Here is a 107,312-nt window from a genome sequence, read left to right as displayed (position 1 = left end):
CGCCGTGCGGGAACGGACGCCAAGTCACCGCCCGACGGCCACGCCGTGCGGGAACGGACGCCAGCTCACCGCCCGACGGCCACGGGCGCGGAACGGACGCCAGGTCACCGCCCGGCGGAGCAGCCGGGATCAGAACGGGGGCCAGGGGACGGCGGGCATGAAGCCCTCGGGGGCGGGGAAGCGGCCGGCGGCGAGCAGCTCCTCGCAGCGCAGCCCGAGCGCCTCCACCTCCGCCGACGTCACCAGGTCGGCCAGCACCGAGGGAAGGTCGCCGGCCAGCGCCACCAGCACCCGTTCCACGCCGGCCCGCTCCTCGGCGTCGAGCTCCTCGTCGATCCATCCCCACAGCACCGTCCGCAGCTTGTGCTCGGCGTGGAGCGTGAGCCCGTGGTCGACGCCGTGGCGGTGCCCGCCCGACATCTCCAGCACGTGCCCGCCCTTGCGGTCGGCGTTGTTCAGCACGACGTCGAGCACGGCCATGCGGCGCAGCGCGGCGGAGTCCTCGTGGATGAGCGACACGGGCTGGTCGTTGCCGTCCACCCCGTCGAAGACGTGCTTCCAGCCGTCGGGCAGGTGGTCCACCGGCACGATGTCGACGGCCTGCTGCTCGGGATCGACGTCCTGCCACAGCTGCAGCATGCCCACGCCGTGCGGCCCGTGGCCGAGCCACGTGCGCGGCACGACGTCCCACCCCACGACCTCGGAGACCAGGTACGACGCGACCTCGCGTCCGGCGAGCGTCCCGTCGGGGAAGTCCCACAGCGGCTTCTCGCCCGCCACGGGCTTGTAGACGACCTGCTGGTCGTCGAGGAGCCCGAGGAACGTGGCGTTGGAGGCCGGCATGATCCGGCCGGTGAGGGTGAGCCCCGTCATCGCCGTGCGGTCACTGGAAGCCGTCGGGCAGCGTGCACACGTGCTCGTCCGACGTCATGGGCTCACCGCACAGCGGGCACAGCGGCCGGCCCGCGCTCACGACGTCGCGCGTGCGCTTGGCGAAGGCCCGCGCGCTCCCCACGGGGATGCGCACGATGAAGGCCTCCTCCGGCTCGATCTCGACGATGTCGGCCGTGGGCTCGGGCTCCTCGTCGAGCCGCGGGAACGCCTCGATGACGACCTGCGCCGTGGACGGGTCCCAGCCGAGGCCCAGGACACCCACGCGGAACTGCTCCTCGATGGGGATGTCGAGCGGGTCGATGTCCTCGAGCCCCTCGGGCGCCACGGCCGGGACGCTGAACGGGTTGTCGCCCTCGGCCATCAGCTCGTCGAGGATCTCGTCGATGCGATCGGCCAGCGCGGCCGTCTGCTGCTTCTCGACGGCGACGCTCACGACCTGGGAGCCCGTGCGCGCCTGGAGGTAGAAGGTGCGGTCACCGGGCATGCCGACGGTGCCGACCACGAAGCGGTCGGGCCAGTCGAATCCGTGGACGATGGTTGCCATGGGTCCAGTTTATGAGGGCTGCGAAGCGTCGGCACGGGGGTCGGTCGCAGGGCTGTCGCCGCCACCCACCGCCGCGTCGGGGGCAGGCGGTGCCGCGGCCAGCCAGGAGAGGTCGCCCGCGTCGGTGTTCATGGTCACGACGTCAGGGCGGGCCGAGCCGAAGCGGACGACCGAGATCGACGCCGGGTTGGCGTGGAGGCGCTGGAAGAGGTCGAGGTGCATGCCGAGGGCGTCGGCGAGGACCGCCTTGATGATGTCGCCGTGGCTCACCGCGGCCCACACGGCGCCGGCCCCGTGCTCGGCCTCGAACGCCGCGTCGAGCGTGCGGATGGCCCGGACGGCGCGCGTCTGCATCGTGTGCAGCGACTCCCCACCCGGGAAGACCGCGGCCGAAGGCTGGCGCTGGACGACCTTCCAGAGGTCCTCCTGGGCAAGGTCCTTGAGCGGGCGACCCTGCCAGTCGCCGTAGTCGCACTCGCTGATCCCGTCCTCGACGGGCGTGGCGGGGGAGCCGCTCTGGCGCGAGATGATCGCCTCGGCGGTCTCGCGGCAGCGCTCCATGGGGCTGGAGACCACGGCCACGAGCGGCACGACGGACAGCCGCTCGCCGGCCACCGCCACCTGCTCGTGCCCGCGGTCGTCGAGCCGGACCCCGGGGGTGCGCCCGGCCAGGATCCCGCTCGCGTTGGCGGTGGTGCGTCCGTGACGGACGAGGACGACGGTGGCCATGCGGCGAGCCTAGCCATCGACCGTTTAATCGCTTGGCCGATCCCGCGGGCCGGCTCTAGGGTGGTTCCCATGAGCACGAGGACCTATCGCAGCGAGAGCGCGACGAACCACCTTCCGGTGGCTCGTCCGATGCTCGCTGCCCTCGGCCAGAAGGCGTTGGAATCCTTCGACGCCCAGCGAGGCATCCAGATGGATCCCATCGGCCCCCGGAGCCGCCCGTGACCCGCGCCTAGCCGCGCCCGATCACGGGGCCGCTCCATCGAGACACACGTCTCGGGGGCGGCCCTTCTTCATGTCCGGCCGCCCCCACGACGCCACGAACCGATCGCACCACGACCTCGAGAGGAGGCGACCACCCATGTCCACGACACCCACCAAGAGCGTGCTCACGAGCCACGGCGTGACGATCGCCTTCGACCACCCCATGCCGTCCGTGCCGGCGCAGGAATGGGCCTGCGCCGGCAGCGACCCGGAGCTGTTCTTCCCCGCCGACGACACCGCCCTGGCGGCCGCCGTCGCGGTCTGCGCGGCGTGCCCGCTGCGGTCCACGTGCCTGAGCCTCGCCACGGCGAGGAGCGAGTCCGGCGTCTGGGGCGGCGTCCTGCTCGAGTCGGGTCGCCCCCTGGATCGGGTACCGGTCCGGGGGAGGCCCTCCAAGAAGCCGGCCCGCGCCGCCGCCTGAACCCACGACCTCTCATCTCATCTCGCCGAAGGAGGCGAACCATGTCCACCACCACCGAGCCCCTCACGATCGACGACCGGCCGTTCCCGGTCGTCCTGCCGGGCGCCGCGGCCGACACCCTCATGTGGGCCCACCCGTTCGACGTCGAGCCGGCCGCGCTCGAGCAGCTGCGGAACATCTCGCGGCTGCCGTGGGTCCACGGCCTGCGGGTCATGCCCGACGTCCACCTCGGCAAGGGCGCGACGGTCGGATCGGTCGTGGCCATGCGCGACGCCGTCTCGCCCTCGGCCGTCGGGGTCGACATCGGCTGCGGCATGACCGCGGTCCGGACCGACCTCACGGCCGACGACCTGCCCGAGGACCTCAAGCAGCTGCGGCACTCCATCGAGCGGGCCGTCCCGGTGGGCTTCCACGCCCACTCCGAGACGCCCGACGTCGAGCGGCTCGGCCTCGGCTCACGGGGCTGGGGCGGCTTCTGGTCGGGGTTCCGGGACCTGCACGACAAGGTCCAGGACCGGGAGTCCAAGGCCATGAAGCAGATGGGGACGCTCGGTGGAGGCAATCACTTCATCGAGGTCACCGTGGACGAGGTCGGTCGGGTCTGGCTCATGCTCCACTCCGGCTCGCGGAACATCGGCAAGGAGCTCGCGGAGCGGCACATCGCCGCGGCGAAGGGCCTGGACCACAACCTGGACCTGCCCGACCGGGACCTCGCGGTCTTCCTCGCCGGGACTCCGCAGATGGACGCGTACCTGAGGGACCTCTACTGGGCGCAGGACTACGCCGCTCGGAACCGGGCGGTCATGATGGCGCTCGTCCGGGAGGTCGTCACGGGCTTCTTCGGACGGCTCGGTCGGGACGTCGGGTACGACCAGGAGATCTCCTGCCACCACAACTACGTGGCGCAGGAGACCTACGACGGCGTCGACCTGGTGGTCACCCGGAAGGGTGCGATCCGGGCGGGTCAGGGCGACTACGGGCTCATCCCCGGGTCGATGGGCACCGGCTCGTACGTCGTGAAGGGTCTGGGGAACGAGCAGAGCTACTGCTCGGCGTCCCACGGCGCCGGGCGGCGGATGTCGCGGACCAAGGCCAAGAAGACCTACACGGTCGACGACCTGGCCGCGCAGACGTCGGGGGTCGAGTGCCGGAAGGACGCGGGGGTGCTTGACGAAATCCCCGGGGCCTACAAGGACCTGGAGTCGGTCATCGCCGCGCAGACCGACCTCGTGCAGGTCGAGACCCGGCTCACGACGCTGCTCTGCGTCAAGGGCTGAAGAGACCGACAGGCTCGGCCGGATCCGCCGGCCGAGCCTGTCGTGCTGTGCCTGATCAGGACGTCTCGGCGTCCGCATCGTCAGACGACCTGGACCGACGAGAGCCGACGCGGGAGTACTCAAGAGCGTCCCAGTCCTGATCGTTGTTCGGCAGGGTGCCGGGCGCGACGAGGGCGCGCCCCTGGCGGAAGTCCGCGAGCAGGTTGCTGCCGGTGATCGCGTCCACCGTCTGGATGCCGGAGTGCAGGACCCCCTCCGTGGTCGGTCCGGGTCGGCAGCTGGCCCCGGACAGGAAGAGTCCCTTGACCGAGGTCCGCGGGCCGGGGCGGCGGATGGAGAACTGACGGGTGTTGAGCTCGATGCCGTACGAGGCGCCGGCCGTCGACTGGGTGAACCGCTCCTGAGTGAGTGGTGTGGCCGCCTCCTGGTGCACGACATGTCCATCGATCTCGGGGAAGACTGTCGTCGCGCGGTCGATCATCGCGGCGGTGAGGCCCTGCTTGAGGTACTGGTAGTCGTCTTCGTCGCGGTACTCGTGGCCGCGGGTCCGAGCCGGCGCGCTGCTCCAGAGTCGGTAGTCGCAGCCGATCGGCAGCATGACCTCGAGCGACGACGAGCCCTGCGGTGCGTACCGCTGGTTGTGGGGGTCCTTCAAGTTGGAGACGTGCACGTAGGCCGGCGCGATCGGCTCGACCCGCTCGAGCCAGGCCTCCGCGCTCTCGCCCTCTCGGTAAGCGGTCAGGCGGTCCATCTCGTCGTAGGTGGTCCAGGTGGGCATCGAGAAGTGGTCCCGGTTCGGGTGCTGGGCTGCGAGGTCGACGTCGACGCCGATGAAGGCGTTGAAGAAGGCCTGCGACATGCGGTAGTCGTCGACGCGATCGAGGTCCCGGTGGGGGACGGCTCCGGCTGGCAGCAGCTCGGCGTAGGTCTTCTTGACGTCGGCGGTGGACACGACGAGGGGTGAGCTGAAGGTCCGACCGCTCGCTGTCCGCACGCCGTGCACCGCACCGCCGTCGACCAGGATCTCCTCGACCGACTCGTTCGTGAGCACGGTGCCCCCCAGGTGCTCGAGCGCCTGGAGCAGGGTGGCCGAGAGCATCTGTCCTCCGCCCTCGGGGAACCAGGAGCCGCCGCGGACGAACCGCTCGTAGAAGACGCAGAACGCAGCGAAGGGCAGCCGGGAGGGCGGCGCGTTGATGCTGCCGCAGGGCGAGACCGACATCAGGGTCTGCATGCGGGGATCGATCCCGAAGAGGTCGAAGACGCGCTTCAAGGGAAGAGCGGCGAGCGGTGCCGCGACACCCATTTCCCGGGCGGCCCGGGCCACTCCCGAGGCCGAGGCGGTCGCGGGGCCGCGGTCGACCGCCTCGCCGACCCGGCGCACGATCCGCATGAACCGCCGGATGCGCTTCTCGTCGTGGGGGAAGGCCTCGACCAGGCGTGCCACGTAGAGCGACCAGTCGGTGGGGGTGTCGAAGACGAGGTCGGGGAAGACGAGACGTTCGTAGCCGTTGTCGGCCATGCGACGGAACGTGAGCTGGTCCGGGCCGATCCCGAACCCGCGCAGGATCGTCGGCATGTCGCCCCCGAAGCCGCAGTCGGCTAGGTGGTGGACCCCGACCTCCCACTCCCAGGTGCCCTTGCGCCGGAAGACGTGGGTCGAACCTCCGACGACGGAGTACTGCTCGAGGACGACGACGGAGTGCCCGTGGGCAGCGAGGCCGGCCGCGGTGGTGAGGCCGGCGAGTCCGGACCCGATCACGACCGCGTCGACGTGGGTGGTGGTCGGGGACTGGGCTTGCGCCGTCTCGGTGGTTCGGTGCATGGCTTGCTCCTGGTCTGGGGTGATGGGTGGGTCGGGGGCTGCTGTCGGCGTCATGGCTCGGTCCGCAGGAGGTGGCGGTCGATCCGCGTGAGCGCCACGTGGAACGCCACCGCAGTGCCGACCCGGCCGACCACCTCGGTCAGGGGCGTCAGGCGTCCTGCGGGCAGAGCGGCGGTGGTCGTCCAGGAGATCCGAGACCCTTGGCCGCGCGGTCGGCACACGATCTCGCCGTGCTCGTGCGAGAACGTCGGGCGGCTCGACTCGATGCGGTAGCGGAACACGAGCTGCCGAGCATCGGGCGCAAGAAACCGTTCGACGAGCTCGATGTGGCGCCCGATCGTGAGGCGGCGGAGCAGGCCGGATCCGTCGGCCCGTCCCTCCTCGAGGACTTCGGCCCGGACACCGCGGAGCTCGCCGAGGCCTACGGGATCGGAGAGCAGCCCGTGCACTCGCGCCGCAGATGACTGCAGTGACCGGCTGATCGTGACGGTGAAGGTCATGGAGTGTCCTGATGTGTGGAGGGCTTTTTCGATCCTGAGGCACTGGAGCCATCGTGGCGACCTTAGTAGACTGAATGGTCTACGGCAAGACCGCTTGGTCTAACCTGGTGGCATGAAGGATCGTCATGACGGCTGAGACGCGTCAGAGGCTCGTCGATGCAGCGGTCGCACTGACGCGTCGGCAGGGCATCGCTGGCACGACGGTCGCGGACCTGCTGCACGCCAGCGGGGTGGCGCGTCGAACCCTCTATCTCCACTTCGTGGGCGGCCGCGACGAGCTCCTGGTCGAGGGAATTCGCTCGATCGGCCAGTCCATGACCGAGAACCTCACGGCGGTCCTGGGCACCCGGTCGGCGTCCGAGTCGATCGACACCTTCGTCGGATCGATGAGGGCCGGCCTCACAGCAGGGCAGTTCCGCTCGGGCTGCCCCATCCTCCAAGCCGCCCTGGGAGGCGCCGACATCCCTCAGGCGAGCAAGGACGCGGGGCTGACCATGACGCGATGGAGCGAGTCCATCGCACGACGTCTGGAGGCCGACGGTGTGGCCGAGGACCGGGCACGTTCGCTGGCGCACCTGGTGGTGGCGGGCATCGAGGGCGCCGTCGCCATGGGCGTCGCCACCGGGTCCGCGGGGCCGCTCGACGACGTGGGCCGACTGCTTCTCGAGCTCATCGGTTCGGAGGACTCAGTCACGGCCTGACTGGGGTCACCAGGTGTCGACGGCGGCCTTGCTGCCGGTGATGGGCTCGGCGGCGTTGAAGAGGCTCACGAGGATGCCGCGGGTCTCGGCGGGGTCGATGACGTCGTCGATCTCGAAGTGCCGGGCCACGTTGAGCGCCGTGGAGTGTGCCTGGGCGTAGGCCGTGAGCTCCTGCACCTGGCGCTCGCGCTCCTCGGGGTCCTCGATGGCCGCCAGCTCCTTGCGCATGGAGAGTCGGACGGCCCCCTCGAGGCCCATGGCGCCGAGGTGCGCGCCGGGCCACGCGATCGTCATGAGCGGCTCGTGGGTGCTGCCGCCGAGCATGGCCTGCGCGCCGAGCCCGTACGCGCGACGCAGCACGACGCCCACGAGCGGGACCTGCAGCCGCGCGCCCGCCACGAGGAGGCGCGACGTGTGGCGCACGAGCCCCGTCCGCTCGGCCTCGGCGCCGACCATCATCCCGGGGGTGTCGACGAGGGAGACGACGGGGAACCCGTGGGCGTCGCACAGCTGGAGGAAGCGGGCTGCCTTGTCGCCCGCGTCGGCCGTGATGGCGCCGGCGGTGTGGCGGGTGTCGGTGGCGATGATCCCGACCGTCCGGCCCTCGATGCGCCCCAGCGCCGTGCACAGCTCGGGCGCGAACGTGGGTCGCAGGACCGTGACCGTGTCCTCGTCGCACAGGGTCTCGATGATCGGGAGGACGTCGTAGGCGCGACGCTCACCCTCGGGCACGGCGTCGCGCAGGAGGGTCTGGTCGGGAGCGACCCACGTCTGCGAACGGCCGAGGAAGTAGCCCAGCAGCGTCCGAGCGGTGTCGACGGCGTCGTCGTCCTCCACTGCGACGTCGACGACGCCGTTGGCGGTCATGACGTCGAGCGGCCCGACGTCGGCTGCGGCCACGTCGCCCAGCCCGCCGCCGGCGATCATGGCCGGCCCGCCCATGCCCAGCGAGGAGCGAGGCGTGGCGACGACGAGGTCGGCGCAGCCGGCCACCACGGCGTTGCCGGCGAAGCAGTTGTCGTCGACGACAGCGATGCGCGGCACGCGTCCGGAGAGGCGTGCCCACGCTGCGAACGTCGTGACGTCGAGCGCCGAGACGAGCGGCATGTCGGTGTCGCCAGGGCGGCCGCCGCCGCCCGCGGCGAAGAAGATGGTGGGGAGGGAGAGCCGGTCGATGACGTCGAGGAGCCGGTCGGTCTTGCGGTGCCCGCGCATGCCCTGGGTGCCGGCCATCACGAGGTAGTCGTAGGAGAGGACGGCCACCGGGCGTCCGTCGATCGTGGCCAGTCCGCCCACGATCCCGTCGGCCACGGTGCGGTCCAGGAGGTCGTCGATGCTGCGGCGGTCCTCCTGGGCGGCGGTGACGAAGCGTCCGTACTCCACGAAGCTGCCCGGGTCGACCAGCTCGGCCACGTGCTCGCGCGCGCTCCGGCCGCCGCGCGCGTGCAGACGCTCCAGCGCCTCGGGTCGGGCCGAGTCCTCGGTGAGGGCGCGGCGGGCGAGGACGTCGAGGAGCTCAGGTCGGATCGTCACGTCCCGATCCTGCCCCGTCCCCGCTGGGTGTGACGTTCGAGGGGTCATCTCGGTCTTTCGACCCCTCGAACGTCACACTCAGGGGTCAGGCGGCGGTGTGGGTGTGCGCCTCGTCGTGGTCGGACAGGAAGTCGTGCACGAGGACCCACGTGCTGTACGGCGCCCTGGTGCCCGTGAGCACGCCGAGGTGACCACCCGGTGCCAGCGGCAGGCGGACGTCGGGGGACGACGCCAGCAGCCCACCCACGTGGTGTGCGGCCTTGGAGGGCACGAGCACGTCCTCCGTGCCGGCGATGTTCATGACCGGGACGGAGACGGTGGCCAGGTCGACGAGGTGGTTGGGCCCCTGGATCTGTCCGCTCGCCAGCTCGTTGCGCAGCGCGAGCCGCTGGTAGACCTGCAGCGTGGCTCGCCCGGGGTAGGCCAGCATGTTGTTCATGATGTGGTCGACGGCCTGGATCTGCGTGAGGAACTCGCGGTCGTCGCGGCGTGACCACAGCGTGCGCGGCTTCTTGAGGTAGGTGGGCAGGGCCGTGGCCTTGAAGCCGGCGCTCACGAGCGGTGCCGGGATGGAGCCGGCCGCCTTGAGCGCCGATCCCAGGATGCGTCCGCCCGTGACCTTGCCCAGCACCTGGAACGGCTTGAGCAGCGGGTTGGCCGAGAAGTCGAACGGGCTGGCGATCATGGAGACCGACTGGATGGGCAGGTCCTGGTGGACGGCGGCGGTGCCGAGGGACAACAGCCCACCCATGCACCAGCCCACCAGGTGGACGGGCTGTCCGCCGGCGTCCTCGGAGACGGCGCGGATGGCCGGTGGCAGCACGTCGTTGATGAAGTGCTCCACGCCGAGCGCGCGGTCCTCGCCCTTGAGGGGGCCGTAGTCGACGAGGTAGGTGGGGCGCCCCTTGCTCACGAGGTCCTCGGCGAACGAGAGCCCGGGGCGAAGGTCGAAGCACGCCGCCTGCGAGCCCAGGGGAGGGACCAGCAGCACGGGGATCCCGCTGGGCTCGATGCCGTCGGCGGGCTCGTAGCGGTGGAGCTCGCGGGTGCGTCCGGAGTCGATGACCTGGGACGGGGTGCGCGTCTGGTCGGCCAGGCCGCCCTTCACGAGGAAGTCCCAGAGGTTGACCACGGCCTGGCGTCGGTCGTCGAGGGTGCGGCGTTCAGGAGTCGAGGCGTCGAGATCGGTGACTTGCTCGTCGGGCACGGTGGACCTCCGGGTTGAGTGCCCTGTCAGTGTGACGCGCATCACCCGATCTGTCACGGACCGCCACCGCCGGGACACCCTGCCGTCGAGCAATGTTCTTCAAAAGACTTGCCATGTGCGTCACTGTTGAATAGATTTTGGACAGGTTGTGGTTCCACCAGGACCACTGATCAGTCGGGGGCACGTCATGAACGATCTGCAGTCCATCTCCATCGAGGCCACCCCGGGGTGGCGCGTCCAGGTGTTCGAGGTGAGCTCGCCGGACCACCAGGCCATGGTCGTCCGCGCCCTCCACGACGAGCTGGACATCGTCACCGCCACCTGCGCCACGAGCGGCAGCACGTCCTTCGTGGTGGTCGAGACCCGCGACGTCGACGAGGAGGCGTGGGCCGTGGCCGACGTCGTCCAGGCGGTCGACGAGCGCTCCGTGCGCACGCACGTCTCCAACGCCCAGCCCATGCCCGTCCCGGCCAGGGTGGCCGCGTGACCAGGTACTGGCACCGGGCTCGTGGCCACCGCGCCACGACGGCCGTCGTCGAGGGAGTGGCGCACCGCCGCTGCTCGTGTGGACGGTTCTTCCTGATCTGAGGCACGACCACGACGGCCCCGCACGGCCATCCGTGCGGGGCCGTCGTCGTGTCGGGTGACTCAGGCGGCGCCGACGGTGTCGAGGGCGCGGCCGGCGTCGCGCGCCGTGGCGTGCGCGGCGTCGAGGTTCTCGCGGGCCAGGTCGATGAGTGACTCCATGCCCGGCGTGGACGGCGCGAGGGTCAGCTCGGCCTCGATGACCTGGAGGTCGAGGCCCCACACGTCGACGAGGATGCGCTTGAGGTACGCGGTGGCGTGGTCCCAGCCCTCGCGCGGAGTGCCCTCGCCGTACCCGCCGCCACGAGCGACGACGAGGAACGCGGGCCGTCCGGCCACGGGCGACGGCACGCCCGGGGCGAAGCGCGGGTCGGTGATGACGACGTCGATCCACGCCTTCACCGCGGCAGGCACGCCGAAGTTGTAGAGCGGCGTGGCGACCACGACGGCGTCGGCCGACACGAGCTCGTCGGCCACCTCGGTGGCCAGGGCACGGGCGCGGAGCTGGGCGGCGTCGGGCTCGGGGGAGAAGGCCGCAGCGACGGCCTGGGGCCAGGTGTCGCTGGGCAGCGGCGCGGTACCGAGGTCGCGGCGCAGGGTCGTGGCCGGTCCGATCTCGGTCTCGAGCGTGTCGGCGACGCCGCGGGTCACGGAGCCGTCCTGGCGGATGCTGGCGTCGACGCGGAGCAAGGTGGTCATGGGTTCTCCTCAGGAATGTGGTGTGCACGATGATCGTAACAGAAGATGATCGTCAGAAAAGATCATATGTTCTCACGACGGAGTTGGTAGGCTCGGGACCGTGGCAGACGTGACGGCTCGTGAGACGCCCGTGGTCGACGACCTCGGGCAGGCCCTCAACGCCCTGCTGCTCACCTACCTCGGCCGCGCTCGTGAGGCCGTGGCCGACGTGCCTGGTGGGCCTCGCGGCTTCCAGGTGCTGCAGCTCTCGCAGGAGCAGGCCTGCACCAACCAGGCCGGGATGGCGGCGGCGCTGCGCCTGGACCGCACCGTCATGACGTACCTCGTCGACGACCTCGAGAAGGCCGGGCTCATCGAGCGTCAGCCCGACCCGGCCGATCGCCGTGCTCGACGTGTCGTGATCACCGAGTCCGGTCGTGCCGCCCTCGCGTCGGCCCGCGTGGCCATCCGCGAGGTCGAGCGCGAGACGATCAGCGCACTCGACGACGCCGAGGCCGCCCAGCTGCGCGCCCTGCTCACCAAGGCGGCTCAGGGCATCGACCACGACACCAGCGCCTGCGAGGCCGCCGGCTCCCCGCCGACCTGCTGAACACGGCACGGCGTCGCGTCCGATGTGGTGGACTGCGGCCATGACCACCTGGCGCCCCCGGCGCATCGCCGCCCTGGCCGTTGGGACCCTGGCGCTCAGCTCGGTCGTGCGGCGAGCCCGCATGGTCCAGCGCGTCCCGGCCGAGATGCGCTTCCCGGCCATGGTCGTGCCGGTCTCGGTGATGGGCCCGCGCAGTCTCGCACGCCTGAGGCGCTGGATGTCCACGGCCACCGAGGTCCATGACGGGGTCTCCCACCGGGTCGTCCAGGTCGAGTCCGGGCCGGTCGTCCACGTGTACGAGCCCGAGCGACCCGACGACGCTGCCGAGGGAGTGCTGCTGTGGCTCCATGGGGGCGGTCTCGTGATGGGCACGGCCCACGGGGACCACGCCCAGTGCAGCCGGTTCGCGCACCTCCTCGGCGTCCCGGTCGTCAACGTCGACTATCGCCTCGCCCCCGAGCACCCGGCGCCGGCTGCCGTCGAGGACGCGTGGAGCGCGCTGCGGTGGGTCCTCGCGACGTGGCCCGACCTCGGGCCCGATCGCGTGGTGGTCGCCGGCGCCAGCGCCGGGGGAGGGCTCGCGGCCCTGCTGACGCAGGTGGCGCACGACCGCGGCGTCGACGTCGGCCTCCAGCTGCTCGTGTATCCCATGCTCGACGACCGCACCGTCGTGCGAGCCGCCGGACGCCGGCCGTGGATCGGTTGGACCGCCACGTCCAACCGGTGGGCGTGGCACGCCTACCTCGGCACCCGGCCGGGCGGGGACGACGTCCCTTCCGGCGCCGTCCCGGGACGGCGCCAGGACCTGCGGGGGCTCGCGCCGGCGTGGATCGGCGTCGGCAGCGAGGACCAGTTCCGCGACGAGTGCGTCACCTACGCCGCGCGTCTGGTGGAGGCGGGCGTCCCGTGCCGGCTGCACGTGCAGGCCGGACTCTTCCACGGCGCCGACGGGCTCTTCCTGGACCGCGCGGCGCCCACGCGTGAGTTCCGCGAGCGCATGCTCGGCGCGGCCCGGACTGCGCTGCGTCGTCCCACGACGGCCTAGGCCTGCTGCTGCTCCTGCAGCACCGACGCCACCTCGGCGAGGCCGTCGAGCACCTCGGCGAAGCTGGTGCTGAGCGGCGACAGACCCACGCGAAGGCCCTGGGGCGGGCGGAAGTCGGGGATGACACCCCTGGTCCAGAGCTCGGCCACGACGCGCCGGAAGTCGGGGTGCTCGAGGGTCACGTGGCTGCCCCGGAGCGCGGGGTCGCGCGGGGTCGCGAGGCTGACGCCCAGGGGGGCGAGGAGCGCGTCGTGGACGTCGATGGCGAACGTGGTGAGGGCGATGGACTTGGCGCGGACCGCGGGCATTCCGGCGTGCTCCACGAGGTCGAGCATGTCGCGCATCGCGAGCATCCCGACGATCGGCGGGGTGCCGCTCAGGAAGCGTCGGACGCCGTCGGCGGCGACGTAGCTCTCGCCCATGGCGAAGGGGTCGGCCGAGCCCATCCAGCCCTGGACGGGCTGAGCGAGGCGCGACTGCAGGCGCTTCGCCACGTAGCCGAACGCCGGGGCGCCGGGCCCGCCGTTGAGGTACTTGTAGGTGCAGCCGACGGCCAGGTCGACCTCGTGGGCGTCGAGGGTGATCTCCACCGACCCCGCCGAGTGGCAGACGTCCCAGAGGACGAGTGCGCCTGCGTCGTGCGCCACCCGGGTCACGGCCGGGAGGTCGGTGAGCCGGCCGGAGCGGTAGTCCACCTGGCTCAGCAGCACGAGCGCGGTACGGTCGCCGACGGCCGCCTCCACGGCGTCGGCGGTGACCCCGTCGGGGCCGGGGGTGATCCAGCGCAGCGTGACGCCGCGCTCGGCAGCGATGCCCTCGAGGACGAATCGGTCGGTGGGGAAGTTCTCGGTGTCGGCGACCACCTCGTCGCGACCTGCCGGAGCATGGTCGACCGCTGCCCGGACGAGCTTGTAGAGCATCACGGTGGTCGAGTCCGCCACGACGGTCTGGCCCGCAGCGGCGCCGAGCACCACGCGGCCGATGCGGTCGCCCAGCTCGGTGGGCGCGTCCATCCAGCCCTCGTCCCACGCGCGGATCAGGCGGGCGCCCCACACGTCGTCGACGAACGAGGCCAGGGAGTCGCGGGTGGCGTGCAGCGGTCGCCCGAGCGAGTTGCCGTCGAGGTAGGCGCGCACGTCGTCGCGCTGGACGAAGGCGTCGCGGTGATGGGCCAGGGGGTCGTCGCGGTCGAGCGACGTGGCGAGCTCGGTGAGCGTGGAGCGGTCGTGTCCGGTCACGGTGTCAGTGCTGCTCACGCGCCGGGAGGTCCAGCGTGGCCAGGCCCGCGTCGTAGAGCCGCACGATCTCGCGGCGCAGGTCGGCGCGCTCCACGGCGCGCTCGGTCCACGCCACCCGTACGGGGACCGTCGCACCGTCGACGACCGCGTCCCACTCGCCGCCGTCGGCGTCGAGACCGGTCATGACGGCGCTCGTGGCGGAGGGCTCGGCATGGGCGCGCACGATCACGAGGCTGTCGGCGGTGTGGTCGTCGTTCATGTGGTGGAGCACCCCGGCCACGACGTCGGGGGCGAAAACGGGTGTGGGGCTCGTCATGGACAGAACGTACCCAAAGGTGACGAAGCGCAATTCGACTCGTTAGAGTGTCAATTACGTCCTCGGGGGACGAACGGTTGGGGGGCCGTGGAAATGACGCATCTCGCAGGGGAGCTTCGCACGATGGGTCATATCGACCTGCACGTTGAGGTCCTCGACGAGGACTTCGTCCGGGGGACCGCTCCGGCCGTCGGCCTGGAGATGGTCCTGGACCGCCGGTCCGCCGTCGACCTGCTCGCGCTCATGGCCCTCGCGCGGCTCGACGCCGACGCTGCCGAGACCGCCTTCGTGGTCCTGACCGACGACCGCGGGGTGCTCACCCGGACCGACCCGTTGCACCTCGACGTCGACGACTGGGGCTGGGACGTCCTCGACGTCGACGAGCGCGAGGTGTGGCTCGTCAAGTGGGACGAGGAGAGCCGGGCCCGTCACCGCCCGGAGTCCGAGGAGATCACGCAGATCCGGATCGGCGTGGAGGGCGGTCGCTCCCTCATGGCCATCCCGTCGCTCGAGACCTGGTTCGTCGGCACGAGCCAGCAGGTCGTCGAGACGGTCGTCTCGGTCAGGCGAGAGCTCCGCACGCGTGGCGCCTTCCTGGGGGAGCCGTTCGGACCGCTCCTGCTGTCGCGCGAGAGGCTTGCCGCAGTGGTCGGGCAGGCCGACCTCGTCTCGTACGTCCGGGGCGAGTTCCAGTTCGACGAGTGCGCGGCCCACCGCCTGGCCGGCGCTCTCGTCACGTCGCTCCTGCTGCGGCACCCGCAGCTCAGGCCGACGCTCGCTCATCACGACCTCGCGGTCTGAGCCTCGTCCGAGGTCCCTGGGGCCGGAGCGCGCAGGTTCTCGTGTTCTGCGCGCGCGACGTGCTGCGCCCTTGGTAGGGTGCAACTAGTTGCATAATCAAGTCGAGGAGTCACCCATGGCGCTGCCCGAGATCCTGCGCACCCCGCTGGCCCTACCGGCGTTCGCGTCGCCGATGTTCATCGCATCGGGGACCGAGCTGGTCATCGCGCAGTGCAAGGCCGGCATCATCGGCTCGTTCCCGGCGCTCAACGCCCGTCCGCAGCCGGTCCTCGACGAATGGCTCGCGCACATCGGCTCCGAGCTCGAGTCGTTCGCCGCTGCCCATCCCGAGCTGCCCGTCGCGCCGTTCGCCGTGAACCAGATCGTGCACCGCTCCAACGACCGGCTCGAGCAGGACATGGCCTCCGTCGTGGCCGCGCAGGTGCCCATCGTCATCACGTCTCTCGGTGCCCGCGAGGACGTCAACGAGGCCGTGCACTCCTACGGCGGCATCGTGCTCCACGACGTCATCAACGACCGGTTCGCTCGCAAGGCCATCGAGAAGGGTGCCGACGGCCTCATCGCCGTCGCGACCGGCGCGGGTGGCCACGCCGGCACGACCTCCCCGTTCGCGCTCGTCCGCGAGATCCGCGAGTGGTTCGACGGGCCGCTCCTGCTCTCGGGTGCCATGGGCCACGGCCGGTCGATCCTCGCCGCGCAGGCCGCCGGCGCCGACTTCGCGTACATCGGCTCGGCGTTCCTCTCCACGCACGAGGCCAACGTGACCGACGGATACAAGGACATGATCGTCGAGTCCACGTCGGCCGACATCGTCTACTCCAACCTCTTCACCGGGGTGCACGGCAACTACCTGCGCGGCTCGATCGAGGCAGCCGGCCTCGACCCCGCCGACCTCCCGGAGTCCGACCCCTCGGCCATGAGCTTCGGCTCCTCCGACGCCAAGGCCTGGAAGGACATCTGGGGCTCGGGCCAGGGCATCGGCTCCATCGGTCAGCGCCTCCCCGCCGCGGACCTCGTCGCGCAGCTCCGCGCCCAGTACGACGAGGCCCTCGCCACCCCCATCTGGACCGGTTCCCGCCACGCCACCCTCACCGCCGACTGAGGGCGTCAGAGGCTCGCACTCTGACGCGGTCACGTGTCAGAAGTCACACTGACCCACCCTGTCGTGGCAAGATGTCGGCGTGAACGCGACATCGGATACAGCGGCACCGGCCCGGACCTACCGGGGCGTCCCGGCCGACGAGCGTCGACGGGACCGTCGCGAGCGGCTCGTCGAGGCTGCGCTGGAGATGATCGGGGAGGACGGTCTCACCGTCCTGAACGCCGAGGGCGTGTGCGCCCGAGCCGGCCTCACCAAGCGCTACTTCTACGAGAGCTTCTCCGACCGCGACGCCCTCGCGGTCCACATCCTCGAGAGCCTGCTCGACGAGGTCCAGACCGCCATCGCCGCGGGTCTCGCGGCTGCCGGTCCCACGCCCGCCGAGCGGATGGCGCCCACCGTCGAGGCACTCGTGGAGGTGCTGCTGCGCGACCCCCGCCGGGCGCGCCTCTACGCCGAGGCGGCCGCTCTCGATGCCGTGCACGCCCGCCGCGAGGCCGCCATCGGCGAGTTCACCGTGCTCCTCCTCGACGTCGTGCTCCAGGTCCCGCGCGACGACGCCCGATCGCGCGTCGACGCCCACATCGTCGTCGCCGGCACCACCGACGTCGTGAGCCGCTGGGTCCGCGGCGAGATCGACATCTCCCGCGACGACCTCGTCGACGAGATCGCCCGTCTGGGCAAGGCCATCGTCGCCCCCACGCCCTGACCCCGGCCTCGCCCCTGAGCCTGTCGAGGGCAGCGTTCGAGCTCAGCCGACGACCCTCACCGAACCCCGGCCAACCGCCGCACGACCGCCAACCCGTCGGCCGACCCCCGCCAGTGCCGCTCGAGCGCCTCAGCGCCAGCGCGTCGCACGACCGAGCGCAGCACCAGCATCACGACCACCGCGTCGTCGGCGTACCCCATCACCGGGATGACGTCCGGCACGAGATCGATCGGCATCGCCAGGTACGCGATCAGGAGCCAGACCCGGACCCGCACCCCCTGAGGAAGCGAGCGGTCTGCCGCGACGCGACGCAGCAGCCCGACCAGGTCCGGCAGGATCCGCAGGGCGTCCCGGAGCTGCATCTCGTCAGGCTTCGCGATCCACAGCGCCGCGACCAGCACGACCCACACCACGCCCAGCCCGACGACGACGGCGATCACGATGTCCCACGGCACCGACCCATCCTCCCAGCAAGGCTCCTTCGCACCGAGCGGTCGCATCGCTGCGCAGCAGGCGTTGCAACCGTGTCCGCGTGACAGGCCGCGCTTGCCGCTCCACACGATTTTCGACTGAGTCTCAGCGAGGCGTGAGAGACCCGCGCTCCCAGAGCGCCAGCTGCAGGGCGACGAACTCCGCTGGGTCGAGTGTGATGTCGAGGCGCTTCCGTTTCTTTCCTTGTCTCCATCCGGACCAGGTCGACCGCACCACACCCGCAGTGCGACAGTGCACGGTGATCTGGCGCCTGCCGTGGCGTAGCTGCAGATAGATGCCGACTCGAACATCGATGCTCGCGTAGCTGTCGTCGTTGCCGGAGTCGCCCGAGGGACGACTTTCCATGGCTGTGCCGATCACGACTTCGTCGATCGAGCCAAGCCGCCGACGAACCAGGCCGAACGTGTGACGCAGCACAGCGCCTCGCTCATCAAGGGTGAGCACCCCAGGGAAGAGTGGTGCACCCCAGGCAACGGCACCCCAGAGAATGGTTGTCAGAGAAGCGACGGCCGCAGTTCCGAGGATGACTCGATCCTCCGGTGCCCCTGAGATCGCGGCGTAGACCGCTACGAGCGCTGCGGCCCCGAGCGCCAGCCCGAGCAGCCAGCGTGAGGTGACCCGTTCCGGTCCGCCCCATCGCGCGTGGTGCGCCGCGGCCGCGCCGTGATGGGTCTTCTCGAGGTGACCTTCGAGATTGGTGCCACTCACGCCCGCTGCGCATCCCGGGCACGGAACAGGTCGGTCCGGGCGCTCGTGGGCCAGTCGTCGCGCTCGCTCCACCGTCGTCGTCATGGCTCCTCCGTACGTTAGGTGGGCTGCTCGGTGTGGTGCCGAGAAGCCTCATGTCCCGACCTCAGGTAGATCTCGAATCAGGGGAACGAGGCACGCGGGTCGTGCCACAGTGCAGAGGCACGAGGCGGGTCAGAACTCGTCGATCACGATCTTGTGCATCCCCATGAGCTTCTCGTAGGCGCCAGGACGCTGCATGAGCTCGTCGAGGTGGGTGGGGATGACCTGCCAGCTGACGCCGAACTCGTCCTTGCACCAGCCGCACTGCTCGGACTCGGGGACGTGGGAGAGGTGCTCCCAGAGGCGGTCGATCTCGGCCTGGTCGTCGGCGAAGACCTGGAGGGAGACGGCCTCGTTGAACGGTGCGTCCATCTCCACGCCCGAGTCCATGGCGGCGATCCAGATGCCGTCGAGCTCCGCCTCGCCGTACATGAGGGAGCCGGCGTCGGCGGGTCCGGTCTTCTCCGGGTAGGGGGCGAGGGTGCCGAGGCGACTGTTCTGCAGGGTCTCGGCGTAGTGGCGCAGGGCTGCGCCGGCCCGGTTGGTGTTGGCTCCGGAGAACATCAGGCTGGGGACGATGAACGGGCGCGGCTCGCCCTCGGGGTCGGTGAGGATGAGCTGCCACGAGAAGCCGTAGCGGTCCTCCACCCAGCCGTAGTGCGGGCTGAACGGGTACTCGCCGAGCGGCATGAGCACCTTGCCGCCGTCGGCCAGCACCTCCCAGAGCGCGTCGAGGTGGGCGCGGGCGTCGGGCTCGAAGGACGCGTCGAAGTTCACGAAGAACGAGATGGAGCCGTTGGGCTCGAACATCGGACCGGCGTTGATGGCGGTGAAGGCGGTGTCGCCGAGGGTGAAGTCGACGGTGATGGCCTGGCCGGCGAGTGACTCCTGGAAGTCGAGCAGGCCCTCGGTGGGGTAGCGGGCACCGCCGGTGACCCTGGCGCCCTCGGGGCTGACGGGGTCGAAGGCCTTGACCCAGAAGTCGACGGCTTCCTCGGCGTTGCCGGGGAGCCAGAGGTTGGGGACGATGCGCTGGGTCATGAGGTGGGGTCTCCTTCGCAGGCGTGGTCTCAGCCAATCACTGCTGGCTCTCGGAGGCCAGTGACGTCCTTACGACCCGCCGACGCGGAAGGATCGTTCGGGAGACTGAGCAGAACATCCGGAGACGACGAAAGGTGTGGGCATGAAGCATCGTCGTCGCCATGAGGGCTGTCATGAGTGTCCGGGGCTGTCGTGCGTGCCGCCGGCAGCTGGTGTTGATTCGCGTCGAAGCAGCGTGATCGCGATGCGTCTGATGAGGACCCGGCGTCTCGGCTCCGACAGGACAGGCGGCTGGCCGACATATTGTTGACTAGACATCTGTAGTCAATTGGTTCACACTGGGCGAGCGGGTCCATCTCCCAGAATAGTGACTCGCATTCAGGCCGAAGCTTCCTCAGGGCTAGGTCTCACCAGACAGGGCTCCCTCTCCCGGGGGCCCTGTCGCTTTTGCAGAGAATTGACTGTTGCTTATCTGGAGCGAATCAGACTAGGCTGCTCCCGGAATCACTTGCTCCCCAAGTTGGTGGTCTCCGATCAGACAGGGCTTCCCTCCCGAGGGGGAGCCCTGTCGCCTTGTCCGGGCGCGGCGAGGCCCTATCTCACCTTCGTCGTGGACGCCGACGTGGCCGCCTTGGACGAGTAGCCGAAGCGCGACGCCGTGACGACGACGCTCAGCTTCTTGCCCCGCAACGACCTCGCGATCTTGTAGGACGACCTCGTGGCGCCTTTGATGCTCGCGCCGTTGGCCCGCCACTGGTACCTGAACGACGTGCCCGAGGGTGACCAGATGCCGACCTTCGCCTTCAGCACGCTGCTCACCCTGACCTTCCCTGTGACCGACGGTGCCCGGGAGCTGGTGAGGGACTGCATGGTCAGCTGCGAGAAGTTTCCGAAGCCGACGTCGTCGATCTGCGTCGTTCCTCCGTTGGGCTGCGGGTAGAACTGGACGCGCAGTGCTGAGTGGTTCTGTGTGGCGGTCACGCACGTGGAGACGGGCGACCAGTGCTCCTTCGTCGACAGTCTGCTGTAGCCGCGCGAGCCGTTCTCCGACGTCGACCCGAGCATCCAGAGTGTGAAGGTGCCGGACGCTGTCCCACCGGTCTGCGATCGGACGAATGCGCTGGCGCAATACGTGTCGCCGGCCGTGATCGTCGCCGGGACGTCCTGGTAGATGCCGCCGCCGCTGACGTTGGTGTTGATGGCGGCGTAGTGGGTGCCCGAGCGGGCGGTCTCGCCCCCGGCGACCTGGTTCGACGTGTAGGTCACGAAGTTCGTGCCGGCCATGGCGTTCCAGCCTGAGGCGCTCTCGAATCCGCCTCCCTTCGCCAGGGACCGGGCGACGTTGACGTCGTCGGCCTGGGTCGTGCCCTTCTCGGAGTAGAACTGGACACGCACCGCCGAGTGCGCGCGGGTGGCCGTCACGCAGGTCGAGACGGGCGCCCAGTTGCCCTTCGTGGACAGTGAGCCGTAGGTCCGGCCACCGTTCTCGGGCTCGGTCGTACCGAGCAGCCAGACGGTGAACCGGCCCGAGGCTGTGCCGCCTGTCTGAGCACGGACGAAGCTGCTGCCGCAGTAGGTGTCGCCCGCGGAGATCGAGGCGGGGAAGTCCTGGTAGATCCCGCCGCCCGAGGCGCTGGAGTTGAAGGCGGCGTAGCGGCGACCGGAACGTGGCACCTCGCCCTGAGCGACCTGGTTGGCGGTGTACGTCACGAAGTTCGTGCTCGGCATCGCGGCCCACCCCGCAGCGTCCTCGAAGCCCCCGCCCTTCACGAGGGACTTGGCGACGTTGATGTCATCCGCCTGGGTGGTCCCGGAGGCGTTGGGTGTGGGGTAGAACTGGATCCGCAGTGCGGAGTGACTCTGTGTGGCCGTGACGCAGGTGGACAGCGGACGCCAGCTGTCCTTCGTCCCGAGCTTGCTGTAGCTGCGGGTGCCGTTCTCCGAGGTCCCGCCGAGCATCCAGAGCGTGAACGATCCCGAGGCGACACCGCCGGTCTGCGACCGAACGAAGGAGCTCGCGCAATAGGTGTCTCCCGAGACGATCGACGCCGGGATGTCCTGATAGATCCCTCCTCCTGACGCACTGGTGTTGAAGGCGGCGTTCCTCGCGCCGGAGCGTGGTCTCTCGCCCTGGGCCGCCTGGTCTGCGGTGTAGGTCACGAAGTTGGTCCTCGGCATGGCCTGCCATCCGCCGGCATCCTCGAACCCGCCGCCCCGGACGAGGTTCCGGTCCGGGCATCCGCCCGTCGATGCGGGGCCGGCCAGGCCGGGACACCGGTCCGACTGATCGGCAAGACCGTCGCCGTCCTGGTCGGTCGGGACGGGGGTGGACGGTGTCTCGGAACCAGCAGCACAGTACTGGTTGACCCCAGCTGCGCGCTCGCCTCCGAGGATCCCGAGGGCAGTGTCCTGGTCGGCCCGTTGACGGAGCGAGGCGATCGCGCAGCCGTACTTGGAGTCGTTGCGCGGCTCCACGTGGACGTGGGAGCCGGTCCAGCAGCTGCTCGACGAGACGCCATCTGATCCGGTCACGACTCGCCCGATCGCGGCACCCACAGGGACGGCGCCCGACGTGATGGGGAAGCCGGTGAGGTGGGCGTAGGCCACGGTGCCGACCTTCTGGCCATTGATCATCACGTTCAACGTGATGCGGTCCCCGCCGTCGCTGAACCGGCCCGAGGCGCAGGCGCGGCCGATGCTGGCCACCGAGAGCGTGAGTGATCCATTGGTGTTCCGAAACCGCGCGTAGGCGGAGCCGGTCCCAGCGACGTCGTAGGAGTAGTCGCCGGCATACGGGCGATGGTGGGGCTCGCTCGGAGCAGAGGTGACGCTGCCGTTGACGGGGCTGAGGACGGTCGACTGGAGGCTCGTCGCACTGGCGGGGGACTGCGCGAGGGCGACCGTGAAGAAGGCCGACAGCGGAAGGAGCAGGGTCGCCGAGATCCGGCGGCGCTGAGTCGGGCGGCGCATCATCGTGGGTGCTCCTGGGGCTCGGGCTCCCACCCGCCCACAAACTACCGCCCGGACCGCTGACTCATCCGTGGAACGGACAGAAATGGCCTCCTCGAGCTCGGACTGACCACCCTCACGTCACGAGCGGACCTTGGCCGAGCGGACTGACTCTGTGGAGTGCGCCCGGTAACCGCTCCTGGAAGCCTTGACGACGACCGAGAGCCTCTTCTTCCTGGCTGACGCCGGGATCTTGTACGTCGACCTGGTGGCCCCCTTGATCGCCTGACCATTGACCTTCCACCGGTACTGGTAGGTCAGGCCGGAGGGGCTCCACGTGCCGACCTTGGCCTTCACGACCTTGCCGACCCGCACGGTCCCGGAGATGGAGGGAGCCCTGAGGTTCTTCACGAGGGGCTTGGCGGTCACGGTCACGGTCTTGCAGCTGCCCAGCCGGTCGTTGCCGCCGGCTCCTGCATTGATGCCGTAGGCACAGACCGTGTGCTGGCCGGGCTTCGCGGACAGCGACGTGGAGAAGCCGAAGGTCGTGCCGCGGTGGAACACGTCGTCGACGTCCTGGCGGACGACGCCGGTCCGGGTGGCCCCTGCGTACGTGTCATCGACGTAGAGATGGACCGCGATGGAGTCGGTCGAGTCCGGATCCATGCCCCACCCGACGGTGGAGATCTTCTCAGCACCCCCCACGGCCTGGTCCAAGGACCCGAAGGGCCCGCAGGCCAGGTGGTCGCAGCCGTCGATGGCGTTGTCGTCGACGTCGACGTACGGCTGGGGTCCCCCGTAGGGCGTCCAGCTCGGGACGTAGTACCGGTGACCCTCGTAGACGACTCTGAAGATCCGGCCCGACCTGAATCCTCGGATGAACCCGTCGGACGGGTGTGAGCGCAGGTGACCCCAGGTCGAGTCGGTGTCGCCCGCATGGGCGATGGTCGCGTCGTCGATCGTCACCGTGGGCTTCTGGCCACCCACGTTCTCCCAGGAGGACACGAAGGTCGGAGCGCCGCCCGCGATCACGTACACGCGACCGGAGCCGCCGCCGTTCACGTAGGTCCCGTTCGTCGGGTACCGGCCGAGGTGCTGCCAGGGGTCGCCCTCACCGGCACGATCGATCGCCGCGTCGTCGACCTGGATGGAAGAACGCGGCCCCCCGATCGCCTCGAAGCTGGAGACGTACTGAGGCGCGCCCCCCGCGACCACGTAGACACGTCCGCTGGTGCGCCCGGCCAAGGTCGTCCCGTCCCGCGGGGTCACGCGAAGAGAGGCCCACTCCTGGTCAGACAGGGCGCGGGTGGGCTGCGGGCCGCCGAACGGATCCCAGGACGAGACGTAGATGGGCGCGCCGCCGGCCATCCGGTAGACCTTGCCGGCGTAGGAGACGAAGTCGCCGTCCCGGTCGACGGGAGGCGCCGCCGTGTCGCGGATGTGGATGAACCCTGACACCGAGGCCGCCGAGATCCAGCCGGAGTCGGTGTAGCCGCGGGAGCCGCCGAGGTAGTTGTCGGCCTTGACGTAGACCCGCGAGCCGTCGGCGCTGACCTGCTCGACGTAGGCGACGTGGCCGAAGTCGCTGGTGCTCCTGCGGTCCCACCAGGCGATGGCGCCGACGGCCGGGCGGCGGTCGTGTCCGTAGTGTCCGCCCCACTGGTAGGCGTGGCCGGCCCAGCCGGGGTTCCCGACGCCCACCTGCTGGAGGCGCCAGGCCGCGTAGAGCGTGCAGTTGTGCGGGGGGCTGCCCAGGTCGCCGGCACCGGGTGTGCCGTAGAGGCGCCACGCCCAGCTGTCGCCGGTGGACGCTGCCGTGGCCGCGTATCCACCGCCGACGCAGTCATAATCAGAGCGGCGGCAGTACCCCGGCTCGAAGCCAGGGGTGGCAGCGGCAGGAGGGGCGGTCTGCACAGCCGTGGCCAGTGTCAGCACGAGGCTCAGGGCAGCGAGGACCCGGAGACGGTAGGAGCGGGACGTTCGGTCGAGCATCGTGCTGGCTCCTGATGATCCGGGGCTCCCACCCGGCACTCATGGTAGGCGCCGAAAGGTGGTGGCGTCCGAAGAACCAGCGTGGTGAATAAGCTTCGGCGGCCCCGGCTTCCTGGCGGTCCGTGCGCCTCAGGCCCGAGCAGGGCAGCGGCGCCACGACTGACCTGGTCGCGGAGCAGGTCCTGGAGGACGTCGAGGCCGGAGCCAGCGTCTGGATGGTGCGGTTGCGCGACGAGCGACGGCCTAGCCGTGGGCTCGTTGCAGCTCGGCGCCCATGTGCTTCACCAGGGCCTCGAGTGCCTTGAACGGTCGGACCATCACCGTGAACTCGACGACCTGGTCGTCGTCGTTCCAACGCAGGAGGTCGATGCCGTGCACCTGCACCCCGTCGAGCTCGCACGTGAACTCCAGCATGGCGGAGTCACCCGTGACGAGCTCGCGGTGGTAGGTCAGCGTGGGGCCGAGCACCACGATGGCGGCGCTCAGGTAGGCCGTGGTGATGGCCTTGCCCTCCTGGGGCGTGAAGACGGCGGGCGAGCGGAACACGGCGTCGTCGGCGAGCAGGTTCTTCAGGCCTGCCGGGTCCTGGCTCGCGGCGATGGCGTGCCAGGCCTCGACGGCTGCGGGACGGGTCATCGTTCCTCCTGGGTCCGTGGACCGTCAGCATCCCACGCGGGCATCGACGGGCCACGGCATCGCAGGACGTGTGGTGAGGGCCATGGTCGGAAGGCCGCGAGGGCGAGGCCCCGGTGCCTAGGATGGCGGCCATGGCTCCCGAGACGACGACGCAGCGGCGCATGCCCGCCGCCGAGCGTCGGGCGGCCCTCCTCGACGTGGCCGAGAGGCTGTTCGTGGAGCGCGGTTTCTCCAGCGTCACCATCGAGGACATCGCCCGCGAGGCAGGCATCACACGACCCATCGTCTACCGGCACTTCACCGCCCTCGACGGGGTCTACCTCGCCTGCGTGCAGCGCGCCCGAGACGACTACGCCGGTGAGCTGGTCCAGGCCATCGCCGACGCCCAGGGCGTGCACCCGCGCGAGCAGCTGAGGCTCGGCGCCGACCTGTTCTTCCGGATCCTCGAGCGCGACCCCGGTCGCTGGCGGCTGCTGTTCGGTGGGGGAGCGAGCCTCTCCGGCGAGTACGCGGAGCAGCTGGCAGGCCTGCGCCTCGGCACCATCGAGGCCATCGGCGCGGCCCTGCTCCAGGCGACGGTCGAGGCTCCGCCCGGCCGGATGGAGGTCACGGCGCACGCCGTCTCGGGCGTGGGAGAGCGGCTCGGGTTCTGGTGGCTCGACCACCCCGACGTCCCCCGCGAGGAGCTCGTCGAGCACTTCGTCGAGATCACGTGGGCCGGAGTGGCCCCCTGGGCCAAGGCCTGACCCAGGCCGCTCGGCCCCGCCCGGTGGGACGTCTCAGGTGAGGCGCGGGGTGACGACGGGGCGGGAGGCGAGGGTGGCCATGACGTCGGCGGCGACGTCTCCGATGGGCGCGGAGCGGTCGAGGGCGGCCTGGTCCCCGGTCTGCTTGAGGACGAAGACCGCCATCCAGGCCGTGGCCGCGACGTGGGGGTCGCCGGCCGGTGCGTCCATGCGCTCGGCGAGGGCATCGCCGAGGGCGTCGTGGGCCTCCTTGAACCAGTCCATGATCCGCGCGCGGGACCGGTGGTTCTGCTGAATCATGCGGTCGTACTTGGCCCGCCGCTCCTCGCCCTCGAGCGTCGCGTGCTCAAGGAGCGTCACGACAGCCTGACCGAGCGCCACCTCAGGCGCCTCGTCCGCGGGTCGCGAGCGAAGGGTCTGGGCCATGAGCTCGGGTGGGCCGAACGGAGCGGTCGCGAGGAGCTCCTTGGTCGGGAAGTATCGGTAGAGCGTGGACGTGCCGATGTCGGCGCGCTCCGCCACCTCCTCCATCGTCGTGGCGTCGTAGCCCTGCTCGAGGAACAGGTCGATGGCGACGTCGACGATGTGCTGGCGGGTGCGTGTGGCATTCGTCTCACGGAGTCCCATGTAAATAGTTTATCTCAAACTTGCAGTAACTGTGAAGATGGTAGAGACTTCCATCTTGTGGGAGCTGCGATCCGGCGGCTCCGGGAGGAGACGACGTCGTGGCCTGGTACCTGTACAAGATCGGCCGGTGGAGCTTCGCGCACCGCTTCCGCGTCATCGGAGTGTGGCTGGCGATCCTGGTCATCGGTGGCGTCGGCGCGCTCACCCTGTCGGGGAAGACGAACGACCAGTTCGAGCTTCCCAACACCGAGTCCAGCCAGGCGTTCGACCTCGTCAAGGAGCGCTCGGGCGCCACGACCGACGGGGCCGTGGCCCGGATCGTCGTGCAGGCCGAGGAGGGGGAGTCCGTCGCCTCGCAGAAGGACGCGATCGAGTCGGCGCTGGCCGAGGTGAAGACCTCCCACGTGCTCTCGGTCGCCGACCCGTTCGCCTCGGGGACCATCTCCGAGGACGGACGCACCGCGTACGCGACCGTCACGTACGACCGCCAGTCCAACCTCCTGAAGGCCGCCGACCGCGACGCTCTCGAGAAGTCCGTGGAGTCGCTGCGCGACGCCGGGCTCACGGCCGCCGTCGGAGGAGACGCGGCATCCGAGACCGAGGCGGGCCACACCGCCGAGCTCGTCGGCATCGTCATCGCGCTGTTCATCCTCGCCATCACCTTCGGCTCGCTCGTGGCCGCCGGCATGCCTCTCATCACGGCCGTCGTCGGCGTCGGCATCGGCCTGCTCGGCGTCACCACGCTGACGGGCTTCATGGACCTGTCGTCCACCACGCCGGCCCTCGCCAGCATGCTCGGACTCGCGGTCGGCATCGACTACTCGCTCTTCATCATGAGCCGGTTCAAGCACGAGGTCACGGTGGGCAAGAGCCACCTCGAGGCTGCCGGCATCGCGGTGGGTACAGCCGGCTCTGCTGTCGTGTTCGCCGGCCTGACGGTCGTCATCGCGCTGAGCGGCCTGTCCATCACCGGCATCTCGTTCCTCACCCAGATGGGTCTGGCCGCCGCGGCCACGGTGGCCATCTCGGTGCTGCTCGCCCTCACGCTGCTCCCGGCCCTGCTGGCCCTCGTGGGCAAGCGCGTCGTGAGCGGCAAGATCCCGGGCCTCAAGGCGCGCGACCCCGAGGCGCCCGGCGCCCGCACCATGGGCCGACGCTGGGTCGACCTCATCACCCGCTTCCGCTGGCCCGCCCTCGTGGTCGGTCTGCTCGTGGCCGTCGTGGTCTCCATCCCGGTCACCAAGATGCAGCTCGCCCTTCCCGACGACGGCGCCCAGCCGTCGGGCTCGCAGGCCCGCACGGCCTTCGACCTCATCTCCGACAACTTCGGCGCCGGCGCCAACGGGCCGCTCACGGTCATCGTCGACACCAAGGGAACCGGCGACCCGCAGGCCGCGGTCGACGAGGCCGTCAAGGAGGTCTCGTCCGTGAAGCAGGACGTCGCCGCAGTGGTGCCGCCCGTCACCGACCCGAGCGACGCCAGGGCCGTGGCGATGTTCAAGGCCCAGCTGGAGAAGGTGCAGTTCGCCAGCATCACGATCATTCCCGAGAGCGGACCGTCGGACCAGGCCACCAAGGACCTCGTCGAGACGCTGCGCGACAAGCTCGACGGGCTGGAGTCGGCCACCGGCGCGACGCCCTACGTGACGGGCCAGACCGCGGCGGGCGTCGACATCTCCGACAACCTCGCGGCGGCGTTCCCCAAGTACCTGGTCGTGGTCGTGGGGCTGGCGTTCCTGCTGCTCGTGCTGGTGTTCCGCTCGATCCTCGTGCCGCTGAAGGCCACGGTCGGCTTCCTGGCGTCGGTGGGCATCTCGCTCGGCGCCACGGTGGCGGTCTTCCAGTGGGGCTGGCTGCAGGGCGTGCTGGGTCTGAGCGCCGAGGCGCCGGTGATCTTCATCCTGCCGCTGCTGCTGACGGGCATCCTGTTCGGCCTGGCGATGGACTACGAGGTCTTCCTGGTCTCGCGCATGCGCGAGGAGTTCGTGCACGGCCGCGAGGCGCGCGACGCCGTGGTGCACGGATTCGCGCACAGCGCCCGGGTTGTCACGGCCGCAGCGCTCATCATGATCGGCGTCTTCGCCGGCTTCGCCGGAGCGACCGACCCGATCATCAAGACGATCGGCTTCGCGCTGGCCATCGGCGTCCTGGCCGACGCCTTCCTGGTGCGGATGCTGCTCGTCCCGGCGCTCATGAGCATCGTGGGCAAGAGCATGTGGTGGCTGCCGAGGTGGCTCGACAAGGCCCTGCCCAACCTCGACATCGAGGGCGAGGCGCTCACCAAGAAGCTCGACGCCTAGCCCACCCGCTGAGTGTGACGAATCTGTTGGAAGATCAGGGGAAAATCAGCAGAACGGTCACACTCAGCGGGGGCGGTGGGGTCAGGTGAGGATCGTGAAGGGAAGGTCGGTGCAGGGGACCGCGGAGCGGTAGTCCTGACGGTCGACGGGCTCGCCGGCGAAGATCCGCGGGTCGCCCGAGAGCACGGCCCGGTCGTGATGGTTCACGAGCGTGGCGTGGGCCTCGCGGAAGACGTCGACGAGGGCCCGCTCGATGGTCTCGGCCAGCACGTCGACGCCCATCACACCGAGCGTGCGGCCCGCGCGGATCACCGGGACGGTGAGAGTGAGCACGAACTCGTCGGTGCACACGTAGTCGATGTACGGGCCGGTGACGTGGGAGCGCCCGGTGCGCAGCGCGGTGCGGAACCACTCCTGGCGGCTGTAGTCGGTGGACTGGACGAGTGCGGCCGACTCAGGGATGCGTCCCTTGTCGTCGCCCTGCCACCACGCGAGCAGGTAGGTCTCGTCGGTCAGGAGGCCGGGGGAGACCACGAAGCCGGCGCCCACGGTGTGCGGGTCCTGGAGCACGTCGAACGCGAAGGGACGTGAGGCACGCAGCACCTCCTCGGAGGTGACGGCGGGGGAGTCGAAGAGCGGCGCGATGGCGTCGCCGCTCGCACGCAGGCTCGCGAGCAGGGGCTGGAAGAACTCCTGGACCGCGTCGGCCACGGCGTCCGTGCCGACGCTCTGGGTGCGCGTCATGGGGTCACCGTAACCCCGTCTGGAGCTCGGCGAGGTCGCCCAGGGCGTCTCGGACGCGGGAGCGCATGCGCGCACGGGCCGCTGCGCCGTCGTGGTCGGCGATGGCTCCGATGACCGTGAGCTGGTGCGCCCGGACGGCTCGGCGGTGGTGGGCGTCCTCGAACGGCAGGCGCAGCAGGACGCCGAAGTCGGACTCGATGCGCATGACCTCACGGGCCAGTCGCGCCGAGTGCGTGAGGGCCGCGATGGCGAGGTGGAGCTCGGTGTCGGCGTGGCGGGCGGCTCCGTCGGGGTCGGCGCTCTCGACGTCGGCGGACAGCACGATCTCCCGCAGCTCCTCGACCTCCTCGGCGTCGGCGCGCTCGGCGGCCAGCTCGGCACAGCCGCTCAGCACCGTGGCGTAGAGCGTCCCGTGGTCGCCCAGCTCCACGCGCGTCATGGCGAGGAGGCGCTGGTGGGCCACGCCGTCGACCGCGACGACGGGGCGGTTCACGAACGACCCTCCGCCGCGACCGCGCGTGGTGGTGACGAGCCCCTGGGCGCGCAGCGCGACGAGTGCCTCGCGTGCAGTCACGGTGGCGACGCCCAGCATGGCGGCCAGCTCAGGCTCGCTGGGGAGGCGCTCGCCGTCGGAGAGGATGCCCGAGCGGATGGCCTGCTCGAGCCTCTGCTCCACGCGGACGGCTCGGCCGGCATCGCCGATGGGCGCGAACACGGCGGTGCGTGCGCGCGTCGCCGGGCGGCGGACCGTGGCCATGACGCTCCTCGTAGGGGGTGTGGATCAGTTCTTACATGATCGTCACAAGCAGGGTATGGACATTTAATGTCTGAGTCCATATGTTTTGGTCCTATGACGCAAGCCACATCGGTCGAGGCCGGTCCAACGACCGGCACCGCGATCCGCCTCCAGGGACTCACCAAGCACTTCGGCGACGTCCGTGCCGTCGACGGCGTGGACCTCGAGATCGCCGACGGCGAGTTCTTCTCGATGCTCGGCCCCTCGGGCTCGGGCAAGACCACGGTCCTGCGGCTCATCGCCGGGTTCGAGCAGCCGACCGACGGCGTCATCACGCTCGCCGGGGCCGACGTCACCGGCACCGCGCCGTTCGAGCGCGACGTCAACACGGTGTTCCAGGACTACGCGCTCTTCCCGCACATGAACGTCCTCGAGAACGTGGCCTACGGGCTCCGGGTGCGCGGCGTCGGCAAGGCCGAGCGGCTCGAGCGGGCGCGCGAGGCGCTCGGCACCGTGCGCCTGCAGCACGTGTCCGACCGCAAGCCCACGCAGCTCTCCGGCGGCCAGCGCCAGCGGGTCGCCCTGGCCCGCGCGATCGTCGTCCGGCCCAAGGTGCTGCTGCTCGACGAGCCTCTCGGCGCGCTCGACCTCAAGCTGCGCGAGCAGATGCAGGTGGAGCTCAAGCAGCTCCAGCGCGAGCTGGGCATCACGTTCGTCTTCGTGACGCACGACCAGGAGGAGGCGCTCACCCTGAGCGACCGCGTGGCCGTGTTCAACGACGGCAGGATCGTGCAGCTGGGCACCCCGCGTGAGATCTACGAGGCCCCGCAGACCGAGTACGTCGCCACGTTCGTCGGCACGTCCAACGTCTTCGGACCCGACGAGGCGCGGGCCGTGCTCGGCCGGGAGGGCCGGTTCGCCCTGCGCCCGGAGAAGATCAGCCTGTTCTCGGCCGGCGAGTCCGCGGCCGGCTCCATCTCGGCGCGCGGTGTCGTCGCCGAGACCATCTACCTCGGTACCGGTCGACGCGTCGTCGTCGACCTCGAGGCCGGTCAGCGGCTGGTCGTGCTGGAGCCCAGCACCGCCGTCGCCCCGGTCGGTCGCGGCGACTCCGTCGTCGCGGCCTGGCGGCCTGACGACCTCGTGCCGCTCGCCTGAAGTCCCGTCCACTGCACCACCCATCACCAGGAGAAGGATCGCGATGACCCTGAAGACCAGAACCGGCAGGTTCGGCGCCCTCGCCGCTGCCGCCCTGACCTGCAGCCTCGCGCTCGCCGGCTGCGGCGGCGGAGACGATGCCGAGGAGACCGGAGCACCCACGAAGCTCGGCAAGAAGGAGGGTCAGGTCTCGATCCTCGCGTGGCCCGGCTACGTCGAGGACGGCAGCAACGACCCCAAGGTCGACTGGGTCTCCGACTTCACCAAGACCACGGGCTGCAAGGTGACCACCAAGGTCTACGGAACGTCCGACGAGGCCTTCAACTTGGCCAAGTCCGGCGACTACGACGTCGTGGTGGCCTCGGGCGACCTCACGCTGCGCATGATCGCGGCCAAGCAGGCCGCCGAGGTGAACACCGACCTGGTCCCCAACTACGAGAAGGTCTACGACTTCCTCAAGGACCAGGAGTGGAACACGGTCGACGGCAAGAACTACGGCGTCCCGCACGGCTACGGCGCCAACCTGCTCATGTACAACTCCGACGTCGTCAAGGAGGAGCCGAAGTCCTGGGACGTCGTCTTCGACAAGTCGAGCAAGTACAAGGGCAAGGTCACGGCGTACGACTCGCCGATCTACATCGCCGACGCCGCGATGTACCTCATGGCCAAGCAGCCCGACCTCGGCATCAAGAACCCGTACGCGCTCGACGAGAAGCAGCTGGCCGCGGCCGTGAAGCTGCTCAAGGACCAGCGCGCCAACGTGGGCGAGTACTGGTCGGACTACCTCAAGGAGGCGTCGGCGTTCAAGACCGGCGACTCCGTCGTGGGCACCACGTGGCAGGTCATCGCCAACACGGTCGACAAGCCCAACGTGAAGGTCACGATCCCCGAGGAGGGCATCACCGGCTGGAACGACACCTGGATGATCTCGTCCAAGGCCAAGAACCCGAACTGCGGCTACGCCTGGCTGAACTACATCGAGGACCCGAAGGTCAACGCCGAGGCCACCGAGTACTTCGGTGAGTCGCCCAACAGCGACGAGGCCTGCCAGTACGCCAGCGAGGGCTTCTGCGAGACCTACCACGCCGGCGACAAGGCCTTCTCGGACAAGATCTGGTACTGGCGCACGCCCATCGCGGAGTGCCTCGACGGCCGGACCGACGTGAAGTGCACGGACTACTCGGCCTGGACCAAGGCCTGGACCGAGATCAAGGGCTGACCTTGTCCCAGTCCACGCACGCACCGGCACCGGTGGCTCCCCGCGCGGGGGCCACCGGTGGCCCGGTGCGCCGGATCGGCTCGTTCCTCTCGACCCACGCCTGGGCCCGGCTCACGCTGCTGCTCACCGCGCCGCTCGCGTGGCTCGTGCTCGTGTACGTGGTGGCGCTCGCCGCGCTGCTGCTCACGGCGCTGTGGTCGGTCGACAGCTTCACCGGCGAGATCAGCAAGTCCCTGACGTTCGCCAACATCAAGGAGATCGCGACCGAGTCGCTCTACCGCACGGTCACGCTGCGCACGATCGGCGTCGCCCTCATGGTGACGGTCATCGACGTCGTCATCGCGCTGCCCATCGCCTTCTACATGGGCAAGGTGGCGAGTCCTCGGGCCCGACGCCTCCTCGTCGTGGCGGTGCTCACCCCGCTGTGGGCCAGCTACCTCGTGAAGGCCTTCGCCTGGCGCTCGCTGCTGAGCGAGGGCGGTCTCGTGGACTGGGTGCTCAACCCGTTCGGCGGGGGAAGCCCCGGTTACGGGCTGACCGCGGTGGTGCTCACGCAGGCCTACATCTGGCTGCCCTACGTGATCCTGCCGATCTTCGCGGGCATGGAGCGCGTGCCCGACTCCCTCGTGGAGGCCGCCGGCGACCTGGGTGCCTCGACGTCGACGACGTTGCGCACCGTCGTGCTCCCGCTGCTCCTGCCGTCGGTCATCGCCGGCTCGATCTTCAGCTTCTCGCTGACGCTGGGCGACTACATCAGCGTCAACATCGTGGGCGGCGCCAACCAGATGCTCGGCAACCTCGTCTTCACGAACGTCGGCGCGGCGAACAACCTTCCGCTCGCCGCGGCCATCGCCCTCGTCCCGATCATCATCATGCTCGGCTACCTCGCCGCGGTGCGACGTACCGGCGCGCTGGACAACCTGTGAGCAGGAGTCTCCCGTGACACTCAGCCCCCTCACCCGCCGCGTCCTCGCGGTGCTCACCGGCCTCGTGCTGGTGCTGATGTACGCGCCGCTCCTCGTCGTGGTGGTGAACTCCTTCAACCAGGACCCCTCCATGACGTGGCCGCCCGAGGGCTTCACCACGAAGTGGTGGGTGCGGGCGTTCCACAGCGACGGAGCCCGCGACGCGGTCCTGACGAGCGTCCAGGTGGCGCTCGCCTCCACGGCGGTGGCGCTGCTCCTGGGCACGCTCATGGCGTTCGCACTGCAGCGGTTCAGCTTCTTCGGCAAGAACACCGTCAACCTCCTGGTGATCCTGCCGATCGCGCTGCCCGGCATCGTGACCGGCATCGCGCTCAACAATGCGTTCCGCGGGATCCTCGGCGTGCAGCTGTCGATCATGACGGTCGTCGTCGCCCACGCGACGTTCTGCATCGTCACGGTCTTCAACAACGTCATCGCCCGGCTCCGACGCATGGGCGGCAACCTCGAGGAGGCCTCGGCCGACCTCGGTGCCGGCGTCTGGACGACGTTCCGCCTCGTGACCTTCCCGCAGCTGCGCTCCGCGCTCCTGGCGGGCGGTCTCCTCGCCTTCGCGCTGAGCTTCGACGAGATCATCGTGACCACCTTCACGGCGGGCTCGGGCACCACCACGCTGCCCATCTGGATCCTCAACAACCTGTTCCGACCCAACCAGGCGCCGGTCGTGGCCGTCGTGGCCGTCATGCTGATCGTGGTGTCCATCGTCCCGATCTGGATCGCCCAGCGCATCGCAGGCGACGCAGAGACCGTCCGCTGACCCCAGTCCCCGTCACAACCAGCAAGGGAGTGCTCATGACCAGCCCCACGTACCAGGTGACCGACCCGTCCACCGGTGAGGTCGTGCAGACGTTCGACACCGCCACCGACGCCGAGATCGAGGCGGCGCTCGCAGCGTCGCACGCCGCGTTCACGACGTGGAGGGACGTCCCCATCGAGGAGCGCGCGAAGATCGTGCACCGGGTCGCCGACCTCTTCGGGGAGCGCAAGGAGGAGCTGGCCGGCATCGCGCAGCGCGACATGGGCAAGGCCCATGCCGAGGGCGTGGAGGAGGCCGAGTTCGCACAGTCGATCTTCGACTACTTCGCCACCGAGGGTCCGGGCCTCGCGGCCGACCAGCCCATCAAGAGCTTCTCCGGCGGACGGGCCATGGTGCAGAAGCTGCCCGTGGGGTCGCTGCTCGGCATCATGCCCTGGAACTTCCCGTACTACCAGATCGCCCGCTTCGCGGCTCCCAACCTCATGCTGGGCAACACGATCATCCTCAAGCACGCGGAGTCCGTGCCCGGCTCGGCGCTCGCCGTGGAGCAGATCCTCAAGGACGCCGGCGTGCCGGAGGGTGCCTACGTGAACGTCTTCGCGAACCACGAGCAGGTCGAGACGATCATCGCCGACCCGCGCGTCCAGGGCGTCTCGCTCACGGGGTCGGAGCGGGCCGGCGCCGTGGTGGCGGCTCTCGCCGGCAAGAACCTCAAGAAGTGCGTGCTCGAGCTGGGCGGCAACGACCCCATGATCGTGCTCGACACCGACGACCTCGACTCGGTGGTGGGGGACGCCTGGGACTTCCGCACCTACAACGCGGGCCAGGTGTGCAACGCCAACAAGCGCATGATCGTGCACGCCGACGTCTACGACGACTTCGTCGCCAAGATCACCGAGAAGGCCAAGGCCGTCGAGGAGTACTCGCCCTTGTCGTCGCGCAAGGCCGCCGAGGCCCTCGACGAGCAGGTGAAGGACGCCGTCTCCAAGGGCGCCACGCTCCACGCCGGTGGCGTGCTGGGGGAGGGCCCGGCCGCGTACTTCTCGCCCGCCGTCCTGACGGGCATCACGAAGGAGATGCGCGCCTATGCCGAGGAGCTCTTCGGCCCCGTGGCCGTGGTCTACAAGGTGGAGTCCGACGAGGAGGCGCTCGCGCTGGCCAACGACACGCAGTACGGCCTGGGCGGCTCGGTGTTCGCCAAGGACGAGGCTCGGGCCGAGAAGCTCGCGCAGCGCCTCGAGGTGGGCATGTCGGCCGTCAACCAGATCGCCGGCGAGGGTGCCGAGATGCCGTTCGGTGGCGTCAAGCGCTCCGGCTTCGGCCGCGAGCTCGGCCCCCTCGGCATGGACGAGTTCGTCAACAAGCGCCTCTTCTACGTCGCCGACTGACCCGTACCTCCAGATCTGCGCTGCGATCGGCCGAAGCGCGTGCGCGACTCGGTCGACCACGGCGCAGATCTGGAGGATGAGCTACCAGGCGATGCTGAGGTACTGCGTCTCGGTGAACTCCTCGAGACCCTCGCGGGCCCCTTCGCGGCCGAGGCCGGACTGCTTCATGCCACCGAAGGGTGCTGACGGGTCGGAGACGATGCCGCGATTGACGCCGATCATGCCGGCCTCGATCTCCTCGCCCAGCCGGATGGCGCGCTGGAGGTCGCGGCTGAAGACGTAGGCCGCGAGGCCCAGCTCGCTCGCGTTCACCTCGGCGAGCATCGCCGCCTCGTCGGTCCACGTGACGACGGGCGCCACGGGACCGAAGATCTCCTCGGTCACGATGCGGGCGTCGGCGGCGACGTCGAGAAGCACCTGGGGCGCCAGGAAGTAGCCCTTGGCGTCGGCCGGCAGCTCCGCGCGGTACGCCACGCGGGCACCGGCGGCGACCGCCTCCTCGAGCTTGGCGGTGATGTCGTCGACGGCCTTCTGCGAGACGAGCGGGCCGATGTCGGAGCCGTCGGAGGCTGCTCCCACCGTGAGCGCCTCGACCCGTCCGCCGAGACGTCGGGCGAACTCCTCGGCCACGTCGGCGTGCACGTAGAAGCGGTTGGCCGCCGTGCAGGCCTGGCCGCCTCCGCGGAGCTTGGCGATCATGGCGCCGTCGACTGCGGCGTCGAGGTCGGCGTCGTCGCACACGACGAAGGGGGCGTTCCCGCCGAGCTCCATGGCCGAGACGAGCACCCGGTCCGCAGCCTGCTTCATGAGCTGCTTGCCGACGGCCGTGGAACCGGTGAAGGAGATGAGCCGGACGCGCGGGTCCTCGAGCCACGTCGTCACGACCTCTGCCGCGCGCGTCGTGGGGACGATGTTCACGACGCCGTCGGGCAGCCCGGCCTCCTGCAGCAGTCGCGCGACCGCGAACGTCGTGAGGGGCGTCTCCGCGGCGGGCTTGAGCACGACGGTGCAGCCGGCAGCCAGAGCGGGCGCGATCTTGCGGGTGGCCATGGCGGCGGGGAAGTTCCAGGGCGTGACCAGAGCCGCGACGCCCACGGGCCGGTGCGTCACGAGCGTGCGGGCGCCACCCGCGGGTGCCTCGCCGTACGTGCCCGAGGTGCGCACGGCCTCCTCGCTGAACCAGCGGAAGAACTCGGCGGCATAGACCACCTCGGCGCGGGCGTCGGCGAGCGACTTGCCGTTCTCGCTGCTGATGAGGGCGGCCAGCTCGTCGACGTCGCGGTGCATGAGCTCGAAGGTCCGGCGCAGCACGTCGGAGCGGGTGCGGGGGGCGAGGCGCCGCCACGGGTCGAGCGCCGCAGCGGCGGCGTCAACGGCGCGGAGGGCGTCGGAGGCTCCACCGTCGGCGACCTCCGCGACGGGCTCCGTCGTGGCGGGGTCGTCCACGACGAACGTCCCGTGCTCGCCGGGGCCCCAGGTCCCGCCGACCAGGACGAGGTCGCTGCTCATCGGCTCTCCCCGAAGATGGCCACGAGCACGTCGAGACCCTCGGTGAGGAGGTCGTCGCTGATGGAGAGCGGGGGCAGGAACCGCAGGACGTTGCCGTAGGTGCCGCACGTGAGCACGATGACGCCCTGGGCGTGGGCCGCTGCGGCGACCGCCTTGGCCAGGGCCGGGTCGGGCTCGTCGGTGCCGGAGCGGACCAGCTCGACGGCGATCATGGCTCCTCGTCCACGGACGTCGCCGACGCGGTCGTCGTCGGCCTGGAGCCGGTGCAGACGGTCCAGGAAGACGCGCTCCACCTGCTGCGCCCGTTCGACGAGGCCGTCCTGCTCGATGGTCTCGATGACGGCGATCGCGGCGGCGCAGGCGAGCGGGTTGCCGCCGTAGGTGCCGCCGAGCCCGCCGGGGTGGACGGCATCCATGATCTCGGCGCGGCCCGTGACCGCGGCGAGGGGTAGGCCGCCGGCGATGCCCTTGGCCGACACCACGAGGTCGGGCACGACGCCCTCGTGCTCGACGGCGAACATCCGCCCGGTGCGCGCGAAGCCCGACTGGACCTCGTCGGCGATGAAGACCACGTCGTTGGCGTGGCACCACTCCACGAGGGCCGACAGGAACCCGTCGGCCGGGACGATGAAGCCGCCCTCGCCCTGCACCGGCTCGATGACCACGGCGGCGAGGTTCTGGGCGCCCACCTGCGCCTCCACCTGGCTGATGGCCCGACGGGCCGCGAGCTCGCCGTCCATGTCCTTGGCATCCCGGTACGGGTAGGACATGGGTGCGCGGTAGACCTCGCCGGCGAACGGGCCGAACCCGTCCTTGTACGGCATGTTCTTGGCCGTCATGGCCATCGTGAGGTTGGTGCGGCCGTGGTATGCGTGGTCGAAGACGACGACGGCGTCCTTGCCCGTGTGCTTGCGGGCGATCTTGACCGCGTTCTCGACGGCCTCGGAGCCGGAGTTGAAGAGGGCCGAGCGCTTCTCGAAGTCGCCCGGGGTGAGGCGGGCGAGGTGCTCGGCCACCTCGAGGTAGCCCTCGTACGGCGTGACCATGAAGCACGTGTGGGTGAACGCCTCGACCTGGGCCTGGACCGCGGCCACCACGCGCGGAGCGCTGTTGCCGACGGTGGTGACGGCGATGCCCGAACCGAGGTCGATGAAGCGGTTGCCGTCGACGTCCTCGACGATCCCGCCGGCCGCGCGCGCGGCGAAGACCGGCATGGTCGTGGCCACGCCGGAGGAGACCGTCGCGACCTTGCGGGCCATGAGCTCGGTGGACCGGGGGCCCGGGATCGCGGTGGCGAGATGGCGGGACTGCTCGACAGACGTCATGAGCCCATCGTCCTCTCCCGTTCCATGCTCGTCCAATACCAGAAGTCCCGTCACGGTATGCTCACGAAGCATGGAGCTGAGGACGCTGCGCTACTTCGTCGCCGTGGTCGAGACCGGGTCGGTCAGTGCCGCCGCCGAGCGGGTGCACGTGACCCAGCCGGTGGTCTCCCGACAGCTCCAGGCGCTGGAGCGACGCCTCGGCGTGCGACTCTTCGACCGCGACGGTGGGCGCCTCCGGCTGAGCGCCGCGGGCCGGGAGCTGCTGCCGCGCGCCCGTGAGGTGCTGCTCGGGGCCGACGCGGTGGAGCAGGCGGCCCGCCGTCTCGCCACCGGCCACCTCGAACGGGTCGCCATCAGCGCGCCGAGCACCACGGTGATCGACGTCCTGGCGCCGTTCGTGGCGACCCTCGGGCCGGACGACCCGCTGCCCAGCCTCGTGGAGAGCAGGCGGCACACGAGCGTCGAGCAGCTGCAGCAGGGCGCCGACGTCGTGGTGCTCACGACACCGCCCCCGCCCGGGGTGCACAGCGTCCCGATCGCGACGCTCCCGCTCTGGGCGTCCGTCCCGGAGGATCACGACTGGGCCCCGCGTACGACGCTCGACGTCGTCGAGCTCGTGTCGGAGCCGGTGATCGTCCTGGCCCCCGAGTTCGCCGCCCGGCAGATCCTGGACATGGCGCTGGGGGAGCGCGGGCTCGTGGCCGGTGAGCTCGTGGAGGCGACCCACCCGCGGGTGGCGCAGGCCCTCGCGGCAGCCGGTCGCGGGGTGGCCGTGGTGACCGACGACCCACGGTTCGGGCTGGTGACGGTCCCGCTCACGAGCGGGAGGCAGCGGCTGTCCATCCACCTGCATGCCGCGTGGTCGCCCGAGCACCACGCGGCCGACGCGCTGGCGGCCTTGAGCGGACGCCTCGCGGCGTTCGTGGAGCAGCGCTACGGCACGACACCCCAGACGGCTCCCTGAGCCGGCGGGCTCAGCCGGCTGTGCGGTCGAGGAGGGCGTCGGGGGAGGCGGGGCCGACCGTGGTGTCGGTGGCGAAATAGACCGGCCACGTCCTGAACGGCGCCGACCGCAGCGCGCGGTGCAGGGCGGCGCACCAGGCGTCGTCGAGCGGGCGGGTGGCCGGCGGACCCGGGCGGGCCCGCATCACGGCGACCGAGCCCTCCGGCACCGACGTGGCCATGACCTCGGTGAGCACCCGCACGAGGTTGGCCATCATGACGTCGTCGGGCCGTTGGTCGTCCTTCTCGTCGTTCACGTCCATGATGTGCGCCAGTGTTCCCTCCGGCTCGATGAGGAGCACCCACACCCGGGCGATGCTGAAGCCCCAGGGGCCGGCGAGCTCGCGCCACGCGGCGTCGAGGTGGTCGGCGGTCGTGATGGGTCGCTCGAGAGATTCCATGACCCCACCGTGGTCGCGCGGCTCCTCCCGGTCGACCGCCCGTCCACACGGGGGAGGACGGGCTTGACGCTCAGGTGCGGGGCGGGCGCCAGCTCACGACGAGCATGAGGGCGGTGCCGACGACGGCCAGCCCGAGCGCACCGGCGCCGACCTCCCAGCCGTGCCAGTGGGTGCCCAGGGCGTGGTCGAGCGACATCCGACCCGGGCCGATCGTGGCGAGCGCGACGAGGGCGGCCACGATGACGAGCACGTACTCGTAGCCGTCCTTGAAGATGAAGAAGCCGTTGCGCGCGTGCACCGTGACGAAGGCCGTGAGCATCACGCCGATGGCCGCCGACGCGGCCAGCGGCGTGAACAGCCCCACGACGAGGGCGAGGCCGGCCGCGATCTCCAGGTAGGTCGAGACGAGCGCGTGCACCCGAGCCGGCCGGAGGCCGATGCTCTCGAACCACCCGGCGGTGCCCTCGATGCCACCGCCGCCGAAGCCGTGGTTCCAGCCGTGCAGCACGAAGGTCACGCCGAGCACCACGCGGAGCACGGTCGCGGCGACGTCGATGTCCATGCGGCCGAGCATCCCACAGCGAGAAGGGGCTAGAAGACCCAGAACCAGCCCGCCACGGTGGGCAGCAGGGCGATGAGGACCCACAGCGGAGCCACGGGGCGGTGAGCCAGGATGAGCCGCATCACGGCGACCATGACCTGCGCGACGAACGCCGACATCACCAGGAGCACCACGGCGTCGTCGCTGCGGCCCTGGCCCTCCACGACGTGCGCGACGCCGATGAGCCCGATGACGCCGTGGACGGCGACCATGAAGAAGCCCACGGCGGCGACGCGTCGACGGACCCGGTCGATGGCGGCCGTCTCCTCGGCGTTGAGCTGGGCGCGGGGCGTGCTCATGCGGGCACCGCGGAGGTCCGGCCGTCGGCGATCCGGCCGAGGAGGCCTCGCAGGACGCGGTTGAGCTCCTCGAGCTCGTCCGCCTCGAGACCGAGCCGCGAGACCATCGTGGGCGGCACGGCGAGCGCCCGGCGGCGCAGCGCGCGGCCGTCGTCGGTGAGCACGATGGAGAGCGCGCGGTCGTCGACCTCGCTGCGCGTGCGCGAGAGCAGCCCGGCCGACTCCAGGCGCTTGAGCAGGGGCGACAGGGTGGCGGGCTCGAGGTGCAGACGGTCGGCCAGCTCCCGCAGCGGCACGCGGTCGCGCTCCCAGAGCGCGAGCATCACGAGGTACTGCGGGTGCGTCAGGCCGAGCGGCTCGAGCACCGTGCGGTACTCGGCGACGACGTCGCGCGAGGCGACGGCGAGGGCGAAGCAGATCTGCTCGTCGAGGGAGAGCGGGTCGCGATCATGAGGGGGCACATGATCAGTGTACTAACTGACGTGGCGTCAGCTGTCCTCGCGGTCGGCGCACGAGCTGGAGCGCTTCTCCTCCGGGCTGGCGTCCTCGGCGTCGGGGAGCCCGAAGGCGACCCACTGCTTGCTCCTGGCCTCCCGCAGGACCGTGCGCAGGCTCTCGGCATCGGCGGTGCCCGCGGTCACCGGCTCGTACGTGCCCTGCTCGTAGAGCGTGCAGGTGTCGACGCCGTCGATGAGCGTGTAGTTGGCGAGCGACGGCCACGTCCCGGCGACGTCGGGCTCGCCCGAGAGCTGCAGCCAGCGGCGCACGACGACCGGCTGGTCCTGGTCCTTCACGCGGTACACGGCATAGGCCTGCAGCGCGATGCGCTCATACGTGGAGCCGTCGTCGCGTGCGACGCGGTCGGTGCGCCACGTCGCCTTGACGATCCGCGGCGGACCGGTGGGCTGGTGGTCCTCGTCGAAGATGGAGACGAGGTACTGCGAAGCCGGGTTCTGGCCGTTGCGATCGGCGACCGACGTCAGGTACTGCTCACGCGTCTGGGGCGAGACGTCGGCCAAGAACGACCGGGCCGTCTTGAGGCCCGGGTCGGCGTCCCACCACTTCTCGTTCTCGAGCGAGTCGGCGAGCAGTCTTCGGAGCTGCCCTGCGTAGCCCTCGATCTCGGACCTCGCCAGGCCGTCGGCGGGCTCGGGTGTGGGGACCTTCGCCAGGTCGACCTCGGGAAGCTTCTCCAGCGCGGCGAGCGCGGCGGCCGCCGGGTCGTCCGCTGCAGGAGCCGTCGCACCGGTGGAGGACTTCGGCCCGGCGTCCTTCGAGCTGCCGGTGCAGGCTCCCAGGCCGGCCACGAGGGTGAGGGCCACGAGTGCCGAGGCGGTGGTACGGCGCAGGCTGCTCATGAAGGTCGAGCCTAGGCGACCGGGCCGCCCGGGGCCCGCCGCCTGGCCGGTGCTCCGACTCGCGCCGGCCGCGCGCTCGAAGCACCATGGCTCCCATGGACACATCGACGAACGAGTCCGACGGACCCATCGAGCCGCAGGCGGGCGAGGAGGTCCTGCCCGACGACCCGGGCGTGCCGAACGACCCGCCCGGCCCGGGCGTCCCCGAGGACACCGGCACGACGTTGCCACCGGACGTGCCCGGGCACCCGACGGCCGACCAGCCGGCCGGCACCCAGGGCGTGGAGGGCGCGGACCCCGGCGAGGGGGCCGGCCCGACGAGCGGGGAGGAGGGCGAGGAGTCCGAGGAGGAACAGCCCGACTGACGGCCTAGTCCCAGCCGCCCTGGCGTCCGCGCTTGGTGTCGGAGCGGCGCTTCTTGGAGTCGAGACGACGCTGCACCGAGCCGCGCGTGGGCCGGGTGGCGCGTCGGGACTTCTCGGGCACCACGGCCGCCGCGACGAGCTCCTCGAGCCGGACCTTGGCGGCCTCGCGGTTGCGGTGCTGGGAGCGGTACGTGCTGGACGCGATGGTGATCGTGTCGCCGACCATGCGCCCTCGCAGACGCCGCGCCGCCCTCTCCTTCTGGGTGGGGGAGAGGGCGGCGGAGGCTGCGAGGTCCCACGTCAGCTCCACGCGGGTGTCGGTGGTGTTGACGTGCTGGCCGCCGGCCCCGGAGGACCGGCTGAAGCGCCAGCTCAGCTCGTGGTCGGGGATCGCGAGCCGGGACTCACGCGACGAGGTCATCCGGAGAGATTACGCGTCGTCGTCGGCGAGCACGCGGTAGAGCGCCTTGCGGGCGTCGTCCACCACGACGGTGGCCTTCTCGCGCTGCTCGGAGGTCCCGTCGCGCATGACCTGCTTCCAGGCACTGATGAAGGTCTTGAGCGCGACCGAGAGGTCGCGGTAGTCCTGGTGGTCCTCGCCGGCCTGCGGGGCCCACGGGGTGCCCAGCGACTCGCGCTGCTGCTCCACGAGCTCGCGGCCGTCGTCGGTGAGGGTTGCGGTCTTGCGACCGTCGACCCGCTCGAACTCGACGAGACCCTCGTCCTCGAGCTGCTGCAGCACGGGGTAGATGGATCCCGGGCTGGGCGTCCACCGTCCCTCGCTGCGCTCGGCGATGTCCTGGATGAGCTGGTAGCCGTGCATGGGCTGCTCGGCGAGGAGCAGCAGGGCCGCGGCGCGCACGTCGCCGCCGCGACCCCGGCCGCGACGACCGGGTCGGCGTCCGGGATGACCCGGGCCGCCGGCCTCGCGGGGGTCCCAGTCGAGCTCGGGACCGAAGGGGAATCCGCCGCGGCGCGGTCCGCGCTGGTGACGGTCGTTCCTGGGGGAGTAGTCGTTGTTGCGCATGGTGTTTCTCCTGAAGAGTCGGGAGGCGGTTCCGGGATCTTCCGTGGGCCGCCTCGATCATGTCGATGACTCGACGATATATCGGAAAGGCATCGTTCGTCAATACCTTTCCGATATATCGGATAAAAGTCCTTCCGACATGAGTGACCCGCCGGTCCGGATGGACGCGGCGGGTCGGTGGTCAGGGTGTGGGCTCTCGCCTCAGGGGTAGTCGGTGGACGGGCGGGAGAAGTCGAGCACGTTGGAGCGCGGGACCTCGGGCTCGTCCTGCCACGACGGGTCGACCACGACGTCGTCGGGGAAGTGGTTGAGGTACGCCATGGCGGCGTCGTGCAGGCGTCCGTTGGTGGCCAACGCGTTGCCGCCCCACGGGCCGTCGGCACCGTCGAGCCCCGTGAACCGACCGCCGGCCTCGCGCACGATGATGTCGAGCGCGGCCATGTCCCAGACCTTGAGCTCGGGCTCCGCGGCCAGGTCGACCGCTCCCTCGGCGAGAAGCATGTAGGACCAGAAGTCGCCGTAGGCCCGCGTGCGCCAGCAGCGACGCACGAGTGCCGCGAAGGCCTCGGTCTTCCCGATGACGTCCCACCCGCCGGGCGAGCTGTACGAGAACGACGCCGACTCCAGGTCGCTCACCTGGGACACGGCGATCTCGCGCGCGTGCATGTACGACTTGCCGGTGAACGCGCCCCCACCCTTGGAGGCCCACCAGCGGCGCCCGAGAGCCGGCGCGGACACGAGACCCATGACGATCTCGCCGGCCTCCTCCAACGCGATGAGCGTGGCCCACACCGGGACGCCCCGCACGAAGTTGGACGTCCCGTCGATGGGGTCGACGATCCAGCGGCGCTCCGACGACCCGGTGGACCCGGCGACCTCGCCGTGCTCCTCGCCCAGCACGACGTCGCGCGTGCGGGCCGAGCGCAGGGTGCGTCGGATGGCCTCCTCGACGGCCTCGTCGGACTCGGTCACGTAGGTCATGTCGGGCTTGGTGGAGACCTGGAGGTCGATGGCCCCGAAGCGGTCCATCGAGAGGTTGTCGGCGCTGTCGGCGAGCACGTGCGCCAGACGGACGTCGTCGTTCCAGGAGTGCGACATGGCGTCAGATTACGGCCTCGGGCACCAGTGGTGGGGGACGTCAGTAGGTCTCGAGCTGGTCGCGGCTCGCGAGGATGCGCCGGAAGGACTCGACGCGGTCGGGGCGCAGCGTCCCGGCGGCCACGGCGAGGTCGAGGGCGCACTCCGGCTCCGAGGCCGCGTGGGTGCAGCCGCGGGGGCAGTCGCGGGTGGCGTCCTGCAGGTCGGGGAAGGCTCGGATGAGGTGGTCGACGTCGACGTGGGCGAGACCGAACGAGCGGATGCCGGGGGTGTCGACGATGCGGCCGCCACCCTCGAGCTGCAGCACCATGGCCGACGTCGACGTGTGGCGACCGCGGCCGGTGACCTCGTTGACGTGGCTCGTGGTGCGGTGCGCGTCGGGGACGAGCGCGTTGACGAGCGTGGACTTGCCGACTCCGCTGTGGCCCACGAGCACGCTCGTGCGACCGGCCAGCACGGCACGGATCTCGTCGAGGTCGCCGCCGCGCTGCGTGACGACGGTGCGCACGTCGAGCGGCTCGAGCAGGTGGAGCATCTCGGTGGGATCGCCGAGGTCGGCCTTGGTGAGGCACACGACGGGGTCCATGCCGGCGTCGAACGCGGCCACGAGGCAGCGGTCGACGAGGCCCGCGCGCGGCGGTGGGTCCGCGAGGGCGGTGACGACCACCAGCTGGTCGGCGTTGGCCACGACGACGCGCTCGATGGGGTCGTCGTCGTCGGCCGTGCGGCGCAGCACGTTGCGTCGGGGCTCGACCTCGACGATGCGGGCGAGCGACCCCTGGGTGCCGGTGACGTCGCCCACGACCTTGACCTCGTCGCCCACCACGACGCCTTGACGGCCGATGGACCGGGACTTCATGGCGGTGACGACGCGACCGTCGACGTCGAGCGTGTAACGGCCCCGGTCGATCGTGATGACCGTGGCGATGTCGGCGTCGGCGTAGCTGGGCCGGTCCTTCGTGCGGGGGCGCGTGCGACGTTGCGGACGCTCGAAGGCCGCGTGGTCGTCGTCGGTGCTCCTCACGAGACCAGACGCTCCCACACCGGTGCGAAGTTGGGGTAGGTCTTGACCGTGGTGGAGACGTCCTCCACGAAGACCTCGGGCACGCGGAGGGCCAGGACGACGGCGGCGTGGGCCATGCGGTGGTCGTCGTAGGTGCGGAAGATCTCACCGTGCAGGGGCCGGGGGCGGATCTCGAGCCCGTCGTCGAGCTCCGTGACGTCGCCACCCATCCGGTTGATCTCGGTGGCGAGCGCTGCGATGCGGTCGGTCTCGTGGCCGCGCAGGTGGGCCACGCCGGTGAGGCGCGAGGGACCCTCGGCGAGCGCCGCGAGGGCCGCGACCACCGGGGTGAGCTCGCCGACGTCGTGCAGGTCGAGCTCGACCCCGCGCAGGGGCTCCTGCGTGCCCAGGACGAGGTCGTCGCCGTCGCGCTCGACGTAGCCACCGAACGCCGGGACGAGGCGGCGCCAGGCGTCGCCGGCCTGCTGGGTGTGCTCGGGCCAGCCACGCACCGTGACGCGTCCCCGGGTGGCCAGGGCGGCCGCGATGAAGACGCCGGCGTTGGAGAGGTCGGGCTCGATCTCGACGTCGAGGGCCTTCACCGGGCCGGGCGAGACCACCCAGCGGTCGGGCCGGGAGTCGTCGACCTGCACACCGCGGCGGCGCAGCTCGGCGACCGTCATGTCGACGTGGGGGAGGGACGGCAACGGTGGCCCCACGTGCCGCAGGTCGAGGCCCTGCTCGAAGCGAGGAGCCACGAGGAGCAGCGCCGAGACGAACTGGCTCGAGGCCGAGGCGTCGACGGTGAGCTCACCACCGGTGACCGAGCCCGTGCCGCGCACCGTGAACGGGAGGCTGCCGCGACCCTCGTCGTCGACCTCGACGCCCAGGGCCCGCAGGGTCGAGATGGTGGTGCCCATGGGCCGCTCGCGCGACCTCGGGTCGCCGTCGAACGCGACGTCGGCCGTGCCCAGCGCGGCGAGTGGGGGAACGAAGCGCATGACGGTGCCCGCAAGGCCGCAGTCGACGGACACCGTCCCCTCGACGGCACCGAGGGGACGGATGCTCCACGCCTGGCCGGTCTCGGGTCCGCCCCGCTCGAACGTGGCGCCCAGCGACTCGAGGGCCGCGACCATGAGGGCCGAGTCCCGGGAGGTGAGCGCACGCCGCACCACGGAGGGGCCATCGGCGATGGCCGCGAGCACCAGCGCACGGTTGGTGAGTGACTTGGAGCTGGGGACCAGCACGCGGGCGTCGAGAGGCGTGTCGCGGTACGGCGCGAGCCACGGCAGCGGTCCAGTCATCGGTGCCACCCTATCGCCGAGCGGCGCGCTGTCCCGACCTCCGCCGAGCGAGCGGTCAGCGGCGCAGGTCGCTGATCTCGTCGACGACCTTGTCCTTGGCGTCGACGACCTTGTTCTTGGCGCGCGTGCCGATGAACTTCTTGTGCGGGTCCGGGTCGAGGGTGGCCATGAGCAGCCCGCCGATGACCGACACGTTCTTGACGAAGTGCAGACGCTGGTTCTTGGCCGCCACGGGGTCCGACTGGTTCCAGAACTGGTGGCCGACCACCGTGGTGGGAGCCAGCGAGCCGGCCAGCACGAGGGCCGACAGGCGCGGTGCCCGGCCCGTGGCCAGGCCGGCCGCTGCCAGGAGCTGGGTGCCGGCGTTGATCCGCACGAGGGTGGCGGGCGCGACCGGCTGGCCCGTGGCGCCGGAGATCGCGTCGGCCACCGGCTTCGCCTTGGGGGCGATCGTCGTCGTGTTCTTGAGGGCGTTGGCCGCCCCCGCGAAGAAGACGGAGGCAAGCATCGGGCGGGCGACGGTACGCAGCAGGGTCATACCTGCATTGTGTCGAGGTCGGCCCGGTCCCACAACGCGAGCGTCCCGGACCGGGCTAGGAGCCGAGCAGCCAGAGGCCCGAGGCGAACGCCGCGGAGTCGTCGCTCGGGTCGGGGTCGGTGGCCGAGGAGATGGTGACCGTGCCCCGGGGCAGCAGCCCGATGGCCTTGAAGGGGAAGTCGAACGACGCGCCGCTGGGCACGGAGGACGAGCAGGTGAGGGTCTGGACCCTCTGGTCCCGTTCAGCCGTGCAGCTCCACCCGCCTCCTGGGATGCCGCGGAAGACGACGGTACGGGCGAAGTCGACCCGCACCGAGACGTCGGTGGTGGCGGGCAGGTCGCCGGTGGTGGCCACGGTGAACGGGACCACGACGCGGCGCTGCCCGAGGGTGCCGTCGCTGCTGATGACGGGCGTACCGATGCTGAAGTCGGTGGTGACCGGTACCGGCGGGGGCGGCGGAGTGGTCTCGGTGGGCTCCGGGGCGGCGGTCTCGTCGGAGGACGTGGTGGGGGCCGGCTCGCTCGTGGGGGTCTCCACCGGCGTGGGCTCCGGCGTGGGCTGGGGATCCATGGTGGCCGTGGCACTGGGCTCGGGCGACGCGCTGGCGCTGGGTGCCGGCGAGGGCAGCTCGGCCGGTCCTGTGCTGCTCGGCGCGGTGGCGACCGTGTCGGTGGAGGGGCCGGGCTCGTGCTGCATGACGACGACGCCGGTGGTGGTGGCCACGCTCGCAGCCACGACCGTGGCCGCGGAGACCGCGGAGTGCGCGCCCACCGTGGCCGCGATGGCCTTGAGCGGGATGGCGGCGGTCTGGGCGAGCGTGCCCACGACGGCGGCGCTGCCGACCGTGCCGGCGCTGCCGACGGCCGTGATGCCCGTGGCCGCGGCACCGGAGACGACGCTGCCCGTGGCGGCGGCGCCGCTCGCTGCGCTGCCGGCCGCGGCGGCACCCCCGGACGCGGCGCCGCCGGACGCGGCGGCACCTCCGGAGGCCGCACCGCTGGAGGCGGCTCCTGCCGCTCCCGACGCAGCGGCGCCCGAGGCCGCTGCGGCGGCTGCGCTCGTGCCGCTCAGGTAGGCGGACGCGGCCGCACCGAGGAGCGCGGGTGCCAGCAGCGCGCCGAGGTTGGAGTTGACCTCGGCCAGCTCGAGGTAGATGCCGGCGCACCGCCGGCACGTGTCGAGGTGGTCCTCCACCTTGGACGTGTCGCGGGCCGACAGGCCGCGGCGCACGTATCCGCCGAGCAGGGGCGTGATGACCCGGCAGCCGGACTCGACGTTCTCGGCGAGGTGGCCCTGCAGGTAGGCCTGGCGCAGTCCCTCACGGGCGCGGTAGGCGAGGGCGGAGACGCTGTTGGCGCTCATGCCGAGCAGCGGGGCGATGTCTGCGGGCTTCTGACCCTCGACCTCGAGGTGCCACAGCACGAGCTGCCAGCGCTCGGGCAGGGAGGCGAACGCCGACGCAGCGGCCTGGTTCTCGAAGCTCGTGGTGGCGGGGTCGACGAAGTCGATGCCGCGGTCGAACGTGGTGTCGTCGTCGGTGGGACGGGTGCGCGTGGTGGCGCGGATGCGGTCGACGTGGAGGCGGCGGATGGCGGTGAGGAGGTAGGCGCGGAACGCCTCGTCGGGGCCCTTGCCGTCCTGCAGCAGCACGAGCAGGCGCGTGAAGGCCTCGGCCACGAGGTCGTCGGCGTCGGGTCCGTGGATCAGCGAGCCCGCCAGGCGCTGGGCAGCCTGGCGGTGACGATCGAAAAGACGCCCATAGGCGTCGGTGTTGCCCGACCTGACCTGTGCGATCAGGTGGGCGTCTGACTCGTCGGCCACGGCCGACACTGCATCGCTCACGGTCTCTCCTCCATGCCCATCAACGAGGAACCTCAGAAAAAGTTTCGGCAACCGCGTCATGACGTGCCCGTAGCGGCGTCTCTTGTGCACCGAACCACACACCGGGCGCGACGGGAAGGGGGCACAGATGGACGAGCATAGGCTACATGGCCACAGCATCGAAAATCTACCCCTGCTGAGCGAGTCGGCGGCCGTGGCGGTTGCACACGAGGTGGGAGCGAGTGCAGCCGACCAGGGAGCCCCGCTCCACGAGGTCCTCGACCTCGTGGAGCAGGCGTACGGCGGCAGCCCGCGGCACCAGGTGGTCCGCGCAGCGAGCCTCGCGTGGTCGGAGCGGGTCACGGAGCACGCGCACGGCATCACGTGCGAGGACGAGCTCACGACCCTGGCGTCACCGCACCATCTCCGGTCCCGCCTCGGCGAGATCCATCGTGAGGCCGACATGGCGGGCGTGCGCGTCGCCGACACGCACGTCCTGGTGGGGGTCAAGCTCGTGGCAGGGCCGGGAGCGTCCTCCCTCGAGCGGGCCCTGCACGCCCTCGAGGTCGCGGAGGTGCTGCGGGAGGTCTTCCCGGGCGAGGAGACCATCGCCCGGATCAACGAACGATGCTTCGTGGTGCTGGTGCGCAGGGAGCGCGCCGACGCCATGACGCTCGCCCTGGTCAGGCTGCTCGTGCAGCGCACCTCGGCAGGAGTCCCGTCGCCACGCCTGTGGGTGGAGGAGCTGCCCGGCGACTACGAGGACTCCGTGCGGGTCGTGGCCGAGCTGTCCACCTAGGGCGAGACCTCAGGGGGGTGCAGGGCCGCGCAGGTCCGCTGAGTGGTGGGAGCTCAGCGGGCCCGCGGGGCCGCACGGAGGGCCCTCCGGCCCGTCGGGTGGTGGGAGCCCGACGGACCGGCGACCCGTTGTCGGTGGTCTGTGCCAACCTGGACGGGTGTGCGGACGGTATGCGACCTCCAGGACCTCGGCCCAGCTCGACCAGGCCTTCGCGGCCCGGCTGGCGCCCGACTTCGTGGAGCCTGAGCCCGACTACAACATGGCGCCCACCAAGCAGGCGCCCATCGTGCTCGCCAGGGCCGACGACGACGGCGTGCACCGCGAGCTGACGAGCGCCACGTGGGGCCTCGTGCCGTCGTGGGCCAAGGACCGCTCCATCGGCAACCGGCTCATCAACGCCCGCTCCGAGACGGTGGCCGAGAAGCCGTCGTTCAAGAAGGCGTTCGCCCGGCGGCGTGCGCTCGTGCCCGCCGACGGCTACTACGAGTGGTACTCCACCGACGACGTCGACGCCAAGGGCAAGCCGCGCAAGCAGCCGTTCTTCATCACCCCCCAGGACCGCTCTGTGCTGGCCATGGCAGGGCTGTACGAGTTCTGGAAGGCCTCCGCCGACGATCCCTGGCTCGTCACGTTCACCATCCTCACCACCACGGCGGAGGACTCGCTCGGCCATCTGCACGACCGCATGCCGCTGCTCGTGGAGCCCGAGGCCATGGATGCCTGGCTCGACCCTCGCCCGCACGAGACGCAGGAGCTGCTCGACCTCCTCGTGCCCGCAGCGCCGGGCCGCCTCGCCGCGTGGCCCGTGGCCACCGACGTCAACAACGTGCGCAACAACGGCCCCCACCTGATGGAGCCCCTTCCGGCGCAGTAGCGCCACCTCGCGTGCCGGAATAGCCGCCCCCCGGTTCCTGTTGTGACCGGTGAGGAGGCACACATGCTCGCTTGTGCAGAACGGCCCGCGACGACGGGCATCCGTCAGACGTCCGGAGTAGTCTGGACCACGATGGACACCACGCCTGAGACCGATGCGGAGCAGACCCCTGCGGTCGACCGCGACACCGAGACCCCGGAGGAGCGTCAGCTCCGGTTCGAGACCGAGGCGCTGCCGTACCTGAACCAGCTGTACTCGGCCGGACTGCGGATGACCCGCAGCCCGCAGGACGCCGAGGACCTCGTGCAGGAGACCTACGCCAAGGCGTACTCGGCGTTCCACCAGTACAAGCCGGGCACCAACCTCAAGGCCTGGCTGTACCGCATCCTCACCAACACGTACATCAACTCCTACCGCAAGAAGCAGCGTCAGCCGCAGCAGGTCACCGACGAGATCGAGGACTGGCAGATCGCCGCCGCGTCCTCGCACGCCTCGAGCGGCCTCAAGTCTGCGGAGATGGAGGCGCTCGAGCACCTTCCCGACTCCGACGTGAAGGACGCGCTCCAGCAGCTCCCCGAGGACTTCCGGTACGCGGTGTACCTCGCCGACGTCGAGGGATTCCCGTACAAGGAGATCGCCGAGATCATGGAGACGCCGATCGGCACCGTGATGTCACGGCTGCACCGCGGTCGTCGTCAGCTCCGCGAGCTCCTGTCGGACTACGCTCGCGATCGCGGCATGGCGGTGCAGGGAGCAGGTGGACCGGCATGACCAGTCCCTGCGAAGGTCCCGACTGCAACCAGGCGCTCGAGAACCTGTACCTCTTCCTCGACCAGGAGATCGACACGGCCAGCTGTGAGGAGATCCAGTCGCACATCGACGACTGCTCCTCGTGCCTGACGGCCTACGACCTGGAGCGGCTCGTGAAGACGCTCGTCTCGCGCTCGTGCGCCGAGGTCGCTCCCGAGCCCCTGCGCGACAAGGTGCTCTTCTCCATCCGCACCGTGCAGGTGCAGATCACCGAGAAGCGCAGCGGCTGACCGCGCCAGCCCGTACATGAAGAAAGGCCCCGCTGTTCAGCGGGGCCTTTCTCATGTGTTCAGTGATTCACGCGTTGGGGCGCTTGCCGTGGTTCGCGCCCTTCTTGCGACGCGCACGACGCTTGCGGCCGGTCTTGCCCATGTTTCCTCCTCGGACGAATGCGGTTCATTCTTCCACAGGGCGCAGCCGGGAGAGAAACCGCTCCCGGTCCACGACCACACGACGCACCTCGCCGGTGCCCACGAGCGTGCCACGGTCGTCGACGGCGCTCACCCGGAACCGCACGAGGCGGCCGTCCTCGTAGACCTGCTCGGCCGTCGCGGTGATGGTGGCGCCGACGGGACTGGCGGCCAGGTGCTCCACCTCGACACGGGTGCCGACGCTCGTGCGGGTGGCCGGCACGTCGAGCGCCGCGCACGTCGCCTCCTCGAGCCAGGCGAGCAGACGGGGCGTGCCCAGGACGTCGAGGTCGCCGCTGCCCAGGGCCGCGGCGGTGTCGTCGGCGGTCACGGTGTGGGTCACGGACGCGGTGGGCAGCTCGCTCATGCCCTGAGCCTGTCACGCCGCCCCCGCCGGGCGGTGGACCTGCCACCGTGGGAGCGTCCTCGCGGTGGAGGGTCCACCGCCCAGGGGTCAGGCGGGGGAGGACCAGGCCTGCCAGAGGGCCGCGTATCGGCCCTCGGCGGCGACGAGCTCGTCGTGCGTCCCCTGCTCGACGATCCGGCCATCGTGCATCACGACCACGCGGTCGGCCGAGACCGCCTGCGTGAGGCGGTGGGCCACGACGATCGAGCTGCGTCCGGCCACGACGGCGAGCGCGGCCTGCTCCAGCTCTCGCGCGCCGGACGAGCCGGCCTCGGCCGTCGCCTCGTCCAGCACCACGAGGTCGGGGTCGCGCAGGACCACGCGGGCGAGGGCCAGCTGTTGTGCCTGGGCGGGCGTCAGAGGGTTCGCGAGCGAGCCCACGGCGGTGTCGAGACCGTCGGGCAGCGCGCGGACCCAGGGTTCCGCGCCGCAGAGAGCGACGGCGTCCCACAGCACCTCGTCCGGGGCCGAGCCGTCGGCGAGACGCAGGTTGTCGGCGATGCTGCCGGCAAAGACGTGCACCTCCTGCGAGACCAGGGCGACGTGCGTCCTGAGCGTCACGGGGTCCAGGTCGCCCAGCGGACGACCCGCCAGGAGCACCGCACCCTGGTCGACGGGCAGGGTGCCGGCGGCGATCGCACCGAGGGTCGTCTTCCCGGCGCCGGTGGCGCCCACCACCGCCACCCGCTCGCCGTGCGACACCACGAGGTCGACGTCGTGGAGGACCGGACGTCCCGGCTCGTAGGAGTGCGACACCCCTCGCAGCTCGAGGGCCGGCCGGGGGTGCACGTCGTGGTCGGACGCCGGAGGTACGGGCATCCCCGCCACCCCGGCGAGGCGCGCGAGCGACGCGCCGCTGCTCTGGATCTCGTCGAAGACGTACATCAGTGCGCCGATGGGGTTGAACAGCCGGTGGAAGAACAGGGCGGCCGTCGTGGCCTCGCCCACCGTGCCGGCGCCCGAGCGCACCATGAGGAACCCCGCCGTGAGCACGAGCGTCAGGCCGAGCAGCTCGGAGTAGTTCCCGCGGAAGCCGAAGCGCGTGTAGAGGCGGAAGACCGTCATCGTGACCTCGACCGTGTCGCGGGAACGGCTCTCGATGCTCGCGAGGGCCTCGCGCTCGCGGGCGAGGGCACGCAGCGTCGGGGCGTTGTCCAGTCCGGCGACGAGCGCCTCGGCCCGGGCGCCCGACGAGATCCGCTCCTGGGCGTAGACCGGTGCGGACCGAGGCAGGTACCAGCGCAGCGACGACGCGTACGCGGGAACGATGGCCAGCCCGGCCAGGCCGAGCCGCCAGTCGAGAGCGAAGAGCCCGCCCGCGGTGAAGCCCACCGCCATGACCGAGCCCAGCAGCGCGGGGACCGCCTCGTCGAGCGACTCGGTGAGCTTGCGGACGTCGTCGCCGACCCGGGCCACGACGTCGCCGGTGCCGGCTCGCTCGATGGTCGCGACGTCGAGGTGGAGTGCCCGGTCGAGGACCTCCTCGCGCAGCTCGGCCAGGGCCGGGGCCGCGGCGAGGGCGAGCGCGGCGTTGGACGCTGCGGTGGACAGCGCACCGACCACCCCTGCCACCACCATGAGCACCACGGCACGCACGACGGCGTCGGTGCCGCTGTCCTCGCGGACGGCGTCGATGATCCGTCCGATCATCCAGACCGGCACGAGTCCTGCGAGGCCGGTGACGGCGAAGGTGACGAAGGTGGCCGCGAGCGGGACGCGGCGGGTGCGCACGAGCCGCCACGCAAGTCGGGCGGTCGTGCGACGGTCGGCCGTGGGGAGCAGCGTGCTCATCGCAGCACGTCCTCGCGGTAGCCGGGGTCGTCGAGCAGCTGGGCGTGCGAGCCCGTCAGCACGACGCGTCCGCCGTGCACGACGACCACACGGTCGGCCGCCTGCAGGAGCGCGGGCGACGACGTGAGGACGAGCGTGGCCCGCCCGTTCCGCAGGTCGCGGAGGCCGTCGGCGATCCCCTGCTCGGTGACGGAGTCGATGGCCGTCGTGGGGTCGTGGAGCACGAGCACCGGCGCATCGGTGGCCAGCGCCCGGGCGAGGGCTAGTCGCTGTCGCTGGCCGCCGGAGAGACTCGTCCCACGCTCGCTGACGACGCGCTCGAGACCTTCGGGGTGCAGGGCCACCACCTCGTCGGCGGCGGCTGCGGCCAGGACCCGCTCGAGACGGTCCGCTCCGAGCGAGCCGCCGGGGTCGATCGTGGTGCCGATCGTCCCGGCCGGCACCTGCGCGCTGTGCGGGCTCACCACGAGGTGCCTGCGTCGGTCGTCCACGTCGAGGTCCACGAGCGCCACGTCCCCCAGCGAGACCCGACCGTGCTCGGGGGACGTCTCGGCGTGCAGCAGCGTCATGAGCGTGTCGGCCACGGCAGGGTCGTCGACGACCAGCGCGAGGATCTCGTCGGGCGCCACGGAGACCGACAGCCCGGCGAGCGGCCCGCTGTGCACGTCCTCCAGGGTGAGGCGCGGTGCCGTGGAGTCGACGGCCAACGCGGTGTCGGCGGGCGGCTGGAGCCGAGGGGAGGCGAGGAACGCCGAGATGCGGCGGGCCGAGCCGAACGCCCCGCCGAACTGGGCGCTGACCTCGCCGAGCTGGGCGATGGGCTCGGCGAGGAACTGGGTGAGGCCCACGAGGGCGATGAGCTCGCCGAGGGAGAGGTCGCCGTCGAGCGCGCCCTGACCGGCCACGAGGGCCACGGCGGCCAGGAGCAGCCCCGACAGCAGCGTGGTCAGTCCGCCCAGATAGCCCCACGACCGGGCCACGGAGACGGTGTCGTGCTGGGCCCGGCGACTCACCGTGCGGTAACGACCGAACGCGACGTCCTCGCCACCGATGCCCTTGAGAGGGCGCAGGCCGTGCAGCAGGTCCGTGGCGAGACCCGAGGCGGTGGCGATGCTCTCCTGCTGACGCTCGCTGCGCCTGGCCACGAGCGGGGTGACGACCTGGATGACGAGCGTGACGGCGGGGACGCCCACGAGGATCAGCAGGCCGATGACAAGGTCGACCTGCAGCACGTACACGGCCACGATGACGACGCTCAGCAGCGCTGCGATCGTGTACGCCAGCTGGTAGACGACCTGGCCGACTCGCTCGGCGTCCCCCGTCGCGAGCGACAGGACCTCGCCGGGGAGCTGGTCGGTCCTCGCCCCACGAGGATGGAGCACGTGGCCCGCGATCTCGGTGCGCAGGAGGTGTGACTCCTCCTCGAGCGCGCGCACGATGAACCGGCTCCCGAACCGGTACGAGAAGGCCAGCGTGGACATGAGCGCCACCAGGACCAGGAGCGACGTGACGAAGCGGCTCGTCGACTCCGACTCGATGCCGCGGTCCACCACGACGCCGATCGCGACCGGGACGAGCGTCTCGCACAGCTGCCACACGGCGAGCAGCACGTAGCCCGGCGTGAGCCGGCGCCAGTGACGCCGGACGGAGCGTCGCAGCAGCGGCCAGGGGCTCGTGGGGACGGTCGACTGCACCCCGTGAGGCTACCCTTACCCGGCCCTGGGCGGGACGGCGACCAGGGGGCTGGGCGAGGGTGCGTCTAGATGCCGCTCGTGGCGCGGGGGTAGGCGGCGTCGACGTCAGTGATGACGTTGACGAGGTACGGGACGTCGGAGGCGAAGGCACGGTCGATGGCGGGACCGATCTCCTTCGGGTCGGTCACCATCTCGCCGCCGCCACCGAGCGCCGTGACCACCTGGTCGTAGCGGGTCTGCGGGGCCAGGTCGGCCGCGACGTCATAGCCGTAGAGCATCTGCATGGGGCCCTTCTCCAGGCCCCACGCCGAGTTGTTGCCGACGATCATGACGACGGGGAGGTCGTGACGGACGAGGGTGTCGACGTCGAGCAGCGACATGCCGGCCGCGCCGTCGCCGAAGAGCACCACGACCTGGCTCGACGGCCGGGCGATGCGGGCCGCGATGGCCGCGCCCATGCCGGCGCCGAGGCAGCCGTACGGGCCAGGGTCGAGCCACCCGCCGGGGCGCTGGGGCTCCACGTACTTGCCGGCGAAGGACACGAAGTCGCCGCCGTCGCCGATGACGACGGCGTCGTCGGCCAGGCGGGGAAGCAGCTCGCCGTAGATGCGCGCGGGGTGGATGGGGTCGGCCTCGGCACCCAGGAGCTCGTTGTCCGAGGCCGTGGTGGCGGCCACACGGTCCTGGAGGCGTCCGAGCCACTCGCTCCACGACGGGCGTGAGCCCGGTGTGGACTGGAGCGCCGCCAGGATGCCGTCGAAGCACTGGGTGAGGTCGCCTGCGGCGGACGCGGCGAGCTGGGCGTGGGCCGAGACCTGTCCGGGCGAGTCGGCCAGGTGGACCGTGCGGGCCTGCGGAGCGCCCTCCTTGCCGCCGAACACGCCGTAGCCGAGGCGGAAGTCGAGGGGGGTGCCCACGACCACGACGACGTCGGCCTGGCCGAGCGCCACGGAGCGCGCCTTGGTGACGAGGAGAGGGTGACCACCCGGCAGGATGCCGCGGCCCATGCCGTTGGCGAGGGCCGGGATGCCCGTCTCCTCGACGAACCGGAGCGCAGCCTCCTCCGCGTGGTCGGCCCAGACGTCGGTGCCGATCACGAGCACGGGTCGCTCGGCGTCGGCGAGGAGGCGGGCGATGCGCGCCAAGGCGTCGGCGTCGGGCGTGATGGCCGCGGTGGTGTTGCCGGCAGACGGCGAGTCGACCGTCGTGCTGTTGAAGATCTGGTCCATCGGGATGTCGACGAAGGCGGGGCCGCGGTGCGACGAGCCGGCCAGGTTGAAGGCCCGGTCCACGGTGGGCGCGACGTCGTCGACGGTGTGCGCGGTCTCGGCCGACTTGGTGATGGTGCTGAAGATGGGCGGGTGGTCGAGCTCCTGCAGCGTGCCCATGCCCCAGCGCCCGGCCGGGGCGCGGCCGCCGATGACGACGAGGGGCGAGCCGCTGAACTGCGCCTGTGTCACGGGGCTGACGCCGTTGGTGACACCGGGGCCCGCCGTGAGCACCGCGAGACCGGGTGTGCGGGTGAGCTTGCCGATGGCCTCCGCGGCGAACACGGCCGTGGGCTCGTGCCGGACGTCGATGATGGGCGTGGGCGGCTCGGCCGTGACGGCGGCGTCGTAGAGCGGGAAGACGTGCGCCCCGGAGAGGGTGAACAGTGCCTCGACGCCGTGGGCACGAGCGACCTCCAGGGCGTGGACACCGGCGTGCTTGGGGGTGTCGTCGGTGGAGGTGGTGTCGTCCGTCTGCGTCATGATCGGGACGCTACCCGAGCCAGGGGTCGGTCGTCGGGCTTACTCGCCCACGGGCTGGGCGCGGGTGGTGGGTCGGTACAGCCAGGGGCTCTCGGCCCGGATCTGGTCGAGGACGGCGAGCAGAAGATCGGCGCGGTGGGCCGGCTGCTCGGCGAAGAGCTCGGCGTCGCCGGTGAGGTCGGCCCTGCCCTGGACTCCCAGCGCGAGCTGGAGGTGGAGCGCGCGGAGGAAGGCCGACGTGTTGCTGGCCGGAGGCGACGGCCACTCGGTGTCGAAGTGGCCCCGCACGCGTGGCGGACGGATGCCGTCGCCCAGGCGCGCGAGCCAGGGCTCGACGATCGCGGGGTCGAGGGAGTTGCGGTGCAGGAGCGTCATCACGGCGTACGCGAGCCGGTCGTCCTCGCCGTGGCGCCAGATGTGCGACGTCGGCTGCAGGACCCGGTCGGCGATGACGTCGAGCAGGACCGTGAGCTCGAGGCGGCCGAAGTGTCGTGAGCGGGCCAGCGCGCCGAGGAGGTCGGCACCGTGGGCGATGGCATGGGCCCAGCCCTGCTCGGGCAGCCAGCCGCGGTGGTCCTGCTCCCGGACGTACCAGCTGGTGGCGTGGTCGCCCCAGCCCAGGACCGTCTCGGAGGCCAGCAGGTGCGCCTGGTTGTCGCGGCCCACGACCTCGGCGAGGAGCAGGGCGCTGTACGAGCGTCGGATGACCGAGACGTCTCCGTCGTGCCCCAGCCCGTACCGCAGGCCCGGCAGCACGCCGTCGCCCAGGCCGGTCAGGAGGTCGTCGTACACGCCCTCGGCCAGCCACGTGGTGAGGAGCGGGTATGCGAGGTCCTCGCGCAGGCGCGGGTTCGGGTGGCCGAGCATCTCGATGAGCTCGACGGTGGACTCGTCGAGCGATCGGTCGATCGGAACTCTTCGGCCGGTCTGCATGACCGCCTGCCAGTACGCCTCAGACATCGGACCCACTGTGGCACAGGCGTCCTGAGGGCGGCAGCCGGCCGCGGCCGCTCGATAGGCTGCCGAGGTGCCCTCCCTCGACGACATCGCCCGGTCGCAGACGACCCTCGACGAGGCCGACGTCGCGTGGCTGCACGCCGTGGTCGCTGACTGGCAGCTGATCGCCGACCTCTCCTTCTCCGACCTCGTGCTGTGGGTGCCCGACGCCGAGGCCAAGGGGCGCTGGGCCGCCGCCCAGATCCGCCCCACCACCGGACCCACGACGCTCCAGGAGGACGTCGTGGGGACCTTCGTGCCGAGCGAGGAGACCTTCGCGTTCGAGCGGGTGCTCAAGACGGGGGAGCCCCTCGACGACGTGCAGGTGGCGCTGGACGGCGACACCGCCGCCCGCGTGCAGCTCGTCCCGGTGCGGCGCGAGGTCCCGGTGGCCGTCATCGAGCGACGCTCGGCGACCTTCGGACTCCGTGCGTCGAGCCGGCTCGAGACCGCCTACCGGCAGACAGCGGGCGAGCTCACCGAGATGATCCGCCAGGGGGAGTTCCCCACCCCGGGCTCGCGCTCGGAGCTGGCTGACTCCCTCCGGGTCGGTGACGGCTTCATCAGGACGGACTCCCGGGGTGCGGTCCTCTTCGCCAGCCCCAACGCGATGTCGGCCTACCGTCGGCTCGGGCTCTCGGGCGACCTCGTCGGCGTCGACCTCGCCGACGTCACCACGGCCCTCACGGCACGGCGTCCCGCCCGGCCCACCGACGGTGCGGCGGTCGCGCTCCTGGAGGGCGACGACCAGGGGGAGGCCGAGGTCGAGAACGCTCACGCCTCCCTGCTCGTGCGGCTGATCCCGGTGCGGTCCCACGGTCGGCGCAGCGGGTCGGTCGTGCTCCTGCGCGACGTCACCGAGCTGCGGCTCCGGGAGCGCCAGCTGGTCTCCAAGGAGGCCACGATCCGCGAGATCCACCACCGGGTGAAGAACAACCTCCAGACCGTGGCGGCGCTGCTCCGTCTGCAGGCCCGTCGGGTCGCGGCTCCCGAGGCACGCGGCGCGCTCGAGGAGGCCGTGCGCCGCGTCGGCTCCATCGCGCTCGTGCACGAGACGCTCAGCCAGTCCTTCGACGAGACGGTCGACTTCGACGAGATCGCCGACCGGCTCATGCGCACGGTGCTCGACGTCGCCGGCGCAGGGGTCCGTGGGGCCCGTGTCGGCTCGTTCGGCCACGTGCCGGCCGAGGTGGCCACGCCCCTGGCGATGGTGCTCACCGAGCTCATCCAGAACGCGGCCGAGCACGCCTACGACGAGTCGGGCGGCCGCCTCACGATCGCCGTGAACCGGATCCGTGACCGCGTGCGGCTGCGGGTCAGCGACGACGGCAAGGGCCTGCCGAGCGACTTCAGCCCCGAGGACAGCCTGGGCCTCTCGATCGTCTCCACGCTCGTGCAGGCCGAGCTGGGCGGGACGCTGGCGTTCGAGCCCAACCCGCGCGGCGGCACCACCGTGGTCATCTCGCTGGAGATCAGGTCCTGAACAGAACAGAACCCCGCACCAAGGGTGCGGGGCTCGTCTCTGTGACTCGGTGAGTCTGTGCGCGTGGCTCAGGCGGTGCGGATGCGTGCCCGGGCGTTGCGGCGCTTGAGAGCGCGACGTTCGTCCTCGCTCATGCCTCCCCAGACGCCGTGGTCCTGACCGGACTCGAGTGCCCACTGCAGGCACTGCTCCCGGACGTCGCAACGACGACAGACAACCTTCGCCTCCTCGATCTGCATGATCGCGGGGCCGGTGTTGCCGATGGGGAAGAAGAGCTCGGGGTCTTCGTCCAGACACGCGCTTCGGTGGCGCCAGTCCATGACGATGTCTCCTTCCCGTGGTGATGTGTTCTCCCGGAGCGATGACGTGGGGCGACAGGGTCGCGTTCACATGTTCGTTACATGGCTCGGGGCGCTGTCACCCATCGTTCCAGCCTGCGGACACTTGCACAAGAGATACCCGAGCGCGCCTCCTGTCGGCTCCATCACACCTCGTCACACCGCCGGACGACACCGCCCTAGGGTAGGGACCGTGACGGATGCCGATCGCCCCACCAGTCCCAGCGGTCCCACGCGTCCCACGGGCGCCGCCCGCAGGTTCCTGCTCGTGGTGTTCGGGATCGTCGCGGTCGAGGCGCTCGGCCTGGTCACCCTGGCCGTGCTCGACCTCACCGACCTCAACAGCGATCGTCTGGGCCTCGGCGTCGGCGCCGCGCTGCTGCTCGCGGTCTACGCCGCCGCCATGGTGTGGGCCGCGGTCCGCGTGCTCCGCGGCCACTCCTGGGGCCGGGGCTTCCTCGTGCTGACGCAGCTCATCCAGGTGCTGATCGCCTACAACGCCCGTGACAACGTGTGGTGGGTCCCGACGCTGCTGGCCACGACGGGTGTCGTGGCCCTGGGCTGCCTGCTGGCGCCGCCCGTGACAGCGGCGCTGGTCGACGACCCCGAGGCGCTCTGACCCCTCCTGTGGGCGCTCTCGTGAGACCGGCCTCACGCCGGGAGCCCCTGGCCGATGTGAGAGACTGACCGGCGGGACACACCCCCTTTCCCCAGCCCCCATCGTGGGCATCGCGGCACGAGCCGCACTGCGACCGGACCGGTCTGCAGCACGACCGGATTCTTCGCCGAGGACTTCACTCACAGATGGTTGCCACCGACATCGACGCTCGCATCGAGACCTTCGACCCCGAGGACCCCGTCTTCGCCCTGCACCGCGGCGGCAAGATGGAGATCTCGGCCTCCGTGCCCCTGCGCGACGCCCATGACCTCTCCTTGGCCTACACGCCCGGCGTCGCCCGCGTGTGCGAGGCCATCCACGCCGACCCCGAGGTCGCCCACGAGTACACGTGGGTCTCCAACACGGTCGCCGTCATCACCGACGGCACGGCCGTGCTCGGCCTCGGCGACATCGGCCCGGCCGCGTCGATGCCGGTCATGGAGGGCAAGGCCGTCCTGTTCAAGCAGTTCGGCGGCGTCGACGCCATCCCGGTGGCCCTCGACACCACCGACGTCGACGAGATCGTCGAGACGATCATCCGGCTCGCGCCCACCTTCGGCGGCGTGAACCTGGAGGACATCTCGAGCCCGCGCTGCTTCGAGATCGAGCGTCGTCTCAAGGACGCCCTCGACATCCCTGTCTTCCACGACGACCAGCACGGCACCGCCGTCGTGGTCCTGGCCGCGCTCATCAACGCGCTGCGCCTCACCGACCGCGACATGGAGGACATCAAGGTCGTCATCTCCGGCGCCGGCGCCGCCGGCGTGGCCATCACCCAGATCCTCCGCGAGTCGGGCGTCCGCAAGGTCAGCGTCCTCGACCGCGCCGGCGTCATCCACTCCGGCCGCACCGACCTCAACAGCGTCAAGCAGCTGCTCGCCGACCAGACCTCGGGCTGGGCCAAGCCGGGCACCGTCGACGACGCCCTGCGCGGTGCCGACGTGCTGATCGGCGTCTCCGGCGGGACCATCGCGGAGTCCGCCGTGGCGGGGATGGCCGAGGACGCCATCGTCTTCGCGCTCGCCAACCCCACGCCCGAGGTGCACCCCGACGTCGCGTCGCGGCACGCCCGCGTGGTCGCCACGGGCCGCTCGGACTTCGCCAACCAGATCAACAACGTGCTGGTGTTCCCCGGCATCTTCCGCGGGGCCCTCGACGTCCGTGCCACGGCCATCTCGGAGTCCATGAAGATCGCGGCGGCCCACGCCATCGCCGACCTCGTGGGCGACGACCTCGCCGAGTCCTACGTCATCCCGTCGCCCTTCGACCCCCGGGTGGCCACCGCCGTCGCCCGGGCCGTCACCGACACCGCACGCCGCGAGGGACTGGCCCGCCGGCCCTACTGAGCTGATCAGCACCCACCACGAAGAGGAGCCGCATGTTCGCCGTCTACGCAGGTGAGATCAACCCGGAGGACCCGCTCAAGGGGCTCGTGATCGGCGAGCAGCCCGATCCGGTGGTCCCCGACGGGTGGACCACGGTCACGGTCAAGGCGGCCTCCATCAACCACCACGACGTGTGGAGCCTGCGCGGCGTCGGCCTCAGGAGTGACGCGCTGCCCATGATCCTGGGCTGCGACGCCGCGGGGTACGACGAGGACGGCAACGAGGTCATCGTGCACGCCGTGATCAGCGACCCCTCGTGGCGCGGCGACGAGACGCTCGACCCCAAGCGGTCGCTGCTGTCCGAGCGGCACCCGGGCACGTTCGCGGAGAAGGTGGCCGTGCCCAGCCGCAACGTCGTGGCCAAGCCCGCGGGCCTCAGCTTCGCCGAGGCGGCGTGCCTTCCCACGGCCTGGCTCACGGCCTACCGCATGCTCTTCACGCAGTCCGACCTCAAGCAGGGTGACACGGTCCTCGTGCAGGGCGCGGGCGGCGGCGTGGCCACGGCCCTCATCATCCTGGCGCGCGCCGCCGGTCTGCGGGTCCTGGCCACGAGCCGCGACGAGGACAAGCGCACCAAGGCGCTCGAGATCGGCGCGCACGAGGTCTTCGAGTCCGGCGCGCGCCTGCCGGTGAAGGTCGACGCCGTCATGGAGACCGTCGGCAAGGCCACCTGGTCGCACTCGGTTCGCTCCATGCGCCCCGGCGGCACGATCGTCATCTCCGGCGCGACGTCGGGCGACGCGCCCCCCGCCGAGCTGACGCGGATCTTCTTCCAGCAGATGCGCGTCCACGGCTCCACCATGGGCACGCGCGACGAGCTCCACCGCCTGGCCCAGTTCCTCGACGTGACCGGCACCAAGCCCCTCATCGACCGCGAGATCCCGATGGAGGACGCCGCCTCCGGCCTCGAGTCGGTCATCGACGGCTCCGTCTTCGGCAAGATCGTCCTCACCCGCTGACCGACGAACGACGAGGGCTCGTGGTCGTTGGGACGACCGCTAGCCCTCGTCGTTGGTCTGGTGGGGACGAACGATGAGGGGTTTGGGTCGTGGTGGCGACCGCTAGCCCTCGTCGTTGGTCTGGTGGGGACGAACCATGAGGGGTTTGGGTCGTGGTGGCGACCGCTAGCCCTCGTCGTTGGTCTGGTGGGGACGAACGATGAGGGGTTTGGGTCGTGGTGGCGACCGCTAGCCCTCGTCGTTGGTCCGGCGGGGACGAACGATGAGGGGTTTGGGTCGTGGTGGCGACCGCAAGCCCTCGTCGTTGGTCCGAGAGCGGGGGTCAGTCCTCGTCGTCGTCGAGGCGGGCGAGCCAGGTGGCGAGGCGCTCGGTGGGGATCTCGAAGTCGGGGTTGAGGTCGACGAACTCGACGAGCCGGTCGGCCAGCCACGCGAAGGAGATCTCCTCCTCGCCGCGGCGGGCCGCCAGCTCCTCGATGCCTCGGTCGGTGAAGTACATGGCCGACTCAGCCGGCGAAGGCGGCGTCCATGAGCTCGGAGGCCTCTTCGTCGTGACGGTGCTTGGAGCCGACGGCCGTCGTGGAGGACTCGGGCCGCGAGATCAGCTCGAGCGGGACGTCGAGGTCCCAGTGCTGCGAGTAGTGCGGCCACGGGCCCTGGTTGGACGGCTCGTCCTGCACCCAGCGCACGGTCGTGAGGTTGGAGTACTGCGCGAGCAGCTCCTTGACCTCCTCGAGCGGACGCGGGTAGAGCTGCTCGACCCGCAGGATGGCCGTGCGGGTGTCCTCGCGCTTGGTCCGGGCCTCCAGCAGGTCGTGCGTGACACGACCCGAGGCGAGGATGACGCGCTCCACCGAGCCGGCTTCGACGTCGGTGTCGGCGATGACCGGGCGGAACTCGCCGGAGGTGAACTCCGCCGGGTCCGAGGCCGCCGACTTGCGCCGCAGCAGCTGCTTGGGCGTGAAGACGATGAGCGGACGGTGCTCGCTCTCCAGCGCCTGACGACGCAGGAGATGGAAGTACGAGGCCGACGTGGAGGGCTGGGCGATCGTGATCTCGCCGTTGGCCGCCAGCGCCAGGAAGCGCTCGATGCGGGCCGACGAGTGGTCGGGGCCCTGGCCCTCGTAGCCGTGAGGGAGCAGCAGGACGACGCCCGACTTCTGACCCCACTTGGTCTCGCCCGAGGAGATGTACTCGTCGATGACCGACTGGGCGCCGTTGACGAAGTCGCCGAACTGGGCCTCCCACAGCGTGAGCGCCTCAGGACGGGCCACGGAGTATCCGTACTCGAAGCCGAGTGCGGCGTACTCGCTCAGCAGCGAGTCGTAGATGTAGAAGGTGGACTGCTCGTCGCCGACGTGCGCCAGGGGAGTCCACTCGCTCGCGTTCTCACGGTCGATGATCGTGGCGAAGCGCGAGGAGAACGTGCCGCGGCGCGAGTCCTGACCGGCCAGCCGCACCGGGCGGCCGTCGAGCAGGAGCGAGCCCATGGCGAGGATCTCGCCGGTGCCCCAGTCGATGGGACCGGTCTCGATGGACGCGGCGCGACGCTGCAGCTGCGGCAGCACCTTGGGGTGCACCGTGAAGCCGTCGGGCACGGAGGTGTAGGCCGAGGAGATGGCCTTCATGGTCTCCGGCGTGATGGAGGTGACCAGCTGGCCCTCGTGCTCGGGCTTGGTGGGGTACTCCGGCGTCCGGGTGTAGTCCGGGTCGGCCGAGGCCTCCTTGACGTCGACGAAGTTGCGCTCGAGCTGGGCCTGGTAGTCCGCGAGGGCCGCCTCGGCCTCCTCGATGGTGATGTCGCCACGACCGACCAGGGCCTCGGTGTAGAGCTTGCGCACCGACTTCTTGGCGTTGATCGTGTCGTACATGAGGGGCTGCGTGAAGCTGGGGTCGTCGCCCTCGTTGTGACCGCGGCGGCGGTAGCAGACGAGGTCGATGACGACGTCCTTGTTGAACGTGCGGCGGTACTCGTAGGCCAGCTGCGCGATGCGGATGCAGGCCTCGGGGTCGTCGCCGTTCACGTGGAAGACCGGCGCCTGGATCATGCGGGCGACGTCGGTGCAGTACGTGGAGGAGCGGGACGACGACGGAGACGTCGTGAAGCCCACCTGGTTGTTGACGATGACGTGGATCGTGCCGCCGGTGCGGTAGCCCCGCAGCTGCGACAGGTTGAGCGTCTCGGCCACGACGCCCTGTCCGGCGAACGCGGCGTCGCCGTGCACCAGGACGGGCAGCACCGGGAACTCGGCGCCGCGGTTGAGGCGGTCCTGCTTGGCGCGCGCGATGCCCTCGAGCACCGGGTCGACGACCTCGAGGTGCGACGGGTTGGCCGCCACCGAGACCTTGATCTTGGAGCCACCGGTGGCGACGAACTCGCCCTCGACGCCGAGGTGGTACTTGACGTCGCCGGAGCCCTGGACGGTGCGGGGGTCGATGTTGCCCTCGAACTCGCGGAAGACCTGGGCCGGGCTCTTGCCGGCGATGTTGACCAGCACGTTCAGGCGGCCGCGGTGGGCCATCCCGATGCAGACCTCCTCGAGGCCGTCGAGAGCGGCGGCCTCGCAGATCTCGTCGAGCAGCGGGACCGTGGTCTCGCCACCCTCGAGGCTGAAGCGCTTCTGGCCGACGAACTTGGTCTGCAGGAAGGTCTCGAAGGCCTCGGCCTGGTTGAGCTTGAGCAGGATCCGGAGCTGCTCCTCACGCGGCGGCTTGGTGTAGCCGTGCTCGAGACGCTCCTGGAACCAGCGACGCTCTGCCGGGTCCTCGATGTACATGTACTCGATGCCGACGGTGCGGCTGTACGAGTCGCGCAGGATGCCGAGGATCTCGCGCAGCTTCATGTAGCGGCGGTCGCCGCCGAACGACGGACCCGTGGGGAACTCGCGGTCGAGGTCCCACAGGGTGAGGCCGTGCGAGGCGGTGTCGAGGTCGGGGTGGCTGCGCTGGCGGTACTCGAGCGGGTTGGTGTCGGCCATGAGGTGGCCGCGCACGCGGAAGGCGTGGATGAGCTCGAGGACGCGGGCCTGGCGATCGATGTCGTCGTCGTGGCTGACGGCGATGTCCTGGGCCCAGCGGATGGGCTCGTAGGGGATCCGCAGCTCGCGGAAGATGTCGTCGTAGAAGCCGTCCTGGCCGATGAGCAGCTCGTGGATGCGCTTGAGGAACTCGCCCGACTGCGCGCCCTGGATGACGCGGTGGTCGTACGTGGACGTGAGGGTCATCATCTTGGAGATGGCCATCTGCGCGAGCGTGTGGGCCGAGGCGCCCTGGAACTCCGGCGGGTAGTCCATGGAGCCGACGCCGACGATGACGCCTTGGCCCTTCATGAGCCGCGGCACCGAGTGGTTGGTGCCGATGCCACCGGGGTTGGTGAGGCTGACGGTGGTGCCCTGGAAGTCGGAGACCTCGAGCTTGCCGTCGCGGGCCTTCTTGACCATGGTCTCGTAGGCCTGCCAGAAGCCGGCGAAGCCGAGCGTCTCGGCGGCCTTGATGCTGGGGACCATGAGCTGACGGGTTCCGTCGGGCTTCTGGAGGTCGATGGCGAGGCCGAAGTTGATGTGCTCGGGCTTGAGCGCGACCGGCTTGCCCTTCTCGTCGGTGTCGTAGCCGGTGTTCATGGCGCGGATCTCGGAGATGGCGCGCACGACGGCGTAGCCGATGATGTGGGTGAACGAGACCTTGCCGCCGCGGGCGCGGGCGAGGTGGTTGTTCATGACGGTGCGGTTGTCGAAGAGCAGCTTGACCGGCACGGAGCGCACGCTCGTGGCGGTGGGAACCGTGAGGCTCTCGTCCATGTTGGCGGCGGTGCGCGCGGGGGCGCCGCGCAGCGTGGTGCGCTCGACCTCGCCGGGTCCGGCAGCGGGAGCGGGCTCGGCCTTGGCTCCCGACTTGGCGGCCGGCTTGGCCGCGGGCTTGGCAGGCTCGGCCTTCGCGGCGGGCTTGGCGGGCTCGGCCTTCGCGGCGGGCTTGGCGGGCTCAGCCTTGGCCGCGGGCTTGGCGGGCTCCGGCTTGGCGGGCTCGGGGGCCTTGTCCTTGGCCGGCTCAGCCTTGGCCGGCTCAGCCTTGGCCGGCTCGGCCTTGGCCGGCTCGGCCTTCGCGGGCGCCGGGGCGGAGCCGTTGCTGCTCTCCAGGTCGTTCTTCTCGAAGAACGTCACCCAGGAGGCGTCGACGGAGGACGGATCGGCCTGATACCGGTCGTACATCTCCTCGACGAGCCACTGGTTGGTCCCGAAGTCGGGGGTGGTTGATGCCTGGGAGGACTCGGCCACGGCCTCGATCGCCTCTTCCGTTCAGTGCGCGCGCGTGCAGGGGGAACTCCTGACAGGGTAGCGCGCCTCGCCAGGCGCCGGGCGGCTGGTCCGGGCGCGCGTCGTGCCCCTACGTGGTGAGGCGCAGGGAGCCCTCGAGCCCCAGAAAACCGGCGAAATGCTCCGTCTCGGTGTCGAGCGCGGCCCGGTGCCGACGCGAGAGGGTGGCGTGGGTGGTGACGTGGACCTCCACTGTGGCGGCACTCACGGTGCGGGTCCAGCCGCCGGCCAGCCGACCGTCGAGGAAGAGCAGTCCGAAGCCGCGCATCGCCACCTCGTAGCCGGGGCCGAGCTCCGCGCGGAGGTGGGCGTCGCGGACGTAGGAGATGATCTCGTCGAAGTTGGCGAGCAGGAGGACGGGCGGGACGTCGACCGGCTCTGCCTCCTCGAGCACCCAGAGCTCCCGGCCGTCGAGGGTGACGGGTCGCAGCTGGGCCAGCTCGATGGCGCGGCGGGCCTGCGTGAGCGTGAGGCTCGTCCACCAGGCGAGGTCGTGGGCCGTGTGAGGTCCGTGGCCGCGCGCATAGGTGCGCGCGACCCACGCGAGCGCCTCGTCGTGGCTCAGGGCCGACGCCGCCAGGCTCAGCGGTCGGTACCGGTGCTGACCGCCGGTGAGCCGAGAACCTCCGACGCGGCCGTCGAGCTCGGCCATCATCACGACGTGGGCGAGGAGGTCGCCCGGCAACGGTGCATGACCGGCGTCGTGGAGGCGCTCGGCCAGGTGGGCGCGCGTGCAGCCCGGCGACTCCTCCACCGCCCGGGCCACGACGTCAGCGGCGGCGCGGAGGCGGTCCTCGGGGAGTCCCTGGCGAGCGGTGTGGGTGACCACGAGGCGCTCGACCCGCGCTCCGGTGGCGGCGACGAGGTGCGGGAGGTCCTCGGTCAGGACGTGGTGCCACGTGGTGCGGAGCACGTGGGTTCGCACCACGTCGGGGCCCGACAGCGCGGCGGCCACCTCGACCGCGGACGCCCCGCAACGACGCCCGATGCTCCAGGCAGCACTCACGTGGTCCTGGCACTGGACGGCGCCGAGATGGCCCACTGCCAGAGTCGGAGACGCGGCCGGCTCGCCCGTGAGCAGCTGGGCGGGAAGCCGGTGGGGAGCGAGGGCCTGGCGCATGACAGTCATCGTCCCACCGGGCACGGACGGCCGGGTGGGACGAGAGGACGGGGTGTGGTCGTGCGGGTCAGGCGGTCTCGAGCCGGGCGTCCAGCGTGATCTCGTCGACCCCGTCAAGTGCCTTGCTGAGCGGGCAGCTCTCCTTGGCGCCGTCGGCGGCCTCCTGGAACTCGGTCTCGCCGATGCCGTCGACCTCGGCGCGCACGGTGAGGTGGATGGAGGTGATGCGGAAGCCGCCGTCGGGATCCTCGCCGAGCGTGACGTCGGCCGAGGTCTCGATCGAGAGCGGCGTTCCGCCGGCCTCCTCGAGCAGCGCGGTGAGCTGCATCGTGTAGCACGCCGAGTGCGACGCGGCGAGGAGCTCCTCGGGGTTGGTGGCGCCTCCGCCGTCGTCCGATGCGCGCTTGGGGAAGGAGACCTCGAAGGTCGCGAGACCGCTGCTCGTGAGCTCGGTCTGGCCGGATCCGTCCTTGAAGCCGCCGTCCCAGGCGGTGCGTGCGGAGCGTGTGGGCATGGGTTCCTCCTCGGTGGGTGGTGATGCCTTCGACGCTACGTAACCTGCGTGGGCTCGCAATCCGAGGAGGCCTCAGCGCCAGCCGAGGCCGGGGGCGACGTGCTTCAGGATGCTCTCGATGACGTGGGCGTTGTACTCGACGCCCAGCTGGTTGGGGACCGTGAGCAGGAGGGTGTCGGCCGCGGCGACGGCCTCGTCCTCGCGGAGCTGCTCGATGAGGGCATCGGGCTCGTCGGCGTACGTGCGGCCGAAGCGCGCCGTGGTGCCGTCGATGATGCCCACCTGGTCGGCGTCCTGTCCGCCGCGGCCGAAGTAGGCGCGGTCGCGGTCGTCGGTGAGCGCGAAGATGCTGCGGCTCACGGAGACGCGGGGCTCGCGGGCGTGGCCGGCCTCCTTCCAGGCGTCGCGGAACATCTGGATCTGCTCGGCCTGGAGCTGGTGGAACGGCACGCCGGTGTCCTCGGTGAGCAACGTCGAGCTCATGAGGTTGAGTCCCTGCTGGGCCGTCCACTCCGCCGTGGCACGGGAGCCGGCGCCCCACCAGATGCGGTCGCGCAGGCCGGGGGAGTGCGGCTCGATGGGGAGCAGCCCGGGCGGGTTGGGGAACATGGGGCGAGGGCTCGGCTGGGCGAAGCCCTCGCCCTGGATCACCTGGAGGAAGACCTCGGTCGCGTTGCGCGCCATGGCGGCGCCGGCCGGGTCGTCCTCGGCGGGGACGTGGCCGAAGTACTTGAAGCCGTCGACGACCTGCTCCGGAGATCCGCGACTGATGCCGAGCTGGAGCCTGCCCCCGGAGATGAGGTCGGCCGATCCGGCGTCCTCGGCCATGTAGAGGGGGTTCTCGTACCGCATGTCGATGACGCCCGTGCCGATCTCGATGCGGCTCGTCCGCGCGCCGACTGCGGCGAGCAGCGGGAACGGCGAGGCGAGCTGACGCGCGAAGTGGTGCACGCGGAAGTACGCGCCGTCGGCGCCGAGCTCCTCGGCCGCGACCGCGAGGTCGATCGACTGGAGCAGGGTGTCGGAGGCCGACCGGGTCTGTGACTGGGGCGAGGGCGTCCAGTGCCCGAACGACAGGAAGCCGATGTTCTTCATGCCACGTTCAAGCGGCGAGCCGGGTCGGGCATTCCCGAGGGGTCAGACGACGTGGATCTGCTCGGCTGCACGGCGTGCGGTGGCGCGCGCCGACTCCACGTCGGGACCGACCGCGAGGGTCACGGCCATGCGTCGACGACCGGACACCGCAGGCTTGCCGAAGAGCCGCACGCTCGTGCCGGGCTCCGCGAGTGCCTGGGGCACGCCGGCGAAGCGCGGCGCCGTGATCTCGCCGTCCACGAGGACCGCGCACGACGCGGACGGTCCGCGGGTGCTGATGACCGGGACGGGCAGGCCCAGCACGGCGCGAGCATGCAGCGCGAACTCCGAGAGGTCCTGCGAGACGAGGGTGACCAGCCCGGTGTCGTGCGGGCGGGGGGAGAGCTCGGAGAAGATCACGTCGTCGCCGTGCACGAAGAGCTCCACCCCGAAGAGGCCGCGGCCGTGCTCCCCGCAGAGGTCGGCGACGACGGCAGCGGCCACCTCCTGCGCCCGGGCCAGGACGACGTCGGACAGGGCCTGCGGCTGCCACGACTCGCGGTAGTCGCCGTCCACCTGGGTGTGGCCGATGGCCGGGCAGAAGGAGATCAGGTCGGCACCGCCGTCGACACCGGCGTGCTTGACGGTGAGGAGCGTGATCTCGACGTCGAAGGGCACGAAGCCCTCCACGATGACGCGCCCCGCACCAGCCCGGCCGCCCTCCTGCGCGTAGTCCCACGCGGGCCGGACGTCGGAGGGCTCGCGGAGCACGGACTGGCCCTTGCCCGACGAGGACATGACGGGCTTCACGACGCACGGGAGGCCGACGGCGTCGACCGCCGCCGACATCTCCTCGAAGGTCCCGGCGAAGCGGTACGGCGAGGTGGGCAGGCCGAGCTCCTCGGCCGCCAGGCGACGGATGCCCTCGCGGTCCATCGTGAGCCGGGCGGCCCGGGCCGTGGGCACCACCGTGATGCCCTCGGCCTCGAGCTCCTGCAGCGTGGGGGTGTGGATGGCCTCGATCTCGGGGACCACCCAGTGCGGCTCCTCCAGCTCGACGACCCGGCGGATCTCCGCCGGGTCCAGCATGTCGATCACGTGGCTGCGGTGCGCCACCTGCATCGCGGGGGCATCGGGGTAGCGGTCGACGGCGATGGTCTCGACGCCGAGGCGCTGCAGCTCGATCGCGACCTCCTTGCCGAGCTCGCCGGAGCCGAGGAGCAGGACGCGCGTGGCGCCGTCGGAGAGAGGAGTGCCCAGGATCGTCACGGGCGTCAGCCTAGGCGCGGTGGCTCAGAGCCTGCTCGACCGCCCGGCCGACACCGTCGCGCCAGGTCGGCCCGTGGCCCGGCACGACCACCCGGGCGTCGGTCGCGGCGAGCGCGCTCAGGCTGGAGACGGCCCGGTCCGGGGCGTGCGCGAAGAAGTCGGGGATGAGCTGGGGTCCGTCGACGCGCGAGACGGGATGGGCCGTCACGAGCGCGTCGCCGGTGGCCACCACGCCGACGTCGGGCAGGTGGAAGGCCGTGTGGCCGGAGGTGTGGCCGGGGCAGGCGATGGCCACGGGGTGGCCCGGGAGGTCGAGGCGACCCTCGGGGACCGGCTGCGCCTCGGGGACGGTGGGGTGCTCCAGGCCACCGGCCCGCATGATGCGGAGCGACCAGGCGGCGACGCCGGGACGCCACGACCGCTTGGCGACGTCGAGCGGCGCGGCCTGCTCGTGCACGTCGCCGCGGGCGTTGGGCAGCTCCTCGGTGCCGACGAGCACGGGCACGCCCAGCCTCGAGAAGGGGGCTACGCCACCCACGTGGTCCACGTGGGCGTGCGTCACCAGGACCGCGCGCACGTCCTGGGGCCGGCGGCCGAGGGCGGCGAGGCCCGCGACGAGCCGGCCGTGGTCCTTGGGGTAGCCCGTGTCCACGAGGGTGACGTCCTCGCCGTCGACGAGCGCGAGCCAGCCGACGTCGGTGCCCTGACCGACGAAGACGCCGTCCGCGACCTGTTCCATGAGGGTCACTCTGCCCTGTCTCCTGGTGTCCTGCGCTCGTCGAGCGCCACCATCAGCAGCCCGACCACGATGACGGCGAGCCCGAGCCAGCCGAGACCCGAGAGGCGCTCGTCCAGCAGGACGAGGGCCAGCAGGGTGGCCACGACGGGCTCGGCGAGGGTGAGGGTCGTGGCTGTCGACGCCGTGAGGCGCCGCAGTCCGTACCCGAAGAGCAGGTACGCCAGCGCCATCGGGACGAGGGCCAGGTAGGCCAGGACGACGATCCCGCGGGGCTCCGTGAGCGGTCCCGGTCCGAGGACGAGGAAGGCCGGGAGCAGACCGACGGAGGCCAGGACGAAGATGCCGCCCATCGCGGAGCGCGAGCTCGCGCCGCGGGAGATGAGGCGGGCCCCGGACCAGGAGTAGAGCGCGTACCCGAAGCCCGCACCCAGGGCGAGCAGGACGCCGCTCACGGGTCGGCCTCCGGGCGCGGAGCCCGCAGACCCGGCCAGGAGCGCCACCCCCACCACCGTCACGGCGGCGGCCGCCGCCCAGCGCGGGTCGATGCGTCGACGGTCGACCACGAGCTCGAGCAGCACGGCGAAGATCGGTCCGGAGCCGAGGGCGAGGACGTTGCCGATCGCCACGCCCACCCGGTCCATCGCCACGTAGTAGAGCGAGGCGTAGAGGGACACGCCCACGGCGCCCAACAGGGCGAGGGGGAGGCGGCGTGCGTCGCGCAGGAGTCTCGTCGTGGGGCGCGGGTCGAGGACCAGCAGGAGGAGGCCGCCGAACCCGAAGGTCGAGAGCCCGACGAGGAGCTGGTCGGAGCCCTCGGGTGCCTGGTGGGCGACGACGCCCGTCGTGCCCCAGAGGACGCTGGCCAGCAGCACCGCGCCGACGGGACGCTGTGCGACGTCGGGCTGTCCACGGCTCACGCGGGCAATCTAGTGCGCGCCGTCCGGGCCTAGGGTGGAGGTGACGACGGCGACAGGAGGCGGCACGGTGCCCGAGGAGATCTCCGAGGACCTGCTGAAGGACATCGGTGGCGAGGTGCTGCGTCTGGGTCGCCCCACCGTCGTGGCGCCCGCCGGGCTCGAGCTCGACCGTTCTGCGTTCCGTCTGCTGTGGATCCTGCGCGACGAGGGGCCGTCCACGATCGGTCGCCTCGTCGAGGTGCTCCAGGTCGAGCAGTCCACCGTGAGCCGCCAGGTGAAGTCGGCCCTCGAGCACGGGCTCGTCGTGTTCGAGATGCAGTCCGGGTCCCGCAGCAAGCTCGTCCGGTCCACCGACGCGGGCGAGGAAGCCTTCCGCCGCGACCTCGACCGTCGCGGGGAGATCTTCCGCACGGCCCTGGAGACGCTCGGGGCCGACCGCGTCCGTCGACTGGCGGCCGACCTGAACCAGCTCAACGACGCCCTCGAGGCCGCCCACGAGGCCGCCGGCCCGTCCTGAACGACGAAGGACCCGCCCCCGGGCCGGACGGCGTGCCGGAGGCAGGTCCCTCGTGAGGCGGGTCAGCGAGCGGCGTGCGCGGGCTCGGGGTCGCCGAGCGAGTCGTGGACCAGGACCTCGTCGTCGGGCCGGCGGCTCGTGGGCACGAAGCCCGCGAGGAGCGCACCCAGGAGGGCGGCCCCGGCGCCGATCACGAAGCACAGCGTGAACGCCGACTCCGACGGCACCTGCGCCGGGCCGAACGTGGTGGTCGAGCTAGTGAGCACCGTGCCCATCACCGCCGCGGCGAGGGTCGTGCCGGTGGAGCGGCTCAGGGCGTTGAGCCCGACCGCCGCGCCGGCCTCGTGCGGGGGAGTGGCGTCGAGGATGAGTGTCGGCATCGCGGCGTAGCCGATGCCCACGCCCGACGAGGCGACGAGCGACACGATGAGCAGCTGCCACGGGGCGTCCGTCAGGAACGTCCCGAGCGCGTAGCCCGCGGCGAGCACGATCGCTCCCACGATGAGCGCGGTCTTGGCGCCGTACCTGGTCATGAGGGAGCTGGAGACCGGCGCGAACACGAGCATCATGAGCCCGGCCGGAGCCATCCAGAGCCCCGCGTGCAGGATCGACTGGCCCAGCCCGTAGCCCGTCTCCGACGGGAGCTGCAGCAGCTGGGGCACGACGATGGACTGCGCCATCATGCCGAAGCCGATGGCGACGGCCGCGACGTTGGTCATGAGCACCGGCAGCTTCGCCGTCGCGCGCAGGTCGACGAGGGAGTGCGGGGTCCGCAGCTCGTAGACAGCCCAGAGGACCAGCACGACGAGCCCGCCGGCGATCGCGCCGATGGTCCGGGCATCGCCCCAGCCCCACGTCGTGGCCTTGGAGATGCCCACCAGGAACGCGGTGAGCCCCACCGCAAGACCGATGGCACCTCCGCCGTCGAAGCGACCGCCGGCGGCGTCCGTCACGTGGGGGACGGCCAGGAGCATGAGGAGGAGCACGACGACGGCCACGGCGGTGGAGACCCAGAAGAGGGCATGCCAGTCGGCGACGTCGGCGATCCACGCCGAGAGCGGCAGGCCGATGGCGCCGCCCACGCCGAGGGTCGCGCTCATCGCGGCGACGGCGGTGGACTGCATGTGCTTGGGGGTGATCTCACGCAGGAGGGAGATGCCCACGGGGATGAAGCCCATGGCCATGCCCTGCAGCGCCCGGCCGACCAGCATCGGCGCGAGGGTGTCCGACAGGGCGCAGATGGCCGAACCGACGGTCAGGATGCCTGCGGAGATGACGAGGATCTTCTGCTTGCCGAACATGTCGGCGAGGCGGCCGGTGATGACCATCGAGACGGCGGCGGCGAGCAGCGTGATGGTGATGACCCACGCCGAGCTGCTCGGCGAGGTGCTCAGGTACTCCGGCAGCTCGGACTGGATCGGGATGACCATCGTCTGCGTCAGGGCTGCGACGAGACCGCCGGAGCAGAGGGCGATGACCGACAGCAGCGGCGGGGCCTTGGCTGCGGTGCGGGCAGTGAACGACATGGGGGACCTCTCGGACGTCGTCGGCGGAACTACCTATGCATCATGCATGTAGTTGCTTCGACAAACAATTCGGCGGGTGGGAGAGATGGCTCACCCCTGGTCCGGCCGTTCGGTCACACCTCGATGTCGAACCCCAGGTCGACGTCGCACGCGGCCTGGCCACCGCTGATGCCCCAGTTCTCGGTCGGGCTCTCCTGCACGGTGACGGTGACGTGGTCGCGGGGGACGCCCAGCGTCTCGAGACGCTCGACGACCTCGCGGTAGAGCCGGCGCTTGGCGTCGGTCGAGCGTCCGGCGAAGCACTCGATCGTGACCTTCGTGTAGCGCTCCGGGCGCTCCAGGTGGGGCGGGACGGCGAAGCGGTGCGGAGCGTGGGACACGAGTCGGACGTGCTTGTCCACGGCCGGGATGCGGAAGGCCGCGACGAGCGAGTCGTGGACGGCGTCGATCATGGCGATCTCGGTGTCGGCGGGCAGTGCGGTGCGGACCTCGATGAGGGTGCTTGGCATGTCCCGATCCTGCCTGCTCCGGCGGGCCGGTGACAGCAGAACGGCCCCGACCTGCTGTGACGCAGGTGGAGGCCGGGCCGTGCGATGGTGCCCCCGGGAGGATTCGAACCTCCGCTTCCGCCTCCGGAGGGCGGCGCTCTATCCCCTGAGCTACGGGGGCCGAGGCGACGAGCGAGTCGTCGGTGCACTCAGCCTGGTGCGCCGCGAGCCTACCCCACCGTGAGTACCGTGGGACCCGTGCCCACCGTCCTCGTCGCCGACGACACCGCGTCGATCCGGTTCCTCATCCGGACCAACCTGGAGCTCGAGGGGTACGACGTGCTCGAGGCGGTCGACGGGGTCGACTGCGTCGAGCGGCTCGCCGCGCTGCACGAGGCCGGGACGCTTCCCGACGTCGTGACGGTCGACGTCATGATGCCGCGGCAGGACGGCGTGGTCACAGCGGCGCAGATCCGTGCCGACCGCCGCTACGACGGCGTCAAGCTCGTCATGGTGAGCACGCAGAACCTCGCCGCCGACATCAAGCGCGGCTACGACGCGGGCGTCGACGCCTACGTCACCAAGCCGTTCGACCCCGACGAGTTCATCGCCACCGTCGCGCGGGTCCTCGCCGGGGATCCCGGGGCCACCGACGCCTGACCACCGCCGACGCGGGGCGGGGGTGCCGGTCGATACGCTGGACCGGTGAATCCCGAGCAGCTCAGTGCCGTCATCGTCGCCGCCCTCAACCGGCTGGCCGACGACGGTCGCCTGAGCCTTCCCGACGGTCTTCCCACCGAGGTCCGTGTCGAGCGGCCCAAGGTGAAGGAGCACGGCGACTACGCCACCAACATCGCGCTCCAGCTGGCCAAGAAGGCCGGTCTCGACCCGCGCGAGCTGGCCCAGGCCCTGGCCGACGAGCTCACGAGCACCGACGGTGTCGCCGCGGCCGAGATCGCCGGGCCCGGCTTCCTCAACCTGCGGGTCGCGGCAGGGGCCCAGGGCGCCGTCGCGCAGCAGGTCCTCGAGGCGGGCGAGCAGTACGGCCAGGCCACCGAGCGCACGGGTCGCAGCATCAACCTCGAGTTCATCTCGGCCAACCCCACCGGCCCCCTGCACCTCGGCCACACCCGCTGGGCCGCCGTCGGCGATGCCCTGGCTCGGGTGCTCCGTGCCGCCGGCAACGCGGTGACCAACGAGTTCTACATCAACGACCGCGGCAACCAGATGGACAAGTTCGGCGAGTCCCTCATGGCCCGCGCGCACGGCCGCGGCGTCGCCGAGGACGGATACCACGGTGCGTACGTCGCCGACCTCGCCGCGCGCGTCGTCGAGGACCACCCCGGCATCCTCGAGCTGCCCGACGCCGAGCAGGCCGTGGCCTTCCGCGAGGACGGCTACAAGCTGCAGCTCAAGGAGCAGCGCTCCGAGCTGGAGGAGCTGAGGACCCACTTCGACGTCTGGTTCTCCGAGCGCTCGCTGCACGAGTCCGACGCCGTGGAGCGGGGCTTCGCCGTGCTGCGCGAGCAGGGCCGCCTGTACGAGCAGGAGGGTGCGCTCTGGATGCGCACCACCGACTTCGGCGACGACAAGGACCGCGTGCTGCGCAAGTCCGACGGCGCCCTCACCTACTTCGCCTCCGACACCGCCTACTACGTCGACAAGCGCACGCGCGGCTTCGACCGCTGCATCTACCTCCTGGGCGCCGACCACCACGGCTACGTCGGCCGGCTCTCGGCCATGGCCGCGTGCGTGGGCGACACCCCGGGCGAGGAGATCCAGGTCCTCATCGGCCAGCTCGTCAAGATCATGCAGGACGGCCAGGAGCTCAAGCTCAGCAAGCGCGCCGGCACGATCGTGTCGCTGCGCGAGCTCATCGACCTCGTCGGCGTCGACCCCCTCCGCTACACGCTCATCCGCTACCCGGGGGACTCCCCGCTCACGCTCGACGTCGCCGAGATGACGCGCAAGAGCAACGAGAACCCCGTCTACTACGTGCAGTACGTGCATGCCCGGACGTCGTCCATCCTGCGCAACGCCGACGACCTCGACATCGCGCACGGCCTCGACGCCTTCGATCCCGCGCTGCTCGTGCACGAGCGCGAGGGCGACCTGCTCCGCGCGCTGGCGGAGTACCCGCGCGTCGTCGAGCGCGCCGCCGAGCTGCAGGAGCCGCACCGTGTGGCCCGCTACCTCGAGGACACCGCCTCCACGTTCCACCGCTTCTACGACGCGTGCCGCGTGCTGCCGCAGGGCGACGAGGACGTCAGCCCACTGCACCGTGCACGGCTCGTGCTCGTCGACGCCACGCGGCAGGTGGTGGCCAACGGCCTCGGCCTGCTGGGCGTCTCGGCCCCGGAGCGCATGTGATGCGCGCGCACGAGGCAGGTGCCCTGCACGGCCAGGCCGGCGACCGTGGACCCGCGTGGCTGCGCAAGCCCGACGACGTCGACTCGCTCGTCCCGCAGCTGTGGGCGGCCAACGTCTCCAAGGTCGACGGTGTGCTCACCGTCGCGGGGGAGTCGGTCGCCGACCTCGCCGAGGAGTTCGGCACCCCCCTCTACGTCGTCGACGAGGACGACTTCCGTCAGCGCGCCCGGCGGTTCAAGGAGGCGTTCGCCCATGCCGACGTCTACTACGCCGGCAAGGCGTTCCTGAGCGTCGCCACCGCTCGCTGGGTCAACGACGAGGGGCTCAACCTCGACGTCTGCACCGGCGGGGAGCTCGCCGTCGCGCTCCGGGCCGAGTTCCCGCCGTCGCGCATCGGCCTGCACGGCAACAACAAGTCGGTCGCCGAGCTGCGCAGGGCGCTCGAGGTCGGGATCGGCCGGATCATCGTCGACTCGGTCGAGGAGGTCGGCCGCCTGGCCCAGCTCACCGCCGAGCTCGGCGTCGAGGCGCCCGTGATGGTCCGCGTCACCGCCGGCGTCGAGGCCCACACGCACGAGTACATCTCCACGTCGCACGAGGACCAGAAGTTCGGCTTCTCCATCAGCGACGGCAGCGCCTTCGACGTCGTGAAGCGCATCGTGGCCACGCCGGGCCTGCGTTTCCTGGGGCTGCACTCGCACATCGGCTCGCAGATCTTCGTCACCGACGGCTTCGAGGTCGCGGCCCGCCGCGTGATCCGCCTGCACGCCCAGATCGCCACCGAGCTGGGCGTCGAGGCGCCCGAGCTCGACCTCGGCGGCGGGTTCGGCATCGCGTACACCACGCAGGACGACCCGTCCGCCCCCGAGGACCTGGCCCGCGGGCTCACCAAGATCCTCGACGACGAGAGCGCCGCCGCCGGCATCGCCGTGCCGCGACTGTCCGTCGAGCCGGGGCGCGCCATCGCCGGACCGTCCACGTTCACGCTCTACGAGGTCGGGACGGCCAAGGTCGTCGGTCTCGACGGTGGTGCGTCGCGTCGCTACGTCTCCGTCGACGGCGGCATGAGCGACAACATCCGTCCGGCTCTCTACAGCGCCGACTACTCCTGCACGCTCGCGTCCCGCCACTCCGGCACCGCCGCGGTGCTGAGCCGCGTCGTCGGCAAGCACTGCGAGAGCGGCGACATCGTCGTGAAGGACGAGTACCTGCCCGGCGACGTGCAGGCGGGCGACCTCCTCGCCGTGCCCGGCACCGGTGCCTACTGCCGCTCGCTGGCCAACAACTACAACCACGTGCCGCGCGCCGCGGTCGTGGCGGTCCGCGACGGCGAGGCGCGGCTCATCGTTCGCCGCGAGACCGAGGACGACCTGCTGCGCCTCGAGCTCGGCTGATCTGGAGGAACGGGTCAGGTCAGGATGCGTCGGGGACCCGGACCGAGGCGTGCCAGCTCGTCGTCGTGGTTGTAGACGGCGCAGCTGCGCAGGGAGAGGCACCCACAGCCGATACAGCCGTCGAGGTCGTCACGAAGCCGCTGCAGCCGCTCGATCCGCTCGTCCAGCTCCTGGCGCCAGCGTGAGGACAGGCGGGCCCAGTCGCGCTTCGTGGGCACGCGGTCCTGCGGGAGCGAGGCCAGCGCCTGTCCTACGTCGTGCAACCCGATGCCGAGCCGCTGCGAGAACTGGATGAACGCGAGACGTCGCAGGACGTCGCGGCGGTACCGTCGCTGGTTGCCGGAGGTCCGCTCCGAGGCGATGAGGCCCTTCTCCTCGTAGAAGTGCAGGGCGGAGACGGCCGCGCCGGACCGTTCGGACACCTCGCGCGGAGTGAGCCACACCTCAGTCATCTCGTCCTCCTTGACCTCAACCATACTTGAGGTTGTGGGATGAGGTCATGCATCGCATCCGACAGCACGTGACCGGTGGACCCGACGTCCTCGTCCTCGAGTCAGCACCTGACCTCGTCCCGGCCGCAGGCCAGGTCCGCATCGCCGTGGAGGTGGCGGGGGTCCATCTCGTCGACACCACGATCCGCCGCGGGGAGTGGGGCGACGTCGAGCTGCCCATGACGCCCGGAAGGGAGGTCGCCGGCCGGGTGGACGCCCTCGGTGCCGACGTGGAGCCGGCGTGGCTCGGGCGACGGGTGGTGGCGCACCTGGGTCTGGCGAGCGGCGGGTACGCCGACCAGGCGGTCACCGAGGTCGACCGTCTTCACGTCGTCCCCGCCGTGCTGACCTCGGACACGGCGGTGGCGGCCATCGGCACGGGCCGCACCGCCGCCGGCGTGCTCGACCAGGCGCCGGTCACGCCCGAGGACGAGGTGGTGGTGACAGCGGCCTCAGGAGGTCTCGGTGCTCTCCTGGTCCGGGCGGCGCTGGCCCAGGGAGCACGCGTGGTGGGTCTGGCCAACGGGCCGGCCAAGGCCGAGGTCGTCCGGCGGCTCGGGGCCCACACCGTCGTCGACGTCTCGGCCGGGCTGGACCCCGACCGCGTCGGAGCCCCCACCATCGTCTTCGACGGCGTGGGTGGAGAGACCTCCCAGGTGTTGTTCGGCCTGCTGGACCAGGACGGCGTGCTGGTCAGCTACACCGGCGAGACGGGCGACCAGCCCGTGGGCCGGGGCACGTTCCGAGCGGTCCTGGGTCCCTCGCTGACGGCGCGGCCTGGTGGGCTCAGGGCGCTCGAGGAGGAGGCACTGGCCCGGGCGGCGGACGGCTCGCGGGTTCCGCTGGTCGGCTCCACGTTCGCGCTGGCCGACGCCGCGGGAGCGCACCGGGCACTCGAGGCCCGCGAGACGTTCGGCAAGGTGGTGCTCACGACGGGCACCGGCGAGGGGAGGGGCGAGTGACCACGAGCACCGGAAGGCCGCCGGCCGCAGCGACGAGCCTCTGGCGTGGTGAGCACGGGCTCGTGACAGCGGGCCTGTTCTCCCTCGCCTTCATGGTGGCGTTCGAGGCGCTCGCCGTCGTGACCGTCATGCCGGCCGTCGTCGACGACCTCGGCGGGCTGTCCCTCTACGCCGTCGCGTTCGGCGCACCGGTCGCGGTCAGCATCTACTCCCGGACGGCGGCGGTGCCGTGGGTCGAGCGTTCGGGACCGGCGCCGGCGCTGCTCGCCGGCGTCGCGGCCTTCGTCGCGGGACTGCTGCTCTGCGCCTCGGCCCCCTCCATGACCGTGTTCCTGGCCGGCCGCGCCGTGCAGGGCCTCGGCATGGGAGCCATCGGCGTCACGATCTACGTCGTGGTCGCCCTGGCGTACCCCGATCACCTCCGCGCCCGGGCCATGACGGTGCTGACGAGCGCCTGGATGCTCCCGGCCGTGGTGGGCCCGGGCATCGCGGGCTGGTTGGCCCACGTCGTGGGCTGGCGGGCGGTCTTCTGGGTCGCGCCCCTGCTCGCCGTGGTGAGCCTCGCCCTCACGTGGCGCGTGGTCCGCCGGCTCGGTGGCGACGGGTCGGCCGCACGGTCGGGCCGGCGCGAGCTGCTCGCAGGGTGCGTGGCCGTCGCCGTGCTGCTCCTGGCCGTCTCCGGCCAGCGGGAGGTGCCTGGCTGGCCGGTGCTCCTCATCCTGTCCGTCGCGGTGGTCGGGACCCTCGCGCCGCGCCTCGTGCTGCCGGGGACCTGGTCCGCCCGTCGTGGCCTGCCCTCGCTCGTCGCCGGGCGCAGCCTTCTCGCGGCCGCCTACTTCGGAGCCGAGTCCTACGTCCCGCTCGGTCTCGTGGAGGTGCGAGGGATGTCGGTCGCGACCGCCGGTCTCGTCCTGACCGCGGCCGCCTTCGCCTGGTTCGGCGGGTCGTGGGCCGTGGCCCACCCCGAGCGGCTCGGCTCCCTCCTCGCCACACCTGGCCGACGGTCCGGCCTGGGCGCGCTCGCCGTGGTCGTGGGGCTCACGGCGGGTCTCCTGGTCCTCGTGCCCTGGGTGCCGACGGTGCTCGTGGCCTTCACGTGGGGCGTGGGCGGGCTCGGCATGGGGGCCGCCATGTCGGCCACGACGGTGCAGCTGCTCGACCGGTCGGGCCGAGGGGAGGAGGCGGCGAACAGTGCCGCGATGCAGACCAACGACGCCGTGGGAGAGTCCGGGTGGATCGCCGTGGGGTCGGTGGTGTTCGCCGCGCTGCTGCACACCGGCATCGAGCCGGCCCTGACGGCCGTCGTCGGCGCGAGCGTCGTCGTGGGGCTGCTCGGCGTCTGGGCGCTGCGCCGTGCGGACTAGAAGCGGCAGCCGGCGATCTCGCCCGGGCCGTCGGCACGGCTCTTGGCTGCGAGCCGGCCGTTGACCGTGATCGAGCACTCCACGAACGAGGCGCCCTGCAGCGCCTGCACCGCCGCGACGGCCAGGGGTCGCCCGCCCACCACGGTGTAGGAGGTGGCGAACGAGCGAGGGACGAGCTTGACGTCGCCCGGGCCCGAGCGGAAGAGGTAGCCGAGGTACATCTGTCCGTCCGAGCGGAGCGTGATCGTCACCTTGTTCTCGGCCAGCAGGGGGAGGCCCTCGTTGGTGATGTCGTTCTTCGCCGCTGCGCTGAATGCTGCCGGGAGCTCGCCGATGCTCTGCGCCGCGGCCGACGGGTCCTCGGTGGGCTTCGGGATGGAGAGCCCCGGCGAGTCGACGAGGCCCTGGGACCCGGCTGACGGGGTGGATCCGTCCCCGGCCTCCTGGATGAGGTTCCAGCCCAGCAGCGCCGCGACGAGCAGCACCGGGACACCGCCGACCACCAGGAGCCTGGTCCGGACCGGGAGCATCGCCCAGCGTGAGCGATGACGACGGCCCCGGCCCGAACGGTTGTTCCGGACCATCTCGTCGTCGTTGCCGAGTCCTGAGTGCTTCATGGCTGGTGGGGAGGCTCCCTCGTGAGGCGGTTCCGGGGCGAGCGGTCCCGTCCTGGGGCGCTGCTGGGTGAACGACGGGCGTCGTCCCGAGGTTATGCCCGTGCAGGGCCGCCGACCGGTGGCACGGGTCACCCCGGGGCGCCGATACCCTGAGCCGGTGAGCTCCGACCCCTCGTCCACCGACCGCCCACTCCGCATCGCCCTGCTGGGCTGCGGTGTCGTGGGGACCGAGGTGGCCCGTCTCCTCACGCGGGAGGCCGACGAGCTGGCCCGTCGGGTGGGTCGGCCGCTCGAGCTCGTGGGCATCGCGGTGCGCCGCCTCGGCCGCGCGCGGGAGGTCGACCTCCCGCAGGACCTGTTCACCACCGACGCCAAGGCGCTCGTCACCCGGGGCGACCTCGACGTCGTCATCGAGGTCATCGGCGGCATCGAGCCGGCGCGCGAGCTCATCCTCGCCGCGCTCGAGTCGGGTGCCTCCGTCGTCACGGCCAACAAGGCGCTGCTCGCCGAGGACGGCGCCACGCTGTTCGAGGCCGCCACCAAGGCCGAGCGCGACCTCGCGTTCGAGGCCGCCGTGGCCGGCGCCATCCCCATCGTCCGCCCGTTGCAGGAGTCGCTCGCGGGCGACGACGTTCGCCGCGTGCTGGGCATCGTGAACGGCACCACCAACTTCATCCTCGACGCCATGACCACCACGGGTGCCGGCTTCAGCGAGGCGCTCGACGAGGCGCAGCGTCTGGGCTACGCCGAGGCCGACCCCACCGCCGACGTCGAGGGCTTCGACGCCGCGTCCAAGGCCGCCATTCTCGCCGGGCTCGCCTTCCACACGCGAGTCACCATCGGCGACGTCCACCGCGAGGGCATCTCCGACGTCACCGCGGGCGACGTCCGCTCGGCCGGCGAGATCGGGAGCGTCGTCAAGCTGCTCGCCATCTGCGAGAAGATCGACACCCCCGACGGCCCGGCCGTCTCGGCCCGTGTCCACCCCGCCATGATCCCCACGTCGCACCCGCTCGCGAGCGTGCACGGCGCCTTCAACGCCGTGTTCGTCGAGAGCGAGTCCGCGGGGCAGCTCATGTTCTACGGTCCTGGTGCCGGTGGGGCCCCCACGGCCAGCGCGGTCCTGGGCGACGTCGTGGCCGTGGCCCGCAACCGCGTCCGCGAGGTCTTCGGGCCCGGTGAGTCCACGCACGCGCAGCTCGAGGTCCTCGACATGGGTCGGGCCCGCACCCGGTACCACGTGCAGATCGACGTCGACGACCGCGCGGGCGTCCTCGCCGCCGTGGCGCAGGCCTTCGCGGAGTACGACGTCTCGATCCGCACCGTGCGTCAGGAGGGCCGCGGGTCCGACGCCCAGCTCGTCATCGTCACCCACGAGGCCGAGGACGCTGCACTGTCGGCCACGGTCGACGCACTCAGGAGGCTCGACATGGTCAGGGACGTCTCGTCCGTCATGCGCGTCGAGGGAGCGTCCTGATGGCGCGCCCGTGGCGCGGCGTCATCGAGGAGTACCGCGACCGGATGCCCTTCGGCCCCGACGTCCGGGTCGTCTCCCTCGGTGAGGGCGGCACGCCGCTGGTCCACTCCACGTGGCTCTCCGAGCTCGTCAAGGGCGAGGTGCACGTCAAGGTCGAGGGTCAGAACCCCACCGGGTCCTTCAAGGACCGCGGCATGACCGCGGCCATCACGCAGGCGCTCGACGAGGGCGCCGAGGCCGTGGTCTGTGCCTCCACCGGCAACACGTCGGCCTCCATGGCGGCGTACGCGGCCCGGGCCGGTCTGACCCCCATCGTGCTCGTCCCGCAGGGGCGCATCGCGGCCGGCAAGATGGCGCAGGCGATCATGTACGGCGCCGACATCATCCAGGTCCGCGGCAACTTCGACGACTGTCTCGTGCTCTCGCGCGGCCTCGCCAAGGAGTTCCCCGTCGCGCTCGTGAACTCCGTCAACCCGGTCCGTCTCGAGGGACAGAAGACCGCTGCCTTCGAGATCGTCGACGTGCTCGGACGGGCGCCCGACGTCCACGTGCTGCCCGTCGGCAACGCCGGCAACATCAGCGCCTACTGGAAGGGCTTCCTCGAGTACGACGAGTCCGGTCCGGCGCAGGGCACCCCGCAGATGTGGGGCTTCCAGGCCGAGGGCGCGGCACCCATCGTGCGCGGCGAGGTGGTGCGTGAGCCCGACACCGTGGCCACCGCCATCCGCATCGGCAACCCCGCCTCGTGGACGCTCGCGGAGAACGCCCGCGACGAGTCGGGCGGACTCATCGACCTCGTGAGCGACGACGAGATCCTCGAGGCGCAGCGTGAGCTGGCCCGGCGTGAGGGCATCTTCGTTGAGCCGGCGTCGGCCGCCGGTGTGGCGGGACTGCTCAAGCGGGTCGCCGCAGGTGCCGTGGAGCCGGGCCTCACCTTCACCATCACCGTCACCGGCAACGGGCTCAAGGACGTCGACACCCCGCTGTCGCGCCTGGGCGACCTGACCCCCACCGTCATCGATGCCGACGTGCACGCCGCGGCCGGTGCCGCCGGCCTCGCATGAGCGCAGCACACGCGGCACGAGGACCCGTCCTGGTCCGCACGCCTGCCTCGAGCGCCAACCTCGGTCCTGGCTTCGACGCACTGGGCCTGGCCCTCGAGCTGTTCGACGAGCTCACCGGCGAGGTCCTCGACGAGGGGCTCGAGGTCCTCGTGGAGGGCGAGGGAGCCGGCGACGTCCCGCTGGGACCTGACCACCTCGTGGTCCGGGCCATGGAGGCCGCGTTCGATCTCATCGGGCTGCGTCCCACCGGATACCGGCTCACGTGCCGCAACGTCATTCCGCACGGGCGGGGCCTCGGCTCCTCCTCGGCGGCCATCGTCGGCGGCATCCTGCTGGCGCGCGAGCTCGTCGAGGGCGGCCGTGAGCTGCTCGACGACCAGGCCGTCTACCAGCTCGCCAACGACCTCGAGGGCCATCCCGACAACGTCGCCGCGGCCCTGTTCGGTGGCCTCACCATCGCCTGGATCGAGGGTGCCGCCGCCGAGGTGGTGCGCCTCGACGTCGACGTCCCGGTCACGGTGTTCGTGCCCGACGCGCCGGTCTCCACCCACGTGGCCCGGGGGCTCCTGCCGAGCGAGGTGGCCCACCGCGACGCCGCCGCCAACGCGGGCCGCGCCGCCCTGCTCGTGGCCGCGCTGCTGCAGGCTCCGGAGCGACTCATCTCCGGCACCGAGGACTTCCTGCACCAGACCTACCGCTCCGCGGCCATGCCCGACTCCTACCAGCTGCTCCGCGCCCTGCGGGTCGACGGCGTGCCCGCAGTGATCTCCGGGGCGGGACCCACGGTCCTCGCCTTCGCCCACGGCGTCGAGGCGGCCGCTCCCCAGGGTTGGCGCGTGCTCACGCCGCAGGTCAGCGGGCGTGGCGCGCACGTCGTCGAGCCCTGATCGACCGGGTGCTACGGTGGTTCAGCCGGAGTCGAGCAACCTCCCCGGCAGATGACCCACCTCCCGTTGATCGATGTGATCGACACAGCCCGTTCTGGGCTGGTTGTCCGAGCGTCGTCCTGCGGCGGCCCCAGCGGCCGAGCGCGGTGCGCCTCCACCCATTGAAGGAATCCACGTGACCGAATCCCCGACGACCGTCCCCGAGCCGACTGCCGACGCAGCGCCGGCCCGCGCCCCCCGCAAGAGTGGAGGCGCGCTGGGCGGCAAGGTCCTGGCCGAGCTGCAGGAGATCGCCGCCGGCCTCGGCATCGACAACACCGCCAAGATGCGCAAGGGCGAGCTCATCGACGCCATCAAGGCGGCCCGCGGCGAGACCCCGCGCACGGAGCCCGCCGCCGGCCAGGCCCCGGCCGTGGCCGAGCAGGCTCCCCAAGGCGAGAAGCCGGCGGAGAAGCAGCCCGACCAGTCCCGCGACCAGGCCTCCGCCGAGTCCCGCGAGCAGTCCGAGCCCTCCGGTGGTCGGCGTCGCAACGCCAACCACGGCGACGGCGGCCAGGGTCAGGACAAGCAGGACCAGCCCAAGAACAACCAGAAGAACGACCAGGGCGGCCAGAACAAGGGCGGCCAGAACAAGAACGACCAGAACAAGAACGACCAGAACAAGCAGAACAAGCAGGACCAGGGCAAGAACGGTCAGGGCGGCCAGAACAAGAACGCCCAGGACAAGAACAACCAGGACAAGAACGACCGTCAGGACCGTCAGGACCGTCAGGACGATGCCGACGATCGCCAGAACGGCGACGAGGAAGGCACCGGCCGTCGCCGCAACCGTCGTGGTCGCGGGCGCACGGGCCGCGGCACCGACGGCGAGCCCACGTACGCCGAGGACGACGTCCTCGTGCCCGCCGCGGGCATCCTCGACATCCTCGACAACTACGCGTTCGTGCGCACCACGGGCTACCTGCCCAGCGAGAACGACGTCTACGTCTCCCTCTCCATGGTCCGCAAGCTGGGACTCCGTCGCGGCGACGCCGTGGTCGGTCAGGTGCGCCAGCCCCGCGAGGGCGAGCGCAAGGAGAAGTTCAACCCGATGGTCCGGGTCGACTCCGTCAACGGTCAGCCCACCGACGAGGCCCGCACGCGCGTCGAGTTCAGCGAGCTCACGCCGCTGTTCCCCACCGAGCGCCTCCACCTCGAGACCGACGCCGCCACCCTCACGACCCGGATGTTCGACCTCGTCGCACCGCTCGGCAAGGGCCAGCGTGGCCTCGTCGTCTCCCCGCCCAAGGCCGGCAAGACCGTCGTGCTGCAGGCCGTGGCCGACGCCGTCATGACCAACAACCCCGAGTGCCACCTCATGGTCGTGCTGGTGGACGAGCGTCCCGAGGAGGTCACGGAGCTCCAGCGCTCGGTGAAGGGCGAGGTCATCGCCTCCACCTTCGACCGGCCCGCCACCGACCACACGACGATCGCCGAGCTGGCCATCGAGCGGGCCAAGCGGCTCGTCGAGCTGGGCCACGACGTCGTCGTGCTGCTCGACTCCATCACCCGCCTGGGCCGGGCCTACAACCTGTCCGCCCCGGCGTCCGGCCGCATCCTGGCCGGAGGGGTCGACTCCTCGGCGCTCTACCCGCCCAAGAAGTTCTTCGGCGCCGCCCGCAACATCGAGGACGGCGGCTCGCTCACCATCCTCGCGACGGCACTCGTCGAGACCGGTTCCACCGTGGACGAGGTCATCTTCGAGGAGATCAAGGGCACCGCGAACCTCGAGCTGCACCTGCGCAGCGACCTGGCCGAGAAGCGCATCTTCCCGGCCATCGACGTCGCCGCGTCCAGCACGCGTCGTGAGGAGCAGCTGCTGGGCGAGGACGAGCTGGCCACGCTGTGGAAGCTGCGTCGGGTCGTCTCGGACCTCGATCCCCAGAAGGCCCAGGAGCTCGTCGTCGAGCGGCTCAAGAAGTCGTCCGACAACGCGGACTTCCTGGCCCAGGCCGCCAGGACGCTGCCGAACGGCTGACCCGCACCACCCTCGAGGACCCAGGACCGGATCTCCGGTCCTGGGTCCTCGTGCGTCGGGGTCAGGGTCGGCGGCGGTCCGAGTCCGCGAGGTGCGCCATGAGGCGCTCGATGCGCAGGATGCCGAGGAGTCGACCGGCCGCGTCGATCACGGTCACGGGGGAGAAGCGGGTCACCCGCGGACGGGCGAGGCTGCGCTCCACGACGTCGGGCACGGAGGTGTCGACGTTCACGAGGAGCGGCTCGGTCGCCCTCCACCGTCCGGCGACGTCGCGCTCCAGGATCGAGACCGGGCGGGAGCGCTCGTCGACCACCACGACCACCTCGAAGCCCGTGGCCTCGGGCAGGACCGAGCTGGCTGCGGCGAGGTCGGTGGTCGTGTAGGTCTGCTGCACGAGGTCGCGCAGGGCGCCGTCCGCGATCGGGGTGGCGGTGGGCAGGACGTGCCGGGCGGACGGGTCGACGTCCGACCAGGTCTCGCGCGCGGCACCCACGAACGGCCCCTGAGCCAGAGGGACGCCCAGCTCCGCGAGCGCTCGCAGCTCGCCGGACGTGGTGACGTCCTCGGCGAGGATCCAGGCGTCGAGCTGCGCCGCCAGCTGGCCGGTGACCTCGATGGCGCTGCGCTTGCTCGCCGACCGGTCCAGCCCGCTCACCCAGGCTCGCCCCAGTCGGATGACGGCCGGCCGGAGCCGGGTGACGCTGCGCAACGTCGGTTGTGCGCCGTCGGCGCTGCCCAGGGTCAGGAGGGCGCCGGCGGCACGGAACTCCTCGAGCAGGTGGCTGACGCGGTCCTCCGTGCCCGGGTCCGGCTCCCGCAGGTCGAGCAGGACGGGGGCGAGCGTGGGTCGGGCCCGCAGCGCCGCCAGCACGTCGGGGTGCTCGAGCAGCTCCGGGGGGAGGGGGACCGACAAGAAGGTGTTGGCCGGCAGGATCGGCACGGCCGCGAGGGCAGCGACGACGAGGTCGGGGGTGGCCTGCTCCTGGCCGCCGGGGACGACGGTGCGGTAGCCCGCGACGGTGCCGCGTGCCACGTCGAGGACCGGCTGGTGCGACACCCGGGAGCGCCCGCTCCCGGTGGGGGCGGGCCAGGCCGAGACCATGGATGCGTCCTCGGCGGTCGAGGACCGGGCCGCGGTCACGATCAGACCGTGACGATGTGGCGGCGGACCGCGTCCACGAGCTCGGACGGGACCTCGACGAGGCCGTGGTCGGCTGCAGCGTGGGCCGCGACCGCGGCCAGCACGTCGTCGTCGGTGTCGCACACCCAGCGCGACCGGCACCCGGGGACGACGTCCCCGCAGGCAAACTGCTTCATGATGATCTCCCTCAACATCCCGGTCCCTCAACCGGTGGCTGAAGGGTACGACCGGTGGCCTGTCCGGCGAGGCGCTTTGCCCTGATCGGTGAACAACTTCTCCGGGCCTGCAAGCCCCGGGTTGCCGTGCCGGGTGGGCCCCCACTGCCTACCCTGGGTCCATGACGACTGCCTACGACTTCAGCGCGACCTCCATCGACGGCGCCGAGCGCGCCCTCGCCGACTACCGCGGCAAGGTCCTGCTGGTGGTGAACACGGCCACGCAGTGCGGCTTCACCCCGCAGCTCAAGGGGCTCGAGGAGCTCTACAAGACGTACGTCGACCGCGGCCTCGTCGTCCTGGGCTTCCCGTGCGACCAGTTCGGTCACCAGAACCCCGACGGCGACGAGGAGACGGCCGCGTTCTGCGAGCGCAACTACGGCGTCACCTTCCCGATGTTCTCGGTCATCGAGGTGAACGGCGACGACGCCCACCCGCTCTACCAGTGGCTCAAGAAGGAGAAGGGCGGCCTCGGCCCGTCGTCGATCAAGTGGAACTTCACCAAGTTCCTGGTCGACCCCGAGGGCAACGTCATCAAGCGCTACGGCTCCACCACCAAGCCCGAGAAGATCGCCTCCGACATCGAGAAGCTCCTCCCCGCCTAACCCGGTTTACCACGGGGTCTGGGAGAACTTGACGCCCCACGGTCGGCAGACCGTGGGGCGTCGACCTTTGCCGTGGGGTGTCGACGTCCACAGGTGTCCCGGATGTTCCAGCGCAATCCACAAATGACCTTCGACGGGGTTTCCACGTTCGACGCGGTGGTCGACGGTCGGAGGCATGGACGACATTCTCATCGCCGTCGCGCACGCGAACGGCGGATACCTCATGCGGCACCAGCTCCTCGACCTCGGATACTCGGACGACGCGATCCGCGCGTTCATGCGGACGGGACTCCTCCGACGGGTGAGGCACGGAACCTACGTGCCGACGGTTCTCTGGCAGTCCTGGTCCGACAGCGAGCGCCACGCCGTCAAGGTGCGTTCGGTCGTCGACAAGCTGGGCCCCGGGGTCGTCGTGACCCACCAGTCCGCTGCAGCGCTCCATGGATTCGACCTGTGGGGTGTCGACCTGGAGTCGGTCCACGTCACGCGGCTCGACGGGCGGAACGGGCGGACCGAGGCAGGGATCGTCTTCCACTCCGGACAGATCACCGAGGACGACTGCGTCGAGGTGGATGGCCGGCTGCTGTCGGCGCCGCAACGGGCTGCCTTGGAGACCAGTGCTTCGACGGGGGTGGAGCAGGGAGTGGTGGTCCTCTCCTCCGCGCTGCACCTCGGCGTGGTCGAGAAAGGAGGGCTCGAGGAGTCGATCGATCGAGACTTCGCCCGGTGGCAGGGCACACGGACTGCACGTGTCGCCGTCCGCCTGGCCGACGGACGACTCGAGTCCGTGGGCGAGTCACGCTCCTTCTACATGATGTGGGTGCACCAGGTACCGGCTCCGGAGCTGCAGGTCGAGGTCCACGACCGAGACGGACGGATCATCGGGCGCAGCGACTTCGGCTGGTCGGCCTACCGCCATCTCGGAGAGTTCGACGGGATGCTGAAGTACGGCCGACTCAATCCGCACGGTGAGGACCCCGGCCGCCAGATCGAGCGGGAGAAGGTGCGCGAGGACCGGATGAGGGGCACGCGACGCGGCATGTCGCGCTGGGTCTGGATCGAGCTGGGAACCGGCCGTTCGCCGGCCACTGCCGGCCGGCTCGTCGCGGACATGCAGCAGTCCCGACGCCTCTACACCCGCAACGCGACGCACATCGTCTGACGCCCCACGGGAAAGTGTGACGCCCCACGGGAAAGTGTGACGCCCCACGGGCGGGAGTCCGTGGGGCGTCAGGTTTGCCCAGACCCCGTGGTAAACCGGGAATGGGGGAGGGGTGGATTTGGTTGAGACGGATGCCACCTGGCAGAATCATCCCTTGGTCCTGGTTCACGGGAGCGCGCCGCGCGCCGACCCAGCACCGCACGAGAGGACAGCTCATGAAGCAAGGCATCCACCCCGAGTACGTCGAGACGCAGGTCACCTGCACGTGCGGCAACTCGTTCACCACGCGCAGCACGGCCACCGAGGGCAGCCTCCGCGCCGACGTCTGCTCCGCGTGCCACCCGTTCTACACCGGCAAGCAGAAGATCCTCGACACCGGCGGCCGCGTGGCCCGGTTCGAGAAGCGCTACGGCAAGAAGTAGCTGCCGCCACGACGCCGACCCGCCCCGTCAGGGGCTGGGTCGGCGTCGTCGTCTCTGCCCGTCCGCACGCGTCCTGGGAGGTGCCCGATGTTCGAGGCCGTCGAGTCGCTCGTCGTCGAGCACGCCGAGCTGGAGCAGCGCATGGCCGACCCGGCCCTGCACGCCGACGCCGCCCAGGCGCGCCGCGTGGGCCGTCGGTACAACGAGCTCAACGCCGTCATCAAGACGTACCGTGACTGGCAGCACGCGCAGGACGACCTCGAGGCGGCCAAGGAGCTGGAGCTCGACGACGAGGTGACCGAGCTCGAGCGCCGCGTCCCCGAGCTCGCCGAGCGCCTCGAGCACCTCCTCGTGCCCCGCGACCCCGCCGACGACAAGGACGTCATCCTCGAGATCAAGGGCGGCGAGGGCGGGGAGGAGTCGGCCCTCTTCGCCGGCGACCTCTACCGCATGTACAGCCGCTTCGCGGAGCAGCACGGCTGGCGCACCGAGATCCTCGACTCCACCGAGTCCGCTCTCGGCGGGTTCAAGTCCGTCACGGTCGGTGTGGCCGCCAAGGGGACCCCCGAGCCCGGGCAGACGCCCTACGCGCTCCTCAAGTTCGAGGGCGGTGTGCACCGTGTGCAGCGCGTGCCCGTCACGGAGTCGCAAGGGCGCATCCACACGTCGGCCGCCGGGGTCCTGGTGCTCCCCGAGGCCGAGGACGTCGACGTCGAGATCCACGACAACGACCTGCGCATCGACGTCTTCCGCTCGTCCGGCCCTGGCGGCCAGAGCGTCAACACCACCGACTCGGCCGTGCGGATCACGCACCTGCCCACCGGCATCGTGGTGAGCTGCCAGAACGAGAAGAGCCAGCTGCAGAACAAGGACCAGGCCATGCGGATCCTCCGATCTCGCCTGCTCGAGGCCGCCCAGGCCGCTGCCGACGCCGAGGCGTCCGACGCCCGCCGCTCGCAGGTCCGCACCATGGACCGCTCCGAGCGCGTCCGCACCTACAACTTCCCGGAGAACCGCATCTCCGACCACCGCACCGGCTTCAAGGCGTACAACCTCGACGCCGTGATGGACGGCGCCCTCGACGACGTCATCAGCTCGCTCGTCCAGGCCGACCTCGCCCATCGCCTCGAGTCGCTCGAGCAGCCCTCGTGACGGGTCGCGTCCGCTCCTTGGCCGAGCGCCTCCTGGAGTCGGCCACGCAGACGCTCACCGAGGCCGGGGTCGCCTCGCCCCGGGTCGACGCCGAGCTGCTGCTCTCGCACGTCACGGGGGTGCCGCGCGCCCTGCTGGTCCAGCGCGCCCGTCCCACGGAGGAGCACCGCACCGCCTACCTCGAGCTCGTCGACGCCCGGGCCCGACGCTTCCCGCTGCAGCACCTCACGGGTCAGGCGGCGTTCCGCTACGTCGACCTCGAGGTGGGCACGGGCGTCTTCGTGCCCCGTCCGGAGACCGAGCTTCTCGCCGGCTGGGCCATCGACGCCGCCCGCGAGAGCGGCCGGGGCGCCGTCGTCCTCGACCTCTGCACGGGATCCGGCGCCATCGCGCTCTCCGTGGTCGATGAGGTCCCGCACGCCAGCGTGCACGCCGTGGAGCTCGACGAGGTCGCGCACGGCTGGGCCGAGCGCAACCTCCTGGGCACGGGCGTCGACCTGCGCCTCGGCGATGCCTTCGAGGCGTTCGCCGACCTCGACGGCACCGTCGACGTCGTGGTGTGCAACCCGCCGTACATCCCGCTCGACGCGTGGGAGAGCGTGGCCGTCGAGGCCCGCGACCACGACCCGGCGCTCGCGCTCTGGTCGGGTGACGACGGTCTCGATGCGATGCGCGCCCTCGAGCGCGCCGCCTGGCGGCTGCTCAAGCCGGGTGGCGTCGTGGGCGCCGAGCACGCCGACGCCCAGGGCGAGTCCGCGCCGGCCGTCTTCGCCGGGCGCTGGCTCGACGTGCGCGACCACCGCGATCTCGCCGACCGCCCGCGGTTCGTCACCGCGCGTCGGCCCTGACGCTCAGGCGGGCGTCGGGCCCGACAGCCCGCTGAGCAGGATGCGCGCGACGAGGTCGGCCAACGTGTCCGCCTGCCAGTCGTGGTCGTCCTGCAGCAGCACCCAGCCGTTGCGCTCGGCGAGCGAGACGGCGTGCTCGGCCACCACGGCCAGCTCCGCCGGTCCGTGGAAGGAGGGCGCCAGCTCGGCCACCTCGAGCAGCACCGCCACCTGGCTCACCACCTGGGCGCGCGCAGCACGGTAGCGGCGCCCCACCACGCTCGGCACGCCGCTCGTGGCGGCCTGCTGGGCGTCGAACACGACCCGCCACGAGAGCGGGTGGAGCGAGACGGCGTCGAAGAAGGACCGGTAGGCGCGGGCGACGTCGCGCCGCGGGTCGTCGGGGTCGACGGACTCCGGCAGGGACCCGAGCGCCGAGCGCAGCAGCCGGCGCTCCTCCCGCTCCAGCAGGGCGAGCAGCACGGCGTCCTTGCTCTCGAAGCACTCGTAGAGCACGGGCTTGCTCACCTGGGCCTGCTCCGCGACGGCGGCCATGGTCACGCCCGCGGCCCCGAGGTCGTTCCACACCTGGAGCGCGGCGTCGAGCACGAGGGGGCGGCGGGCCTCGGGGCCGAGGTGGGCTGCCCGGGGGCGGCCGGTTCCCTCGGCGCCGCCGGCGTGCAGCGGATCGATGCGTGACGTAAGCCACACCTCCTCGTTGACATCGGCAGGGAAGTTTCGTACGTTCGTCCGGATCAGATCCTACCGGGTGGTAGGAATTCTGGCCACGACCCAGGGAGCAGCATGACGACGATCTCGCCGTGGCGCATGGCGTCGTCCGCGCGCTCCAAGGCCGACGAGGCGCTCGACACCTTCGGCGAGATGATCCTCATCGGTGCCGGGTCGCTGCGGTTCGCTGTCACCGACGTGGTCAGAAGTCGCTTCTCCTGGCGCGAGTACATCGAGCAGGCCTGGTTCATGGTGCGCGTCGCCTTCCTGCCCACCGTGCTCGTGGCCATCCCGTTCGGCGTCATCGTGGCCATCCAGGTCGGCGCCGTGGCCCAGCAGATCGGCGCGGTGTCGTTCACCGGGGCCGTCAACGGGATCGGCGTGCTCCGCCAAGGTGCTCCGCTCGTCACGTCGCTGCTCATGGCAGGAGCCGTGGGATCGGCCCTGTGCGCGCAGATGGGTTCCCAGACGGTGCGCGAGGAGGTCGACGCCATGAAGGTCATGGGCCTCAACCCGGTGCAGCGCCTCGTGGCTCCCCGCATGGCCGCAGCCGTCTCGGTGGGCCTCCTGCTCAACGTGGTCGTCGCCGTCACGGCCATGCTCACGGGCTATGCCCTCAACGTCGGGACGGGCAAGGTCAGCTCGGGGGCGTACCTCGGCTCGTTCATCTCCTTCGCGCAGCCCACCGACCTGCTGCTGGCCGAGGCCAAGGCGGCCATCTTCGGCTTCATCGCCACGATCGTCGCCTGCCAGAAGGGGCTGGCTGCGCGAGGCGGTCCGAAGGGTGTGGCCGACGCCGTCAACGCGAGCGTCGTCCTGAGCGTCATCGCGCTGGCCGTCGTCAACGTCGCCATCACCCAGACCTACGTCATGCTCGTGCCGCAGAGGATCGCATGAGCACCGTCAGCCCGGTGACGCGTCTGTCCGAGGCCGTCTCGAACGGTCTGGCGCTCGTCGGCGCGCAGGCCACGTTCGTCCGTCGCGTGGTCACCGGGATCCCTCGCACCCTGCGCGACTACCGCCTCGAGACCTTCCGCATCCTCTCCGACATCAGCTGGGGCACCGGGGCCCTGCTCGTGGGCGGCGGGACCATCGGCGTCATGATCCTGCTGTCCCTCTCGGCCGGCACGTCCCTCGGCATCGAGGGCTTCAACGGCCTCGAGGCCATCGGTCTCTCGCCGCTCACCGGGTTCGTCTCGGCGGTCGTGAACACGCGCGAGCTCGCACCGCTCATCGCCGCACTCGCCCTGGCAGCGCAGGTCGGCTGCCGCTTCACGGCCCAGCTGGGCTCCATGCGGGTCCACGAGGAGGTCGACGCCCTGAGCGTCATGTCGGTCACGCCGCTGCACTACCTCGTCACCACGCGTCTCATCGCCTCCATGCTCGCGATCCTGCCGCTGTACTTGATCGGCCTGGCCGGCTCCTACCTCGCGACGCAGCTCTCCGTCACGTTCATCTTCGGACAGCCCGACGGCACGTACCTGCACTACTTCTCGACCTTCATCTCCCTCGGCGACATCCTGCTGTCCGTCGTCAAGATCCTCGTCTTCGCCGCGGCCGTCACCCTCATCCACTGCTGGTTCGGCTTCACGGCCTCCGGCGGCGCGCAGGGCGTGGGCGAGGCCACGGGGCGGGCGATCCGGGCCAGCATCGTCGTGGTCGTCCTGCTCGACATGGTCATGACGCTGCTCTTCTGGGGTGCCGATCCCGGCGTCAGGATCTCGGGGTGACCACGTGATCGACGCCTCCCTCATCGACCGCGACCTCGCGTCGCGCGGTGTCCTCGTCCGCCGCGGCATCGTGCTGCTCCTCGTGCTCGCGCTTGGTGGCGCCCTGCTCGTGGCCACGGGGCGGGGCGCGTTCTCCGACGACGTCACCGTCCACGCCCAGCTCGACGACGTCGGCGGCGCGCTCGTCCCCGGGTCCGACGTCAAGGTCGACGGCAACGTGGTGGGCCGGGTGGCCCGGATCGGCGCGGCCGACGGCGGAGTCCGGCTCGACCTACGGGTGAAGAGCGACCAGGCCGACGCCATCAGTGGATCGCTGCGCGCCCGGGTCCTGCCCGCCTCCGTCTTCGGCACCACCTACGTCGACCTGGTCCGCACGGGCGCCGACGGCGCGGGCACGCTGCGGGCCGGACAGGTCATCGCCCAGGACACCACGTCCCGGACGGTCGAGCTGCAGGACGCCCTCGACAGCACCGACCGGCTCCTCACCTCCGTCCGGCCGGCCGAGCTCTCCACCACGCTCGGTGCTCTGGCGCAGGCGCTCGACGGACGAGGAGAGCAGCTCGGCTCCACCCTCGAGGCCGTCGACTCCTACCTGGCCCGGCTCCAGCCGCGCCTGCCGCTGGTGCGCGAGGACCTGCGACTCCTGGCGCGCAACCTCGACACCCTCGCCGACGTCGCGCCCGACCTCCTCGACGCCACGAAGGACGCGCTGGTGACCGCCCGCACCATCACGGCGGAACGCCAGCAGCTGACGCGACTCATCGGTGGCAGCGCCGACCTCGTGGGGGAGGCCGGGGCCGCCGCCACCACCCTGCAGGAGCCCTTCGTGAAGGCCGTCGACCAGTCAGCCTTCGTGGTGAACACGATGTTCGAGGAGCGCAAGGGCTTCCCGGCGAGCCTCCTGGCCTTCACGCGGTTCGCGGCCAAGCAGGCCACCACGTTCGACGACGGCTCCTACATGTCCACGAACGTGTTCATCAAGACCGGCGACGACGCGCCGTACACGGCTGCGGACTGCCCCCGCTACGGCTCCGCGGCCGGTCCCAACTGCGGCGCCGGCGCGCCGGCGGGAACCGGAGCCGCCCCGCGCGCCGAGGCGGCCGGGGACGCCGCGCTCGTCGCCGAGCTGCGGAGCGTCCTCGACGACCTCGAGTCAGCGCGCGACGGCGGGTCCAACGGCGTGGGCGAGCTCCTGGCCCGGCCCTTCCTCGAGAAGGGGTCGCGATGAGTCCGGCGTCGTCGAACCGGGGTCTGTCCCGGCAGTACGCGCTGCAGATCACGGCGGTCAAGCTCGTCGCGTTCTCGGTGGCCTGCCTGCTCGTGCTCGTGGTGCTCTACAACACCATGACCAACTCCACCCCGGGTGGACAGACCACGTACCGGGCCGACTTCACCACCGTGGCGGGGCTGCGTGCCGGCGACGACGTCCGCGCCGCAGGCGTGCGCGTGGGGCGCGTCGAGAAGATCGAGCTCGTCGACGACACGCGCGCCCGGGTCACCTTCGTGGTGGGGCAGGCTCAGCCGCTCACGGACACCACCGGCATGGTCGTGCGCTACCAGAACCTCCTGGGTCAGCGGTACCTCGCGCTGACCCCGGGCCGTGAGCGCGGCACCCGTCTGGCCTCGAACTCCCTCGTCCCGGCGTCGCGGACGAGCCCCGGGTTCGACCTCACGGCACTGCTCAACGGCTTCGAGCCGCTGTTCGCCACGCTCAAGCCCGACCAGGTCAACCAGCTCTCCACCTCGTTGGTCAAGGTGCTCCAGGGCGAGGGCGGCACGGTCGAGTCCCTCATGGCCGAGACCGCCGAGCTCACCAGCAGCCTGGCGGGCAAGGACGAGGTGATCGGTGAGGTGCTCGACCACCTGACCCCGGTCCTCACCACGCTCGCCGACCGTGAGGACGACTTCACGGCCACCGTCGGAGAGCTCCGAGCCCTCATGAAGGGACTCGCCGACGAGCGAAAGACGATCGGTGGGTCCATCGACGGCGTCTCGGAGCTGTCCAGGGCGACGGCGGACCTCGTGGAGCAGACGCGGCCCGACGTCGCGCGCACCGTGAAGGCCCTGCGCCGGACCACCGGGATGTTCGCGCGCAACAGCGACCTCCTCACCGCGATGTTCGAGGCCGTGCCGGTGGCCACCGGTGCCTTCGCGCGGCCCATGTCGTACGGCACCTGGCTCAACATGTACATCTGCAACCTCGGCATCGAGGTCGGCTCGCAGCTCATCAACGTCGGCCCCACCAACGGCCCCTACTCGGAGGTGTGCCGATGAAGGTCGTCACCAACCGCCGCGCCGGGCTGCTCGGTCTCGTGGGACTCCTGGCCCTGGGTCTCGTCGTGCTCGTCCTCAGCGTCGCGTCCTTCGGCAAGTCCACCTACACCGCGCAGCTGGAGCACACTGCGGGGCTGCGCGTGGGCGAGGAGGTGCAGATCGCCGGTGTCGGGGTGGGCGAGGTCACCGGCGTGAGGCTCGCGGGCCGTCACGTCGACGTCCGGTTCACGCTCGACTCCGACGTCCGCCTCGGGCGTTCCACCACGGTGGCCGTCAAGGTGGCCACCCTGCTCGGCACGCACTTTCTCGACGTCGCACCGAAGGGCGTGGGCGAGCTGCCCGACGCCACCGTGGTCCTCTCGCGCACGAGCGTCCCGTACAACCTGCAGGACGTGATCGACGGCACGAGCGGCGCGCTCGACGAGCTCGACGAGAAGAAGCTGGCCAGCTCCATGGACGTCGTCGCCGACGTCCTCGGCCAGTCCTCCGACGAGACGCGAGCCGCGGTCAAGGGCGTGGCCCAGCTGTCGCGCGTGGCGGCCCAGCGGTCCGACCAGCTGGCTGCGCTCCTGCGCGCCACGCACGACGTCACGGGGGGCCTGGTCAAGAACCGCGACCGCATCATCGACCTGCTCGGGAGCTCCACCCTCGTGCTCGCCGAGCTCACCCAGCGGCGCGACGCGATCGAGGCCATGCTCACCGACAGCCGCCGGCTCGCGGTCCAGGTCTCGGGCATCCTCCGGGACACCGCCACCGACATCGACCCGCTCATGAAGAACCTCACCACCGCCCTGGACTCGCTCGAGAAGTCCAAGACGGACGTCACCTCGGCGCTCGACGGCCTCTCCACCATGAGCCGCTACGTCGCCAACGCGAGCGGCAACGGACCGTGGCTCGACCTCTTCGTGCCCGTCGCCATCAACGACAACGTGACGTGCACCGTGAAGCCCGGGTGCGCCCGATGAGCCGGCGCGTGACGGTGGGACGCCGACTGGCCGTGGCCCTCGCCGCTGCCATCGCCGTGGCCTCCGGCGTCGCGGGGTGCGGCGTCGGGCCCCTCGCGGGAGGGGACGCCCGCACCCTGACGGTCGAGCTCAAGGACGCTGCCGGGCTCTTCGAGGGCAACGACGTCGGGGTGCTCGGCGTCCGCGTGGGGGAGGTCACCGACATCACGCCGTCCGGCAACCACGTGCGGGTCAGCCTGCGCGTCGACGACCCCGACGTGAAGCTTCCCGCCGACGTCGGCGCCGCCGTGGTCTCGCGGTCCGTCGCCACCGACCGCTACGTCGAGCTGACCCCCGTGTACGACGGTGGTGAGCAGCTCGCCGACGGCGCCGTCCTCCCGCTGGAGAAGACCGCGACCCCCGTCGAGTTCGACGGGCTGCTCGCGTCGCTGCGCCAGGTCTCGGACGCCCTCGCCGGCTCGGCCGACGCGGGAGGCAAGCGGGGCGAGGGTCCGCTCGGCCGTCTCCTCGCGGCCACAGCCAGGACGCTCGACGGCAACGGCGCGTCGATGCGCGACGGTCTCTCGGACCTGGCCACGGTGCTGGGCACCGTGGACGACAACCTGGGCGAGGTGGAGGGCACCGTCGACGACCTCGACACGCTCACCACGACGCTCGCGGAGCACGACGCCCTCGTCCGACGCTTCACCCAGCAGGTGGCGTCGGCCACGACGATGCTCGACGACCAGAAGGAGGCGGTGGGAGCCACGTTCGACGCGCTCGCCGCCATGGTGAAGGAGGTGGCCGCCTTCGTGAGCAAGCACCAGGGCCGGGTCGACGGCCAGCTGAAGGACTTCGTGTCGCTCGCCACCGAGCTCAACGACCACCAGCAGCAGCTCGAGGGGCTGCTCGACCACGGACCGCTCATGCTGCAGAACCTCGTGCGGGCGATCGACGAGAACGACCGTCTGGCGTTCCGCACGCGGCCCATCTCGCTCGTCCCCGGCAAGGAGGCCGCCCTGCAGCTGTGCGAGGCGGTCAAGGTGGAGGCGTGCGCCGACCTGGCCGACCTGCCGGTGTGGGACCTGCTGAGCACCCTGGCGGGAGTGAGGGACCAGTGAGGCGCTCGAGGCTGACCGTCGCGGTCCTGGTGTCGACCGCCGCCCTCGCCGTCGGGTCGCTGGCCGGGTGCTCCACGTCCGCGCAGGACCTGCCCCTGCCCGGCAGCCGTGTGCAGGGCGACGCGTACCGCCTCACCGCCGAGTTCACCGACGCCCTCAACCTCGCCGACGGCGCCGCGGTCAAGATGAACGGCGTGCCGATCGGACGCGTCCGGTCGATCACGGTGAAGGACTTCACGGCTCGCGTGCAGATGGACATCGAGCGCGCCCGGAGGCTGCCGGTCGGGTCCACGGCGCGGCTGCGCTCCACCACCCCGCTCGGCGAGCTCTTCGTCCAGGTCGATGCGCCCGACGAGAGCTCGACCACGTCGGCCGCCCTGTCCGACGGCGACGTGCTGGGTCGGGACCGGACGAGTGTGGCCCCGACGATCGAGGACACCATGTCGGCGGCCTCGATGCTCGTCAACGGCGGAGGACTCGGCCAGATCGAGACGATCGTCGAGGAGGCCAACGCCGTGCTGGGCGGTCGTGAGGGCACGGCCCGCGACGCGCTGCGCCGCCTCGCGGCCACGGCGAAGTCGCTCAACGACAGCGACGACGACATCTCGGCGGCGCTCGACGCGCTGGCCCGGGTCTCCAAGGTCCTCGACCGACGCAAGGACGTCGTGGTCGCCGCGCTGCGCGACGTCCGTCCCGCGGCCAAGGTCCTGCGGGAGAACACCGACGAGCTCGCTGCACTGCTGAAGGGCATCGACTCCCTCGGCACGACGGTCGTCGACGTCGTCGAGCGCAGCGGCGACGACCTGCGATCGATGCTGTCCCAGACCGGACCCATCTTCGAGGAGCTCAACACGGTCGAGAAGGAGCTGCGCCCGGGTCTCCAGACCGTGATCGGCTTCGCCAAGCTCATCGACGAGGCCGTTCCCGCGGAGTACCTCAACACGTACCTGTACTTCCAGACCGAGGTGTCGATCGGCGTGCCCAACCTTCCGCTCCTCGGCGATCCCGGCCTGCCACGGATCGACACTCCCGACCTCACGCCCGACGCCCCGGGCGACGACGGCGGCGGGCTGACCGGGCTGCCCTCGCTCGATCTGCCCGATCTCACCGGCGGTGCCGAGGACCCTGACGGCCAGGGCACGGGTCTCGACCTCGGGCTCGGCGGACTGCTCGGAGGAGGACGATGAGCCGACCTCTGCCGCTGCGCCACCGCACGGGAGCCTTCGCGCTCATCGCCGTGCTCGTGCTCATCTCGGTCCACCTGTACACCTCGGTCCTCGGCGGCTCCGTCGGCAGCCGGCCCCACCAGGTGACGGTGCAGATGAAGCAGACCGGCGGCCTCTTCGCGGGGTCCAACGTCACGTACCGGGGGGTCAAGATCGGTCGGGTCGAGCGCATCGACCAGGTCGCCGACGGTGTGGAGGCCCGGCTGAGCATCGAGCCGTCCACGGACGTGCCGGCCTCCGCGGCAGCGGTGGTGCGGACCCTGTCACCGGCCGGGGAGCAGTTCCTGGACCTCCAGCCGTCGACGCAGAAGGGTCCCTTCCTCGGTGACGGCTCCACCATCACCCGGGCGCGGACGTCCTCGCCCACCACGGTCGCAGAGACCGTCCGCTCCGTGGACAGGCTCATGTCCGACATCGACGACGACGACCTGCGCACCACGTTGCGCGAGCTCCGCACGACGTTCGAGGACCCCGACGACCTGGCGACCGTCATCACCTCGGCGTCGTCCATCGTGGAGTCGCTCGACCGCATGTGGCCCCAGACCGAGCGGCTGCTCACCAACGGCCGCACGGTGCTCAGGACGGGGGTCGAGGTGGGTGACGACCTGCGGACCTTCACGACGTCGGCCAAGAGCCTCACCGCCTGGCTCAAGGACTACGACCCTCGGCTCGAGCAGCACGTGGACGCCCTGCCGAGCCAGGTCGACGAGCTGCGCTCCTTCACGGCGCTCGTCGCCCGCGACCTGCCGCCGGTGCTGGCGCAGATGATCCGGTTCACCGACATCGTGACTCCTCGCGACGCGGCGTTCCGCGAGTTCCTGCGGGTCTTCCCGCTCGGCTTCAACCGCTTCTCCGAGGCCGTCAAGGACGGCCGTCTCCAGACGTCGATGCTCATCTCCAACGGCGACGTGTGCAGCTACGGGGCGGGCTCGCCCCTTCCCACCGACCCCGAGCGCTCACCGCTCGTCGACGGGCGGGGCTGCCCGGCCTCGTTCGACGGCCAGCAGCGAGGCTCCGTCAACGCGCCGCTCCCGGAGCCACGATGAGCGCGCCCGAGGTCCGGCCCGCGCAGCTGCGCCTCCAGCGGGACCCGCGGCGTCGTCTCGTGCAGGTGCTCGCCGTGCTGCTCGGGATCGCGCTGCTTCTGGTCGCCGTGCTCACGTGGCGTCTCGTGGGCACCGGGGGACAGGAGGCGGCCGAGCGGGAGGCGTCCAAGGTCGCGCGCCAGCGGGCCGTCCAGATCACCACCTACACCCCCAGCACCTACGAGCGCGACGTCGCCTGGGCGGAGGCCGGGGCGACGCCGGCGTTCGCCGAGGAGTACGCCCGGGCCAACGCGCCGTTGAAGAAGGTCGTCACGAAGGTCAAGGCCAGCGCCCAGGGCGACGTGGTGGCCGCGTCGGCCTCGGCCCGCGACGACGACCACGTGACGGTCCTGCTCTTCGTCGACCAGACGGTCACGCAGGGAGCCACCGGCAAGCAGATGAAGCAGGACAGCCGCGTGGAGATGGACATGGTCCGGCGCGACGGGCGCTGGCTCGTGGACGACGTGAACCTGCGGTGACCCCCCGTGGCCGACGTCACGGTCCTGATGGCGGGTGCCCGCGAGAGCGTGGATAGTGTGACGGCCATGGGTGGAGACATCGCGCTGCTGGGCGCGTCCTTCGCCTTCGGCGTCGGGTCGGCACTCCTGCCGATCTTCCTCAACGCCGAGGTCTACGTCGTCGGCATGGCGGCCACCGTCCCCACGGACCTCCTGATCCTCTCGATCCTCGCGCTCACGATCGGCACGTCGATCGGCAAGGCCATCGTGTTCGAGCTCGTGCGGCGCGGGTCGCGGCGCGTGAGCAGCAAGGTCGACCGGCGCGAGCCGCGGACCCGCTTCGGCGCCTGGGTCCGTAAGGTCGGCGACCAGCTCCTCGGGCTGCTCGACCGTCCGTACCTGGGGGCAGCGACGGTCTTCGCGTCGTCGCTCCTGAGCGTGCCACCGCTCGCGGTCGTGACGGTCCTGGCCGCGTTGTCCAAGCAGCCGCACTGGCTCTTCCAGCTCATGGTGTTCCTCGGTCGCACGATCCAGTTCCTCGCGATCGCGTTCGTGATCCACAAGGTCTGGTAGCCCGGGCCACGGAGGGAGGCGGCTACGCTGACCCGGTGAGATTCGACTGCTCCGACGACGCCCAGCTCCAGGCCGGGCTCGACGCCGCTCAGGAGGCTCTCGCCGACGGCAGGCTCGCCGTGGTGCCCACCGACACCGTCTACGGGCTCGCGGCCGACGCCTTCTCGCCCGAGGCGGTCCAGCGTCTCCTCGACGCGAAGGGCCGGACCCGCCAGATGCCGCCGCCTGTCCTCATCGGAGCGGCCGGGACGCTCGACGCCCTCCTCGAGGAGGTCCCGTCGTGGCTGCGCGCCCTCACCGAGGAGCTCTGGCCCGGGCCACTCACGGTGCTGGCGCGTCAACAGCCGTCCCTCGTGTGGGACCTCGGCGAGACCCACCAGACCGTGGCAGTGCGCATGCCCGACGACGCCCGGACGCTCGCGCTCCTGCGCCAGAGCGGTCCGCTCGCGGTGAGCAGCGCCAACCGCACGGGTGAGCCGGCGGCCACCACGGTCGACGACGCGGAGCGCATGCTCGGCGAGTCGGTCGCGGTGTACCTCGACGGCGGACCCAGCCTCGGGGGAGTGGCCTCCACGATCCTCGACGTCACCGGTGCCGTGCCGCGCGTCCTGCGCGCCGGTCCGGTCGACCTGGCCACGCTCCACCGCTTCAACAACACCGTCGAGCCCGTCCCGGGTGACGGAGGCACGCCCGGTGCGTGAGTACCTGGTGGTCTTCGGCGTGGCGCTGGGCGTCACGTACCTCCTCGCGTCCATCGCGCGCATGCTCGCGTCCCGCTTCGGCGCGGTCGCCCGCGTGCGCGACCGCGACGTCCACTCCATCCCCACGCCGTACTTCGGCGGGCCGGCCATGCTGGGTGGCCTCGTGTCGGCCTACCTCGTGGCGACCCACCTGCCCTTCCTGTCCCAGGCGGAGGACGCCGTGTTCGGCGACGCCCGGGCCGTCATCGTGGGCGGCGCCGTCATCTGCCTCGTGGGGGTGGTCGACGACCTCTTCGAGCTCGACGCGCTCAGCAAGTTCGCCGGGCAGGTCCTCGCCGGTCTCGTGGTCGTCGCCATGGGCCTGCAGTTCCTCTACCTCCCGCTCTACAACAACTTCCTGGGGCTCGACGACGCGCAGGCGATCATCCTGACCGTCCTGCTCATCGTCGGCACCGCCAACGCGGTCAACTTCGTCGACGGTCTCGACGGTCTGGCCGCCGGCATGGTGGCCATCGGCGCCGTCGCGTTCTTCTCGTTCGCCTTCGTGCTCGCGGTCGTGAACGGCGAGGCGCGCGCGGTCGGTGCCGCCCTGGTCACCGCCGCGCTGGCCGGCGCCTGCATCGGGATCCTGCCGCACAACTTCTTCCCGGCGCGGATGTTCATCGGCGACTCGGGCTCCATGCTCATCGGCTGCGTCCTGGCGTGCTCGTCCATCAGCCTCACCGGCCAGTTCCCCGCCACCACGATCTCCGAAGGGGTGGGCGGCTCGTCGGTGAGCTTCCTGCCTGCGCTCCTGCCCCTCTTCCTGCCGTTCGCCATCCTGATGGTCCCCTTCGTGGACCTGGGCCTCGCCGTGGTGCGCCGCACGCGCGCCGGACGCTCGCCGTTCAGCCCCGACAAGATGCACATCCACCACCGGCTCCTCGAGATCGGTCACTCGCACCGCCGCGCGGTGCTGCTCATGTACGCCACGGCCGGTCTCGTGGCCTTCGGCAGCGTCGTGGTGAGCCTGTTCAGCGGATGGCAGTCCTTCGCCGGGTTCGCCGTCCTCGCAGCCCTCACGGTGGCCGCCGTGTTCGTGCTGCCCCGACTCGAGAAGAAGGTGTGGAGCTGATGCGGATCGCGTTGCTCGGTGCTGCTGCCGTGACCGCCGTGGGCGCCGTGCTCGGCGCCCTCCTCGAGGGCCGCGACGGACTCCTCGGTGCCCTCGTGGGAGGGGTCGTGGTCGTCGCGTTCCTCGGGTCCACGCCGCTGCTCCTGACCCCTGCCGTCGAGGCCAGCACCATGCTGTCCCCGGCCTCCGCGCTGGGGTTCTTCTTCCTCAAGGCGGTGGCGGTCGTGGGGCTGCTCGTGGTGCTCTTCGATGTCGGGGGAGCGGCCGGTCAGGTGGACCGCAGGACCCTCGGACTGACCGCCATCGCGGTGTCCCTGGTGTGGACCGCCGCGCAGGTGGTTGCCTTCCGCAAGGACCGCACACCGATCTATGACCTGGGTAACAAGCCATGAGCCGTGCCTGATAATCTCGTCGCGAACGGCAGGGAGGCTCCCACCGCCCCTCCGCTCGCAGAACGATGACGCTGGCCGTACGCCCGGATCGCGACTCAAGGTCGCGCGACCGCGCCATAACCCGAAGGTGACACGTGACACTCGCCTCCACGCTCGCAGCCGCCTCCGGCCCGCCGGAGCCGGGACCCGGCAGCTTCCTCCTGCCGCCGGCGTTCTCGATCGGTGGCTGGGAGGTCAACAAGCCCGAGATCTTCCTGACGCTCTCCGCGGTCATCGCCTTCGGCCTCGTGTACGCCATGGCTCGCAAGTCGGCCGTCGTCCCGAGTCGTCTGCAGTTCGCCGGTGAGCTCGTCTACGACTTCGTCCGCAACGGCATCGCGCGCGACAACATCGGGAGCAAGGACTACGCCAAGTACGTCCCGTACCTCTTCTCGGTCTTCCTCTTCGTCCTCATCAACAACTTCTACGGTGTCTTCCCCGGGATCCAGTTCCCCTCGATGTCCAAGTTCGCCTTCCCGGTGGCTCTCGCCCTGGTGACGTGGCTGATCTACAACATCGCGGGCATCGCCCAGCACGGCGTGTTCGGCTACCTCAAGCACCAGACCGTGCCGGCCGGCGCCAAGGGCCCCATCCTCATCGCCCTGGTCCCGCTGGAGTTCCTCTCCAACATCATCGTGCGCCCCTTCACGCTGGCGCTGCGACTCTTCGCCACGATGTTCGCCGGGCACCTCCTCATCCTGCTCTTCTCGCTCGGTGCCGCGTACCTCGTCACCGACTACGCGAACTCC

111 protein-coding genes and 1 tRNA gene (1 of these 112 only partly in view) are annotated in these 107,312 nt (G+C 71.1%); 56 read left to right on the top strand and 56 right to left on the bottom strand.

Going from position 1 to position 107,312, the window contains the following annotated elements; genetic code table 11:
• Nucleotides 1-129 precede the first annotated feature (129 nt).
• The 3 genes from ASD11_RS09660 to ASD11_RS09650 are packed head-to-tail and all read right to left on the bottom strand — an operon-like array spanning nucleotide 130 to nucleotide 2,167.
• On the bottom strand, nucleotides 130-873 hold the full coding sequence (locus tag ASD11_RS09660) for an SCO1664 family protein (RefSeq protein ID WP_056286405.1): 744 nt from the start codon (nucleotides 871-873) through the stop codon (nucleotides 130-132).
• Between the two features lie 10 nt (nucleotides 874-883).
• Complete coding sequence (locus ASD11_RS09655) at nucleotides 884-1,438, bottom strand: DUF3090 domain-containing protein (protein ID WP_056286402.1); 555 nt, start codon at nucleotides 1,436-1,438, stop codon at nucleotides 884-886.
• Nucleotides 1,439-1,447: 9 nt separating this feature from the next.
• Nucleotides 1,448-2,167, bottom strand: a complete 720-nt coding sequence (locus tag ASD11_RS09650; RefSeq protein WP_056286400.1) for a histidine phosphatase family protein — start codon at nucleotides 2,165-2,167, stop codon at nucleotides 1,448-1,450.
• A gap of 69 nt (nucleotides 2,168-2,236) precedes the next feature.
• Here ASD11_RS09650 and ASD11_RS18125 point away from each other — a divergent pair, with 69 nt between their 5' ends.
• From ASD11_RS18125 to ASD11_RS09635, 3 genes are all read left to right on the top strand, one after another.
• The gene (locus ASD11_RS18125) at nucleotides 2,237-2,389 is read left to right on the top strand and encodes a hypothetical protein (protein ID WP_156464668.1); all 153 of its coding nucleotides are present in this window, start codon (nucleotides 2,237-2,239) and stop codon (nucleotides 2,387-2,389) included.
• Between the two features lie 136 nt (nucleotides 2,390-2,525).
• Nucleotides 2,526-2,849: a WhiB family transcriptional regulator gene (locus ASD11_RS09640; protein WP_235503286.1), complete on the top strand. Its 324-nt coding sequence runs from the start codon at nucleotides 2,526-2,528 to the stop codon at nucleotides 2,847-2,849.
• Nucleotides 2,850-2,890: 41 nt separating this feature from the next.
• Nucleotides 2,891-4,126 (top strand): RtcB family protein, encoded by a 1,236-nt coding sequence (locus tag ASD11_RS09635; RefSeq protein WP_082554267.1) that lies wholly within the window; start codon nucleotides 2,891-2,893, stop codon nucleotides 4,124-4,126.
• Between the two features lie 55 nt (nucleotides 4,127-4,181).
• Here the strand turns inward: ASD11_RS09635 and ASD11_RS09630 are convergent, their stop codons facing one another.
• Together ASD11_RS09630 and ASD11_RS09625 are read right to left on the bottom strand one after the other, a co-directional pair.
• Nucleotides 4,182-5,951 (bottom strand): phytoene desaturase family protein, encoded by a 1,770-nt coding sequence (locus tag ASD11_RS09630; protein WP_056286397.1) that lies wholly within the window; start codon nucleotides 5,949-5,951, stop codon nucleotides 4,182-4,184.
• Nucleotides 5,952-6,001: 50 nt separating this feature from the next.
• Nucleotides 6,002-6,451 carry an SRPBCC family protein gene (locus tag ASD11_RS09625; RefSeq protein WP_056286396.1) on the bottom strand — a complete coding sequence of 150 codons (450 nt, stop codon included), beginning with the start codon at nucleotides 6,449-6,451 and terminating at the stop codon, nucleotides 6,002-6,004.
• A 125-nt stretch (nucleotides 6,452-6,576) separates the two neighbouring features.
• Here ASD11_RS09625 and ASD11_RS09620 point away from each other — a divergent pair, with 125 nt between their 5' ends.
• Nucleotides 6,577-7,152, top strand: a complete 576-nt coding sequence (locus ASD11_RS09620; RefSeq protein ID WP_056286394.1) for a TetR/AcrR family transcriptional regulator — start codon at nucleotides 6,577-6,579, stop codon at nucleotides 7,150-7,152.
• A 6-nt stretch (nucleotides 7,153-7,158) separates the two neighbouring features.
• Here ASD11_RS09620 and ASD11_RS09615 read toward each other — a convergent pair whose 3' ends face one another.
• Both ASD11_RS09615 and ASD11_RS09610 read right to left on the bottom strand, forming a co-directional pair.
• Nucleotides 7,159-8,685: an acyl-CoA carboxylase subunit beta gene (locus tag ASD11_RS09615; protein ID WP_235503285.1), complete on the bottom strand. Its 1,527-nt coding sequence runs from the start codon at nucleotides 8,683-8,685 to the stop codon at nucleotides 7,159-7,161.
• Nucleotides 8,686-8,770: 85 nt separating this feature from the next.
• A complete protein-coding gene (locus ASD11_RS09610) occupies nucleotides 8,771-9,892 on the bottom strand; it encodes an alpha/beta fold hydrolase (RefSeq protein WP_200940112.1) in 1,122 nt (373 codons plus the stop codon).
• A gap of 187 nt (nucleotides 9,893-10,079) precedes the next feature.
• On the opposite strand from ASD11_RS09610, the gene ASD11_RS09605 reads away from it, so the two are divergent.
• Nucleotides 10,080-10,379 carry a hypothetical protein gene (locus tag ASD11_RS09605; RefSeq protein ID WP_056286389.1) on the top strand — a complete coding sequence of 100 codons (300 nt, stop codon included), beginning with the start codon at nucleotides 10,080-10,082 and terminating at the stop codon, nucleotides 10,377-10,379.
• A 161-nt stretch (nucleotides 10,380-10,540) separates the two neighbouring features.
• Here the strand turns inward: ASD11_RS09605 and ASD11_RS09600 are convergent, their stop codons facing one another.
• Nucleotides 10,541-11,176 carry an FMN-dependent NADH-azoreductase gene (locus ASD11_RS09600; RefSeq protein WP_056286386.1) on the bottom strand — a complete coding sequence of 212 codons (636 nt, stop codon included), beginning with the start codon at nucleotides 11,174-11,176 and terminating at the stop codon, nucleotides 10,541-10,543.
• Nucleotides 11,177-11,276: 100 nt separating this feature from the next.
• On the opposite strand from ASD11_RS09600, the gene ASD11_RS09595 reads away from it, so the two are divergent.
• Nucleotides 11,277-11,765, top strand: a complete 489-nt coding sequence (locus ASD11_RS09595; RefSeq protein ID WP_156464667.1) for a MarR family winged helix-turn-helix transcriptional regulator — start codon at nucleotides 11,277-11,279, stop codon at nucleotides 11,763-11,765.
• A gap of 40 nt (nucleotides 11,766-11,805) precedes the next feature.
• On the top strand, nucleotides 11,806-12,810 hold the full coding sequence (locus tag ASD11_RS09590; protein WP_056286382.1) for an alpha/beta hydrolase fold domain-containing protein: 1,005 nt from the start codon (nucleotides 11,806-11,808) through the stop codon (nucleotides 12,808-12,810).
• Here the strand turns inward: ASD11_RS09590 and ASD11_RS09585 are convergent.
• A complete protein-coding gene (locus tag ASD11_RS09585; protein WP_235503284.1) occupies nucleotides 12,807-14,066 on the bottom strand; it encodes a kynureninase in 1,260 nt (419 codons plus the stop codon). The two genes, ASD11_RS09590 and ASD11_RS09585, sit on opposite strands and share 4 nt — an antisense overlap.
• A complete protein-coding gene (locus ASD11_RS09580; RefSeq protein ID WP_056286381.1) occupies nucleotides 14,053-14,364 on the bottom strand; it encodes a DUF2470 domain-containing protein in 312 nt (103 codons plus the stop codon). Before ASD11_RS09580 ends, ASD11_RS09585 begins: the two co-directional genes overlap by 14 nt.
• A 123-nt stretch (nucleotides 14,365-14,487) precedes the next feature.
• On the opposite strand from ASD11_RS09580, the gene ASD11_RS09575 reads away from it, so the two are divergent.
• The 3 genes from ASD11_RS09575 (at nucleotide 14,488) to ASD11_RS09565 (ending at nucleotide 16,973) form a co-directional block, all read left to right on the top strand.
• A complete protein-coding gene (locus tag ASD11_RS09575) occupies nucleotides 14,488-15,165 on the top strand; it encodes a hypothetical protein (RefSeq protein WP_056286378.1) in 678 nt (225 codons plus the stop codon).
• Between the two features lie 115 nt (nucleotides 15,166-15,280).
• Complete coding sequence (locus ASD11_RS09570; RefSeq protein ID WP_056286377.1) at nucleotides 15,281-16,267, top strand: NAD(P)H-dependent flavin oxidoreductase; 987 nt, start codon at nucleotides 15,281-15,283, stop codon at nucleotides 16,265-16,267.
• Between the two features lie 79 nt (nucleotides 16,268-16,346).
• Entirely contained in the window at nucleotides 16,347-16,973 is a 627-nt protein-coding gene (locus ASD11_RS09565; RefSeq protein WP_156464666.1) for a TetR/AcrR family transcriptional regulator, read from the top strand.
• A gap of 56 nt (nucleotides 16,974-17,029) precedes the next feature.
• On the opposite strand, the gene ASD11_RS09560 is transcribed toward ASD11_RS09565, so the two are convergent.
• The 6 genes from ASD11_RS09560 to ASD11_RS09535 all read right to left on the bottom strand — a co-directional run bounded on the left by ASD11_RS09560 (nucleotide 17,030) and on the right by ASD11_RS09535 (nucleotide 24,872).
• A complete protein-coding gene (locus ASD11_RS09560; protein ID WP_235503283.1) occupies nucleotides 17,030-17,428 on the bottom strand; it encodes a YkvA family protein in 399 nt (132 codons plus the stop codon).
• 121 nt (nucleotides 17,429-17,549) lie between these two features.
• A complete protein-coding gene (locus ASD11_RS18120) occupies nucleotides 17,550-18,173 on the bottom strand; it encodes a hypothetical protein (protein ID WP_156464665.1) in 624 nt (207 codons plus the stop codon).
• A gap of 213 nt (nucleotides 18,174-18,386) precedes the next feature.
• A complete protein-coding gene (locus tag ASD11_RS09550) occupies nucleotides 18,387-19,295 on the bottom strand; it encodes a VOC family protein (RefSeq protein ID WP_056286367.1) in 909 nt (302 codons plus the stop codon).
• A 594-nt stretch (nucleotides 19,296-19,889) separates the two neighbouring features.
• Nucleotides 19,890-22,265 (bottom strand): hypothetical protein, encoded by a 2,376-nt coding sequence (locus ASD11_RS09545; protein ID WP_156464664.1) that lies wholly within the window; start codon nucleotides 22,263-22,265, stop codon nucleotides 19,890-19,892.
• A gap of 120 nt (nucleotides 22,266-22,385) precedes the next feature.
• Nucleotides 22,386-24,236: a CHAP domain-containing protein gene (locus ASD11_RS09540; protein ID WP_056286361.1), complete on the bottom strand. Its 1,851-nt coding sequence runs from the start codon at nucleotides 24,234-24,236 to the stop codon at nucleotides 22,386-22,388.
• Between the two features lie 243 nt (nucleotides 24,237-24,479).
• Nucleotides 24,480-24,872: a nuclear transport factor 2 family protein gene (locus ASD11_RS09535; RefSeq protein ID WP_056286357.1), complete on the bottom strand. Its 393-nt coding sequence runs from the start codon at nucleotides 24,870-24,872 to the stop codon at nucleotides 24,480-24,482.
• A gap of 131 nt (nucleotides 24,873-25,003) precedes the next feature.
• Here ASD11_RS09535 and ASD11_RS09530 point away from each other — a divergent pair, with 131 nt between their 5' ends.
• On the top strand, nucleotides 25,004-25,618 hold the full coding sequence (locus ASD11_RS09530) for a TetR/AcrR family transcriptional regulator (RefSeq protein WP_056286354.1): 615 nt from the start codon (nucleotides 25,004-25,006) through the stop codon (nucleotides 25,616-25,618).
• Between the two features lie 33 nt (nucleotides 25,619-25,651).
• On the opposite strand, the gene ASD11_RS09525 is transcribed toward ASD11_RS09530, so the two are convergent.
• Nucleotides 25,652-26,245: a TetR/AcrR family transcriptional regulator gene (locus ASD11_RS09525; RefSeq protein WP_056286352.1), complete on the bottom strand. Its 594-nt coding sequence runs from the start codon at nucleotides 26,243-26,245 to the stop codon at nucleotides 25,652-25,654.
• 98 nt (nucleotides 26,246-26,343) lie between these two features.
• On the opposite strand from ASD11_RS09525, the gene ASD11_RS09520 reads away from it, so the two are divergent.
• On the top strand, nucleotides 26,344-28,545 hold the full coding sequence (locus ASD11_RS09520; RefSeq protein ID WP_056286350.1) for an MMPL family transporter: 2,202 nt from the start codon (nucleotides 26,344-26,346) through the stop codon (nucleotides 28,543-28,545).
• Nucleotides 28,546-28,626: 81 nt separating this feature from the next.
• Here the strand turns inward: ASD11_RS09520 and ASD11_RS09515 are convergent, their stop codons facing one another.
• Together ASD11_RS09515 and ASD11_RS09510 are read right to left on the bottom strand one after the other, a co-directional pair.
• Nucleotides 28,627-29,289, bottom strand: coding sequence for a cache domain-containing protein (locus tag ASD11_RS09515; RefSeq protein ID WP_056286347.1), 663 nt, complete (start codon nucleotides 29,287-29,289; stop codon nucleotides 28,627-28,629).
• Nucleotides 29,290-29,293: 4 nt separating this feature from the next.
• Nucleotides 29,294-30,046 carry a FadR/GntR family transcriptional regulator gene (locus ASD11_RS09510; protein ID WP_056286344.1) on the bottom strand — a complete coding sequence of 251 codons (753 nt, stop codon included), beginning with the start codon at nucleotides 30,044-30,046 and terminating at the stop codon, nucleotides 29,294-29,296.
• 93 nt (nucleotides 30,047-30,139) lie between these two features.
• Between ASD11_RS09510 and ASD11_RS09505 the strand changes: the two genes are divergently transcribed.
• From ASD11_RS09505 to ASD11_RS09485, 5 genes are read left to right on the top strand one after another with little or no spacing between them, the layout of a single operon-like run.
• Entirely contained in the window at nucleotides 30,140-31,183 is a 1,044-nt protein-coding gene (locus tag ASD11_RS09505) for an ABC transporter ATP-binding protein (RefSeq protein ID WP_056286341.1), read from the top strand.
• A gap of 43 nt (nucleotides 31,184-31,226) precedes the next feature.
• Nucleotides 31,227-32,402: an ABC transporter substrate-binding protein gene (locus ASD11_RS09500; RefSeq protein WP_056286338.1), complete on the top strand. Its 1,176-nt coding sequence runs from the start codon at nucleotides 31,227-31,229 to the stop codon at nucleotides 32,400-32,402.
• Between the two features lie 2 nt (nucleotides 32,403-32,404).
• Nucleotides 32,405-33,328 carry an ABC transporter permease gene (locus ASD11_RS09495; protein ID WP_235503282.1) on the top strand — a complete coding sequence of 308 codons (924 nt, stop codon included), beginning with the start codon at nucleotides 32,405-32,407 and terminating at the stop codon, nucleotides 33,326-33,328.
• Nucleotides 33,329-33,341: 13 nt separating this feature from the next.
• Nucleotides 33,342-34,142 carry an ABC transporter permease gene (locus ASD11_RS09490; protein WP_056286334.1) on the top strand — a complete coding sequence of 267 codons (801 nt, stop codon included), beginning with the start codon at nucleotides 33,342-33,344 and terminating at the stop codon, nucleotides 34,140-34,142.
• A gap of 35 nt (nucleotides 34,143-34,177) precedes the next feature.
• Complete coding sequence (locus ASD11_RS09485; protein WP_056286331.1) at nucleotides 34,178-35,530, top strand: NAD-dependent succinate-semialdehyde dehydrogenase; 1,353 nt, start codon at nucleotides 34,178-34,180, stop codon at nucleotides 35,528-35,530.
• 81 nt (nucleotides 35,531-35,611) lie between these two features.
• Here the strand turns inward: ASD11_RS09485 and ASD11_RS09480 are convergent, their stop codons facing one another.
• Nucleotides 35,612-37,039 (bottom strand): NAD-dependent succinate-semialdehyde dehydrogenase, encoded by a 1,428-nt coding sequence (locus ASD11_RS09480; RefSeq protein ID WP_056286328.1) that lies wholly within the window; start codon nucleotides 37,037-37,039, stop codon nucleotides 35,612-35,614.
• The gene (gene gabT, locus ASD11_RS09475) at nucleotides 37,036-38,364 is read right to left on the bottom strand and encodes a 4-aminobutyrate--2-oxoglutarate transaminase (protein WP_056286326.1); all 1,329 of its coding nucleotides are present in this window, start codon (nucleotides 38,362-38,364) and stop codon (nucleotides 37,036-37,038) included. The genes ASD11_RS09480 and gabT overlap by 4 nt, the downstream gene beginning before the upstream one ends.
• Nucleotides 38,365-38,434: 70 nt before the next feature.
• Between gabT and ASD11_RS09470 the strand changes: the two genes are divergently transcribed.
• Complete coding sequence (locus ASD11_RS09470) at nucleotides 38,435-39,328, top strand: LysR family transcriptional regulator (protein WP_056286322.1); 894 nt, start codon at nucleotides 38,435-38,437, stop codon at nucleotides 39,326-39,328.
• Nucleotides 39,329-39,338: 10 nt separating this feature from the next.
• Here the strand turns inward: ASD11_RS09470 and ASD11_RS09465 are convergent, their stop codons facing one another.
• The 5 genes from ASD11_RS09465 to ASD11_RS09445 form a co-directional block, all read right to left on the bottom strand.
• Complete coding sequence (locus ASD11_RS09465) at nucleotides 39,339-39,767, bottom strand: hypothetical protein (RefSeq protein ID WP_056286321.1); 429 nt, start codon at nucleotides 39,765-39,767, stop codon at nucleotides 39,339-39,341.
• 70 nt (nucleotides 39,768-39,837) lie between these two features.
• Complete coding sequence (locus ASD11_RS09460; RefSeq protein WP_156464662.1) at nucleotides 39,838-40,329, bottom strand: DoxX family protein; 492 nt, start codon at nucleotides 40,327-40,329, stop codon at nucleotides 39,838-39,840.
• 29 nt (nucleotides 40,330-40,358) lie between these two features.
• Nucleotides 40,359-40,667, bottom strand: a complete 309-nt coding sequence (locus ASD11_RS09455; protein ID WP_056286316.1) for a hypothetical protein — start codon at nucleotides 40,665-40,667, stop codon at nucleotides 40,359-40,361.
• Entirely contained in the window at nucleotides 40,664-41,128 is a 465-nt protein-coding gene (locus ASD11_RS09450; protein WP_056286312.1) for a MarR family winged helix-turn-helix transcriptional regulator, read from the bottom strand. Before ASD11_RS09450 ends, ASD11_RS09455 begins: the two co-directional genes overlap by 4 nt.
• Before the next feature lie 27 nt (nucleotides 41,129-41,155).
• Nucleotides 41,156-42,025: a hypothetical protein gene (locus ASD11_RS09445; RefSeq protein WP_056286308.1), complete on the bottom strand. Its 870-nt coding sequence runs from the start codon at nucleotides 42,023-42,025 to the stop codon at nucleotides 41,156-41,158.
• Between the two features lie 95 nt (nucleotides 42,026-42,120).
• Between ASD11_RS09445 and ASD11_RS09440 the strand changes: the two genes are divergently transcribed.
• On the top strand, nucleotides 42,121-42,390 hold the full coding sequence (locus ASD11_RS09440; RefSeq protein ID WP_156464661.1) for a hypothetical protein: 270 nt from the start codon (nucleotides 42,121-42,123) through the stop codon (nucleotides 42,388-42,390).
• Nucleotides 42,391-42,394: 4 nt separating this feature from the next.
• Here ASD11_RS09440 and arfB read toward each other — a convergent pair whose 3' ends face one another.
• From arfB to ASD11_RS09405, 7 genes are all read right to left on the bottom strand, one after another.
• Nucleotides 42,395-42,811 (bottom strand): alternative ribosome rescue aminoacyl-tRNA hydrolase ArfB, encoded by a 417-nt coding sequence (gene arfB / locus ASD11_RS09435; RefSeq protein WP_056286303.1) that lies wholly within the window; start codon nucleotides 42,809-42,811, stop codon nucleotides 42,395-42,397.
• Between the two features lie 9 nt (nucleotides 42,812-42,820).
• Complete coding sequence (locus ASD11_RS09430) at nucleotides 42,821-43,417, bottom strand: PadR family transcriptional regulator (RefSeq protein ID WP_056286300.1); 597 nt, start codon at nucleotides 43,415-43,417, stop codon at nucleotides 42,821-42,823.
• A 201-nt stretch (nucleotides 43,418-43,618) separates the two neighbouring features.
• Nucleotides 43,619-44,515, bottom strand: coding sequence for an inositol monophosphatase family protein (locus ASD11_RS09425; protein WP_056286297.1), 897 nt, complete (start codon nucleotides 44,513-44,515; stop codon nucleotides 43,619-43,621).
• A gap of 40 nt (nucleotides 44,516-44,555) precedes the next feature.
• The gene (rsgA, locus tag ASD11_RS09420; protein ID WP_156464660.1) at nucleotides 44,556-45,539 is read right to left on the bottom strand and encodes a ribosome small subunit-dependent GTPase A; all 984 of its coding nucleotides are present in this window, start codon (nucleotides 45,537-45,539) and stop codon (nucleotides 44,556-44,558) included.
• On the bottom strand, nucleotides 45,536-46,822 hold the full coding sequence (gene aroA / locus ASD11_RS09415) for a 3-phosphoshikimate 1-carboxyvinyltransferase (protein ID WP_056286291.1): 1,287 nt from the start codon (nucleotides 46,820-46,822) through the stop codon (nucleotides 45,536-45,538). Before aroA ends, rsgA begins: the two co-directional genes overlap by 4 nt.
• A gap of 55 nt (nucleotides 46,823-46,877) precedes the next feature.
• Nucleotides 46,878-47,360 (bottom strand): DoxX family protein, encoded by a 483-nt coding sequence (locus ASD11_RS09410; protein WP_056286287.1) that lies wholly within the window; start codon nucleotides 47,358-47,360, stop codon nucleotides 46,878-46,880.
• Nucleotides 47,361-47,415: 55 nt separating this feature from the next.
• Nucleotides 47,416-49,203 carry a sigma-70 family RNA polymerase sigma factor gene (locus ASD11_RS09405; RefSeq protein ID WP_162246473.1) on the bottom strand — a complete coding sequence of 596 codons (1,788 nt, stop codon included), beginning with the start codon at nucleotides 49,201-49,203 and terminating at the stop codon, nucleotides 47,416-47,418.
• A 193-nt stretch (nucleotides 49,204-49,396) separates the two neighbouring features.
• Between ASD11_RS09405 and ASD11_RS18115 the strand changes: the two genes are divergently transcribed.
• The 4 genes from ASD11_RS18115 (at nucleotide 49,397) to rsrA (ending at nucleotide 51,895) form a co-directional block, all read left to right on the top strand.
• Entirely contained in the window at nucleotides 49,397-49,981 is a 585-nt protein-coding gene (locus ASD11_RS18115) for a hypothetical protein (RefSeq protein WP_156464658.1), read from the top strand.
• 157 nt (nucleotides 49,982-50,138) lie between these two features.
• Entirely contained in the window at nucleotides 50,139-50,855 is a 717-nt protein-coding gene (locus ASD11_RS09395) for an SOS response-associated peptidase (RefSeq protein WP_056286281.1), read from the top strand.
• A gap of 132 nt (nucleotides 50,856-50,987) precedes the next feature.
• Entirely contained in the window at nucleotides 50,988-51,626 is a 639-nt protein-coding gene (locus ASD11_RS09390) for a sigma-70 family RNA polymerase sigma factor (RefSeq protein ID WP_056286278.1), read from the top strand.
• Nucleotides 51,623-51,895 (top strand): mycothiol system anti-sigma-R factor, encoded by a 273-nt coding sequence (gene rsrA / locus ASD11_RS09385; RefSeq protein ID WP_056286275.1) that lies wholly within the window; start codon nucleotides 51,623-51,625, stop codon nucleotides 51,893-51,895. Before ASD11_RS09390 ends, rsrA begins: the two co-directional genes overlap by 4 nt.
• 67 nt (nucleotides 51,896-51,962) lie before the next feature.
• Here the strand turns inward: rsrA and ASD11_RS18930 are convergent, their stop codons facing one another.
• From ASD11_RS18930 to ASD11_RS09360, 6 genes are all read right to left on the bottom strand, one after another.
• The gene (locus tag ASD11_RS18930; protein WP_369797015.1) at nucleotides 51,963-52,037 is read right to left on the bottom strand and encodes a 50S ribosomal protein bL37; all 75 of its coding nucleotides are present in this window, start codon (nucleotides 52,035-52,037) and stop codon (nucleotides 51,963-51,965) included.
• Nucleotides 52,038-52,061: 24 nt separating this feature from the next.
• A complete protein-coding gene (locus tag ASD11_RS09380) occupies nucleotides 52,062-52,442 on the bottom strand; it encodes a thioesterase family protein (RefSeq protein ID WP_056286272.1) in 381 nt (126 codons plus the stop codon).
• 87 nt (nucleotides 52,443-52,529) lie between these two features.
• Nucleotides 52,530-54,272 carry an ABC transporter ATP-binding protein gene (locus ASD11_RS09375; protein WP_056286270.1) on the bottom strand — a complete coding sequence of 581 codons (1,743 nt, stop codon included), beginning with the start codon at nucleotides 54,270-54,272 and terminating at the stop codon, nucleotides 52,530-52,532.
• A complete protein-coding gene (locus ASD11_RS09370) occupies nucleotides 54,269-55,966 on the bottom strand; it encodes an ABC transporter transmembrane domain-containing protein (RefSeq protein ID WP_056286266.1) in 1,698 nt (565 codons plus the stop codon). The genes ASD11_RS09375 and ASD11_RS09370 overlap by 4 nt, the downstream gene beginning before the upstream one ends.
• 65 nt (nucleotides 55,967-56,031) lie before the next feature.
• Entirely contained in the window at nucleotides 56,032-57,717 is a 1,686-nt protein-coding gene (locus ASD11_RS09365) for an acetolactate synthase (RefSeq protein WP_056286261.1), read from the bottom strand.
• 39 nt (nucleotides 57,718-57,756) lie between these two features.
• On the bottom strand, nucleotides 57,757-58,677 hold the full coding sequence (locus ASD11_RS09360) for a DUF2785 domain-containing protein (RefSeq protein ID WP_082554261.1): 921 nt from the start codon (nucleotides 58,675-58,677) through the stop codon (nucleotides 57,757-57,759).
• 67 nt (nucleotides 58,678-58,744) lie between these two features.
• Between ASD11_RS09360 and ASD11_RS09355 the strand changes: the two genes are divergently transcribed.
• On the top strand, nucleotides 58,745-60,196 hold the full coding sequence (locus ASD11_RS09355; RefSeq protein ID WP_056286254.1) for a sensor histidine kinase: 1,452 nt from the start codon (nucleotides 58,745-58,747) through the stop codon (nucleotides 60,194-60,196).
• Nucleotides 60,197-60,264: 68 nt separating this feature from the next.
• Here the strand turns inward: ASD11_RS09355 and ASD11_RS09350 are convergent, their stop codons facing one another.
• On the bottom strand, nucleotides 60,265-60,516 hold the full coding sequence (locus tag ASD11_RS09350) for a WhiB family transcriptional regulator (protein WP_056286252.1): 252 nt from the start codon (nucleotides 60,514-60,516) through the stop codon (nucleotides 60,265-60,267).
• Nucleotides 60,517-60,727: 211 nt separating this feature from the next.
• Between ASD11_RS09350 and ASD11_RS09345 the strand changes: the two genes are divergently transcribed.
• The 3 genes from ASD11_RS09345 (at nucleotide 60,728) to ASD11_RS09335 (ending at nucleotide 63,536) form a co-directional block, all read left to right on the top strand.
• Entirely contained in the window at nucleotides 60,728-61,153 is a 426-nt protein-coding gene (locus ASD11_RS09345; RefSeq protein ID WP_056286249.1) for a hypothetical protein, read from the top strand.
• Between the two features lie 185 nt (nucleotides 61,154-61,338).
• On the top strand, nucleotides 61,339-62,538 hold the full coding sequence (locus tag ASD11_RS09340) for an NAD(P)-dependent malic enzyme (protein WP_056286246.1): 1,200 nt from the start codon (nucleotides 61,339-61,341) through the stop codon (nucleotides 62,536-62,538).
• A gap of 32 nt (nucleotides 62,539-62,570) precedes the next feature.
• The gene (locus ASD11_RS09335; protein ID WP_056286242.1) at nucleotides 62,571-63,536 is read left to right on the top strand and encodes a zinc-binding dehydrogenase; all 966 of its coding nucleotides are present in this window, start codon (nucleotides 62,571-62,573) and stop codon (nucleotides 63,534-63,536) included.
• A 322-nt stretch (nucleotides 63,537-63,858) separates the two neighbouring features.
• On the opposite strand, the gene ASD11_RS18505 is transcribed toward ASD11_RS09335, so the two are convergent.
• The 8 genes from ASD11_RS18505 to ASD11_RS09300 all read right to left on the bottom strand — a co-directional run bounded on the left by ASD11_RS18505 (nucleotide 63,859) and on the right by ASD11_RS09300 (nucleotide 73,479).
• Nucleotides 63,859-64,035 (bottom strand): DUF6104 family protein, encoded by a 177-nt coding sequence (locus tag ASD11_RS18505; RefSeq protein WP_156464657.1) that lies wholly within the window; start codon nucleotides 64,033-64,035, stop codon nucleotides 63,859-63,861.
• A gap of 7 nt (nucleotides 64,036-64,042) precedes the next feature.
• The gene (locus ASD11_RS09330) at nucleotides 64,043-67,807 is read right to left on the bottom strand and encodes a multifunctional oxoglutarate decarboxylase/oxoglutarate dehydrogenase thiamine pyrophosphate-binding subunit/dihydrolipoyllysine-residue succinyltransferase subunit (protein WP_056286241.1); all 3,765 of its coding nucleotides are present in this window, start codon (nucleotides 67,805-67,807) and stop codon (nucleotides 64,043-64,045) included.
• A 109-nt stretch (nucleotides 67,808-67,916) separates the two neighbouring features.
• Nucleotides 67,917-68,966, bottom strand: a complete 1,050-nt coding sequence (locus tag ASD11_RS09325) for a DNA glycosylase AlkZ-like family protein (protein ID WP_056286237.1) — start codon at nucleotides 68,964-68,966, stop codon at nucleotides 67,917-67,919.
• Between the two features lie 67 nt (nucleotides 68,967-69,033).
• The gene (locus ASD11_RS09320) at nucleotides 69,034-69,480 is read right to left on the bottom strand and encodes an OsmC family peroxiredoxin (protein ID WP_056286234.1); all 447 of its coding nucleotides are present in this window, start codon (nucleotides 69,478-69,480) and stop codon (nucleotides 69,034-69,036) included.
• A gap of 72 nt (nucleotides 69,481-69,552) precedes the next feature.
• Nucleotides 69,553-70,575 carry an LLM class flavin-dependent oxidoreductase gene (locus ASD11_RS09315; protein WP_056286231.1) on the bottom strand — a complete coding sequence of 341 codons (1,023 nt, stop codon included), beginning with the start codon at nucleotides 70,573-70,575 and terminating at the stop codon, nucleotides 69,553-69,555.
• 42 nt (nucleotides 70,576-70,617) lie between these two features.
• Nucleotides 70,618-71,823 (bottom strand): formate-dependent phosphoribosylglycinamide formyltransferase, encoded by a 1,206-nt coding sequence (purT, locus tag ASD11_RS09310; RefSeq protein WP_056286227.1) that lies wholly within the window; start codon nucleotides 71,821-71,823, stop codon nucleotides 70,618-70,620.
• A 10-nt stretch (nucleotides 71,824-71,833) separates the two neighbouring features.
• Nucleotides 71,834-72,562: an MBL fold metallo-hydrolase gene (locus ASD11_RS09305; protein WP_056288658.1), complete on the bottom strand. Its 729-nt coding sequence runs from the start codon at nucleotides 72,560-72,562 to the stop codon at nucleotides 71,834-71,836.
• A gap of 5 nt (nucleotides 72,563-72,567) precedes the next feature.
• Nucleotides 72,568-73,479, bottom strand: coding sequence for a DMT family transporter (locus ASD11_RS09300; RefSeq protein ID WP_056286224.1), 912 nt, complete (start codon nucleotides 73,477-73,479; stop codon nucleotides 72,568-72,570).
• A gap of 40 nt (nucleotides 73,480-73,519) precedes the next feature.
• Between ASD11_RS09300 and ASD11_RS09295 the strand changes: the two genes are divergently transcribed.
• On the top strand, nucleotides 73,520-73,996 hold the full coding sequence (locus ASD11_RS09295; RefSeq protein WP_162246472.1) for a MarR family winged helix-turn-helix transcriptional regulator: 477 nt from the start codon (nucleotides 73,520-73,522) through the stop codon (nucleotides 73,994-73,996).
• 62 nt (nucleotides 73,997-74,058) lie between these two features.
• Here ASD11_RS09295 and ASD11_RS09290 read toward each other — a convergent pair whose 3' ends face one another.
• The 3 genes from ASD11_RS09290 to ASD11_RS09280 form a co-directional block, all read right to left on the bottom strand.
• Complete coding sequence (locus ASD11_RS09290; protein ID WP_056286219.1) at nucleotides 74,059-75,522, bottom strand: MFS transporter; 1,464 nt, start codon at nucleotides 75,520-75,522, stop codon at nucleotides 74,059-74,061.
• A 113-nt stretch (nucleotides 75,523-75,635) separates the two neighbouring features.
• Nucleotides 75,636-76,031, bottom strand: coding sequence for a tautomerase family protein (locus ASD11_RS09285; RefSeq protein WP_056286215.1), 396 nt, complete (start codon nucleotides 76,029-76,031; stop codon nucleotides 75,636-75,638).
• Between the two features lie 85 nt (nucleotides 76,032-76,116).
• Nucleotides 76,117-76,191 (bottom strand) — tRNA-Arg (locus ASD11_RS09280).
• Between the two features lie 77 nt (nucleotides 76,192-76,268).
• Between ASD11_RS09280 and ASD11_RS09275 the strand changes: the two genes are divergently transcribed.
• Genes ASD11_RS09275 through lysA form a run of 3 tightly spaced genes read left to right on the top strand, consistent with a single transcriptional unit; the run spans nucleotide 76,269 to nucleotide 79,774 of the window.
• Nucleotides 76,269-76,670: a response regulator gene (locus ASD11_RS09275; protein WP_156464655.1), complete on the top strand. Its 402-nt coding sequence runs from the start codon at nucleotides 76,269-76,271 to the stop codon at nucleotides 76,668-76,670.
• A gap of 45 nt (nucleotides 76,671-76,715) precedes the next feature.
• Nucleotides 76,716-78,380 carry an arginine--tRNA ligase gene (gene argS, locus ASD11_RS09270; protein ID WP_056286209.1) on the top strand — a complete coding sequence of 555 codons (1,665 nt, stop codon included), beginning with the start codon at nucleotides 76,716-76,718 and terminating at the stop codon, nucleotides 78,378-78,380.
• Nucleotides 78,377-79,774, top strand: coding sequence for a diaminopimelate decarboxylase (lysA, locus tag ASD11_RS09265; RefSeq protein ID WP_442854184.1), 1,398 nt, complete (start codon nucleotides 78,377-78,379; stop codon nucleotides 79,772-79,774). The genes argS and lysA overlap by 4 nt, the downstream gene beginning before the upstream one ends.
• Nucleotides 79,775-79,788: 14 nt before the next feature.
• On the opposite strand, the gene soxR is transcribed toward lysA, so the two are convergent.
• Nucleotides 79,789-80,226, bottom strand: a complete 438-nt coding sequence (gene soxR / locus ASD11_RS09260) for a redox-sensitive transcriptional activator SoxR (protein ID WP_056288656.1) — start codon at nucleotides 80,224-80,226, stop codon at nucleotides 79,789-79,791.
• Nucleotides 80,227-80,273: 47 nt separating this feature from the next.
• Here soxR and ASD11_RS09255 point away from each other — a divergent pair, with 47 nt between their 5' ends.
• Both ASD11_RS09255 and ASD11_RS09250 read left to right on the top strand, forming a co-directional pair.
• Nucleotides 80,274-81,227, top strand: coding sequence for an alcohol dehydrogenase catalytic domain-containing protein (locus ASD11_RS09255; RefSeq protein ID WP_056286204.1), 954 nt, complete (start codon nucleotides 80,274-80,276; stop codon nucleotides 81,225-81,227).
• The gene (locus ASD11_RS09250; protein WP_056286201.1) at nucleotides 81,224-82,591 is read left to right on the top strand and encodes an MFS transporter; all 1,368 of its coding nucleotides are present in this window, start codon (nucleotides 81,224-81,226) and stop codon (nucleotides 82,589-82,591) included. The genes ASD11_RS09255 and ASD11_RS09250 overlap by 4 nt, the downstream gene beginning before the upstream one ends.
• Here ASD11_RS09250 and ASD11_RS09245 read toward each other — a convergent pair.
• Nucleotides 82,588-83,208: a hypothetical protein gene (locus tag ASD11_RS09245; RefSeq protein ID WP_056286197.1), complete on the bottom strand. Its 621-nt coding sequence runs from the start codon at nucleotides 83,206-83,208 to the stop codon at nucleotides 82,588-82,590. The genes ASD11_RS09250 and ASD11_RS09245 overlap by 4 nt on opposite strands.
• A 157-nt stretch (nucleotides 83,209-83,365) precedes the next feature.
• Between ASD11_RS09245 and ASD11_RS09240 the strand changes: the two genes are divergently transcribed.
• From ASD11_RS09240 to rho, 4 genes are all read left to right on the top strand, one after another.
• Complete coding sequence (locus ASD11_RS09240) at nucleotides 83,366-84,685, top strand: homoserine dehydrogenase (RefSeq protein WP_056286195.1); 1,320 nt, start codon at nucleotides 83,366-83,368, stop codon at nucleotides 84,683-84,685.
• Nucleotides 84,685-85,749, top strand: a complete 1,065-nt coding sequence (gene thrC, locus ASD11_RS09235; protein ID WP_056286192.1) for a threonine synthase — start codon at nucleotides 84,685-84,687, stop codon at nucleotides 85,747-85,749. The genes ASD11_RS09240 and thrC overlap by 1 nt, the downstream gene beginning before the upstream one ends.
• A complete protein-coding gene (gene thrB / locus ASD11_RS09230) occupies nucleotides 85,746-86,636 on the top strand; it encodes a homoserine kinase (protein WP_056286190.1) in 891 nt (296 codons plus the stop codon). The genes thrC and thrB overlap by 4 nt, the downstream gene beginning before the upstream one ends.
• A 175-nt stretch (nucleotides 86,637-86,811) precedes the next feature.
• A complete protein-coding gene (rho, locus tag ASD11_RS09225) occupies nucleotides 86,812-88,653 on the top strand; it encodes a transcription termination factor Rho (protein WP_200940111.1) in 1,842 nt (613 codons plus the stop codon).
• Between the two features lie 61 nt (nucleotides 88,654-88,714).
• Here rho and ASD11_RS09220 read toward each other — a convergent pair whose 3' ends face one another.
• Nucleotides 88,715-89,794, bottom strand: a complete 1,080-nt coding sequence (locus ASD11_RS09220; protein ID WP_056286188.1) for an EAL domain-containing protein — start codon at nucleotides 89,792-89,794, stop codon at nucleotides 88,715-88,717.
• 2 nt (nucleotides 89,795-89,796) lie between these two features.
• Nucleotides 89,797-89,970 (bottom strand): DUF1059 domain-containing protein, encoded by a 174-nt coding sequence (locus tag ASD11_RS09215; protein ID WP_082554422.1) that lies wholly within the window; start codon nucleotides 89,968-89,970, stop codon nucleotides 89,797-89,799.
• A gap of 161 nt (nucleotides 89,971-90,131) precedes the next feature.
• Here ASD11_RS09215 and ASD11_RS09210 point away from each other — a divergent pair, with 161 nt between their 5' ends.
• The 5 genes from ASD11_RS09210 (at nucleotide 90,132) to prmC (ending at nucleotide 94,198) form a co-directional block, all read left to right on the top strand.
• Complete coding sequence (locus tag ASD11_RS09210) at nucleotides 90,132-90,614, top strand: glutathione peroxidase (RefSeq protein WP_056286183.1); 483 nt, start codon at nucleotides 90,132-90,134, stop codon at nucleotides 90,612-90,614.
• A 175-nt stretch (nucleotides 90,615-90,789) separates the two neighbouring features.
• Nucleotides 90,790-91,776: a type IV toxin-antitoxin system AbiEi family antitoxin domain-containing protein gene (locus ASD11_RS09205; protein WP_056286181.1), complete on the top strand. Its 987-nt coding sequence runs from the start codon at nucleotides 90,790-90,792 to the stop codon at nucleotides 91,774-91,776.
• Between the two features lie 215 nt (nucleotides 91,777-91,991).
• The gene (gene rpmE, locus ASD11_RS09200; RefSeq protein ID WP_056286178.1) at nucleotides 91,992-92,198 is read left to right on the top strand and encodes a 50S ribosomal protein L31; all 207 of its coding nucleotides are present in this window, start codon (nucleotides 91,992-91,994) and stop codon (nucleotides 92,196-92,198) included.
• An 87-nt stretch (nucleotides 92,199-92,285) separates the two neighbouring features.
• Entirely contained in the window at nucleotides 92,286-93,350 is a 1,065-nt protein-coding gene (gene prfA, locus ASD11_RS09195; RefSeq protein ID WP_056286176.1) for a peptide chain release factor 1, read from the top strand.
• Nucleotides 93,347-94,198, top strand: a complete 852-nt coding sequence (gene prmC / locus ASD11_RS09190) for a peptide chain release factor N(5)-glutamine methyltransferase (protein ID WP_235503281.1) — start codon at nucleotides 93,347-93,349, stop codon at nucleotides 94,196-94,198. The genes prfA and prmC overlap by 4 nt, the downstream gene beginning before the upstream one ends.
• A 3-nt stretch (nucleotides 94,199-94,201) precedes the next feature.
• Here prmC and ASD11_RS09185 read toward each other — a convergent pair whose 3' ends face one another.
• Complete coding sequence (locus ASD11_RS09185) at nucleotides 94,202-94,888, bottom strand: TetR/AcrR family transcriptional regulator (RefSeq protein ID WP_056286174.1); 687 nt, start codon at nucleotides 94,886-94,888, stop codon at nucleotides 94,202-94,204.
• A gap of 93 nt (nucleotides 94,889-94,981) precedes the next feature.
• Here ASD11_RS09185 and ASD11_RS09180 point away from each other — a divergent pair, with 93 nt between their 5' ends.
• The 14 genes from ASD11_RS09180 to atpB all read left to right on the top strand — a co-directional run.
• Nucleotides 94,982-95,803, top strand: coding sequence for an MlaE family ABC transporter permease (locus ASD11_RS09180; RefSeq protein WP_056286172.1), 822 nt, complete (start codon nucleotides 94,982-94,984; stop codon nucleotides 95,801-95,803).
• Nucleotides 95,800-96,636 carry an MlaE family ABC transporter permease gene (locus ASD11_RS09175; RefSeq protein ID WP_056286170.1) on the top strand — a complete coding sequence of 279 codons (837 nt, stop codon included), beginning with the start codon at nucleotides 95,800-95,802 and terminating at the stop codon, nucleotides 96,634-96,636. The genes ASD11_RS09180 and ASD11_RS09175 overlap by 4 nt, the downstream gene beginning before the upstream one ends.
• 4 nt (nucleotides 96,637-96,640) lie before the next feature.
• Nucleotides 96,641-97,864, top strand: coding sequence for an MCE family protein (locus tag ASD11_RS09170; RefSeq protein ID WP_056286167.1), 1,224 nt, complete (start codon nucleotides 96,641-96,643; stop codon nucleotides 97,862-97,864).
• Nucleotides 97,861-98,910, top strand: coding sequence for an MCE family protein (locus tag ASD11_RS09165; RefSeq protein ID WP_056286166.1), 1,050 nt, complete (start codon nucleotides 97,861-97,863; stop codon nucleotides 98,908-98,910). The genes ASD11_RS09170 and ASD11_RS09165 overlap by 4 nt, the downstream gene beginning before the upstream one ends.
• A complete protein-coding gene (locus tag ASD11_RS09160; protein ID WP_056286163.1) occupies nucleotides 98,907-99,875 on the top strand; it encodes an MCE family protein in 969 nt (322 codons plus the stop codon). Before ASD11_RS09165 ends, ASD11_RS09160 begins: the two co-directional genes overlap by 4 nt.
• An 8-nt stretch (nucleotides 99,876-99,883) precedes the next feature.
• On the top strand, nucleotides 99,884-100,975 hold the full coding sequence (locus ASD11_RS09155; protein ID WP_056286161.1) for an MCE family protein: 1,092 nt from the start codon (nucleotides 99,884-99,886) through the stop codon (nucleotides 100,973-100,975).
• Complete coding sequence (locus ASD11_RS09150; protein ID WP_056286159.1) at nucleotides 100,972-102,162, top strand: MCE family protein; 1,191 nt, start codon at nucleotides 100,972-100,974, stop codon at nucleotides 102,160-102,162. The genes ASD11_RS09155 and ASD11_RS09150 overlap by 4 nt, the downstream gene beginning before the upstream one ends.
• Nucleotides 102,159-103,247: an MCE family protein gene (locus ASD11_RS09145; RefSeq protein WP_056286158.1), complete on the top strand. Its 1,089-nt coding sequence runs from the start codon at nucleotides 102,159-102,161 to the stop codon at nucleotides 103,245-103,247. The genes ASD11_RS09150 and ASD11_RS09145 overlap by 4 nt, the downstream gene beginning before the upstream one ends.
• A complete protein-coding gene (locus ASD11_RS09140; RefSeq protein ID WP_056286155.1) occupies nucleotides 103,244-103,765 on the top strand; it encodes a hypothetical protein in 522 nt (173 codons plus the stop codon). Before ASD11_RS09145 ends, ASD11_RS09140 begins: the two co-directional genes overlap by 4 nt.
• A 6-nt stretch (nucleotides 103,766-103,771) precedes the next feature.
• Nucleotides 103,772-104,317 carry a VTT domain-containing protein gene (locus ASD11_RS09135; protein WP_056286153.1) on the top strand — a complete coding sequence of 182 codons (546 nt, stop codon included), beginning with the start codon at nucleotides 103,772-103,774 and terminating at the stop codon, nucleotides 104,315-104,317.
• 35 nt (nucleotides 104,318-104,352) lie between these two features.
• The gene (locus ASD11_RS09130) at nucleotides 104,353-105,018 is read left to right on the top strand and encodes an L-threonylcarbamoyladenylate synthase (RefSeq protein WP_056286150.1); all 666 of its coding nucleotides are present in this window, start codon (nucleotides 104,353-104,355) and stop codon (nucleotides 105,016-105,018) included.
• Nucleotides 105,011-106,132, top strand: coding sequence for a glycosyltransferase family 4 protein (locus tag ASD11_RS09125; RefSeq protein ID WP_056288647.1), 1,122 nt, complete (start codon nucleotides 105,011-105,013; stop codon nucleotides 106,130-106,132). Before ASD11_RS09130 ends, ASD11_RS09125 begins: the two co-directional genes overlap by 8 nt.
• Nucleotides 106,132-106,524: a hypothetical protein gene (locus tag ASD11_RS09120; RefSeq protein WP_156464654.1), complete on the top strand. Its 393-nt coding sequence runs from the start codon at nucleotides 106,132-106,134 to the stop codon at nucleotides 106,522-106,524. The genes ASD11_RS09125 and ASD11_RS09120 overlap by 1 nt, the downstream gene beginning before the upstream one ends.
• A gap of 134 nt (nucleotides 106,525-106,658) precedes the next feature.
• On the top strand, nucleotides 106,659-107,312 hold the 5' portion of the coding sequence (atpB, locus tag ASD11_RS09115) for a F0F1 ATP synthase subunit A (RefSeq protein ID WP_056286144.1). It continues 147 nt past the right edge of the window; the window shows 654 of its 801 coding nt (coding positions 1-654); it begins with the start codon at nucleotides 106,659-106,661; its stop codon lies beyond the right edge, outside the window.

This window comes from Aeromicrobium sp. Root495, from assembly GCF_001426755.1.
Taxonomy (GTDB): Bacteria; Actinomycetota; Actinomycetes; order Propionibacteriales; family Nocardioidaceae; genus Aeromicrobium.
The sequence above is the reverse complement of the archived record's forward strand: the minus strand, read 5'-3'. Positions and strand labels throughout refer to the sequence as shown.

What these genes read in the sequence shown, in the direction of transcription:
- ASD11_RS09500 (WP_056286338.1), top strand. Translation starts at nt 31,227, where the DNA reads ATGACCCTGAAGACCAGAACCGGCAGGTTCGGCGCCCTCGCCGCTGCC.
- ASD11_RS09425 (WP_056286297.1), bottom strand. Translation starts at nt 44,515, where the DNA reads ATGTCGCACTCCTGGAACGACGACGTCCGTCTGGCGCACGTGCTCGCC.
- ASD11_RS09570 (WP_056286377.1), top strand. Translation starts at nt 15,281, where the DNA reads ATGGCGCTGCCCGAGATCCTGCGCACCCCGCTGGCCCTACCGGCGTTC.
- ASD11_RS09515 (WP_056286347.1), bottom strand. Translation starts at nt 29,289, where the DNA reads ATGACGCGCACCCAGAGCGTCGGCACGGACGCCGTGGCCGACGCGGTC.
- thrB (WP_056286190.1), top strand. Translation starts at nt 85,746, where the DNA reads ATGAGCGCAGCACACGCGGCACGAGGACCCGTCCTGGTCCGCACGCCT.
- ASD11_RS09445 (WP_056286308.1), bottom strand. Translation starts at nt 42,025, where the DNA reads ATGAGCAGCCTGCGCCGTACCACCGCCTCGGCACTCGTGGCCCTCACC.
- ASD11_RS09575 (WP_056286378.1), top strand. Translation starts at nt 14,488, where the DNA reads ATGGGTCATATCGACCTGCACGTTGAGGTCCTCGACGAGGACTTCGTC.
- ASD11_RS09285 (WP_056286215.1), bottom strand. Translation starts at nt 76,031, where the DNA reads ATGCCAAGCACCCTCATCGAGGTCCGCACCGCACTGCCCGCCGACACC.
- ASD11_RS09340 (WP_056286246.1), top strand. Translation starts at nt 61,339, where the DNA reads ATGGTTGCCACCGACATCGACGCTCGCATCGAGACCTTCGACCCCGAG.
- ASD11_RS09390 (WP_056286278.1), top strand. Translation starts at nt 50,988, where the DNA reads ATGGACACCACGCCTGAGACCGATGCGGAGCAGACCCCTGCGGTCGAC.
- ASD11_RS09660 (WP_056286405.1), bottom strand. Translation starts at nt 873, where the DNA reads ATGACGGGGCTCACCCTCACCGGCCGGATCATGCCGGCCTCCAACGCC.
- gabT (WP_056286326.1), bottom strand. Translation starts at nt 38,364, where the DNA reads ATGACGTCTGTCGAGCAGTCCCGCCATCTCGCCACCGCGATCCCGGGC.
- ASD11_RS09315 (WP_056286231.1), bottom strand. Translation starts at nt 70,575, where the DNA reads ATGAAGAACATCGGCTTCCTGTCGTTCGGGCACTGGACGCCCTCGCCC.
- ASD11_RS09655 (WP_056286402.1), bottom strand. Translation starts at nt 1,438, where the DNA reads ATGGCAACCATCGTCCACGGATTCGACTGGCCCGACCGCTTCGTGGTC.
- ASD11_RS09350 (WP_056286252.1), bottom strand. Translation starts at nt 60,516, where the DNA reads ATGGACTGGCGCCACCGAAGCGCGTGTCTGGACGAAGACCCCGAGCTC.
- ASD11_RS18125 (WP_156464668.1), top strand. Translation starts at nt 2,237, where the DNA reads ATGAGCACGAGGACCTATCGCAGCGAGAGCGCGACGAACCACCTTCCG.
- ASD11_RS09210 (WP_056286183.1), top strand. Translation starts at nt 90,132, where the DNA reads ATGACGACTGCCTACGACTTCAGCGCGACCTCCATCGACGGCGCCGAG.
- ASD11_RS09630 (WP_056286397.1), bottom strand. Translation starts at nt 5,951, where the DNA reads ATGCACCGAACCACCGAGACGGCGCAAGCCCAGTCCCCGACCACCACC.
- ASD11_RS09120 (WP_156464654.1), top strand. Translation starts at nt 106,132, where the DNA reads ATGCGGATCGCGTTGCTCGGTGCTGCTGCCGTGACCGCCGTGGGCGCC.
- ASD11_RS09485 (WP_056286331.1), top strand. Translation starts at nt 34,178, where the DNA reads ATGACCAGCCCCACGTACCAGGTGACCGACCCGTCCACCGGTGAGGTC.
- ASD11_RS09360 (WP_082554261.1), bottom strand. Translation starts at nt 58,677, where the DNA reads ATGTCTGAGGCGTACTGGCAGGCGGTCATGCAGACCGGCCGAAGAGTT.
- ASD11_RS09465 (WP_056286321.1), bottom strand. Translation starts at nt 39,767, where the DNA reads ATGGAATCTCTCGAGCGACCCATCACGACCGCCGACCACCTCGACGCC.
- ASD11_RS09410 (WP_056286287.1), bottom strand. Translation starts at nt 47,360, where the DNA reads ATGACCCTGCTGCGTACCGTCGCCCGCCCGATGCTTGCCTCCGTCTTC.
- ASD11_RS09255 (WP_056286204.1), top strand. Translation starts at nt 80,274, where the DNA reads ATGCATCGCATCCGACAGCACGTGACCGGTGGACCCGACGTCCTCGTC.
- ASD11_RS09480 (WP_056286328.1), bottom strand. Translation starts at nt 37,039, where the DNA reads ATGAGCAGCGACCTCGTCCTGGTCGGCGGGACCTGGGGCCCCGGCGAG.
- ASD11_RS09440 (WP_156464661.1), top strand. Translation starts at nt 42,121, where the DNA reads ATGGACACATCGACGAACGAGTCCGACGGACCCATCGAGCCGCAGGCG.
- ASD11_RS09375 (WP_056286270.1), bottom strand. Translation starts at nt 54,272, where the DNA reads ATGAGCACGCTGCTCCCCACGGCCGACCGTCGCACGACCGCCCGACTT.
- rpmE (WP_056286178.1), top strand. Translation starts at nt 91,992, where the DNA reads ATGAAGCAAGGCATCCACCCCGAGTACGTCGAGACGCAGGTCACCTGC.
- ASD11_RS09305 (WP_056288658.1), bottom strand. Translation starts at nt 72,562, where the DNA reads ATGGAACAGGTCGCGGACGGCGTCTTCGTCGGTCAGGGCACCGACGTC.
- ASD11_RS09365 (WP_056286261.1), bottom strand. Translation starts at nt 57,717, where the DNA reads ATGACGCAGACGGACGACACCACCTCCACCGACGACACCCCCAAGCAC.
- ASD11_RS09145 (WP_056286158.1), top strand. Translation starts at nt 102,159, where the DNA reads ATGAGCCGACCTCTGCCGCTGCGCCACCGCACGGGAGCCTTCGCGCTC.
- rsrA (WP_056286275.1), top strand. Translation starts at nt 51,623, where the DNA reads ATGACCAGTCCCTGCGAAGGTCCCGACTGCAACCAGGCGCTCGAGAAC.
- ASD11_RS09430 (WP_056286300.1), bottom strand. Translation starts at nt 43,417, where the DNA reads ATGCGCAACAACGACTACTCCCCCAGGAACGACCGTCACCAGCGCGGA.
- thrC (WP_056286192.1), top strand. Translation starts at nt 84,685, where the DNA reads ATGGCGCGCCCGTGGCGCGGCGTCATCGAGGAGTACCGCGACCGGATG.
- arfB (WP_056286303.1), bottom strand. Translation starts at nt 42,811, where the DNA reads ATGACCTCGTCGCGTGAGTCCCGGCTCGCGATCCCCGACCACGAGCTG.
- ASD11_RS09540 (WP_056286361.1), bottom strand. Translation starts at nt 24,236, where the DNA reads ATGCTCGACCGAACGTCCCGCTCCTACCGTCTCCGGGTCCTCGCTGCC.
- ASD11_RS09605 (WP_056286389.1), top strand. Translation starts at nt 10,080, where the DNA reads ATGAACGATCTGCAGTCCATCTCCATCGAGGCCACCCCGGGGTGGCGC.
- ASD11_RS09290 (WP_056286219.1), bottom strand. Translation starts at nt 75,522, where the DNA reads ATGTCGTTCACTGCCCGCACCGCAGCCAAGGCCCCGCCGCTGCTGTCG.
- ASD11_RS09545 (WP_156464664.1), bottom strand. Translation starts at nt 22,265, where the DNA reads ATGCGCCGCCCGACTCAGCGCCGCCGGATCTCGGCGACCCTGCTCCTT.
- ASD11_RS09215 (WP_082554422.1), bottom strand. Translation starts at nt 89,970, where the DNA reads ATGAAGCAGTTTGCCTGCGGGGACGTCGTCCCCGGGTGCCGGTCGCGC.
- ASD11_RS09175 (WP_056286170.1), top strand. Translation starts at nt 95,800, where the DNA reads ATGAGCACCGTCAGCCCGGTGACGCGTCTGTCCGAGGCCGTCTCGAAC.
- ASD11_RS09510 (WP_056286344.1), bottom strand. Translation starts at nt 30,046, where the DNA reads ATGGCCACGGTCCGCCGCCCGGCGACGCGCGCACGCACCGCCGTGTTC.
- soxR (WP_056288656.1), bottom strand. Translation starts at nt 80,226, where the DNA reads ATGACTGAGGTGTGGCTCACTCCGCGCGAGGTGTCCGAACGGTCCGGC.
- ASD11_RS09245 (WP_056286197.1), bottom strand. Translation starts at nt 83,208, where the DNA reads ATGAAGCACTCAGGACTCGGCAACGACGACGAGATGGTCCGGAACAAC.
- ASD11_RS09650 (WP_056286400.1), bottom strand. Translation starts at nt 2,167, where the DNA reads ATGGCCACCGTCGTCCTCGTCCGTCACGGACGCACCACCGCCAACGCG.
- ASD11_RS09325 (WP_056286237.1), bottom strand. Translation starts at nt 68,966, where the DNA reads ATGCGCCAGGCCCTCGCTCCCCACCGGCTTCCCGCCCAGCTGCTCACG.
- prfA (WP_056286176.1), top strand. Translation starts at nt 92,286, where the DNA reads ATGTTCGAGGCCGTCGAGTCGCTCGTCGTCGAGCACGCCGAGCTGGAG.
- ASD11_RS09590 (WP_056286382.1), top strand. Translation starts at nt 11,806, where the DNA reads ATGACCACCTGGCGCCCCCGGCGCATCGCCGCCCTGGCCGTTGGGACC.
- ASD11_RS09470 (WP_056286322.1), top strand. Translation starts at nt 38,435, where the DNA reads ATGGAGCTGAGGACGCTGCGCTACTTCGTCGCCGTGGTCGAGACCGGG.
- ASD11_RS09460 (WP_156464662.1), bottom strand. Translation starts at nt 40,329, where the DNA reads ATGGACATCGACGTCGCCGCGACCGTGCTCCGCGTGGTGCTCGGCGTG.
- ASD11_RS09635 (WP_082554267.1), top strand. Translation starts at nt 2,891, where the DNA reads ATGTCCACCACCACCGAGCCCCTCACGATCGACGACCGGCCGTTCCCG.
- ASD11_RS09165 (WP_056286166.1), top strand. Translation starts at nt 97,861, where the DNA reads ATGAGTCCGGCGTCGTCGAACCGGGGTCTGTCCCGGCAGTACGCGCTG.
- ASD11_RS09505 (WP_056286341.1), top strand. Translation starts at nt 30,140, where the DNA reads ATGACGCAAGCCACATCGGTCGAGGCCGGTCCAACGACCGGCACCGCG.
- ASD11_RS18505 (WP_156464657.1), bottom strand. Translation starts at nt 64,035, where the DNA reads ATGTACTTCACCGACCGAGGCATCGAGGAGCTGGCGGCCCGCCGCGGC.
- aroA (WP_056286291.1), bottom strand. Translation starts at nt 46,822, where the DNA reads ATGACTGGACCGCTGCCGTGGCTCGCGCCGTACCGCGACACGCCTCTC.
- ASD11_RS09620 (WP_056286394.1), top strand. Translation starts at nt 6,577, where the DNA reads ATGACGGCTGAGACGCGTCAGAGGCTCGTCGATGCAGCGGTCGCACTG.
- ASD11_RS09160 (WP_056286163.1), top strand. Translation starts at nt 98,907, where the DNA reads ATGAAGGTCGTCACCAACCGCCGCGCCGGGCTGCTCGGTCTCGTGGGA.
- ASD11_RS09320 (WP_056286234.1), bottom strand. Translation starts at nt 69,480, where the DNA reads ATGCCCACACGCTCCGCACGCACCGCCTGGGACGGCGGCTTCAAGGAC.
- ASD11_RS09140 (WP_056286155.1), top strand. Translation starts at nt 103,244, where the DNA reads ATGAGCGCGCCCGAGGTCCGGCCCGCGCAGCTGCGCCTCCAGCGGGAC.
- ASD11_RS09535 (WP_056286357.1), bottom strand. Translation starts at nt 24,872, where the DNA reads ATGACCCGTCCCGCAGCCGTCGAGGCCTGGCACGCCATCGCCGCGAGC.
- ASD11_RS09455 (WP_056286316.1), bottom strand. Translation starts at nt 40,667, where the DNA reads ATGAGCACGCCCCGCGCCCAGCTCAACGCCGAGGAGACGGCCGCCATC.
- ASD11_RS09380 (WP_056286272.1), bottom strand. Translation starts at nt 52,442, where the DNA reads ATGAGCGAGCTGCCCACCGCGTCCGTGACCCACACCGTGACCGCCGAC.
- ASD11_RS09550 (WP_056286367.1), bottom strand. Translation starts at nt 19,295, where the DNA reads ATGACCCAGCGCATCGTCCCCAACCTCTGGCTCCCCGGCAACGCCGAG.
- ASD11_RS09335 (WP_056286242.1), top strand. Translation starts at nt 62,571, where the DNA reads ATGTTCGCCGTCTACGCAGGTGAGATCAACCCGGAGGACCCGCTCAAG.
- ASD11_RS09180 (WP_056286172.1), top strand. Translation starts at nt 94,982, where the DNA reads ATGACGACGATCTCGCCGTGGCGCATGGCGTCGTCCGCGCGCTCCAAG.
- ASD11_RS09530 (WP_056286354.1), top strand. Translation starts at nt 25,004, where the DNA reads ATGGCTCCCGAGACGACGACGCAGCGGCGCATGCCCGCCGCCGAGCGT.
- ASD11_RS09525 (WP_056286352.1), bottom strand. Translation starts at nt 26,245, where the DNA reads ATGGGACTCCGTGAGACGAATGCCACACGCACCCGCCAGCACATCGTC.
- ASD11_RS09625 (WP_056286396.1), bottom strand. Translation starts at nt 6,451, where the DNA reads ATGACCTTCACCGTCACGATCAGCCGGTCACTGCAGTCATCTGCGGCG.
- ASD11_RS09600 (WP_056286386.1), bottom strand. Translation starts at nt 11,176, where the DNA reads ATGACCACCTTGCTCCGCGTCGACGCCAGCATCCGCCAGGACGGCTCC.
- ASD11_RS09205 (WP_056286181.1), top strand. Translation starts at nt 90,790, where the DNA reads ATGGACGACATTCTCATCGCCGTCGCGCACGCGAACGGCGGATACCTC.
- ASD11_RS09580 (WP_056286381.1), bottom strand. Translation starts at nt 14,364, where the DNA reads ATGACGAGCCCCACACCCGTTTTCGCCCCCGACGTCGTGGCCGGGGTG.
- ASD11_RS09640 (WP_235503286.1), top strand. Translation starts at nt 2,526, where the DNA reads ATGTCCACGACACCCACCAAGAGCGTGCTCACGAGCCACGGCGTGACG.